Origin of the sequence: Sinorhizobium sp. NFACC03 (genome assembly GCF_900103435.1) — a bacterium.
GTDB lineage: Bacteria > Pseudomonadota > Alphaproteobacteria > Rhizobiales > Rhizobiaceae > Ensifer.
Genome location: NZ_FMXF01000012.1, coordinates 1 through 114,537, shown reverse-complemented (window position 1 = coordinate 114,537; position 114,537 = coordinate 1). Strand labels below are relative to the sequence as shown.

Here is a 114,537-nt window from a genome sequence, read left to right as displayed (position 1 = left end):
CAGAACCACGAGCGCCCGGTGGTCCTGCCCGGCGGCGGCTATCATCATCGACTTGGTGACGAAGCCCGAGAAGAACGGAAAGGCGGAGATCGCGAAAGCGCCGACCATGTAGAGGGCAACCGTCAGCGGCATGGTTTTGTAGAGCCCGCCGAGCTCGGTGAGCTTACGCCGCCCGGTGACCTCAATCACCGCCCCCGCGCCCATGAAGAGAAGCGCCTTGTAGAGGATATGGGCAAACGCGTGGCTGGTGGCTCCGTTCACGGCCATCTCGGTGCCGATGCCGATACCCGCCACCATGTAACCCACCTGGCTGACGATGTGATAGGCAAGCAGCCGCCGACAGTCGTTCTCAAGCACCGCGTAGATGACGCCGTAGAGCGCCATCACAGCACCGAGCCAGACGAGAAGCTCGGTTCCAGGAAATGCACGCGCCAACACGTAGACGGCCGTCTTGGTGGTGAAGGCGCTCATGAACACCGCCCCCGTGACGGTCGCCTCGGGGTAGGCATCGGTCAGCCAGGCATTGAGCGGCGGCACAGCGGCATTCAGCAAAAAACCTGCAAGGATCAGATAGCCGCCTGTATCCATTGTTCCCGCGAGAGCGCCGCCCGCGATCGGACCGAAGAGCAGCGAGCCGGCTGCGAGCCCGTGAAGCACGATACCGCCGAGCAGAGCGACGCCACCCGTCAGATGCACCATCAGATAGCGGAACGCGGCACGGATTGCCCGTTCGCCTCCTTGCGCGAAGACCAGATAGGCCGACGCAAACGCCATGCCCTCCCAGAAGAGGTAAAGGGTGAGGTAGTCGCCGGCGAATACAACGCCGAGCGCGCTGCCGACGTAGACGAAGGCCGCCACATGCTGGCCGGCTTGCGACAGATGCAGCGCGTAGACCATGCCGATCAGCGCCATGATGGTGAAAACGGTGGCGAACACGATGCTGAGCTTGTCAACCTTTGCAAACAGGATTTCCTGCCCGATGAAGTGCGCCGCGCCATAACTGCCCGGCTCCATCGTGAGCACCGCGACAATCGCCAAAACCGGGATCAGCACCAGGTAGGTCTTGCGGATCGATCCCTTCAGGAACGGGATCGGCAAGGCACCGAGCATGAACAGCAGAGCGGGATGGACGAACTCAATCATAATAGTCCTCGCGCCGCATGAGCCCACCCTGATGGCCGAGGAATTTGGAAACGAAGATGAGCAGCAGGCAGGAGCCGAAGCCATAGACGGCAGACCAGCCAGGCAAGCGGTCCCAGAGGTATTCGGCGTGTTCGCGCGGAACCAGGAAATCGGCGACGACGATGAGAACGAGCACGGTATAGAACAACCGGCGGCGCGACCGCGCATAGCCCTCGTCACCAAAGAAATCGACGACACGCTTGATCATCTGACCACTCCTTCCGCCAAGGCGAGGAAATAACCGGGGAAGATGCCCATCAACACCGACAAGGCAGCGGTGGCGACCAGCGGGATCGTCACCAGCGGAATTTCACGGACAGGTTCCGTCGCTCCCGGCGCCTCCGCTTTGAAGAAGGCGATATAGCTGACGGGCAGGAAGTAGGCGGCGTTGAGGACCGAGCTCGCCAAGAGGACGGCCAGGAACGCCATCTCGCCTGCTTCGACCGAGCCGAGCGTCAGATACCACTTGCTAACGAAGCCGGCAGTTGGCGGCACGCCGATCATGCTGAGTGAAGCGACGAAGAATGCCCCCATCGTCCAGGGCAGCCGGCGGCCGATGCCGGCCATGTCGCTGATGTTTCGTTTTCCCGAGGCGCAGTAGATCGATCCGGCGCAAAAGAACAGCGTGATCTTTGAGAAGGCGTGCACGGCGATATGAAGGATGCCGCCAATCATCGCGACGGGGGACAAAAGCACCGCGCCCAGCACCACGTAGGAGAGCTGGCTGACCGTCGAATAGGCGAGCCGCGCCTTCAGGTCGTCCCGGGTCAGGGCATAGATCGACGCCATCAGGATGGTGAAGGAGACGAGGTAGGCCGTCGCAATGCCAAGACCCAGCCTGCCCACCAGATCCACGCCGAAGACATGGAACACCACCCGCAACACGCAGAACACGCCCATCTTGACCACCGCCACGGCATGTAGGAGCGCGCTGACCGGCGTCGGTGCAACCATTGCGGCGGGCAGCCAGGCATGCATCGGCATCACGGCGGCCTTGGCGAAGCCGAACAGGTAGCAGAAATAGACAACCGTCAGCAGCGGCGCCGAGGCATCGACCCTCGCCAGCAACCCTCCGGGTACAAAGTCGAGTGACCCGGCAATTTGATAGGTCAGCGCCAGCGCTGCGAGAAGCACGCTTTTCGACGCGCCCATCAGGTAGACGAGGTACTTGCGGCTGCCCGCCCAGGCCTCTTCGTCCTCATGGTGGTAGACGAGCGGATAGGTCACGAGGCTCAGCACCTCGTAGAAGATCACCAGCGTGAACAGATTGGCAGCAAAAGCACCACCGACGGCGGCGGCGAGACTGGTGGCAAAGCAGGCGAAGAAGCGGGTCTGCGCGTGCTCGTTCAGGTGCCGCATGTAGCCGATGGAATAGACTGCCGCGACGATCCACAGGAGCGAGGAGACGGTAGCAAACACCATGCCGAGCGCGTCGACCCGGAAAGCGAAGTCGATCCCCGGCAGGATCTCGAACAGGCGCAGTACGACGGTGCCGCCCGCCAGCACGATGGGCGCCATCGAGATGACGATCGCGAACATGGCGACTGCAGCCAGAGGCGAGACGGCATCCCGGATTTTCTCGTGCTTGTTCAGAAGGAGAACTGCAAGTGCCGCCAGCCCGGCGATGGCGACGGCAAGTAGCGGCCGGACTGATAGCACCGGTTCCAAGCCGCTATCCTTTCATCGCCGTCACGTCGTCGATCTTGAGGGTGGCCTTGTTCCTCACGAGGGCGACCAGAATGCCGAGGGCGACGGCAACCTCCGCCGCGGTGATGGCGATGACGAAGATCGCGAAGATCTGCCCGCGAAAATCATCGTAGTAACGTCCGAACGCGATGAAATTGATGTTGACCGAGTTGAGCAGCAGTTCGAGCGACATCAGCACGACCAGGATGTTGCGCCTGAGCAGCACACCCGCGGCTCCGATCACGAACAGGACTACTGCGAGCGAAATGTACCACCAGAGCGGAACCATCACCCGGGCTCCTTCCGTGCCAGCACGATCGCGCCGACAAGTGCCGCGAGAAGGATGATCGAAGCGACTTCAAACGGCAGGAGATAGTCGGCGAAAAGTGTCGTGCTGAGCTGCCTGACTTGATCGCCGGCGCGCCGTGCCATCGGCTCAACCGCCGAGAAGCGGCCGCTCCAGAGCACCAGTGCAAGCATCTCGACCCCAAGCAGGACGAGCAGGGTCAATGCAGGCAGATTTCGCCCCGGCAGAAACCGCTGCAGCACCGCCTCGCGCACGTCGATCATCATGATCACGAACAGGAAGAGGACCATGATGGCGCCGACATAGACGAAGATCTGAACGACTGCGAGCAGCGGCGCCTCGAGCAGGACGAAGATTGCCGAGATTTGCAGGAAACACGCCATCAGCGCCAACGCGCTGTGGACAGGGTTGCGCGCCAGGACGACTGTCAGGGCGGTGATCACGGCCCCCGCAGCAAACAAAAGGAAGAACCCCTGGCCCATTGACGCAGCCTCTCCCGCGCGAACCCTTCCGCGGCGCGTGACGGCCGGAATTCAGATAGCGCCGCACTTCGGTTGCGTTCATAAATTGTGCCTGAGGGAAGGATTTTTCACAAGAATATTGTCGGCAACATAATCGAATGAGCTCGCAAACAAACTTGCGGCCCCTCGCCGGCTTTAACGCAAGCAATGTCAGTAGATTCATTGAAGAACTGGGATGCTTCGGCGGGACACCACTCGCGTGACTTCTGGCTTACGTCGCAACCCAGTCCCTTCTACAGTCCTCGTGAGAAACGTGCCGGAAGGCTGAATGCTACTCGCCCTGGCGGAAATTGCGGATACGATCGAAAAGAACCGCGAGGATAGTCGCACTGCCGATGAACGTACCCTGCCAGAAGGCGTTGATGCCGAGAAGCCCGAGGCTATTGCGGATCACCTCGATCAGTGCGGCGCCGACGAGCGCGCCGAAGGCAGTGCCGACGCCACCGGCGAGATTCGCGCCCCCGATCACGGCCGCAGCGATGACCTGCAGTTCCATGCCGGCGCCGATATTGGTCGTCACCGCACCGAGCCAGCCGGTTTGGATGATGCCGGCGATGCCGGCCGAGAGCGCCGAGATCATGTAGACGCAGACCTTGATCGGCCGCACGGGGAGGCCCGTGGCAGTGGCCGCCTTCTCGTTGCCGCCGATGGCGTAAATGTAGCGGCCAATCCGGGTCCAGCGCAGCACGAAACCGGTGAACAATGCCAGCATGATCATGTAGATCACCGGGTTGGCGATACCGAAGATGGATCCGCCGCCGAGCGACAGCAGTTTGTCGTGGTCCGGGCCGAACTCGAAAACCACCGTATTGTTGGACGCGACCATGGCCAGGCTTCGGGCAATCGAGAGCATGCCGAGGGTCACGACAAAAGGCGGAAAACCGAGATAAGCAATGAGAATGCCGTTGAACGCTCCGATCACCAACGCCGTCGCGATCGAGACGGCAATACCCGTCTCGATGCCGTATCCCGCGTGCATCGTGACGGCGAGCACCATGCTGCACAGGCACAGCACCGAGCCCACCGAGAGGTCGATCCCGCCGGTGATGATGACGAGCGTCATGCCGAGGGCGATGATCGCGACGAAGGTGACGTTGCGGGTGATGTTGTAAAGATTCTTTGCGGTCGCGAAGCTGTCGGTGGCAAATGACAGAAAGATGCAGGCAAGGATGACAGCGATCAGAACCCAGAAGGTCTGGTTCCCGAGGATCGTTCCTCCGAGCGTGCGCTGCCTGCGCTCGATCGTCTGGTCCAGGGTCGTTGCCATAGTTCCTCCCATTCCTCCGGTGCAGAAGATCGAGCTCGCTTGTCCCTCATCCCCCCTCGATGGCGCCGGTAATCAGCCCCGTCACCTCCTCCGGCGAAGTCTCTGATATCGGTTTGTCCGCCACCTTGCGGCCTCGGCGCATGACGACGACGCGATCGGCGACATCGAAGACATCGGGCATACGATGGCTGATGAGCACGACCAGGATACCGCGATCGCGCAACTGCCGGATCAGATGCAGCACTTCGGCCACCTGACGCACGGAAATTGCCGCCGTCGGCTCGTCCATCAAGACGATCTTCGCCTGCGAGATCATCGTACGCGCAATCGCCACCGCTTGCCGTTGACCACCCGACATCTGCCGCACGAGGTCGCGTGGCCTGGTCTCCGAGCGGAGTTCTTTGAAGATCTCCCCGGCACGGCGATACATTGCCTTATAGTCTAGCACGCGCAAGGGGCCGATACCGCGCCTCAGTTCGCGTCCGAGGAAGACATTCGCGGCGGCGGAGAGGTTGTCACAAAGGGCTAGATCCTGGTGAACGATCTCGATGCCGAACTGCCTTGCCTCGATGGGGCGATGCAGGACGATATCGCTGCCGTTAAGGCGCATGGTTCCGTGGCTCGGACGGAAATTGCCTGCGATCATTTTGACAAGCGTCGATTTGCCGGCGCCGTTGTCCCCCATCAGGCCGACAACCTGACCGGCCTCTAACGACAGCGAAATGTCATTCACTGCCTGTATGGCCCCGAAATGCTTGGAAATATTGCTGAGCTCTAGCAGCACGACCAGCCTTCCAGACTCGCCAACACGCGCCAATCCGCCAGGACGCCTCGCCGCATGTCCGCCCCCTCGCGAGCCAGCGACTGCTTATTTACGCAAATCATCATGAACGCGTCAATGATCTCTCCCCCGATAAACCTGTTTTGTATGACAAATAGACATTGGGGCGAAGCAATCATATATTAGCTAACTCTTGGGAGATAAGCATGCTTATCCTTGTCACCGGGGCAACTGGCAAGGTCGGGCGGCACCTCATAGCAACGCTGCTTGATCGGCCACGTTTTTCGCAAGCGCGCCTTCGCGCGCTCTGCCACAACCGTGTGCTCGATCCAGCCGAGCGGCTCGACATCATCCGCGGCTCCATTGCCGATCGTGCGGTCGCGGAAGACGCGATTGCCGGTGTCAGCCACGTCGTGCATCTGGCGACTTGCAAGGAAACGCCGGCCGACGTCATGGACGTGACCGTCAAGGGCCTCTTCTGGCTGCTCGAAGCGTTCAGAACGAGCCCCACGGCACGGCAGTTCATCCTGATCGGCGGCGACGCCGCGGTCGGGCATTTCTTTTATCCTCATGACGGACCGATAACGGAGTCGACACCGCACCGCGCCTATCCTGGCTGCTACGCGCTCTCGAAAGTGCTCGAGGAAGTGATCGTCGAGCAGTACGCGATCCAATACAGGGTGAACGTCTGTTGCCTCCGGGCGCCGTGGATCATGGAGAAGGACGACTTCAAATATTCGCTTTCCTTCGGCGATGACGTGTTCGGTGGACCCGACTGGAAAACGCTTTTTGCGCCCGACGAAGCCAGGCGCTACGCGGAGGCCGGAACGGTTCCGTTGCTGCGCGATGCCGACGGAAGGCCGCTCAAGCGCAACTTCGTTCACGTCAGCGACCTCGTCTCGGCAATACTCAACACGATCGACAATCCGCGCGCAGAACGCCAGCGCTTCAACGTCGCCATGGATCGCCCGGTCGACTACGGCGAGGTCGCAAGCTACCTCAGGCGCACGCGCGGTCTGCCGTCCGTCGACGTTCCAAGCCACTTCCACTCTAACTGGTTGGACAACAGCAAGGCGAAGTACCTGCTGGGCTGGCAGCCGGAATACGATCTTAAAAAGCTTATCGACCAGGCCTGGCAATACGAGCGTCCGTCAAGCGACCCTCGCATCGTCTGGTATCCGGGTTGATTTGTGCCGCGGACGGACAGTGTCCGCTTGTTCAACGGGAGGATAGAATGAGGAAAGCATTGGTGCTTGCAGTTGCAGCGCTCGCGCTGGCCGCCGGCTCCGCCGGCGCCCAGACGAAAAAGCAGCTCGTCATTGTCGTCAAAGGCCTCGACAATCCGTTCTTCGAGGCGATCAACCAGGGGTGCCAGAAGTGGAACAAGGAAAACACAAGTTCGGAATATGAGTGCTTCTACACCGGCCCGGCGTCGACCTCCGACGAAGCCGGCGAGGCGCAGATCGTCCAGGACATGCTCGGCAAGCCCAGCACGGCTGCGATCGCCATTTCGCCATCCAACGCCAAGCTGATTGCCCAGACATTGAAAACCGCCAAACCGACAGTTCCGGTCATGACGCTCGACGCCGACCTCGCCAAGGAAGACGCGGGCCTGCGCAAGACTTATCTCGGCACCGACAACTACACGATGGGCGCGCGGATCGCCGATTACATCAAGAAGGCCAAGCCGAACGGTGGCAAGATCTGCACGATCGAGGGCAACCCTGGTGCCGACAACATCCTGCGGCGTGCCCAGGGCATGCGTGACGTGCTGACCGGGAAAGACGGGCTTGCCGAACTGAAGGGTGAAGGCGGGTGGACGGAGGTCGCAGGTTGCCCGGTCTTTACCAATGACGACGGCGCAAAGGGCGTACAGGCGATGACGGATATCCTCGCTGCTAATCCCGACCTCGACGCCTTCGGCATCATGGGCGGCTGGCCGCTTTTCGGGGCGCCGCAACCCTATCGCGACCTGTTCAAGCCGATGGCGGACAAGATCGCGAAAAATGAATTCGTCATCGGCGCGGCCGACACGATCGGCGACGAGGTGGCGATTGCCAAGGAAGGTCTCGTAACCGCGCTCGTCGGCCAGCGGCCGTTCGAAATGGGCTACAAGGCGCCGTCGGTCATGCTGGACCTGATCGCCGGCAAGCCCGTGGAGGATCCGGTATTCACGGGCCTCGACGAATGCACCAAGGACACGGCGGATACCTGCATCCAGAAGTAAAAACGGTGGCCGGGGCGTCGTTTGAGGGCTCCCCGGCGCCTCCGCCTTATCCGCTGCGACCGTGGTCGGCACGCTGTTTTGCCGGCTGGCCGCGGCACCTTGCGACGACCCCGCCTGGAAGATCCCTTTGACGAACTATCATCGATAGGCATCCCCCCCATTCGTGCAGAGCATGGAGAACACAATGACCAAGCGGATCATCTTCACCGGAGGGAGCGGCAAGGCCGGCCGCCATGTCGTGCAATACCTCGTCGAACAAGGCCACCAAGTGCTCAACCTCGACACGAAGCCCCTCGACAACCCGAAGGTGCGCACGCTGATCACCGACATCACGGACAGCGGCCAAGTGTTCAATGCACTGTCAAGCTACACCGGCCTGCACGAATTCGACCCGTCGCTCGCGCCGCAGCCGATCGATGCCGTCGTCCACTTTGCCGCGATCCCGCGCATCCTGATCGCCCCCGACAACGAGCTCTTTCGCGTCAATGCGATGGGCACCTACAATGTCATCGAGGCGGCGGTGAAGCTTGGCATCCGCAAGATCGTCATCGCATCGAGTGAGACGACCTACGGCCTCGTCTTCGCCAACGAGCCGCGAAACCCGCGTTATTTTCCGCTCGACGAGGACTATGACGTCGACCCGATGGATAGCTACGCACTCTCCAAAGTCATCAACGAAAAGACCGCGCGCGCCTTTGCACTGAGAAGCGGCGCCGACATCTATGCCTTGCGCATTGGCAATGTGATCGAGCCGCACGAATACCATCTCTTCCCCGGCTGGTTTGCCGATCCAGGCTTTCGCAAGCGCATTGCCTGGAGCTATGTCGATGCGCGCGACCTCGGCCAGATCACCCTCAGGGCCGTGGAGACCGACGGTCTTGGGTTCCAGGTCTTCAACGCAGCAAGCGACGATACGTCCTCCGACATTCCAACCCGCGAACTGATCGACCGGTTCTACCAAGGCGTTCCTGTCAAGGGGCAGATCGGCGAATACGAGACGCTCCTATCAAACCGCAAAGCCCGCGCGATGCTCGGCTTTGAGCCGCAACACAGCTGGCGGAAATATGTTGAGGTCGGGTGACGCGCTGCGCGGCTGGGCGGTACAGATGCGAGAAAATAACGAAAATGGCTGAACGACAACCAGGAAAAGTCTCCGCCGGATCGACCGCGGCGGAGGCGAAGCGTGCGAGCCGACGCCTCGATGCGCCGCGTATGTCGGGACCCAGCGTCCACATGTCGCTTGCCGATGACATCGGGCTCAGTATCGTGCGTGGCGACTATCCGCCCGGAACGATCCTGCCGAACGAGGCGCAATGGACGGAAATCTTCAACGTCAGTCGCACCGCGGTGAGAGAGGCGATCAAGATATTGATGGCCAAGGGATTGCTCGCCTCGCGCCCGAAAGTCGGCAGCTGGGTGGAGCCGAGGGAGCGCTGGAACCTGCTCGATCGCGACGTTCTGAGCTGGTATGCGGTCTCACCGGACCGTCTCCAGTTTCTCAAGACCGTACAGGAATTTCGCCACATCCTGGAGCCGGAGGCGACGGCGCTCGCCGCCACCCGCCGGAACGAAAAGCAGATGATCGAAATCAGCGCGGCATTGGAAGACATGCAACAGGCGACAACGCTGCAGACCCGCATCCAGGCTGACACGCGCTTCCACCTTGCAATCCTGCGCGCGTCGGGAAACGATCTCCTGGTACCGCTGGGCGCGCTGATCGAATCTGCACTCAGCCACCTTTTCCTGCTGGTGACCCGAGAGGACGGCAGCTCCGTCCACGCACTGAAGCTCCACGAGAACATCGAGAAAAGCATTCGCCTCCGACGCCCGAACGCGGCCCGCAATGCCGTGCGGCGACTTCTAGCCAATACCGATGAGCTCATAGCGCAATCGGGGCGCTATGTATGATCGTCAGGTCGTATGGCATGAGGCCCTCGATCGCACCTTCGCTTGTGTGAGAGTTCGCTGCCCCGCCGCGCGATATCGTGCGCGAAAAGTCGCAGCGCTCGCGTTCAATCATTAGGCACTGTCTACGACGGGCACGGCGAGTGGCCACAGGCGGCCTTCGCTGACAGGACACGAAAAAGCTCGACCGCGCGCCGTCCGAGCCGCGAAGCGCGTGAATGCGCGGTTGCGGGAGTGGGCAGCCTTGAATAAGCTGCAATGGCAATATGCAGGCCACTCAGCTGACGAGGATAATCATGGCAATCGGTACCGTTAAGTTTTTCAATCAGGACAAGGGCTTTGGCTTCATCACACCGGACAACGGTGGAGCGGACGTCTTTGTCCATGTGTCAGCGGTGGAAGGCGGAAGCCCACTTCGAGAGGGCCAAAAGGTCAGCTACGAACTTGGCCAGGACCGCAAGACCGGAAAATCGAAAGCCGAAAACGTCAGGCCAGCTTGAACGTCTCGACCTACGGGACTTCTTATGGTCGGGCGATCTCGGCAATGGCAAGCTGAGCCATCACGGCGGAAAGCAGATCACCGCTTTAGGTTGGTTTAAAGCCAAGCACGAAATCGACGACCTTCGACGAGGACATTTCGCAGGGCTTGAGCGTGGTGCTCGCACCAGAAAGCACGTAAAAGTTGAAGCTGACGACATCCGCTCCGCCCAGTTCCTCGCCATATAACCAGATCCGCCTGCCATCGGCCGAGCGCCTGACGGTCACGCCCCATGGGCGACCTGCGAAGCTTCCCTGTCCATAGCCGTCGGGAAGCTGCGCAAGCGCCTTCTCAAACTTGACCAGCACCTCAGACGATAGCTCTGGCACCGACGGCGTCATGGCGCGAGGCACTCGTCACAATTGCAGCGACCGTCGGCGTCCATTCGCGAGGCCGACCGCTTCTTTTGACAACAGAGGCCTATCATCGCGTTTCCGAACTGGCCTCCGTCGCGCTCTGGCGGAATGACTTCGATGTCGATGTCGATGTCGATGTCGAGGTCGGAAAGGACATTCGTGGCAAACTGATCCATCTCGAGGTTCCATGTCGAGCACGGCAATCTTAGCAGGATCATCATCTTTCCGAGATCGATATGGCCCGCCCAGCGATCCGGATCAGCGCTTCACGTCCTTTTCCTGAAAGAGCCGGATCGTCAGGTGCTGAAGCAGAATGATCGTTTTGGCGTCGCGAATCTCACCACGGTCGATCATCTGGATCGCGTCGGACAACGAGATTTCCATTACGTCTATGTCTTCTCCCTCGTCAGGAGCACCCCCGCCAGTTCCCACCCTGTGTTTCTCGGTATATTCGCCGTAGAAAAATGCCAGGTATTCCGTGACCGATCCGGGGCTCATGTAGATGTCGAAAAGATGCGTCAGCTCGGAGACATCATACCCAGTTTCTTCGATCAGTTCTGCACGCATCCGCGTTGCCGGCTCGGCACCATCAAGCAGTCCCGCCGGGGTTTCGATCAGTGATTCCAGACCGCCATTCAAAAAAACCGGCAAACGAAACTGACGGGTCAGCAGAACACGGCCACTTCGGGGATTGTATAACAGGCATGTCGCCCCGTTGCCACGATCGTAAGCCTCTCGGGTCTGCCGCTGCCAACCTCCATCCCTGAGCCGAAGTTCAAATTCGTACTTGGTCAGCCGTCCCCAATCATCCGCCAATACACGCTCCGCGATCGGCCGGAAAACACTCTCGTCCATCAAGTCACCACTCTCTTGTTTGCCGCTTCAATGGCCATGCAATCGGCCTCGTACAGTCTGCCTAAGGCTACAAAAGCCTCCGCTCGCTGATCTTGAACCAGGCTTTGGCAATCTTGCCGTTTTCAACTTCATAGATACAAACGACATCGACCTCGCCCTTCCCTTCCGGAAAGGTTCGCGCAACCGTTTCGTGGTCGATGACGACATTGCCGACCACGATACGTGTCAGCAGAGTTCCATGTAGATCAGGCTCTTTGAACCGTTCGATATGTCGTTCCCGAATTTCGACAGCACCCCCTGCCAGAAGCGTGGAGGGAAATGCGTAGTACTGGCAATCATCAGCCCACCAAGGCATGAATGCCTCAATATCTCGGGCGTTATAGGCTTCGAGCTGTCTTTGGACGGGGAGCTCAATTTCTGCCCTATCGATTGTACTCAATGAAACACCTCTTCTTTCCCTTTTCAAAGGCCGTGTAGCCTGCCGTCGACATGCGTGCGCGTTTCGCCGCCTACCCAAATTCGGCCAACGTCATCGCGGCCCACATGAAGCCGGCCATGGCGCCCAAGACGGGTCCCCTGGGCGGCGACATAATCCCCCTCAACCGCACCTCCAGCGAACAACCACTGTGCGATCGAGGCATTGAGGCTTCCGGTGACGGGGTCTTCGACGATTGCACCCAGATGGTCGCTGAAGAACGCGCGAACCTCGAAGGCTGCATCGCGACCCTTTGCATGCGGACCAACTACACCAACGTCGATCCGACCGGCCCAATTTCGGAGCGGATTGAGCGAAAGCACTTTCTCCGCCGATGCCAATCTGATCCCCAGCCATCCAGGTCCATTGTCGATCCAGGCGGCATCAAGGATATCGCAAGGTTCAATGCCCAACAGCTGTCGGGCCCCATCCAATTCACCCTGTGTTGGCGCGCCGGAACGGATCAGCGGCGGGGCGGCAAACGAAAGCCGCCCCTGCGTACGCCGGATCGTGACCAGACCGGCGCGGCATTCCTGAATGATTTCCGTCGCCTTCTTCGGCACCCGACCCGTCGAGAGCCAGACATGACAGCTTCCAAGCGTCGGGTGCCCGGCAAAAGGCATCTCCCTGTCCAGCGTGAAGATCCTGACCCGGTAGTCAGCATCTGGATGCGTGGGCGATAAGAGGAAGGCGGTCTCCGACAAATTGAACCACCGCGTCAACTGCTGCATTTCATCCGTCGACATGGCATCTGCGCCGATGACGACCGCCAGCGGGTTGCCAGAAAACGGCCCGGCGCCAAACACATCGACCATATGGACGGCAAGGGTCATGACATCGCGCTTTCAATTGGGTCACTTCATTGGGGCATCGACGGATCCGGATATCAGCTCTGCGAAGCAAGCAGTTTAAGTCCCGCAACCGCGAACACCGCCGAGAGCACACCTTCAATCCAGCGCCGCAATCTGGCGTATAGGGCAATCATGGAGGCGGTCGAAAAGACGATGGCGTAACCACCGAACACCAGGACGCCGAGGATGGCGCAACCGCCAATGATCACCGGTAGCGTGCCTGCGGGAGCATCCTGACGGAACCCCAACGACATGATCGCTATCCAGGCCAGAATCGCCTTCGGGTTTCCGATATGCATGAGAATGCCCTGCCGATAGAGCGATCGATAACAAGGCGCGGCAGCCCTTGCGTCCTTCTTCGTGATGTCGGAGATCGGCTTCAGAGCCGACTTGCCCGCACGAAAAGCCAGATAGAGCAAATAGACACCGCCAACGATCTTGATGACGAAAAGCGCCTCTGCATAGGCGGCCAACGTGGCGGAAATGCCCGTCGCCGCCAGTACTGCCCAGAAGAGTGAGCCCGTGATGACGCCCGCCGCCAAGACGAGGGCGGGCAGGCGGCCGTCGCGCATCGCCGTTCCCATGATCGCCATGTTGCTCGGCCCAGGACTGGCGGTGGCGACGAGGTAGGTGCCGTAGACGAGTGCTATCTGACTGCCGATCATTCGAAATTCTCCAGAAACAGAAGGCTTCTCCAGCATCAATGCTGGAGGTCTCCGCGGTGAACGATGTGGACCTTGTTTCCATCGGGGTCGCGCAGATAGGCACCGAAGTAACCGTCACCGTAGTGTGGGCGCGGGCCTGGTGCGCCTTCGTCCGTCCCGCCGTGCGCGAGACCATCGGTGTAGGCCGTCCTCACAGCCTCCTGCGAGGGGGATAGAAAGGCGGCCATGCAGCCATTGCCGGCCGTCGCCGGCTCGCCATCGAAGGGGATGTAGACATAGAAGCGCGGCAGTGGCGCTTGAATAGCCACCCAGCAAAGCGCCGAAGGCCCGCCATCGGAGGCAACGACGCGGCGTTTCAGGCCGAGCGGAGCGAGCACGGCGTCATAGAAACGACCCGCCCGCTCAAGATCGCGCACCCCGACAGTAACATGACTGAACATCTGGCTCTCCATGCGCCCGTCATCGCGGTCAGGCGCCTCCTGCAGGTGTGTATTTCGTTCAGCGTCGTCATAGCGTATGTTACACTTGCTGTTTATATGAATAGTGTCATGTGACACTTTTATCGAGGTGGCCAATATGCTCCTTCAATCGCCATGGGCACCACGTCTCGCCGACATCGAGGCGAATGCCGCCGAGCGGCTGGTCCTCGCTCTCGCCGACGACATCATCGAAGGGCGGCTGACGGGAGGCGACCGCCTGCCGGCGCATCGCGATGTCGCATGGAAACTGGGGATTGGCCTCGGCACGGTGACGAAAGCCTATGCCGCTCTTGAACGGCGAGGTCTGACGCGTAGCGTCAAGGGCCGCGGAACGTTCGTGGCGATCCGCCACGCACACAAGGATCGGCAGATCGATCTCTCATCCAACGCCCCGCCGGCAACGCTCAACGCACGCCTTCTGGCGCGGACATTGACCGGGATCGCGCGCAAGATCGATGCGGATCATCTCAATCTCTACGCCCCACCCGCCGGACATCTGGAGCACCGCCGTGTTCTGGCCCGCTGGCTCGAAACACTGGGTCTCATCGTCGATCCGTCGCATCTGGTGCTGACGAGCGGCGCCCGCCAGGCGCTCTCACTGGCCTTCGACCTCGCCTGCGGTCCGCAGGGACTGCTTCTGACCGAACGGATCACCTATCCCGGCGCGATCGCGCTGGCCCGGCGCAAGGGATATCGGATGCAGGGTGTCAGGATCGACGCTGAAGGGATGGTACCAGAGGCACTGGCAGAGGCGCTCGACAGGGCCACATCGGCCGGCAGAAAGGCAGTTTACCTCACCCCGACGCTTCACAATCCGACCACCGCCACGATGGGTGGGGAGCGAAGGCAGGCCATCGCGGAAATTTGCCGTCGGGCGGGCGCGTGGATCATCGAGGACGGCGTCTATGCGCCGGCCGAGCCGGCTTTGCCTCCGCTGACGGCATTGGCGCCCGAGATCGCCTTTCATGTGAACGGGCTGTCCAAGTCGCTTGGCCCCGGGTTGCAGATCGGCGTGCTCGCGCTGCCGGCTGGTTTTAACGAAGCAGCGGAAGACGCCTTGCAAGACATGCCTCTGGCCCCCTCGCCGCTCTCCTGTGCAGTGGTCGAGGAATGGCTGATCACCGGCGTCATTCCTTCGATCCAGCGGGACCTGCGCCATGAGGCGCGGCGTCGATCCAGTCTGGCTGTCTCGCTTCTCGGTACGGCCGAACTTATCTCTGATCCCGATGCCTATAACGCCTGGCTGCCGATGCCGCGCGAGGCTGCCAACCGTTTCGTATCCGTCGCTGCGGAGGCCGGCATCAAACTGACCCCACCGGATTCCATGATGGTGGACCGAGAGGATCGGGCGAGCGGAATTCGGCTTTGCCTTGGCGGCGCATCGTTCGAAGATCTGAGCGAGGCACTGACACTTCTGGCGCAGTGGCTAATCGAGATGCCAAGGCAATCTGCGAAATAAGACCCGCGAACGCCCTACCTCACGCAACCGCCTGGGCGCCCGTTGTTTCGACAAGCGAGCCACAAATGAAGCGGCTTCCTCCGACACGACGACTTTAGAACACGAAGTCACCGTTCGCAGATAGCTCCCGATTTGCCGTAGCTGGCCCAAAGCAAACAGATTGCTTTGGGCGGACCTAAGTTGCGATTACGACTTCAGAGGTGCTTCAACATCCGAATAGGCCTGGACAGCGTCTGGCAGCCTCGCGCCGCGTATCTCGATCGCCGATACGGAGACGTTCAGTTCGGCAATTTCGGCGGGCGAGAACTGGATTGTCGGCGCACCGATGTTCTCGATCATGTGTGCCATCTGCGTCGTTCCGGGAATCGGCACGATCCATGGCTTTTGAGACAGCAGCCAGGCCAAGGCGATTTGCCCCGGCCTGGCCTGCTTGCGTTCGGCCCAAACTTTAAGGAGCTCGACGAGTGCCAGGTTGTGGGGCAGGTTTTCAGGGGCAAAGCGAGTCTCGATGCCGCGGATATCCCCGGGGGCAAACCGCGTCTCCGCGTCGATCGCACCGTTGAGGAAACCCACACCAAGAGGGCTCCACGGCACAAACCCGATGCCGAGTTCCTCGCAAACGGGGATCGCACCGGTCTCCGGGCCGCGCCAAAGCATCGAATATTCGCTCTGGACAGCGGTCAGGGGCAGCGCCGCATGTGCTCGGCGCAGCGTGGTCAAGCCCATCTCCGAAAGGCCCCAATGCAGGACCTTGCCTTCGGATATCAGGTCCTTGACGGTCCCGGCGACGTCCTCGATTGGCACCTGCGGGTCAACCCGGTGCTGGTACAGAAGATCGATGCGATCGGTACGCAGCCGCTTCAGCATGCCCTCGACGACAAGCTTGATGTGCTCGGGGCGGCTGTTAAGGCCCGGCTTCCGTTCCCCGGTCTCCTGATCGATGTTCCAGCCGAACTTCGTGGCGATGACGACCTGGTCGCGGAAAGGCTCCACACCCTCGCCCAGGATCCTCTCCACCTCGTGCGGACCATAGGCTTCGGCGGCGTCATAGAAAGTGAGGCCACGGTCGAAGGCGGTTCGGATGATATTGTGCATCTCCCCGCGCGTCGGAACGGTCCGCTGATAGGTCCGGCTCATATTCTGGACGCCGAGCCCAACGCTCGAAACTTCGAGGGAGCCGAGTTTCCGCCGTCCGATTTCCGACACAGTCGTGCTGGTTGGGACGCGCTCCCGTGTGGCGGTCTGCGCCTCAGCGACACCGGCGTTTGTTACTGCGGCCAGGGTGCTCGCTGCCAATAGCAAGTCTCGACGGTTAAGCTCCATGTTCTCGTATCCTCTCTTGTTTTGATTTGAAGGGGTGGGCGAACTGGTCAGGAGATGGATTTGGCTCGGTCCTCATCGAGCGCGTCGACATCGGCCGATCGACGACGGGGGGCCTGGATGGCCGTGATACCGTAGTGCCCCGCGGCGACGTAAAGTCCGGCGATGGAGGCGGCGCGGAGGAAGAACCCAGCGGCGCCTTCGTTGAAATCCCAGAACTGCATGGTGGGGATCAGGAGAAGTCTCGATCCGATATCGAGTTCGAAGGAACTGTAGACGCCGCACGCCGCGATGCCACAGGAGGCGAGCCTGAGGACTGCCGTACGGCCGAGGTGGTTTTGATTGAGCCCGAGCAGGCTTCGGACGACGTTCATGACGGTCGACCAGTGAAGACCGAGGTGGATCGAGACGATGATCAAGGCCCAATAGGCGGCCAGGATATGGGCGTCTCTGGCGGAGGGGCCGCCGACGGCGAGAAGCCCGAAACGCGACTGCGAAATCAGGACGCTCGTGGTCAGCAAGGTCACCATCGTGACCAGCAGCGTGAGGTTCAACCCGACGGTCACCAACGGCCTCGCCAGACCCCGCGTTCGGGCTATCCCCCCGTACCAGCGGCGATTGAAGACATTATGGAGGAGAAGCAGCGCGAACATGCTCGTGCCGATCAACTCGTGCGAACGGTTGTCCATCCACCAATATGCCATGCCGACCACGAACAGACCGACGGCGAGGAAGTCCAATCCGAGGCGCAGCAGGAAAACAGGGGTCATCGCCAACCCTCCGTCATTCGATCATCGTGTCGTCGAATGCGCCGAGCGCGTCGAACGTGTAGAGGAAGTTCTCACCAGAACGGGAGGAATGGCAGGACTGGCAGCGGGCGGTGTTCTCGTCCATGTTGACGGACTTGTCGGCCCAATTGGAACTGCCAGTCGTCCGTCCGCCGGTTCTCGGGGTAGTCGTTGCCCCAACCTTTCCCCTTCTGCATGACAAAGTAGCGGTGGACCTTTCCGTCGCGGTGGTCGACCAGCACGAAGTGCGTGCCATCAGGGATGGGTTGCCCGTTCTTGACCGCGTCGACCGCCTCGCGCGTTGTCATGATGTGCTCGGTCACCTCGCCCCGGCGGATGGTCGTGTAATGCACAAGCTCGTCTAGATCCTTCGGGAACTGGACGCGGTTCGCCTCGGCGTGGACCTGGGTGCCAAGGGCGGCGACGAAGGAGGCGAATGCGACCAGCCACGGTTTGGTGCGTGTCATCGGTTTCTCTCACGAATTGGACAAGCGAACGGTACGTGAGAGCGGGCCGCCACATTAGACGGCAAAATCCGTATGATCTTATAAGGACGCCTTCTTAATTACACGCAGTTGATAAGCCGTGATGGGGCAATGTCAGCCTCGGAACCGAAGGGCGTCGACAAAGAGGGCAAAGGCGGGTGAGGCATGCCTTCGGTTTGGATAGTAGAGATGGTAGCCGGGGAACGGTTCGCACCAATCCTCGAGCACGCGTTCCAGGCAACCGGTTGCAATGTATTCGGTGGCCTGGTCTTCGGGTAGGTAGGCAAGGCCCAGGCCGGAAAGTGCTGCGTCGATCCGCATGGCGAGATTGTTGAAGACAAGTTGGCCATCGACCCTGACCCGGATTTCACGACCGTCGCGCTCGAACTCCCAAGGATAGATGCCACCGCGGGTCGGCAGCCGCATGTTGATGCAGTTGTGACCGGTCAGGTCCTGGGGCGTCTCCGGCCGCCCATGGCGTCCGAAGTATGCCGGGGACCCGACGACCGCCATGCGCATGTCGCCGCTCACCTTAACCGCAATCATGTCCTTGGCGACCTGCTCGCCAAGCCGGATGCCCGCGTCGTAGCGCTCCGCGACGATGTCCGTCAGACCGTAATCGACGGTCACCTCGACGTTAATGTCGGGATACTCGATGGCAAGTTTCCGGATCGCGGGCGCGAGAACGGAAATCGCCGGGTGCTCGCCGGCCGAAATCCGGATCGTGCCCGACGGCTTGTCCTTGAGTTCGCTGAGCGCGCCGAGTTCCGCCTCGATCTCTTCGAACCGCGGGCCGACGGTATTGAGCAGACGGTCTCCGGCTTCTGTCGGCGCGACACTGCGCGTCGTGCGCGTGAGCAACCGGATGCCGAGGCGGGCTTCCAGTCCCCGGACGGTCTGGCTCAGCGCCGATTGCGAGACGCCGAGTTTTGCTGCCGCCTTGGTGAAGCTCCGTTCTCTCGCGACGGTCAGGAACGCGACGAGGTCGTTGTAATTTTCCTGGGGCATTCAGTAGTCCACCTAATAGGTTCATACCGATTATAGCGACTAATCGAAAACAGTCTCAATCGCTAGGTTCCCGGACAAGTACAGCGCGGTCGGGCGCCGCCATGAGCCATGAGGCATGAGCTGCCCCGGCGCCCAACAATGTTTGTCACCGATGTGTCGTCGCCGCAAACACAAGGAAAATGAGAAATGGAAACGCGCAAACTGGGAGCACTCGAAGTTTCGGCCATTGGGCTGGGATGCATGGGCATGAGCGCGGCCTACGGTCCTCCGGCCGACAAAGCGGAGATGATAAAGCTTATCCGCGGTGCGTATGAGCGTGGGGTCACGTTTTTCGACACTGCCGAGGCTTATGGGCCCTTCGTGAACGAAGAACTCGTCGGAGAAGCGCTCGCACCGATCCGGGATCAGGTCGTGATCGGGACGAAATTCGGCTTCGACATTGATCTCCAGACAGGCAAGCGTGGCGGGGGAACGAACAGCCGCCCCGAGCACATCAAGGCGGTCGCCGACGCCAGCCTCAAGCGGCTCAAGACCGATCGTATCGACGTATTCTATCAACACCGCGTCGATCCGGACGTGCCGATCGAAGACGTTGCCGGCGCCATCAAGGACCTCGTCGCGGCAGGAAAGGTGAGACATTACGGGCTTTCGGAAGCAGGTGTCGGTACAATCCGTCGCGCCCATGCCGTCCACCCGCTTGCCGCCGTGCAGAGTGAATACTCGCTGTTCTGGCGGGGACCAGAAGCTGAACTGCTTCCGGTACTCGAGGAACTGAATGTCGGCTTCGTCCCCTTCAGCCCGCTCGGAGCCGGGTTCCTGACGGGCAAGATCGATGAGTACACCAAGTTCGATCCGACGGATTTCCGGAACATGGTGCCGCGCTTCTCTCCCGAGGCCCGCAAAGCCAACACGGCTCTGGTCGATATCGTGAAAGCGGTAGCCGATCGCAAGGGAGCCACGCCCGCGCAGGTCGCCTTGGCTTGGCTTCTTGCCCAAGGGCCCTGGATCGTGCCGATCCCGGGCACCACGAAGTCGTACCGGCTCGAGGAAAACCTCGGCGCGGTTGACCTTGAGTTGACCGCCGAAGACCGCTCCGAGATCGCCGCAGGCCTCTCCAAAATCGAGGTTCAGGGCGAGCGTCTTCCCGAAGCGGCGCTCAAGATGGTCGGCCACTGAGTACGTCGGCCACATTCCCTCGGCAGATATCGCTTGCGGCAATATCGATTGGCGCGCGCGATCTGCCCCGCGCCAAGTGCTTGCAGCGACTAGGCCTTGATGCGGGTGGCTTTCGGGTCATAGGCGGCCGTAACGTGAGGGGTGACAGCGAAGCGCTCGCCGGCGAGTTCGACCTCGAAGTTGCCGGACTTCACGAAGTCGGTATCCACGCCGGTCGCATGTTCGATGAGTGCCAGCGCGACCGAACATCCAAGGGTATGGCCGTAGGCGGCCGAGCGCACCTCGCCAACGGGGTTCCCATCACGAAGGATCAACTCACCGCCCCAGAGAATTGGCCACGGATCGTTCACTGTAAACTGCACAATACGGCGAGAAGGTGCGCCCTTCGCCTTTGCGGCAAGATAGGCTCGCCGGCCGATGAAGCCGCCGGTCTTGTCGGCGGCGACGGCAAATGAGAGACCCGCTTCGCAAGGATTGACGTCCGGCGTCAGTTCGCGGCTCCAGGCGCGATAGCCCTTTTCGAGCCTGAGGGCCTCAAGCGCATAGTAGCCGCAATCCGTCAGTCCGAAATCGCGGCCGACCTCGTGCAGCGCTTCGTAGACCCCGACGGCGAATTCCGTCGGCACGATCAGTTCCCAGCCGAGTTCGCCGACATAAGTCATGCGGTTTGCATAGGCCGTGGCGTAACCGACATCGATCTCCCGGATCGTTGCGAAGGGAAAGCCCTCATTCGAGATATCCGCTGAAGTCAGACGGGAAAGGATGTCGCGCGACTTCGGCCCCATCAACGCCAGGACGGCATAGGCGGAGGTAACGTCGGTGAGCGTGACGTGGGCGTCTTCCGCAGTGTTTTTTCGGATCCAGTCCGCATCATGCACGGCTTGCGCCGATCCGGTAATTAGCAGGAAGCGATCGGCGGCAAGGCGCATGACCGTCAGGTCGCTTTCGTAGCCGCCCCGTTCGTTCAGGAGCCCGGTGTAGACGGAGCGGCCGACCTGTACGTCGATCTCGGCCGCGCAGATGCGATTGAGTGCCACCACGGCATCCCGCCCCTGGACGAGCAGCTTGGCGAAGGAGGTCTGGTCGAAGATGCCAGCGGCCTCGCGCGTCGCCTTCATCTCGCGCTTGACCGCTTCGTGCCAGTTCTGCCGGCCAAAGGTGTACTGCGTCACCGGATTTTCGCCCGCCGCGGCAAACCAGTTGGCACGTTCCCATCCCATCTTCGAGCCGAAGCACGCCCCCTTACCGGCAAGCCGGTCGTAGAGAGGCGAGCGGCGGAAAGGTCGCGCCGTGTCCAGCTCCCGGTTCGGCCAGGGCATCGCGTAGTGCAGGCCAAGCGTTTCCTTGACGCGGTCGTGCAGCCAGCGGGGATTGTTGTTGAAGCCTGCGAAACGGCGGATATCGACCGGCCAGAGATCCATCGTCGGCGCGCGGTTGACGATCCACTCGGCCAGTGCCCGCCCTGCCCCGCCGGCACTGGCGATCCCCATGGAGTTGAAGCCCGCGCCGACAAAGAAGTTCTTCACTTCCGGCGCCTCACCGAGGATGAAGTTGTTGTCCGGGGTGAAGCTCTCCGGTCCGTTATAGAACTTCTTCACCTCTGACGTCGCGAGCTGCGGCACGCGCTGCAGCGCATTGTGCATCAGGATCTCAAACTGGTCCCAATCGTCAGGCAACAAGGCGAACTCGAAATCGTCGGGAATGCCCGCCATGCCCCAGGGCTTGGCCTCCGGCTCGAAACCGCCCATGACGAGACCGCCGACTTCCTCCTTGAAATAGATGTAGCCGTCGGGATCGCGCATGACCGGCAGGTCGGGGCGCACGCCTTCGATCCGCCCGGTGACGATATACATGTGTTCGGCCGAGTGCAGCGGCACCGTGACGCCGCACATCTGGCCGACCTTGCGCGCCCACTGCCCGGCACAGTTGACGACGATCTCGGCGGCAATTGCCCCCCGGTCGGTTTCAACGCCGGTGACGGCACCGTTCTTCGTCGAAATGCCGGTGACCCTGGCGCGCTCAAGGACACGGGCGCCACGGCTGCGCGCGCCTTTCGCAAGCGATTGCGTGAGATCGGTCGGATTGGCCTTGCCATCACCCGGCAGCCAGACGGCGCCGACGAGATCGTCGATCGCCATGACTGGCCAGAGATCCTGCGCTTGCCTCGGCGAGATGACCTCGATCTCGACCCCTTGGGCGCGGGCGGAGGCCGCCGTGCGCTTCAGCACGGTCATGCGGTCCTGCGTACGGGCGACGGAAAGGGAACCGCAATTCTTCCAGCCCGTGGCAAGACCGGTCTCCGATTCCAGCTCGCTATAGAGCTTGGTCGAATATTTGATGAGACCAGTCATGTTGGCGTGGCTGCGCAACTGGCCGACGAGACCGGCCGCGTGCCATGTGGTGCCACCGCTTAGTTGTCCCTGCTCCAGAAGAACGACGTCGTTCCAGCCGAGCTTGGTCAGATGATAGGCGACCGAACAACCGATGATACCGCCACCGACGATGACGACCTGTGCCTGCGTTGGAAATTCCTGCGCCATGAAACGACCTCCCGAAACCAATGGAAGGCCACACGGTAACAAAACGCCGCCAAAGAACAAGACAAAACGTTACAAAATATTACATTTCATTGTTCGGCAATGATCAGAGCCGGGCCTTTGCGCTCCAGCGCCTCGCGGATCGCCTCCGGCGGGCGCCGATCGACGATCACCCCGGCCGCGACTTCGAAGCGCGGAATACGCAGCGGCGTCAGCCGCCCGAACTTGGAACTGTCGAGCACGAAATAGGCCTTGGCGGCCGTTACCACCATGCGGGAGCGCTGCTCGGCACCGCTGCGGGTAAAGTCGGTCACCTCGCCATCCGGCGAGAGCCCGCCGCCGCCGAGAAAGGCGACATCGACACGGAAATGGTTGATCGCCTCAAGCGCATCGATGCCGACGGCCGCTTCCTCGTCCGGATCGATCTCTCCGCCGAGCATATGAACCCGCACGAGTGGTTGCCGGCACATCAACAGCGCAATGGACAGCGAAGTCGTACAAATCGTTAGGTTTTTTCGTCCGGACAGCGCATGGGCGACAGCCAGCGTCGTGGTGCCGGAATCAAGAAAAATCACCATGCCGTCGCGCACCAGACCCGCCGCAGCACGGCCGATCGCCGCCTTCGCCCCGGCATTTTCCTCGCGACGCTCGACAAAGGCCGCTTCGGTCGGCTCGAACAGGGTGGCGCCGCCATGCACGAGATCGAGCTGGCCGCGATCGGCAAGGAGCTTCAGATCTCGCCTTATCGTCTGGCGCGACACGTCGAAAAAGTCCGCCAGCTCGGCGATCCCCACGGTACCGTCGGCAGCAAGACGTCTAAGGATTTCGCCATGGCGGCGTGGGGCAAGAGCGCGGGCGCTTTGAGGGTCTGACATGTGACTATCTGTGTCCATTTTTGTCCTTTTGACAAGCCGGGCCACCGGCCTCACCCGCGCCGCCGCAGATAAGGTGCCGCGAGTAGAAGAATTCCGCCGCATTTCGCTCGATCCCTCTGAAAACGAGCTTGGCTTTGGCACAATATGTTTCATAATGTAACTATTCATTTCCCCCGCAACACGTCACGGCCTTTCATGATCAGGAAGAGACAATGCAGCAGGCACGCGCGCCGGTTCGCCACTTCACCTTCTATTTGCTCGATGGTTTTGCCCTGCATGGCTTTTCCGCAGCGATCGAAGCGCTGCGCCTTGCCAATGACGTGGCCGGGCGCCACGTTTACCAATGGCACGTTGTAACGGCGGATGGCTCACCCGCCGTCTCATCCTGCGGCACACGCCTTGCTGCGGCCGGACCGCTCGCAGATGAACGCGGCCGGTTCCACCGGGGCGAACAGCCAGGGTTCGTCGCCATCTGCGGCAGCCGCACGAAGCCACCCGCCGACCGGGCTCTGGAGGCATGGCTTCGGCTGTGCGCACGCAGTCAAGTACACCTCGCCGGGCTTGCCGGCGGCGTCTACTGTCTGGCGCGTGCGGGCCTGCTCGACGAGCGTCGCTGCGCGGTGCACTGGGAGCATTTTCCGGATTTCTCAGAACGGTTCTTCATTGCCGGAGCGCGCCAGACCGCCTTCGAGATCGACGGCAACCTTTACACCTGCGCCGGCGGCAATGCGCCCTTCGACATGTTCCTGCGCATCATCGAAGCGCACCTCGGCCGGGACGTGATCAACCGCATCTGCGAGGCAGCGCTCTGTGAACGGCTGCGCGAGACAGGCGAGCGCCAGCGCCTTCCGCTGCAGGCACGTCTCGGCATCGACAACCCGTTGCTGATCCGGATCGTCGGGCAGATGGAGGCCAATCTCGCCGAGCCGCTGAAGCTTGCCGACATGTCGCCGGCGACCGGCCTTTCCCGGCGCCAGATGGAACGTCTGTTTCGTAAGGAGATGGGCCGTACGCCGGCGCGCTACTATCTCGACTTGCGGCTGGAGCGCGCCCATCTGCTGCTCATCACCTCATCCCTTCAGGTCATCGAGATCGCGGTCGCCTGCGGCTTTTCCACCGCCTCACACTTTTCCCGTACCTACCGCGAGCGCTATGGATTTACGCCGCAGCGCACGCGTCTTGCCGAAATGGAACGCCTGCGCGCGGGAAACGATCGCAGGGCGACGATGGAAGAGCGCCGGATGGCTCGAGATTGACGCGGAAAAGTGCGTCGCCCTTCTTCAGAACGAAGGAAGGCGACCCACTTTGCGAGAGGCTGGGCCGGCTAGCGCCAGGCCTGGGTGCGGGCGAGCAGGCCGCGCGCGATCAGCGCATGGACGAGCTTGGCCGCGACATTGGTGTAGAAGATCATCATGCCCATGGCCGCAGCCGGCGCAATGTCACCCGCATCGTCCATGTTGAGCACCGCGACCGACGCAAGCTTGGTGTCCGTCGAATAGAGGAACACCACCGCTGAGACCGTCGTCATCGCGTTGACGAAGAGATAGATCGCGATGTTGAGGATCGCCGGGAGGCAGACGGGCACCGTGACCCGGAAGAACAGCCGGTGGAAGGGCTTCTTGAGCGAGGCAGCGACGGATTCGAACTCCGGATCCATCTGCTTCAGCGCTGTCAGCGCCGTCAGGTGCGCGACGGTGTAGAAATGCGTCACCGTCGAGACGACGAGGATCGTCATCGTGCCGTAGATCGTGTGCAGCGGATTGGCCGGATTGTTGAAGAAGAAGATATAGGCAAGGCCGAGCACCATGCCGGGTACGGCCATTGGCATCATCGCCAGGAAATGGAAGACGCCGCGACCGAAGCGGAAGCCGTCGGCCTTTTCGACCATATAGGCGCCAGCGAAGACGACGACCGAGCCAAAGAGTGCCGTCAGCAGCGCGAGCCGGATTGAATTGCTGTAGGCCGCCCAGCCGCCACCATCCATCAAGTCGAAGGCGAAGTTCTTGGCTGTCAGTGTCAGGTCATAGGGCCAGAACTTCACCACCGCCGCGATCTGGCACATGGCGATCATGCCGAGAATGAAGAGGCTGACGAAACAGGCGAAGGCGAAGCATAGCCCGTCCAGACGCGCGTTGGGCTTCGGCGTGTAAGGCACGGCGCGCGCCGAGAGCAGCGCCACTTGTCGCTTCTGCATGTGCCGGTCGACGACAAAGGCAAGAACAGCCGGTACGAGCAGGATGACGGAAACGACCGCACCCATCTCGAAATTCTGCTGGCCGATTACCTGCTTGTAGATATCGACGGCCAGCATGCCGTATTGCCCGCCGATCACCTTGGGCAAGCCGAAGTCGGTGATGACCAGGGTGAAGACGACGAAAGCCGCCGAGACGATACCAAAGCGCGCGCCGGGCACCGTGACGGTGGTGAAGGTTCGCCACTTGCTGGCTTTGAGCGACGCGGCAGCCTCATAGTGCCGGGCATCGGCGATGGAGAGCGCCGTCAGGATGATTAGAAAGGCGTGTGGCAGGGTGAAGAAGATCGAGCCGATGACGATGCCGATCGGCCCGTAGATCGAATAGCCCAGCAGACAATCCCTGAAGATGCCCTGATTGCCGAACAGATAGACGAGTGCGATGCCCGGCAGCAGCGACGGCACCAGGATCGGGATCGTCAGGATGCCGCGGAACAGACCCTTCAGTGGCATGCAGCTTCGCGTCAGCCCGTAGGCGAGCGCAAAGGCGATCGAGATCGTGAACACTGTGCTGATCACCGCCATCAATACGGAATTGTAGATCGACTGTGCCAGCGCTGGCGTCGAGAAGTAGGTCGTGAAATTCGTGAAACCCAGGGCACGTGCGGGCCGCAGCACGACGCGCCGGAAGGTGCCCGAATCGTATTCCCGCCACTCCGTCCCCTTTTCCAGGGTGGAGCCGACAAGGAAGGCCGCATCGTCGGTCGTGCCGCGAATACGATAGTGAACCGGACTGCGAAACTTGAAGTCCGGGAAGAATTTTGTGGCCGCCAGGCGTCCGTCGGAACTGCTGGAAAGTTCGGCCTCCGCCACCGCTCCGAGCTCCCGGTTCAGGTCTGCGGCACTGGCGACCGGCCCCCAGTTCGCCCCCTTCTCGTCGCTCATCTGGAATTCGAAAGCTGCAAGGTCGAACCGATAGGTCGAAAGCGACTTCGACAGCATCACGGAGAGCGGCGCGCCGAGCGCCACGATCAGATAGAGCCCGATGACGGCCATGAAACCCAGCTTGATACGGTCGTCCCGCGAGGCTTCCTGGCGCAAACGCTTGCCGATCAGGGGAAGATGAGGTGCTTCGAGGACCATGTTCATCGTCACGCACCCCTTGGATAGAGCAGAAGACGGTCCCGCGGGATTTCCACCTGGATGGCGCCGCCCGTCTCGATCCTGAGACGCCGGACAGCATTGACGGAGAAATCGGCGACAAGCGTGCGCTCGCCGAGGCGTGGCGCGGTCAGACGCGTCCTCCAGAACATGCCGAGGAATTCCATTTCCAGCACCTCGGCATCGATCAGGTTCTGCGGCGTTGCCGGCCGGTCGATGGCATTGGCAGCGTGCGCATCGGCCCCGTGCGGGATGATATCAACCGGACGAACGACGGCCGTTGCCGCATGGCCGGCCGAAAAATCCTCGGTCGAGCAACAGAAAGCCGAGTGGCCGATCTCGACCGCGCCGTCCCCGAGAATATGGGCCGGAAACTGGTTGGTCTCACCGATGAAATCGGCGACGAATAGCGTTTCGGGGTGACGGTAGATCTCGGTGGGCGAGCCGACCTGCTCGATGACGCCGTGGTTCATGACGACGATCCGGTCGGCCATCGCGAGCGCCTCCTCCTGGTCGTGGGTGACCATGATGGTGGTGACGCCGAGCTTCCTTTGCAGCGCCTTGATCTCATGGCGAAGATGCACCCGGACCTTGGCGTCGAGCGCCGAAAGCGGCTCGTCGAGCAACAGCAGCCCAGGGGAGATAGCGATGGCGCGGGCAAGCGCGATGCGCTGCTGCTGGCCGCCGGAAAGCTGGGCCGGATACTTCTTGCCGTGAGCCGACAGGCCTACTGTTTCCAGCAATTCGGCGACGCGGGACGCGACCCCCGCCTTTGATCGGCCGGTGTTTTCCAGGCCGAAGGCGATGTTCTGCTCGATCGTCAGGTTGGGAAAGAGCGCGTAGGACTGGAAGACGATGCCGTAGTCCCGGCTGGAGGCCGGCAGCGTCGAGATATTGCGGCCGTCCTGCAGGATGGTCCCTTGCGTCTGGAGGTCGAGGCCAGCGATGGCGCGGAGCAGCGTTGTCTTGCCGCAGCCGGAGGGGCCGAGGAAACAGACGAACTCGCCCCTGGCAATTGAGAGCGAGATGTCGCGGAGCGCAACGAAATCGCCATAGGTCTTCCAGAGATCAGAGATCTGCAAATAGGGAGCCGGCTCAGCGGCCGCGTCATCGGCGAAGTGCTGACGGCTGGTGGGCGTCGGTTCGATCGACAGGGCATGCCTCATCTGCAAGCTCCGCTGGCTTGAGGGATTTCTTGAGAGAAATGCGAACGGGCGCAGCGCGATGGCGCTACGCCCGGACGGTCAGGCTCAGCTCTTCGGCTCAGACTTGGCGTCGTAGCGCTTCTGCCATTCCTTGAGGATTTCCGCGCGGTTGTTGGCGGCCCATTCGAAGTCGTTGACGATCATCCTGGATGCGATGTCGTCGGGCAGGTGTTCGACCTGCTTGGCGACGCCCGGATAGGCAACGACCGCATAGCCGGCATTGTACATCTCGTTGGCTTCCTTGGTGACCGACCAGTCGACGAGCGTCTTTGCCGCTTCAAGATTTGCCGTGCCGGCGATGATCGCGGTTGCCTCCGCCTCCCAGCCTGAACCCTCCGCGGGGAAGATGATGTCGATCGGTGCGCCGGCACTCTTGGCCTTGGCGCCCGGAAACTCGAAGGACACGCCGATCACCGCTTCGCCGGCGCCTGCCATCTTGCACGGCTTGGAGCCGGAATGGGTGTAGGCGGAGATGTTCTGGTGGAGCTTGTCCATGAAATCCCAGGCCTTCTCTTCACCCCACATCTGCATCCAGCCCGAGACGTCGAGGAAACCGGTACCCGAGGATGCGGGGTTCGGCATCACCACATGGCCTTTGTATTCAGGCTTCGTCAGGTCTTTCCAACTCGTTGGCGGCTTGAGGCCGAGCTTTTCGCCCTCGACCGTGTTGTAGCAAAGGGCCGCAACATAGGCGTCCATGCCGACCCAGCTCGGCGGCATGTCCTTGTCGACGAATTTCGGATCGAGTGCCTCGACACCCTTTGGCTGGTAAGGCTCCAACATGCCTTCGGTCTTCAGGAGCAGCAGCGAGGTTGCCGCGAGCCCCCAGACGACGTCGGCCTGCGGATTGTCCTTCTCGGCAAGCAGCTTGGCGGTCATGACACCGGTGGAATCGCGCACCCAGTTGATCTTGATGTCCGGGTGGGCATTTTCGAAGGTCGCCTTGTAACGGTCGAGGTCTACGGCTTCGACAGCGGTGTAGACGGTGAGCTGGGTTTCAGCGGCAGCGATGGCAGGAAGCACAGCGGAAACGGCGCCGGCAAGCACAAAGAGCATGCGTCTGTTCATGATTGAAGTTCTCCTCTGAGGTCCTGGTAAAACCGGGGAAGCGCGGCGGGCAATCTTGTCGTTGCCCTCTTGTGATCGGCTTCGGGAAACATTCTGCGCAGCCGTTTCCTGTAAGTAAAATTTATTATTCTTATCGTTCAGAAGATTAAAACTATGGATGATTTGCCGCAGAACTGGGCATGACAAGCCGCGATAGATCAAGGCGGCGGCAGGTTTCGATACAACTACGCACGATCTGCCGAATGAAGGGGCATATCTACGATTGCGCACCGACGACGATGCGGTAGACGCACTGGACCATAAAAAAGGGAGCCGCCAAGGCGGCTCCCAGAAGGGTGAGTCAGCGGGGGAAACGCTTGAGATCACCATGGCAAAGAGAATGTCTTGACGTTGGTAAAGCTCTTCATCGCCTCGATGACGCCTTCCTTGTAGCCGTTGCCGGAATCCTTGATGCCGCCGAAGGGGCTCATCTCGATGCGGTAGCCCGGTACTTCCCAGATGTTGACGGTGCCGACCTTGAGCCCGGCGATGTATTTCTGCATGCGCCGGAAGTCGTTGGTGCAGACGCCGGAGGAAAGGCCGAAGGCCGTCGAGTTCGACAGCGCGATCAGCGCGTCGTCGTCATCGGGCGCACGGACAATCGGGATGATCGGCGCAAAGGTCTCCTCCATCACCAGTTCGCTCGAATGCGCGACGCGGTCGACAACGATCGGCGGCAGCAGGGCGCCCTTTCGGCCGGGGTTGTAGAGGATTTCTGCCCCCTCTTCCGCAGCCTTGTACACGCGCTGCTCGAAGACTTCCGCCGCGCGGGCATGGACGACCGTGCCGAGTTCGGTCGCACGATCCATCGGATCGCCGTACTTCAGCTTTTTCGCCCGCTCCAGCACCAGCGGAACGAAACGGTCGGCGACGCTCTCTTGGCACAGAATGCGTTTCACCGCCGTGCAGCGCTGACCGGAATTCTTCGTCGCACCGGCAACGGCGAGATCCGCCGCTTTTGCGAGGTCGGCATCCGAGAGGTCGTTGAGGATGATCAGAGGGTCATTGCCGCCGAGTTCCAGCACCTGCCGCTTGTAATGGGCGTGTGCAGCGATCAGCTTTCCGACCGGCACGCTGCCGGTAAAGGTGATGAGATCGAAGTTCGGGTTGTTGATCATCTCCATGCCGATATCGACCGGCCAGCCGGTCACGACCGAGAGCATCTCTGGCGGCAAGCCGGCCTCATAGAGGATGTCGGCGAAGACGAGCGCCGTCATCGGCGTCAGCTCGGTCGGTTTCAAGACGACGCAATTGTTGGTCGCGACCGCCGGCGCCACCTTGTGCGCCACCATGTTGAGCGGATGGTTGAAGGGCGTGATCGCCGAAATGGCGGTCAAGGGTTCGCGGGTGGTGAAGATCTTGCGCGCCTTGCCGTGCGGGGTGAGGTCGCAGGAGAAGATTTCGCCATCGTCATGGATGCACATCTGGCCCGACAGCGTCAGCACGTCGAAGGCGCGGCCCACTTCGTAAAGAGAATCCTGCTTGGAGATACCGAGCTCCAGCGTGATCAGATCGGAAATCTCCTCCTTGTGGGCAACCAGCAAGTCTGCGGCTTTGAGCAGGATGCGCTGACGTTCGTAGCGTGTCAGCTTCGGCTGGTAGGCCGCGGCGATCTCGAAGGCCTTGCGGGCATGCTCGGCGTTGCCCGCCGGAACGGTGCCTATGACGGCGTCATTCCAGGGATAATGCACCTCGATGCGCCCTTCGGTATCGACCGCCTTGCCGGCGATCCGCATCGGCTCATGACGAATTGCAAATGCCGTTTCCACCTTGGTCATCGCGTCCTCCCTAATGTGCACTTTGCGCCGCTGCGACGAGCGCGTAGAAGAACGCGTCGAAATTGCGCAGCGTGCCGGCCGTCAGAAGTTCGGGAAGCTTGCGATTGGCGATGAAGGGCACTTCCTGTTCCGTCAGCCCCCCGTGTGAGCGCAGCGGCTCGTTGAGGGCGGCGAGATCGTGGCGATGCTCACTGGTGCCGAGCGTCTTGTTTTCGGTCGAGATCAGCACGAGATCGCCGATGCGGTCATCAGGCAGCTCGAAGCGCACGCAGGCTTCCGGACGGGAGAGCACGACGTCGATGCCCTCGATCGCCTTCAGGCGCTCGATGATCTCCTCCTTGTCCGCTCCTTCAGGCAGATAGGCCGTGGCAAAGGAGCCGAGCGCGCCGTGATGCACGACATAGGGGTCGGTGATCGGCAGGATCACGCGCGCGGCGTCCTTGCCGAGCCATTCATCGAGCAGGTCCTGAACGTAGACGACGTCAGGCGACCCATCCGCCTTGTGCTTCGGCTTCATGCCGTGGTCGGCGGTGACGATGATCGCCGCACCAAGCGCGTCGAGCTCGGTCAGGTATTTGTCGAACATTTCATAGAAGGAATTCGCCTGGGGCACGCCCGGCGCATACTTGTGTTGCACGTAGTCGGTCGTCGTTAGGTACATGACATCGGGCCGGAACTCCTTGAGCAGCTTGACGCCGGCGGCAAAGACGAATTCGGAGAGATCGGCGGAGTAGACTTCCGGGACGGGGCGGCCGAGCCAGGCCGATGCATTGTCGAGGCCGTTTTCTGCCTTGGTCGTCTTGTCGGACTTTTCCGACGAGAAGCAGATCGCCCTGCCCTCGTCGAACTTTAGGCCGTGGCCGAGCAGCGCCCGCAGCTTGTCCTTCGCCGTCACCACGGCAACTTTCGCACCGGCATCGTAGAAGGCGCTGAAGATGGTCGGCGCGCGCAGGAAGCGCGGGTCGTTCATCATCACTTCGTTGCCGGTCTGCGGTTCATAGAGATAGTTGCCGCAGATGCCGTGGATTGCCGGCGGCCGGCCGGTGGCGATGGAAAGGTTGTTCGGATTGGTGAAGCTCGGGATGACGCTGAGTGCTGTGCGCTCCGTTCCGGTCTTGCGGATGCGTTCGAGCGTAGGCATCAGCCCGGCCTTGATGGCTTCGTCGAGATAGGCCGGCTCGCAGCCGTCAAGGCAGATGGCGATGGCCGGAACCTTCGGCCACGGATAGGTGCGGCGGTTGGCGGTGACGGTGATCTTGGACATCTGGTTCATTGGAATTCCCTTTGTTCAGGCAGCGAGACGGCGGCGTTCCTCAAGGGCGACCGCCGGCGGGGCGGCACTGTCGACGCCCATTTCATTGAGGGATTCACGAGCAGCTGCGACCACACGGCGCATAACGTGCTCGTCCATGCGGCCGATGCAGCCGACGCGGAAACTGTCGACCACGGTCAGCTTGCCCGGATAGATGATGAAGCCCTTGTCCTTCATCAGTTCGTAGAAGCGATCGAAGACGAAGGCGGGATGGGCCGGGCTGAAGAAGGTGACGATGATCGGCGACAGCCACTGGTCTGCCAGCAACGTCTCGAAGCCGGCCTCGCGCATGCCGGCGACCATGACATCGCGGTTGCGGGCATAGCGCGCGCCGCGGCCGGCGACGCCACCCTCCTCGCGGTGCAGCCGCAGCGCTTCGAGGAAGGCAGCGACCACGTGGGTCGGCGGCGTGAAGCGCCATTGGCCGGTCTTGTTCATGTAGTCCCATTGGGCATGCACATCGAGGCTGAGCGAATGGCTGCGGCCCTTGGCGGCCTCCAGCTCGCTCTTGCGGGCAATCACGAAGCCGAAGCCTGGGACGCCCTCGATGCACTTGTTGGCCGAGGAGACGATGGCCTCGTAGCGGAAATCGCTGATGCCGGCCGGCACGGCGCCGAAGGCGCTCATGGAATCGACCAGCAGCTTGCGGCCGCGAGAATAGACGGTGTCGGAGATTTCCTTGAGGGGATTGAGGATACCGGAGCTCGTCTCGCAATGTACGACGACGACATGGGTGATATCAGGGTCGGCATCGAGAGCGGCGGCGACTTCGGCGCCGCGGGGCGGCATGTAGTCGCCCTTGTCGATCGTCACATGGTCGCGGCCGAGATAGGTAAGCGTCTGGGTGATGCGCTTGCCATAGGCGCCGTTCATCAGCACCAGCACCTTGCCGTCCTTCGGCACGAAGCTGCCGAGCATGGCTTCGACCGAAAACGAGCCGCTGCCCTGCATCGGCACGCAATCGAACTCGCCCTTGGTATCGCCGGCAATGTCGAGCAGGTCGCGGCGCAGCCTGGCGGTCATCGCCCGGAAGTCGCCATCCCAGGAGCCCCAGTCCCGCAGCATGGCTTCCTTGACCTCGTAGGCCGTCGTCAGCGGGCCGGGCGTCAAGAGATAGGGCTCGCCGAGCCTCGGCGTTTCCAGGGGCGCGATGGTTCTGTCAGAAGCGGTGTTTGGCATTGTCCGTCCTCGCGGTTGGCGTGTTCGAGAACGACAATGGGGCGGAAACATCTATCTGTAAAATCGTTCTTTTGTATCAATCTATCGATCTGATTTATACTTTCTACGCGGCGGGAACCAACCGGCTTTCGAGCAGGTCGCCGCTCTCGCGCAGGCGCGGATAGGCCATGGTGGTCACCAGCGAATTGACCTCCTTCAGCGCCCGCACGATCTCCAAGTGCATGTCGCTCGAAAGGATGCTGGCCGCTACACCCTGGCGAAGCCGCTCCAGATGGCTCTTGCTGCTCTCCTCGACCAGACGGCGTACATGTTCCTTTTGCCGGACCATCTCGCGGGCGATCACCGGGTCGGGCGAAACGAGAAGATTGGCTGCGAGCCTGACGTTGGAAGACACGGCCGCGTGCAGCAGAGTGAGTTCGCGCCACCCGTCCTGTGAGAAGGCGCCCGCTCCCTCCAGCCGCTCCTCGGCCATTTGCAGGAGGCTTTTTGCGACCACGTCGCCGGCATATTCGAGATGGATTGCCGCCTCTGTGAGCTCGATGCCACGTCGGGATTGGTCTTCTGTGAGGCTACCTCGGTTGACGGCGGCGATGTAAAGTTTGATCTCGCTGTGGGCGCGGTGGATCTCCCCGTCGATGCTTCGCAGCGCCTTTACGGCCTCCAGCGTTGGCGCGTGGATGACCGTCATCACCGGCTCCAGCATTCGGGCGATGAGATTGCCCATATGCAACACCTCGCGCGCCGCAGCGGCAAGCGCCTGCGGCGGCTTGTCGATCAGCGTGCGGTCGAGTGCGCAGACATGGACCGATCGGTCGCCGGCGCCGGCGCCGGCGGCATCCGGCATGAACAACCGGACAAGACGCGCCATCAGACCGCAGGAGGCCATCCCGACGAGAACAAGGGCGGCATTGAAAAGCACATGCAGGTTGACGAGCTTTGCGGCCGCCGTCTCTCCCGGAAGCCAGTCGAAGGGGGCATGCAACGAGAAAACGCCGAAGACGGTTGCGCCGAACAAGGCGCGAAAGAGAAGGTTGCCGAGCGGCAGGCGCCGGCCCTCGACCGGCAGGCCGCGCGTCAGCCAGAGCGCGATCAGCCCACCACCGATATTGACCCCGAGAACCAGCGGAATGCCGACATCCACAGGCACGATGCCCTTCGCGGCGAAGGTCAGGATCAACACGATGGCGGCCACGCTCGAATGCAGCGCCCAGGTGAAAAACGCAGCGAGGATCATCACCGTCAGCGCGTCCTTGCCGATAAAGGCGACGACGGAGGGCAGGACCGGGCTTTGCGCAAGCGGCTGCGTCGCATGACCGATCATCTGGAGCGACAGGAGCAACAGGCCGATGCCGAGTACGGCGCGTCCGGCTTCGACGCACTTGCGGCTCGATGCCTTCAGATGCACGAGACCGCCGGCCGCGATCAGGAGCGGCGCCAGCCAATGCAGGTCGAAGGACAGGATCTTGACGACGAGCGCCGAGCCGAGATCGGCGCCAAGCAGCACCGCGAGACCGGTGTCGAGCGCCAGCGCCCCGCTGACGGCAAAGCCGGCGGCAAGCATGGCGACGGCCGTCGAACTCTGTAGGGCAATCGCCACCACGCAGCCGCAGATGGCGGCGCGCGGCCGGCCGCCAGCACCGCCGACGGTGCGCGCGACGATATCGCCCGCCGTCGCTTCGACGCCTTTTTTCACGAGACTGACGGCGTAAAGCAACAGGACGGTGGCGGCGGCAAGGTCGAGGGCGACAGCCGGGAGGTTCATGGGCGCGCTCCGGAAAGAGGATGGAATCCGAAAACTATCCTTCTCCGCTTTACATAAATCAAATCGTTCGTTTTAATGAATCCATAGATCAAATCTATTCTGATGAGGCGTCGCACGCATGCGCTATGTCCAGCTTCGCGCCTTCCACAATGTGGCAATCCACGGCGGCTTCTCGCGCGCGGCGGAAGCGCTGTTCCTCACCCAGCCAGCGGTGTCCGACCAGGTGCGCAAGCTCGAGGAGGAGTACGACGTCCTGCTCTTCAACCGAAACAAGAAGCAGGTAACGCTGACCCAGTCGGGCCAGCAGCTTCTCGAAGTGACCCGCCGGATGTTCGATGTCGAACAGCAGGCGCTAGATCTTCTTTCGGAATCGCGGGCACTGAGGGCTGGAAAGCTGCGCATCGTGGCGGACGCCGCGCACCACCTGCTGCACATCCTCGCCGCCTTCCGACGTACCTATCCGACGGTGCAGGTCTCGATCGATTCCGGCAACACCGAGACGGTCATCACCAGCCTGCACGCCTATGAGGCGGATATCGGCGTACTCGGCGAGATCCCGCAATCGAGCGATTTCGACATCCTGAAACTGAACTCGACGCCGATCATCGCTTTTGCCAGCCGCGACTATCCGCTTGCGGGACAGAAGACGGTCACTTTCTCTGAACTCGCCAGACACCCGCTCGTCATGCGCGAACAGGGCTCCAAGACCCGGCAGAAACTGGAAGCGATGGCCGAACAATGCGGCGTGCCTCTGACGCCGCTCATCGAAGCCGAAGGCCGTGAGGCCGTGCGCGAGATCGTGGCGGCCGGCGGCGGGGTTGGTTTCGTCTCCTCGGCCGAATTCGGTCAGGACAATCGTCTCGTTCCGATCCGGATCAATGCGCCGGAAATGCTGATGGACGAAGCGCTGATCTGTCTGCGCGAACGCAGCAACGGCAAGCTTGTCAGCGCCTTCTTCGACATTGCGCGTGGTCTTGCGAAAGCGGCAGCGTGAGCTGTCGGCCTTCTTCCGCCTACCCACTCGATTTGCCGCCGGAGGCCTGAACAACGGTGACGGCGATCATGTGGAAGACATCGTCGACACTGCAGCCGCGCGAGAGGTCGTTGGCCGGTTTGGCGAGCCCCTGCAGGATGGGGCCAATGGCGGTGGCGCCACCGATCCGCTGCGCAATCTTGTAGCCGATATTCGCCGCATCAAGGTTCGGGAAGACGAAGACATTGGCCTCGCCGTTGAGCGCCGAGTTGGGGGCCTTGGCGGCACTGACGGCCTCGACGAAGGCGCTGTCGAACTGCAGTTCGCCGTCGATGACGAGACCGGGTGCTGCGGCATGGGCGAGCCTGGTCGCCTCCACCACCTTGGAAACGCGCTCATGCGCAGCGCTGCCGGCAGTGGAAAACGAGAGCATCGCCACCTTCGCGGGCTTGCCGGCAAGCGCCTCGAAGGAACGCGCGGATGTAACGGCGATGTCGGCGAGGCCGACAGCGTCGGGATCCACCACGAGGCCGCAATCGGCAAAGACGAAAGCGCCCTTCTTTGCGTGATGCGGCGCGCACAGCATCATCAGAAAGAAGCTCGACACCAGGCCAACGTCCGGCGCGCGACCGATGGTCTGGAGCGCGGCGCGTACCGTATCGGCGGTGGTCGCGACCGCCCCGCCAACCGTGCCGTCGGCGGCATCCTCGCGCACCATCATCGCGGCAAAGACGAGCGGCGAATGCACGGCTGCGGCCGCCGCTACCTCGTCAATGCCCTTGCTTCGGCGGAGTTCATGATAGGCGTTCACCAGGCGCTCGGTCAGCGCCGACGACGCCGGATCCTCGATGCGGACTTCACCTGGCTCGCCACCGACGGCCTCCAGCCGCTCCTGAACGACGCTCCGGCGGCCGACCAGCGTGATTTCGCCAATGCCCGCGCGCACGGCGCGCAAGGCCCCCTCGACGATGCGCGGGTCTTCCCCTTCGGCAAGCACGATATGGCGCGGCGCGGATTTCGCGGTTTCGAGAATGCGGTCGAGCGGTTTCATCAGGCGTGCCCCAGATAGTGAATGCCGACGAAAATGAAGAGGGCGATGAAGACGGTTTCGGCGACGATGAGCGCGACCGCATCGCCGCCGACGTCGAGAACGCGTCGAAGTGAGGTGCGCATGCCGACGGCGACGATACCGGCGAGAAGCGCCCAGCGGGAGGTTTCCATGCCAGCCTTGGCCACCAGTTCCGGCACGAAGCCGAACGAGTTCATGGCTGCAAAGATCAGGAAGGCAACGACGAAGCCAGGCAGAAGCGGCGGGGGCTTGCCGGTCTCGCCCTCGGGCTGCGGGATATGGCGCAGCGCCAGCGAGAAGATAAGCACGACCGGCGCCAGCATGGTGACGCGGATCAGCTTGACGAGCGTCGCCGTCTCCCCCGCCTCCGGCGAAACCGAGAAGCCGGCGCCGACGACCTGGGCCACATCATGGATGGTGCCGCCGAAAAAAATGCCGGTCGCGCGTGCATCAAGCCCCATGGTCTGGGCAATGATCGGATAGGCGATCATGGCAAGGGTGGAGAGCACCGTGACCGAGAGCACGGTGAAGATCAGGTTGCGCTCGGAAAACTCGTTCTTCGGCAGCACAGCGGCGATCGCCATCGCCGCCGACGCGCCACAGATGGCGACCGAACCGCTGGTGATGAGCGCCAGCCGCCAACCGCGACCGAGCAGTTTTGCGGCGAGCAGGCCGAAGCCGATGGTCGCCGCGATCGCCGAGACGAGCAGCAGGATCGTGCCGGCACCAAGCCCGATCAGGAGGTCGACGCTGATCCGCATGCCGAGCAGCGCCACACCGATGCGCAGCACCTTCTTGGCACAGAAATCGATACCGGCGACGCAGCGCCCTTCCTCGGAGAGGAAGTGGAAGGCGATGCCGAGCAAAAGCGCCATCAGCATGGCCGGCGCGCCGTAGTGATCGGAGAGAAACTGGGCGGCGACGGCGACCGCCGCTGTGACGGCGAAGCCCGGCCAATAGGTAGCGAGGCCCGAGGGCATGCTGCGGAAACGTTGGTGGACGGAGGCGGTAAAGGTCATGGTGTCATTCCGGTCGCTCGCGGGAAGTTCAGCCCGCCCGGTTTTTCCGGGCGGGCATCGGGCAAACGGGTCGGCTCAGGCCCGCTTCTGCGGACGCATGTCGTTACGATCAATGCCGGCAACCGGCACCGGCTTCTTCATCGCGTCGCGCCGGAACGGTTCGCCGAGTTCCTGGTTGAGGATGACTTCGACAAAGGTCGTGACACCCTTTTTCTGGTCAGCGATCGCGTTGGAGAGCGCCTCGGTGAGGGCTGCCGCCGTATCGACGGCAACGCCCTTCAGACCGCAGCCCTCGGCCACTTTGGCGTAAGAGAGGTTAGGATTGAGCTCGGTGCCGACGAAGTTGTTGGCGTACCAGAGCGTCGTGTTGCGCTTTTCAGCACCCCATTGGTAGTTGCGGAAGATCACCATGGTGATCGCCGGCCAGCCTTCGCGGCCGATCGAACCCATCTCGTTCATCGAGATCCCGAAAGCACCGTCGCCGGCAAAGCCGACGACCGGCACATCAGGGCAACCGATCTTGGCGCCGACGATCGACGGGAAACCGTAGCCGCAGGGACCGAACATGCCCGGTGCGAGATACTTCCGGCCCGCCTCGAACGTTGGATAGGCGTTGCCGATCGCACAGTTGTTGCCGATGTCAGTGGAGATGATCGCCTCTTTCGGCAGAGCCGCCTGGATCGCCCGCCAAGCCTGGCGCGGCGACATGCGGTTCGGCTCGCGCGAGCGTGCGCTCTCGTTCCATTCCGTGCCCGGATCGTCATCCTCATGGTCCATCGAGGAGAGCTGCTGCTGCCAGGCTGACCGGGTCTGGTGGATTGCCGCCTTGCGCTCTTCGCGCCCGGCATCGCCGGCTGACGGCGAGAGCTGCTCGAGGATCTGGCGGGCGACCTGTTTGGCATCACCGCAGATGCCGACCGACACCTTCTTGGTCAGCCCGATCCGGTCGACGTTGATATCGACCTGGATGATCGAAGCATTCTTCGGCCAGTAGTCGATGCCATAACCCGGAAGCGTCGAGAAGGGATTGAGCCGGGTACCGAGCGCCAGCACGACGTCGGCCTTGGAGATCAGCTCCATCGCTGCCTTCGAGCCGTTATAGCCGAGCGGCCCGACCGACAGCCGATGGCTGCCGGGGAAGGCATCATTGTGCTGGTAGCCGCAGCAGACCGGCGCGTCGAGGCGTTCGGCAAGCTTCATGCAATCGGAAATGGCATTGCCGATGACGACACCGGCACCATTGAGGATAACCGGGAATTTCGCCTCCGACAGCAGCTTTGCGGCTTCCGCAATCGCCTGCGGTCCACCGGCGGGACGCTCGAAGCGGACGATCGCCGGCAGGTCGACGTCGATTACCTGGGTCCAATAGTCGCGCGGGATGTTGATCTGCGCAGGCGCACAGCCACGCCAGGCCTTTTCGATGACGCGGTTGAGCACCTCAGGAATACGCGAGGGATCGCGCACCTCTTCCTGGTAGCACACCATTTCCTCAAACATCGCCATCTGGTCGACTTCCTGGAAGCCGCCCTGCCCGATCGTCTTGTTGGCCGCCTGCGGCGTCACCATCAAAAGCGGCGTGTGGTTCCAGTAGGCGGTCTTGATCGCGGTGATGAAACCGGTGACGCCTGGGCCGTTCTGGCCGATTGCGACCGACATCGTGCCGGTCGCACGGCTGAAGCCATCGGCCATCATGCCGGCATTGGTTTCATGGGCGCAGTCCCAGAACTTGATCCCGGCCTTGGGGAACAGGTCCGACACCGGCATCATGGCCGAGCCGATGATGCCGAAGGCATGTTCGAGGCCGTGCATCTGGAGAACTTTGACGAAGGCTTCCTCGGTGGTCATTTTCATGGCTGGTTCCTTTCCTGGCATTATTTCAAAGAGTTAGAGGATCTCGTCGCGGAGGTAGTACCAGCGGTACATTCCCCATTGGCCAAGCCGGCGGAACGGCGTCAGCAGCCCGTGGCTTGGCAGGGACGAAGTGAAGATTGGCAGGTCGAGACCGCCACCCTTGCCGGCGACCATCTGGGCCATGCGGCGGCCGGCCTGGGCGGAATACATGACGCCGTTGCCGCCATAGCCCATGGCGTAGAACAGGCGCTGCGCCGGATCCGGCTGGAAGATGCGCGGCATCATGTCATGGCTGACATCCACCCAGCCCCACCAGGAGTAATCGATGTCAATGCCGCGGAGCGCCGGAAACTTGCGATAGAGGCCGGCCAGAAGCAGTTCGAGATGCTTCGGATTGCTGGCATCGCGCCCGGTGATGGCGCTGCGGCTGCCGATCTGCACCCGGCCATCCGGCAGCATGCGGTAGTAGTGGCGCAACGTGCGTGTGTCGGTGAGCGGGATGCGGGCCTTGAAATTCAACGCCTGCAGTTCGCTCGTTGTCAGTGGCCGGGTGACGATCGAGTTCGACAGGATCGGCATCAGCCGGTGGCGGGTGAGCGCATTCATGCTGGGCGAGGTGTATCCGGCAGTCGCGATGCAGACGGCACGTGCCCGTACCGTGCCACCCGGGGTGGTGAGGTGGTGCACGCCGCCCTTCGCCGTACAATCGAGCACCGGGCTCGACGTATGCACCTTTGCGCCCAGCTTGCGAGCAAGCCTCAGGTAGCCGAAAGCGAGCTTGGCCGCATGGATGCCCATGCCGTCGGGCTCGTACATCGCCCCGCGCGCCTCCTCGTCGCGGACGAAATCGCGGTGGATCTCGTCGCGCGAGACCATGCGGGCCCGATAGCCGAAGGTGTCGTTGAGGACCCGCACCTCGCTTTCGAGCGCCGGCAACATCTTGTCGCGGTGGGCGATATAGAGGTGGCCGCCATCCTGCGGGTCGCAGTCGATCTCCGGTTCGCGGATCAGGGCGCGAAAGAGGTCGAAGCCTTCGGAAATCTCCGCGTGCATCTTGCGGGCGACGTCGACGCCCCAGCGGGCGATCCATTGCGAACGCTTCAGACGGCCGGCGGAAATCTGTGCCTGCCCGCCATTGCGGGTGCTGCAGCCCCAGGCAACACCATTCGCCTCCAGCACCGTCGCCTTGATGCCGTGCTCGCGAGCCAAATGAATGGCGCAGGAGAGGCCCGTATAGCCCGAGCCGATGATGGCGACGTCGACGTCGATATCCCGCATGACGGGACCGTCATCCTCCGGTTCCGGCCCAGCGGTACCGATCCAGTAGGTCGGCGCATAGTCCTTGCCCGTGCCGGGGCTGCGGGCATGGTTGGGATCATAGGCCGGATCGAACGGCTCTCTTGCGGGCTTCAAGGAGGTGGCGCGCAGTTGCATGGCTTTTGCTCCAGCCGTCAGTAGCGGGGTTGCAGGACCGGGCGGTTCTTGCGGAACGCCTGCTTGCGCACGATCTTGCCGTTGCGGAAGGTGAAGAGGTCGCAGCCCTCCGCCTCGATGCGGCTGCCGTCGGCGGCCGTGCCGGAGAAGGTCCATTCGGACACGCCGCGGTCGCCCTCGACGAAATGGCTGTGATTGCCCCATTCGGCATCCGGCATCGATGTCCAGACACCGCTGAAGGCATCGGCTATCGCCTGGGTTCCGATGAAGCGGTTTCCGTAGACCTCGGGTCCGCCGACCGCGTTGAACACGCAGTCCTCGGCAAAGAAGCGCATGACCCCATCGATGTCGTGCCGGTTGAAGGCATCGAACAAGGTTTTGAGATCGGTTGCAGTCAGTGTCATCGTCCTGTCCTTTGGCTTGGTCGTCAGGCATGGCTTCGCCGGAGACGGGAGACGCCGTCTTCAAAGGCCACCAGGCCGGGTACGAATGAATTGTCGCAGCTGTCGCCTAGAGCGCCGTGCGTTCAATTGAACGCACAAAGGAACGCTCTAGCACTTTGATTCTAGGCCAATTTCCGTCTCCAGTGATTCTACTTGAGAGCGGGATTCTCTGGTTAAAGGCGGCCCTTCCAGGGAATCAGCACCTTTTCGAGGTAACGGATCAGAAGATCGAAGGCGAAGGCGAAGACGCCGATGATGAAGATGCCCATGATCACCGTGTCGCTTTCGAGGTTTTCGGCGGCATTCAGAACCATGAAACCGAGGCCTCGGTTCGCGGCCACCATTTCCGCCGCCACCAGGGTCGTCCAGCCGACACCGATGCCGATGCGCATGCCGGTGAAGATTTCGGGCAAGGCGGCCTTCATGATCACCTGGCTGATGACCTGGCCGCGGGTGGCGCCCATCGCATAGGCCGCGTGGATCTGCTCTGTGGAGACCGAGCGCACCCCTGCCCTCGCCGCAATCGCCATCGGCGCGAAGATTGCCAGATAGATCAGGAACACTTTCGGGAATTCGCCGATGCCGAGCCAGATGATGACCAGCGGCAGGTAAGCGAGCGGCGGCAGCGGCCGGTAGAATTCGATGATCGGATCGAAGAGGCCGCGCACGACGCGGTTGACGCCCATCAGGATACCGATCGGCACCGCGGTTACCAGCGCCAAGAGGAAGGCGCCGAAGACGCGGCCGATACTGGCGAGCGTGTGCTCGATCAGCGTCGAGTTCGAAACCCCGTCGGTCATCGCCAGCATGAACTTGTCCCAGACCGCCAGCGGCGACGGCAGGAAGAGCGGCTTGACCCAGCCGGATTCGGTGACGAGGAACCAGAGGGCGACGATCACGATCGTCGTTGAAAAACTGATCAGGCCACTGCTTCCGTCACCCGGCGCTCCGAAGATCTTGCCGGCCTTTACGGGCTTGGCGCGTGTCACTCTGTCAAGCATGGGCCACCTCCGGGTTGCCGGACGCACGTTCGTCGCCATAGATGATGCCGAGCACCTCCTCGCGCATGCGGATGAATTCCGGGCTGGATTTGATCGCCCGGGCATTGCCCTCGGCGAGGAAACGCTTGTTGAAGTTGAGCTCGTAGGTGTGGGTGATGCGGCCCGGGCGCGGCGACATGACGATCAGCCGCGAGCCGAGGAACAGCGCCTCCTCGACGCTATGGGTGATGAAGAAGAACATCTTGTTGGTGAGCTGCCAGACCTTGAGCAGCAGTTCCTGGATCGTCTCGCGCGTCAGCGCGTCGAGAGCCGCCATCGGCTCGTCCATCAACAGCATGGCGGGATCGCAGGTCAGCGCCCGTGCGATGCCGACGCGCTGCTGCATGCCACCCGAGAGGTGATAGATCATATGCCGGTGGAAGTCCTGCAGGCCGACCAGCGCCAGGTTCTTGGTGGCGAGCTCCCGCCGCGTCGCCTTGTCGACGCCGCGCAGCTTGAGGCCGAACTCGGTGTTCTCGATGACGTTCAGCCACGGCAGAAGCGCGTGCTTTTGGAAGACCACGCCGCGCTCGGCGCCCGGTCCGTTGACCTGGTGATTGCCAAGCGTGATGTCGCCCTCTGAGGGGGCCATGAAGCCCGCCATCAGGTTGAGCAGCGTCGTTTTTCCGCAACCCGAGGCCCCGAGGGCAACGACGAAGTCGCCGCTGTTGATGGTAAGGTTGACACCTTTCAAGGCGATGATCGCCTGGTCCGAGTACAGGCCCGGATAGGTCAGACTGATGTTCCTGACGCTCAATGTTTCCATGAGAAATGCCTCCCTGCACCTCGGTCACGGTCTTGATGATGGACGCGCCGGCCGCTCCTCAGGACCGGCGCAATCAGCAGATCAAATTATTGCGCGGCCGCCTTGGCGAAGTCGGCGTTCACATAGGGCGCGTAATCGTCGAGCGAATTGCCGATCTGCTTTTGCTCGACGAGGAACTTGGCGCTTTCGGTGAGCGCGCGCGTGGCGCCACCGCCGAGCCAAACCTCGGAGGCTTGCTCATCCGCATTCGGGAACGAAAGAAGACGCAAGGCTTCGACCGTGCTCGGGCCATCGCCGCCGATCAGCTTGACGATGCTCTGGACTTGCTCAGACTCCTCCGTCCACGCCGCCTTGTCGGCATTGTAGTCGGCGTAAGCTTTGGCCAGCACCTTTGTGAAGGCCTCCATGAGCTTCGGATTTTCCGCGGCCCAGGCCTTGTCAACCACCAGCCCGTCGAAGGTCGGCACACTCGCAGCACCGATCACCTCCGAATCGGAGATCGTCTTGCCAGTCTTCTGGATTTCAGAAAGCGCCGGCGGCCAGACATAGGCGGCATCGATATCGCCGCGCTGCCAGGCGGCGACGATCTGCGGCGGCTTCAGATTGAGGATTTCCACTTCGCGCGGATCGACCTTCCAAACCTTGTTCATGCCGACCAAAAGATGGAAATGCGAGGTCGAGACGAAGGGCACGGCGACCTTCTTGCCCTTGAGGTCCGCGGGCGTTTCGATGCCCGAACCGTCGCGGGCGACCAGCGCCTCCGATTGACCGATATTGTCGAGGATCCAGAAGAGTTGCAGTTCGACACCGCGCGTGGCGGCAGCCGCGGTGCCAGTCGAACCGAGAACGCCGATCGGCACGTCGCCCGAGGCGAGCGCCGTCGTGATGTCGCCGGCCGAGCTGAATTGGCGCCAGTCGATCGAGTAGCCGGCCTCTTTGGCGGCGGCGTCGAAGCGCCCGTCGGCGATCGCAGCCACGAAAGGGCCGACGATCTGCTGATAGCCGACGACGAGCTTTGTCTCGGCATAAGCCACGCCGGATGCGGCAAGGCTCGCCACAATACTGGCCGCTGCGGCCAGTCGTCTGAAGTGTCCATGTAGCATGCTTCGTCCTCCTCTTTGTTTGTTCGCTGACCGGTTTTTCCGGTCTTGCTCATGACGATAAGGCCGGGATCCGGCTTGCGTTATATCCAGTATGGAAGTTGAATAGATCCAGATTAACGTCATTGGAGGCCGGCGTGCGGATGAACGTTTCCGAGACAATCTTCTTCATCGATCGCGACAGCGGGATCGGCCTGCAGGCGCAGCTGCGCGAAACGATTGTTTCGGCCGTACTCGCAGGCCGGCTGCAGCCGCACGCGCATCTGCCTTCCACGCGCAAACTCGCGGACTATCTGCAGATCTCGCGCATCACTGTGACGCTCGCCTATCAGGAACTGATCAGCCAAGGCTATGTCGAGGCCGTCAACCGCAGTTCCTATCGTATCGCCGGCAATCCGCCAGGCATGGATGTGGAAGGGGAACGCCCATCGGGCGGCGCCGATCCGATCGATTGGAGCCGCAAGATCAAGATGAGCTTCGACGTCGTGCGCCAGGTCCACAAACCGCTGGACTGGCGACGCTACCCTTTCCCCTTCCTCTACGGCCAGATGGACCCCACGCTGTTTGACCTCAACGCCTGGCGTGATTGCGCCCGCCGGGCGCTTGCGCGCGAGGACTTCGTGCTGATGGCGAGCGACTTTGCCGCTGCCGACGACGTGCGGCTCGTCAACTACATCTGCTCGCGCACGCTGCCGCGGCGCGGCATTCACGCCACTCCGGACGAAATCCTCGTTACCGTTGGTGCGCAGAATGCGCTCTGGATCGTCACCCGACTGATCCTGGAAAAGGGCTCAGCCGCCGTCTGCGAAAACCCTTGCCACCCGGATATCAGCGCCTCGCTCCTGCTCAGCGGTGCTGAGGTCACGACCGTCGACGTCGATGGTGAGGGCCTGTCTCCAGATGCCCTGCCGGAAAAAGTCGACGCTGTCTTCGTGACCCCGAGCCACCATTCGCCGACAGGCGCGACTATGCCGGTCGACCGGCGAACGCAACTGCTTGAAGCCGCGGAGGAGAGAGACTTCGTCATTGTCGAGGACGACTACGAGTTCGAGATCAGCTACCTCGCACCGCCCTCGCCGGCGCTGAAAGCGCTCGATCCGACGGGCCGGGTGCTCTACATCGGCAGCTTCTCAAAATCCCTGTTTCCCGGGCTTCGGCTCGGCTATCTCGTGGCGCCCGCACCCTTCATTCGCGAGGCGCGCGCGCTTCGCTCGCTGATGCTGCGTCACCCGCCCGGCCACCTGCAGCGCACTGCTGCCTATTTCCTGGCGCTTGGGCATTATGACGCCGTACTGCACCGCATGCGGACCGAGTATCACAAGCGCCATGTGTTGATGGCAGAGTCGCTTCGCCGCGAAAACTTGACGATCGCCGGTTCCTCAACCTTTGGCGGCACTTCCTTCTGGATGGAGGGGCCGGAGGGGCTGGATGCCGACCGTCTGGTGAGCGAACTGCGGCAGGACGGCGTGCTGGTCGAATCCGGCTTGCCCTTCTTCCCGAGAAGCGACCAGCCTTGCCGCTATTTCCGCATGGGCTACTCGTCCATTCCAGGCGCGAGTATCCCGGAAGGGGTTGCTCGCGTCCGCGCCCGCATCGACGTTCTTACTTGCAGCAACTTTGGAAACCTGAACTAGCACCCGGCAGCGCGGGGGACCTAGCCGCCGCGCATATTGTCGACAATATGGCTATAAGTAGTACTCATAATTGTCGACAAAGACGTTGACAAATCCTTTTGGCGTGCGATTGTGCCGATCAGCAGCAACGAGCTAGGGAGGAGCAGGTTGATGCAAGGTCTTTGGAAGACGTCGCGACAGCGTATCCGTGCGGCTTTTGGCGACGGTCGCACACGCCAACATGCTCCGCCGGGCCGGCCAGCCTGACATCTCCTCATTCGATCCCTATTCCCACGTCCTACATCGAACCTTGGGTTTCTCAAGTGTGTTCGAGATGGCGCGTGCGCTGGCTATCGACTGACAACTGATCGACAACACAACTCGGCGTTTCAAGCATCGCCGGGACGCTTCAACTCGACTGCCTCACTGGCCAGGGACGCGAGTTGATCATGATCCCCCACACGGGCTGTCGATGGCCTGGGCGGTGACCGACAAGATCGAGCAGGTCCTGCCCGCGCCAACGACAGGCCGCGCCACTTGCCGACCCGCGTCGGGCGACCAGACGTACGGCCTGCAAGCCGTCCTTGCCTCTTTAAAAGAAGATTCCCGTTCAAGGGGACAGGTGACCTCAACCAAGGAGAACAGCAGAATGCTCAAGAAATTAATCCTCGCAGCCGTCATGTCGGCTGCGCTTTCCGCGCCGGGCCATGCGGAAACGCTCAAATGGGGCGCCTCGCGCGACATCTATTCGCTCGACCCCTATTCTTATGGCGACAGCTACACGCTGTCCTTCCTCAACCACGTTTATGAGGGGCTCGTCCGTTTTGACGCCGAACTGAAGATCGAGCCGGCGCTGGCAACGTCCTGGGAGACAGTGTCAGACACGGTCTGGCGGTTTCATCTGCGCGAGGGCGTCAAGTTCCACGATGGCGCCGATTTCACCGCAGACGACGTGATCGCCTCTCTCACTCGGGTCAGCGATCCGGTGTCTCCGCTGCGTGGCAATCTCCCCGCCTACAAGTCGGCGAAGAAGGTCGACGACCACACAGTCGACATCGAACTGGTCGGACCCTACCCATTGCTGCTGAACGACCTGACGAACATCCACATTTTCGACGCTACCTGGCTTACCGACAACAACTCGCTGAAGCCGACCGACGTCGGCAAGAAGATCGAAGGCTACGCCACCTACCACACCAACGGCACGGGTCCGTTCAAGCTCGAGAGCCGCGCGCCCGACAGCAAGACCGTTCTCATCAAGAACGACAAGTGGTGGGACAAATCGCAATCCAATATCGATCGTATCGAGTTCACACCGATCGTCTCGGCCGCGACGCGCGTCGCCGCACTGCTGTCGGGTGAGATCAACTTCACCGAGAATGCGCCTGCGCAGGATCTACCGCGCCTTCTCGCGCAGCCGGATCTGAAGGTCATGGAGCGCACCGACCTGCGGACCATCATGATGGGCTTCAACCGCAAGCCGAAACTGGCCGACGGCGTCGACAACAAGTTCAACGACCTGCGTGTTCGCCAGGCCGTCGCTCACGCGCTCGACAAGGAGCTCATCCAGAAACGGGTCATGCGCGGCAAATCGAGGACGGCGGGCGCGATCATTGCGCCGGAGATCCCCGGATATAGCGAAGCACTGGACAAGGTGGTGCCGTTCGATCCCGAACTGTCGAAGAAGCTGCTGGCAGAAGCCGGCGCAACCGACCTCCCATTCACACTCGTCTGCACGAACGAGGCCTATGTCAACGAGGAGGAGCTTTGCCAGAGCATCGTCAACATGCTGAGCCGCGCCGGCTTCAAGCCGCAACTCGACATCGGCCCGACGGCCGCACAGGCGCCCAAGCGCACGGGTGGTCTCTCCGACGTCTACATCATCGGCTGGGCGAACGAGCCGATGCTCGACAGCTACTCGATCCTGCTCCAGATGATCGAGACGAAGAGCGACAAGGCGGGCGTGTTCAACTGGGGTGGCTGGAGCTATCCGGAGATTGACAAGCTCGTCATTCAGGCATCGACCGAAATGGATCGGACGAAACGGCTCGGGCTGCAGACCAAGGCACTCCAGATGGTCAAGGACGAAATGATCATGTTGCCGTTGCACCAGCAGCCCATGGCCTGGGTGATGAGCAATAAGATCGACCGGGTCGCACAGCTGGCAGACAACAAACCGCGCCACTGGCTGACTCGTTTCGCGGAGTAACCCTCCTGGAGCCGGAACGGCAAGGTGTTCGGGCTCCTGGTCGACCTGCGGGGCGGACCAAGAGTTCCCGCCCTCACCTGCCCGGCCGCACAGCGACCGGGCAATGTCGATGATGTCGTCTCTCGCTGCGGTCGGAAGATTTCGAACGGTTGGTAGCGGGTGATCCCCATGCGGTCGCGTCAATTGCAGCTCATTGGTCGAAACTCGGACGATCGGCTCGCGAGCTTCCACCTGAGGCGAATGCTAAACAGTGAGACCAGCGCGACAATGGTAGCGTAGCTTCATTGCAAAAGTCTGTGCGGTCGGGCGAAACTCGCGCAGTTGCCAACCTGGAAGGTTGGCAACTCACTGGTGCCAGGCCGTGAGCTCCCGACGATAAAAGGGCGAGCCCGTCAGTCGCGCTGCCGCTGTGGGGCCAACGCCATGGTCTGCGCATAGGCGAGCGGCGACCGGTTGCCTGGCAGATTCTCGTCCAGCACTAACGTCTTGAGGTTGTCGGCGCGGATGTCGAGAGATATCGCACGTTCCAGCTTGTCGATCGACCAAACGGCGTAGCCGAATTTCGCGTCAAATCCACAATCGCAGCCGCAATCGCCGTCGGCGATTGCCGTCGGTCTTTCAGATAGACACATGATCTGCGGTTTTGGCAGCTTGTAGCAGTGCCCTTCATAAGCATAACCATAAATTACGCCAATGCTTTTTATATACTCTACTTCACCACCAAAAGTAACGGGGAGGAAGCTATAGTATTTTCCATCGAACAATGCGATCGTTACTCCATCACTAACAATTCCAGAGCTTTTCTTTATGTAATCAAAAATCTCCTCTATCATCTTATTTATATCATCAATTACCCCCATCTCTCCAATAGATCTTAGCTTTTTCTCAACCCCATCGAGAGCTTCTTTAATATTTTTATCTTTATTCTTCGTTTCATAAAATCTTGTCGGCCGTCCATATAATCTAATATCTCCTGGTCGATACGACTTATATTCAATTACATCTTCTAGATCCTTTGGATCTAGTGGATATCCAACAACAGGATTCGCGCAACAACCACTCATTTTTTCCTCCCTTGACTTACCTTGAAGCGCTGATTTCGCGCCAAGCGAAATTCTCTTCGAGCAATTCGGCGGCCGGCCCGTCCGCCGAGGCGACGATGGCCTCTGCCGCCTGCTCAAGGCGCAGTGCGTTCAGATCGAGTGTGCTCAATGACGTCGCGAGTGCCGCACCCACCGCGTCTCGCGCGGCGGTCAATGCCAGCTTGAAATATAATGGCTTGGTGCCGAAGGCCTCCGCCGTCGCCTGCCGAAAAGTATCAAATTCGTCCCGCGCCAGTTCCCGGATATCGACATCCAGAAGCCGCCTGTCGGCGCAACCGTTCGCGACCAGATCGCGATGATAAAGTGCAACGATGCTATCGAAGATAGCGCCAACGAACGGCAGCGCGCGGTCGTGCACCTCGCGGGTAGTTGCGGACATTCGCCGGAAATTGGTGGCCAAGCGAATCTGCGTTTCGGGGCTCGTCTCCGCAAAGCGGTTCAGTTCGTTGTAGAGCAGCAGATTGCCTCTCGTTCGCCGCAAAAGCCGGTCAATCGCGGAATCAAAGTGCAAGAACGAGATCAGTGAAACACAGTCCGAAAAGGCTTCGGAGAACGAAAAGAAGTCGCCATCAGGCGATGTCACGGTTGGTACGCCTGTCTCCGAGAGCATGATCAGATGCCCGACCTCGTGCGCGATCGTGTCGAAATTCAACGCGTAAGGTCTCAGGATGCCGTCGACGTCGGACCAACCCAGTTCCAGAAAACCGTAGCCCGCTTGAGCATTGTCCCAATCGACAAATGGAACGATTTCTAGCCTTGGAAAGGTCTGATCGAAGAACCAGTGGACCCGCCGCCCCAAATAGCTCTGCCAAATGTCGAGAACGAAACGCACGCAGGCGTAGGCGTGAACAGCAAGAAATGGCCGGGAGGTTGGATCGATGTTGTCGAAGTGACGATCCGGACCCGGCCTCACCGGCGCGCGCTTCGCCCCGCCGAATGGCGGCAAGCTCGCGAGGCCATAGGGCTGCTTGTCATAGAGCGGATCCGCGACATACATGGAGAGGTCACTGGGGCCCTCGCCTAATTCGTCGCGTGGTATCGATAGCCACACACGATCGGGCTGTTCGTATCCGGGAATGAAGGGGGGCTGCGGATAAATCCAAAACCGCGTGCCGACACGCGCATTTCCAGAGTCGAGGGCATCGTCCCGAAGCAGACGCATCGCACAATTGCCCCCCTCGATTGAAAAATCTGGGATTAAGGATTCAATTTATAAGTGTTTGCTAATGTTGAGTCAATGCCGCCCGCCTCAAGATCCCGGACAAAGGTGTTCGTTGCAACCCACGCACAGCTCACAGGCCCCGTATTTTCCTGCATCACGAGGGACCGCGCGTTTCGCAGCGCAAGCAGAGCGTCCCGTTTTTTTTGCCCCACCATCTCCTTCTGCAATTGCTTGAGCCCCTCCTCCTGCCATCCTGCATCCCGTAAAATCGCTTCGAACCGGCGCTCTCGAAAGTTCATGTTTCGCGCAGTTGTTGTGAGCAAGTCGCGATCGGCTGCCGTTATGAAATCCCGGCGTGTCAGGCTGGCGAACGTCCGCTGGAGATCGACCAAGGCGTCGGTCAAAGGAAGAAAGCCAAGCTCCGGCGGCCCCGAAAGAACAGCGACCGCATCATCGGGAGCAAGCCGCCAGCGCCGATACCACCTGTAGATCAGGCCGACACCGATCATGCCGAATTCACTGAGTTCCGCCGCCCTGAGCGCGCCCATGCTTGCTGCGCCGATCACGACGATCCCCTGTGCCATTGCCCAGAGGATTTCCTTGTGTCGGACAGCCGGCCTGTCCTCGAATTGCCCGTCGATCAGGACCATCGCCCGCGGGCGGAATGCGTGGGCGGCGAGCAGAATATCGCCTTGCGCGGCGGGCTGCAGGTAGATGGCGTCGAGAACCGGCTCCGCCTCGGCCAGCCGAAGCGTCGGACCAAGAAACACCAGGATCGGACCTTTTTCGCTCGCATCGACCATGTGAACACTCACCGCACGATCAAAAAGGGACTGGCTCCGGGAAGGATGATTCTCGCGCACTGAACGCCTGTTTTGACGTCCGTTCCCACCGGCACGGCCAATATAGGCCCCATGCCGGCGGATAGGACCCTGTTGATGAGCGCGCCGAGATCCGAAACGGCGGGTGGCTCGATTGCCTGACGCGGCAACCCGGACGTGTCCATAAGAATAAGCTGGCGGGCCTTGGCGACGACCGAGTCGGTGCTACGTCTGTAATGCTCCCGGGTTTGATCGTCGCGCGCGCCCGATATCGCCCCGGCCCGCGCTGACAGCGCTTCGAGCATCGCGCTCTGCGCTGCCGCGGCGATGCTCGGTCCTGCCGCGTAGCCCTCGGTCGGAAGAGCAAGGATCGGTTCGCCCGGACCTGTCTCGATCGTCTGGCACCAGATCACTGGGACATCTGCCGGCGAAGGGGCTAGCCAAAGGCCGAAGGAAACATGGTGCTCGCCCGCAACGGACAGTATGTGATCAACTCCGTCACCCAGCCCAAACGGGGAAATGCGCATTCGATCGAAGAAGCCGTGGGTCGCGAAGGCGCGCGCGATGGCGTCGCGCTCAATACATTCGAACAATCCATGCGCAAATGCACCGAAGACGGTCAGATGACAGGCGAGACCCGTGGTCGTGCGCATGAACAGGCCATCATGAGCGGGCGGCGGGTCCGTGTAGCAGGTGTGAACAAGTTCCAGGGGGACCGATTGTGGGAAACCAGCCGTGATGTCGACGCCGGTGATCCAGGGTATCGTCCGTGCCCGCCAGTTCCCCTGGCGATCAGGTGCCAGAAGGTTTTCAAACAGGCCGTCGGGGATGTTGAGTTCATCCGCCGTGGTGGAAAATACCCGCTCCGAGGGAATGGCTTCGGCGTAGAACCGCTCAAGCGATTCCATGATCGCCCCCACCGCCGCTCCCGCCATGGAAAGGCCTCGCCCGAGCGACGTGACTTCAGACAGAGCGGCGGGTCGAACGGCTTGAGCTACAGGCAGGCCGATCCGGTCAAGTCCGGTCAGATCACCGAGCCGGGTTATGCCCGTACGGCGGCAGAGCGGTAAAATCGCGCGCAAGCATTGCTCGGCCTCTTCGAGGTCCGCGGGGGGAGAAAGCGGCTTGCTAAGGCCGGCAAGTATGGCGTCGCGAAAACGCGCAAGCATCCCCTCAAGGTTTGACGGATCGTCGGTTTTCCGCCTCACTGGTTCAATGTTGACCGGCAACGCCAAGCTCCTGCATTGAATGTCTCGCCCGTCGCAGAAGTGCCTTTGCTCCTTGACTCTCGGCGATATCTACGGCTGCGCACAGGTCGAGGATGATGGGATCCTTGGTGGTGCTGCCCCGCGCCTGAAGAACGGCGCGGCGACGGTAGAGTTCCGCGAGCCAATAGGCATGACCGGTTTCCTTAGCCTTTTCGATTGCGTCATTCGTGACCTCAAGCGCTGACTCATAGTTGCCGGCTTGCCCGAGCAGCGTGGCGTGCATGTAGAGATAAATCGGGAGATCTGCGACGACACCGAGGCTTCTCAAGAGCGACAGCCCTTCGCGAAACATCGCATGTCCGCTCGTGAGGCTTTCCCTATGCGCTAGAGCCCATCCAGCAAACAGCAGCGACAGGCCGGACAGCGACTGCATTTCATGCGATCTCGCGAAGTCTGACATTCTCTTGGAAATTTCGGTGAGACGCCCATAGTCATCCCGATAGAACGCAGACACCGCTTCCGTATCAAGCGAATGCGCCTTGCTGGGCGCGTGTGATATCCGATCAACGAACGCGACCATCTTCGAAAGAGCCGAATCCGATGCTTTCGATTGTCCTGTCAGCCACAGCGAAAGGGCCAGTTGCCCTAGACCGCACACCTTGGCGTCATGGCCGCCAAATAACGTTCGGTTGGTTTTCGCCGATTGCTCGTCATAAAGCGCCAGTCCGGCCTTAATCGCATCCTGGGCCTCTCGATGGTGGCCAAGGTTAAAAGCAATGGCCCAGATGCAATGGTTAACCTGGAGCTTGATCTCCGGATCTTCCGTCCCAGCCTGCATGGCCCGCACTTGCAGAGCGCGTTCGCGCATAACGCGAAAGTCTGTTCCCGTGAGCCACCACCCCCAATAGATCGGAAACCATCTGGATTGCTCTTCCATCGGTTGCCGGCGGGCGATGGCTACGCCATCCTCATATAACTTGCGAGCCGGAGGTGAGTTCAGTCCGACAAGACCGGTCAAAACTGGGCCGAGCGAAATCAGCGCGGATAGCTGCAATGTTTCGATCGCATGTCCCGCGCCGAACCGGTCGCAAATCTCCACGGCGTGCTCCAGGTAGTTGCGCGCCTCTACCATCGCCGATCGGCTCGAGCTTTCCTTCCCTGCCGCAGTGTACAATTCGATTGCGTTTTCGATGAAGCCCGCTCGTTCCGCATGTTCGGCGAGCGTTCCGGTGTCCATCCAAGCGGCCATTTGGCGGTTTTGACTGACAGCAATGAACAGCCGCCGATGCAATGCCTGCCGCTGCCTGCGCAAGAGCCCATTGTAGATCGTTTCCTGAATCAAAACGTGCCGGAAGCCGTAGGCGATATGCCCTCGCGTCCTGATCCGCATCAGGAACCCTGAATCGCTCAGGGTATCGGCGGCCTTGACCAAAGACTTTTTGCCCAGCCCTGGCAGCAGTTCGCGAAGCAACGATAGCGTGAACCGGCTGCCCGCAACTGCTCCCGCTCGCGCCACGTCTCTGGCCGTGCCCAGGTGGTTGAGGCGTGCGTCCAGTATTTCCTCGAATGCAGACACATGGCTGGGTTTGACGTTTTCCGACAGGCTCATAGTGTCTGCAGCAACGTTCTCCGAGACCCATTGGCAGATCTGCTCGATGAAGAGTGGGACGCCGCCGGATATCCTCTCGATAACGTCATAGAGCTCAGGAAGCATGCCCTGCCTCTGCTCCGGCCATCTTGCCTCTATCGCCCGTCGTGTTTCGTCACGATCAAGCGGGAGCAGCGTCAGCCGCGTGGGGTTGGCCGCGTCCAGCCAATCCGACGCAAACCCGAGACGTGAGGTCGCGACGAGGAAAATCGGAAGTTGGTGTGCAACCCGAGCGGCCTCCGCCAGCAAATCCCGGGAGGTTGGATCGATCCAGTGGATGTCTTCGACAGCCAGGACGATCGGGCCGTTCGCGCACAACGCCGCGAGTGAGCGAAACACGGCGCGATGAGCCTTTTCCCGGATGGCTTTTGGGTCGTTGTCGGCGAGCCGTTGATTTCGTCCCAGCGCACCCAGCAAATACGCGAATGTTTCAATCGTTTCTGCGTCGCGAATGCCGTTTCGTTCAAAGGGGGCTGCTACAGCGGAGGCCGACAGGCCCAGTTGATCGCCTTGTCCAGACGTTGCGCCCATAAGACTGTTCAACAGGGGATGCAGCGTCGAGCGATGCCCGCCTGGCAGGCACTGAAAGAAGTACAGCCCTGATCGCCGGTCGCGCGTCATCTTGCGGACTTCCCGCAGAAGCCGCGATTTTCCGATGCCTGCATCTCCTTCGAGCAGGAGGATTTCGCCACCTTGCGAGGTGACCTTTTCCCAACAGGCGGCGATCGTCTTCAACTCGCCTTCGCGGCCAATGAAGGGGCCGCCAAGGCTCCCGAAAGCGTAGAACCTGTCGACATCAATCTTGTGCCCGAGTGCCCGCCATACCTTCTCGGGCACCGTGAAGCCCTTGAGCGTCCTGGCGCCTTCGAACACGAAAGCATGCGACCTACCGGCCAGGTCGCGCGTGTCCTGCGAAACGAAAACGCTGTCTGGGTCGGCAATTTCTTCCAGACGGGTGGCTATGGCCAGTGCAGCACCCGTAATCGGTTCCCCCTTCTCCTCCTGCGTCTCTTGAATGAGCGCGACGGATGTCGCAATCCCGACTCGAACGTGCAAGTCGTCGCGCCCGGCTTCTCGTGCAACGCCCGCGCAGCCCTCGACGATCGCGAGACCCGCGCGAATGGCGAGCGATGCCGCATCCTTCGCACCCAACTCGATCGGAAAGAGCGCCACGCCGCCATCTCCAGCCTCAAGCTGCATGACGCCGGAATGAGAGATTATCGCGTGTTTCGCTGCATTCTGAAACGCAACGATCAGTTCCTGATAGTCTTCTATGTCGAGCAGGTGGAGAAGTCTCGTCGACCCGACGAGATCATAACAGATGGCGGTGACGATCCGCCGCTCGCCTCCATATTCGGACAGGCGTCCCTTGCGACCCGAAGGTTTTGCCGGTTGTCGTGGGTTGTTGACCCGACTTTCGAGCATCCGCCACCCCCACCGCTCGCGTGTATGATGGATTAGGAATATATAGCATAAGCGAGCGGCGTTGGCGTAGGAGCAGCAATTCTATCGGGCCGCCGCATGCCCCCAAAGCTGTATTCGTCGAGCGCCTTGCCTGGCTTAACGCTTGAGGTTCCAGCCATCGCTGACCTTTGGTTTGCGGAAGGATGCAGTATAGCCCGTGTGCATCCGCTGGTGATCGGCCCATTCAATAAGTGAAACTTCCGCCTAAACCGGCGAAGCCCGTTTCAGTCCAGCATTGAGGACAGTCACATAGGACGAGCAATCGCTCAAAGACGACACCGGCGGCACTCTCAGAAGCCAGCTTCTTTCTGATGGCGCACCGCGAGGATTGTCAAAATGTCCCCATCAATACGGTAGCGCGTGATGTATCCGCTATCTCCAAAATCAATGAGCCATTCTCGATATTGATCAGGCAGATCATCAATGAGGCGCCCCATTTTAGGATGTGCGCCAAGGGCTTGCACACCCCTCACAATGGCTTTACCTGCTCGCTTGGCTGACAATGGGCTTTTGGCCTGCAAGACTTTGCGAAGGCGTTCAAGATCACGAACAGCTGCTGGCGAGAAGACTATTTGTGGCATTCAGGTGCGGCGCTCTCGTCGTCCGTTCCCCACGTGGATAGCCATTTTTCGACCTCGTCCTCAGTGGCATGTAGGCCGGTCGCTTGATACTCCTCCCACGCGCTGAGCGTGGCGTGTCGCAATGCCTCTCGCTTCTCTTCTCGCTCCACGTATTGTGCAATCGCTTCACGCATGATCCAGTGAGAAGACCGGCGGCGGATTTCGGCCAAGTGTTGAACGCGGCCTTTGAGCTCATCATCGAGCTTGAGCGAGGTCGGGGATGCCATGGCAACCCTCCTTAGTTAAAGGTAATACCAGACGCTAAATATAAGCACTGTCGTTTCACTTGTCTATGATCCAGCTGAAACTTGCACGCCCCGCGACTAACAATTCCCTTGCTCTTGACCAGGTTTGAACCGCGTACTTATGCGATCGTTGAAGCACACTTCCTGTACAGCGAGGATAGTGCGCACAGGGCATCGTAGACGTGCCTAAGCCGCAATCGGCGTTTCATGCAGATGCCGCCACCGGAGCGAGCCATCCGCTGAAGCTTCCAAAACGACGGTCGAGCGTCTTGCTGTTTCAACCCCGCCCGCATCCGCGTGCGTCTCGCGATAAGTGACGCAGGCTCCGCCCGACCATTCCTGACTGATCTGCATCTCGTCGACCGTGATCCGCAGCTCCGGGCGCTTCCCGTGCAGACGTGCGAACAATTCACCCACGCCCTCTTTTCCGAGAGCCGTCCCTTGCACGGAAATCATGCGAAACTCAGGCGAGAAGCGTTCGAGCAGTTGCACCAGATCGTTGGGGTGGGCTGTCCCGGTGAACCAGCGCTCGATCTCAATGTGGAGATCGACAATTTCACGGAAGAATTTTTCAATATCGGTCATGTTCGGCTCCTTGTCGGACAGCTTGAAAGAATGGGTTACGCGCGCTGACTGGCTCGCGGCAGCCGCAGAACGAAGGGCAGCGGCAACAAGATCAGAACGGCAGCGATCACAAAGCAGTAGCGGTAGGGCAGGACGTCGGCCACGCCGCCGCTGGTCGCCAGGAAAAGCCCCAGCAGGCCTCCCAGCACACTCGCACCGAGCGAGAAACTGAGCTGACGGTTGATGTTCCACAGCGCACTTGCCTCTGCCATCCGTTCCGTCCGAACCGACGTAAAGGCTGCCGTCTGGGCGGTGGACGTGCAAAGGCTTGCCCCGAAGCCCATTGCAGCAAAGGACGCGATGATGAACTTTCCGGCGAATGGCGTGGCCAGCAGCAGCACGCCGGCGCAGGTGACCGTCATGCCGACGAGAAAGAGCGGGCGCGGGCCGCGGGACGCGAACAGCCGCCGCGTCGACATGATGGCGACGAAGGATGCTGCTGCCCATGGAAGCATGAGCATGCCGGTCTGTGTGGCCGTCAGACCAAGGCGGTCCTGCAAGTACAGGGAGGCGACCAGGTTTACGCCCGTGAAAACGCCCGGCACACACAGGTAGATGATGCTGCCAGTCCTGAGCATCGGATCGGAAAGCAGATGCAGATCAAGCAGCGGATTGCGCGAGCGCAACGCATGGCGGACATAGGCAGCGCCCGCGACGATCGCCAAGGCAAGGACAATTGCGGCATGAACGCCGTTTCCCGTCTGACTAATGAGCGTCAGACCAAGGGGAAGGCAAAACAGGGTGATGGCGCTCAGCAGGAAGCCGGGAATGTCGAGCGCCGGCTTCGCTTCCGCCAATCGATCGACGGGAGCCCAGGCAAGGGCCAACGCAGCTATCGCCGCTGCCAGTGGCGCAACGCCGATAAATACCCAGCGCCAGGACACATGATCGGCCGCGAGCCCGCCGATGGCGGGTGAAAGTGCCGGCACCAACAGCGCGACCGTCATGACCACGGCCGTCAGATGGGCGCGGTCTTCCGGAAGATAGGCGCGATAGGCCATGCTCTGGCCGACCGGCACGAGCAGTCCTCCGCCGAGACCTTGAACGAGGCGCCAGGCAAGAAGCGTCTCAATCCCAGTGGCGCTGCCTCCGCCGATACCGCCCACCGCAACAATGAGCAGGGAGGCAATGAACACGCGGCGTTCGCCGATCCGGCGCGCAAGCCAACTCCCCAGCGGAATGGCGACAGTCAGGCCAAGCATGTAGATCGTGCCGACCCAGGCGAGCTGCACGACCGATGCGCTCAACTCGCGTTGCAACGCCGGCAGGGCGGCGTTGAAGATGAACATATTCGCGAGATCGACGGCGAATCCGAGAAGGTAGAGGGTGGCAATTCGGGAGCGGGCGAACAACGGGAAAACCTTCGATGGGAATGACGTCCGCAGGGATATTCCCTTTCATGCCGTCGAATAAGTCGATACAATTAGACATCACCTGTCGTATATTTTTACCAATTGGAGTGCTGCATGGCGGTGAGTCTGGATCGCCTGACTGTTTTCCGAGCCGTCGTGGAAACAGGATCGTTCACAGCGGCTGCCAAGCAACTCAATCAGGCCAGAGCCGCCATCAGTTTCAACCTCAAGCAGCTCGAAAGCGAATTGGGCGTCACACTCCTTCATCGCACCACGCGCAGCCTTGGTCTGACCGATGCCGGCGAACGGTTTTATGCGCGCTGCCTGCGCATTCTCACGGAAGCCGATGAGGCGATTGCCGAAGCGCGCATGGAGCAAACGGTGCTGAGCGGCAGCTTGCGGCTGACATCGACCGTTGAATATGGCGTCGCGGTGATTGCTCCGGCCCTTCAGGAATTCGCCGCGCTGCATCCGGACCTCGACATCCAGTTCGAGGCCTATCCGACGAATGTCGACCTCGTGCGCGATCGCTTCGATGTCGCCATCCGGCTGGGGCGCAACGAGCAATTCCAGACCTCGCCATATGCCGGTGTGCATTTGGGGACGTATCAGATCAGGCTGGTCGCGTCGCCGGACATCATCGCCGGCGTCGAAGAAACTGCTATTGGTACGCCGGAGATGCTGAGCGCGCTACCGTACATCAGCAATGCCACGGTCGACCGTGTGAAAAGCTGGAAAATGTTCGACGAAGACGGCCGCGAATGCACATTCGAGGTGCCTCGTCAGTCCAGGCTGCTTGCCAACAACGCATCGGTCGTCAAGGCGCTGGCGGTTGCCGGCGCAGGCGTAGCACTTCTGCCTGACTGGTTCGTGGCGCCAGAACTCGCCGAGGGCAAGTTGGCCGACGCCCTGCCGTCCTATCGCTTCCCCGATCACCAGATTTACGCGATGCACCTGCCCATGCAGATGGTCCCGCAGAAAATCCACGCCTGGCTCCGTTTCCTCAGGGATTATGTCCGTCGTTGAACTTCCTGGCACGGCACGGCGGACTTCTGCTCGGAAGGTGTCAGCGCGCCTGATTTCCGACCTCCCCATCACGTAGTGGCTCACAATTTTCGTTGCTGGTTGGTCTGAAAACCGCTTTCGTCGAACGGAGAAACGTTTTTCAGCGTTGAACGCTTACCGTCAACCCAGCCGAGATAGAGCGCTTAGGTTGCAGCCACGCCTCTGCGCCGGCCGCGCAGTGGCGGCGAGCGCAATGGCGTTCCTCTCCTGTCACCTCGGCTGGATGCGCCGCCAATAATGCTCGAAGTCATTAATGTCTTGTGTGATGAATTGCAGTTATATTATTGTTTTACAGCAATATTTTGATTGCTTTGTTTGATCCAAGCCATGTAACCCATGACGATGCGCACGAATGGTTCGCAGCGATTGGCCAGCTCGCCGAGGCGACCTGCCCAATGACCGAAAATGGCTTCATCCGGATTGTGGGCAACCCCAAATATCCCAATTCTCCCGGTTCTCCGTACCTCGTAATGGAGATGATGGGAAAACTGCGGTCGCTCCCCGGCCACAATTTTTGGCCTACCGACGTGAGCCCGTTGGGTCCGGTGATATTGATCCCACAAAAATTCTGACTGCTGGATATGTCACTTCGTCCGACAGGCGCGCTTACCTTCCATGTTGAACTGCATCCTGTAATTGCCTGACGAGTTCTGCGGTCCGTGGGTCATTTGGCTGGAGTCGGGCGAGCGCCTCCGCAAACTCAAGCGTCTCGGCATAGCGGCCGAGTTTGAGTCCAAGCTGAATGGCAGTGCCGAGCAGATTGGCGTCAGTCGCACCCCCCGGAACGGTCGGATCGAATAGTTCGAAAGCGTCATCCGTGCGGCCCACCGCATCCAGCGCGATTGCTGCCGTCGTCCTATATCGGGAGTTGGCAGGGGCCAGGCGCACGGCCGCCTCCAGTTCCCGGATCGCGTCCGGCATCGCCTTTTGGCGAACGAGCGATAAGCCATGTCCGTAGCGGAGGTCTGCCATATCCGGGTTGGCGGCGACCGCCTCAGCGTAGGTCTGTTCGGATTTCTCGTTGTCACCGCTGGCGCGATAGAGCTCGGCGAGATTGATGCGTACGCCGGAAAGCGTCGGATCAAGAGCAATCGCCCGGCGGAACGCCTTTTCTGCGTCATCCGTGCGCCTCTGTTCGAACAGGAAGGATCCGTAGGTGCTCTGGGCCTCGGCGACGTCCGCGTTGGCCTGGACATAGGCGCGCAAATCGTCGACGGCCGCATCGAAGACTCGGCGTTGACCGCCGAGAAGGTCCAGTGACGGGGTGCTGCCAAGAGCCCTGGCTGCGGCCACCCGGACTGCTCGGGCTTCGTCGCCAATAAGAACGCCGATCGCGGCCAATCGAAGTTCAGGCGGCAAGCTGGCAGCCGCTTCTGCTGCCCCCAGTCGGACGAGCGGATCGGAGTCTTTCGCTGCAACTTCGACGTCTGCGGCCGTGGCTACTCCGTCGAGCCTCGTCATTTCGGCAATCGCACTGCCCCTGACGATGCCTGGTTGTTCGCGGTCGGCCAAAAACCTGCGCAGATCATCGATCGCTGCACGATCGTCCTGCGCCGCTGCCGCGAAGGCGTGCGCGATCGTCGGGCGATTGCGCCAGTGCGTGCCGTACCATTTGTCCATGGTCTCCGCTGACCATGCGTTTGTCCTGCCTTCATGACACGAGGTGCAGGCATTCGGGACGCCGTAGGCTTCGGAAAGGTCTGGGCGCGGGATCACGAAGGAGTGGTCGCGTCGCGGATCCGCCTTCATGTAGGTGCGCTGGGACATGTGACAGTTGGCGCATTGCGCGCCGGGCGACCCCGTCGGGTGATGGGTATGTGCCGTCGTGTCGAACACTCCGCCGGGATCGTATTTTTCAAAACGCTCCGGTGCCGTTTCAGTGTGGCATTGCGTGCATAGGGCGTTGCCGACGGCCTTGACCGTACCTTCATGTGGCTTGTGGCAATCAAAGCAGGTGACGCCCGCTCTCGCCATCTTGCTCTGCTGGAAGGAGCCGTACTCGAACACCTCGTCGAGAATCTGTCCGTCCGGAAAATAGAGGTCCCGGCGGAGCAGTGCCGGCGAAAAATGGTCGAGGAAGGCGTTTCCGGGTCGATAGCCATCGACAAGCTTGGTCCGCCGCGCGTGACAGGCAAAACAGGTGCCTGCATCGACCTTCGACAGGCCCAGACCGGGCGCCGCCGTCGGGGCATCTTTGGATTTGGCCTTGGCCCACTCGACATGCTTCGCACCGCCGCCGTGACAGGACTGGCAGCCGATGCTGGTCGCGACGTAGGACGACTTGTATTCGTTCGTCTCCGGCCGAAAATTGACCTGAGGGTTGGTGGAATGGCAGTCGATGCAGGTGCGGTTCCAGCGATAGAAAGGCCCTGTCCAATGATAGGTGGATGCTGGCCGTGCCGGTTTGCTTTCGCCGAGCCAGAACCACGCCTGCTTGTCTGTGTCCCAGGCGACGTCGAAAGCCTGCAATCGCCCGTGATCGAGATCGATCAGATATTGCTGCAAGGGTTCGTAGGCAAAAGTGTATTTAACCTCGAAGTCCGCTTGCCGGCCGTCCGGTCCTTCCGTGCGGACGAAGAAGCGACCGTCGCGGCGGAAGAACTCTGCCGCAATGCCATCGCGCTCGAACCGGGTGTTGTTGAAATCGGCGCGCACGGTTTTGTCATCGGCAAGGGCCATCGCCTTGGCGTGATGCGACGTGGCGAATGCGGCCGCCTCATCGGCGTGGCAGGACGAACATGTCGTCTCGGCCACGAACCCGTCATGAATCGCGATCAGCGGATCAGCGGCGACAGGCGGAGCCGTCTCGGCGGCAACGGTCTGTGCGGCGAACGCAAGCATGGCGCCAAACAATAGGGCTGCCCGAATAAATACCGCTGAGAGAACAAACCCCGTCAATCGAACGCTCCGTATCGTTCTGGAACAAAGGTCTCGCTGCACCCGGCAGCGTGACCAAAGCATCGGGCAGAAACGAAACCAAGAGAAGCCCAATCAGCCGAGTTTACTGTTGGGAACGGTTGCGCTCGTGCTGATTAGACCAACCAACCAGCCTAGAGCGCCGTGCGTTCAAGTGAACGCACAAAGGACGCTCTAGCACTTTGAATCTAGAGCATCTTATCCGCTTCGGTCATTTCACCTGAAAGCGGGATGCTCTAGTAGCAAGGCGGATACGGATAGTAGCCGCATTGCGGCGGGTAGTAATACGGATTGGCTGCTGCAGCGCCGACGGCGGCACCAGCCACCACCCCCGCGGCAACCGGAGCGCCGCGATACCAAGCCCCGTGATAGACGGGCGCGTGCCAATAGGCACCTCCGACATGGGCGAAACTGGCGTCCCCGACACGCGCATAGCTTCCATGAAACCCGCCGGCACCAAAGTCTCCACCGCGGAAGCCACCTCCGCCAAAACCACCGGCGAAATGATCAATGAAAACCGCAGCGGGTCCGGCCGCACCACTCAGACTTCCTTCCAGAACGGCAATATCGAATGTGAGCGTAGTACCTTCCAGTTTTGGAGATTTCAGAGTGACCACGACGTCACTGACGTCCGAGCCACCACCTCCCAGCACCGACACCGTTGCGTTTGGAGGGTCGACAGCGAAGTTGTCCTTGCCCTCATCCCACTGCATGATGAACTGTTCGGTGGTTACATGTCCGGCGGCCCGCACCGGTCGATCGGCAAAGACGATCGAATTTGCCGACACACCAGTCAGAACCAATTTGTCACCATCGATCTTGGCGCCATCCGAATTGATGACTGCAAGTGACGGCACCGGACCGGTGGGCGCGACCGTTCCGATCGCCTTGCCCAGCGGCACATGCTGCTTCTTCGTGGAATCCTGGGCGAGTGCAGCAGTTGATGCCAGTGCCAGGCCTCCGACAACGGCTATCAAGCCGGCGACATGATTGATTTTCATCGTGGATGTCCTTCGAGTTTGGGATAAGCGGCAGGGCCGCCTGTCCTGATGGCCTCACGAACGTGGATGGACATTGACTGCACAAGAGTGTCGCACACGATGCACGCAACGCAGCTTACTTCTTCGGAAAGATCTCTTTCCAATCTGCCTTCATGTCGACCACGGTCCATTTGTTTATCGCCGCTGCATCGAGCGCCTCGTCGAGGCGGCCGAATTCCGTGTCGCGATCGTAGGCGTATTCACGTTCGGCATCGGTGTGATGAATGAGCATGGCGAAACGGACGCTCCCACCCGTCATTGTCGTCCATTGCAGCATTTCCAGGTCGCCGTCGGAATTGCCGAAGGCGGCGATCGGGCGGCGGCCGATATGCTCGTTGATGCCGACCGGCTTGCCGCTCTTGTCATCGATGAAGTTGACCTGCGGCAGGCGAAACAGGGTCGGCATCCCGTCACGCATCTCGAACTGGGTCTTGATCGACGAGCCTACGACCTGTTCGGGCGGGACGCCGTAGACCTGTTCGGTCCATGGCCGCATGAATTCGATACCGCCACCCGAGACGATGAAGGTCTTGAAGCCGTTCGCGCGCAGATAGGCCAGCAGTTCAAGCATCGGCTGGTAGACGAGCTCTGTATAGGGACGCTTGAAGTGCGGATCGCGTGCGGTGGCAAGCCAATCGGAAACGACCTTCTGGAACTCGTCGCTGGTCATTCCGCTATGGGTTGTCATGATGAGCTCGATGAGGCCCTTTTCGCCGGATGCGGCAAGGGTCTTCATGTCGCCTTCGAGCACTGCCTTGAACGGCTGCGTGTCCTTCCATTCCGGATGGGCGGCAGCCTCCGCCTTCACGCGGTCGAGCGCGAAGGCGAGCTGGGTATACATCGGATGCTCGACCCATAGCGTGCCGTCATTGTCGAAGACGGCGATGCGTTCCGGTTCCGGAACGAAGTCGGCCGAGTTTTCCTTGGTCACCTTCTCGACGAAGGCGACGATGGCCGCCTTCGGCGCGGTATTGTTCCACGACGGCAGCGCATCGGTCTGGGCCTGTGAAGGATCACCGGAGCAGGCGACAGCGATCGGAACCAACATTGCCGCGAGCGTTACGAACAGTCGGCGACGGCCGCGCTCGAAATGATGGAACACTCCCATGTCGTGTCTCCTGTTGTTGGCCGAGCAGTTGCCGCGGTAACGGCAAACGCCTTGGAGGTCGTTCCGCTACTTTCCCGTGAAAAATACCGAGCGATCCGCAGCGCTTCCGGTTGACAGGCGGCCCTCCTGGGCCGCCCCGCCATGCGTACGCCCATTGGCGCGTCAGTCGTGCCCAGTCTTCATTTCCCGGACCTTCTGCATGACCTGCTCCAGATTGTAGCTTGCCGGTTCCTGCATCGGTGGGAAATCGATGTAGCTCTCAAGGTGCCTCAGCCACAACTGCTGCCCGATGGGCAGCATGTTCCAGTCATAGACATAAGCCGTCGACGGAGAGGCGATGGCGCCGCCCATGCCGAACAGTGTCTTGATCTGCTGGCCGACCGAAGTTTCGAACGGATCACGCTTGATGTTGACGACCTGCGTCCAGGAATAGGGCTGCACGCCGGAGATAAAGCCAGCCGGGTCGTCCGACACCATCGCGAAGTACATCTTCCAGTTCTTGTATCGCACTGCCGACGGCTCCTTGCCGGAGTAGTACAAGAAGTGGTCGCGCGCGGATTTTTCCGACTTGCCTTCCAGGTAGTCGCGCTGGTTGACCCCGTCGAGCGTGGTCTTGGCGATGCCAGGATACTCGCCCTTCTCGATCCGCGCCTTCAGCTCGTTGCCCTCGGGGCCGCCGGCAATGTCGACCAAGGTGGGCAGCCAGTCGAGAGCGGCGAACATCTCGTTCTTCACCGTTCCGGGCTCTATATGCCCGGGCCAGCGTACGACCAGCGGCGCGCGCATGCCGCCTTCCCAGGTGGACAGCTTGCCGCCCTTGAAGGGGGTGGTGCCGCCGTCGGGGAAGGTGATCGTCTCGGCGCCGTTATCGGTGGTGAAGACGATGATGGTATTGTCGAGCTCGCCCATCTCCTCAAGCTTTTTCAGCACGTAGCCGATGTTGTCGTCCATCTGCTTCATGCCGGCTTCGTTGACGCCCCAGTCCTTGCCGCCAGGCTCGCCGACCATGGCCAGGTACTTGTCCGGGAGCACGGTCGTGATGTGCATACGGGCAGGGTTGTACCAGACAAAGAACGGCTTCTTCGTCTTCTCGGGATCGTTGCGGTCGAGGAAGTCGATAACCTTGGCCGAGATCTCCTCGTCCACGGTCTTCGATCGCTCCAGCGTCAGCGGGCCCTGATCCTTGCAGCTTTGGTTCGCCGCAGTCCCGTCGGAGGATGTGCACGCGAGCATCGGACGCGGTGGCGTCAGGCAAGTCGTCGTCTTGGGATCAACGGCCGCGGGATCCTCCGCAAGTCCTGGGATCGGCGTGTTCTTGCAAGGCGGCGCGAGTGTCTGCTCGGTTGGTGTCCTGTTGATATCAGGGAAGCTTACTCCCTGCATGGCGTCGAGGTGATACAGATACCCCCAGAACTCCTGGAACCCGTGCGCGGTCGGCAGGGATTCAGTGTGATCTCCGAGATGGTTCTTGCCGAACTCGCCGGTGTTGTAGCCGAGATCGAATAGGAACTTGGCGAGCGAAGGCGTGCCGGTCCGCAAGTAGGACGGGCTTCCGGGAATTTCCGGTAGGACCATGCCGACGCGCACCGGCTGCATGCCGGTGAGGAAGGCAGTGCGTCCGGCCGTGCAGCTCTGCTCGGCGTAGTACGTCATGAACTTCGCACCCTCATTGCCGATGCGGTCAATGTTGGGCGTTTCTCCCACCGCAATGCCTTGATGATAGATGCTCGGCTGCATCCAGCCGATGTCGTCGCCCATGATGAACAGGATGTTCGGCTTTCTCGTCTCCTGAGCTTGCGCCGGGGCGATCGCGCCCCAGAGAAACGCCACAGTCGTCAACGCACCGAGACTGTAACTAAGGCTTTTGCGGATCATTTTCAGCTCCTCCGGTGAATACACATCTCCCGTTCGGAAGATATCCGTTGCGGTGGCCTTCGCGCTGGAGCGCCGCGCGTTCAAGGGGGAGCGCACAAAGGACACTCTGGACGCATGGACGACAATCCATCGAAATTCGGCGACCGCATGTAAAATCTTGCACCGACGGATGCGCCGGAAGCACGCCGGAGCATTCGCGTCTGCTGTCCGTTGAAATTGGAATTACGCCCAGTTCACGTAATCGCTACCTATGCAACGCCACCCATCGCATCGGAGCCTAGTCAGGATTGCGCCTCAGCGATATTGTCCTTTGGGGCAGCGCATGAACGGCTGCGTGTCCGTCCATTCGGGATGGAAGCTGCCTCGGCCTTCACGCGGTCGAGTGCGAAGGCGAGTTGGGTGTACATCGGATGCTCGACCCACAGCGTGCCGTCATTGTCGAAAACGGCGATGCGCTCCGGTTCGGGAGCGAAGTCGGGCGAGTTTTCCTTGGTCACCTTCTCGACGAAGGCGACGATGGCCGCCTTCGGGACGGTGTCATTCCACGACGGCAGCGGAGCGGTCTGGGCCTGCGCCGAGGCAACAACAAACAACGTTGCCAGGCCAAGCACGACTCCGCCGGCCAGTCTGAGGAAGTTACGTCCCAAAGTCATAACGACCCCTCCATCGGTTAGGTGTCCAGATTCCCGCATCGTCCCTTGAGACATGCGGAGGACTGTGCCTTGAAACCAGACGGGCGGCCCTGGAAAACCGCCCGTCGTGTTGAGCGGGCCTTCTAGTTACCTGGCTTGTTCTTAATTGCGGCGTCGATCTGCTTCTTGACAGCATCAAGATTGAACGAAGCCGGGTCTTGCATCGGCGGATAGTCAATCGCCGTGAGCGCCAGTTTTGCGACCTCCTGCTGGACGCTGACGAACCGCCAGAACTCGCGTGCGAAGAAGTCATTCATATAGCCTCCGCCGAGGTCATTGAGGCTTTGGCCGCCGATCGATGGTGTCCGCTCGAATGGGTCCTGGCGGATATTCACCATAGTGGGCATGTCCGTTGTGACCTTCCCACCGGGCCAGCCCTGCGGCTGTTGGAAGAACTGGAACTTGAAGTTGTCGATGCGAACCGCCCCCAGAGAAGGGCCGCCGAAGTAGAAAAATTCATGCCGTGCGGATGGGGATTTGCCCACCAGCAGGTCCAACTGATTGTAGCCATCAAGGTGATTCTTGTAGGTCCTGTCGCCCAGCTTCACACCCTTGAGCAACTGATCAGTGATCTCGGTGTTGCCAGCTGCCGCCGCCAGCGTGGGGAACCAATCCAGAGCGGAGAAGATGCCGTTCTCGACAGTGCCCGGCCTGACTTTACCCGGCCAGCGGATGATTGCCGGTGCCCGAAAGCCGCCTTCCATCACCGTACCCTTGGTGCCCTTGAACGGGGTCATGCCACCGTCGGGCCAGGTAAACACCTCCGCCCCATTGTCAGTTGTAAAGATGACGATGGTGTTGTCGGTCTCGCCCGCATCCTCCACACACTTCATGATGGCGCCGACGCTGTCATCCAGTTGCGCCATGCCGGCTTCTTCGAGGCCGTAATTGCTGTCGCTGTTCATGAGCGCCTGGTATTTTGGCGACAGAAACGTCCAGACGTGCATGCGCGTCGTGTTGTGCCAGACAAAGAACGGTTTGCCGTCAGTCTTGGCCTTGTCCATGAAGTCGCACGAGGCCTTGACCAGCACTTCGTCGAACGTGCCCATGTCGTACTTTGCCTTGGGCGTGATGTCATGCATGTTCGGCACGTTGGTCATGTCGGCGAATGGGGCCAGAGGTCCCTCGTCGACGATCCGCTGCTTGCCGATCTTGCCCCAACGCGGCTGCTCGGTCGTGTCGTCCGTGTCCGTTGCAAAGCTGTGGACCAAATTGCGCGGCCCCACTTTGTCCCGGTACGATTGGTCATTCGGGAACGAATACCAGTAGGGGTCTGACATCGCATCGAGGTGATACAGGTACCCGAAGAACTCATCGAAGCCATGCAGCGTTGGCAGGAACTTGTTCAAATCGCCGAGATGGTTCTTACCGAATTGACCGGTGGCGTAGCCCTCGGTCTTGAGGGCGGCGGCAATGGTTGCGGCCTTGTCCGGCATGCCGACGTCTGCCCCCGCTTGTCCGACCGTCGTCAAGCCGGTGCGCAACGGGATTTCACCTGTGATGAAGCTTGCTCGCCCCGCGGTGCAGCTTGCTTCCGCGTAGTAGTCGGTAAATAGCATGCCCTCGGAGGCAAGCTTGTCGAGGTTTGGCGTCTTCCCGGACATGATGCCCCGGTGATAGGCGCCAATGTTGAACCAGCCAACATCATCGCCCATGATGACGACAATGTTGGGTTTTTGCTGATCTTGCGCGGCTGCCGGCATGATTGCTGCTGTCGCAACAAAAGTGGAAGCCAGCAGACCAAACCAGACGTTTTTCATCTTGCTCATGGTCTGGATTCCTCCCTGGCTGCCCGAAATGGGCCGGCAGCCTGCGCCCCATATGGCAACGCCTCATGCCGCATCTTCCAGTTACCGCACGCGGGTCCTTTGTTATCGTCGACACAGCGGAGCAGTTCGCTCGAAGGGACTTCTCACCAAGCGTGTCCGAAATTTCTCTTGCTCTACAGCGTCGCGCATCTTGCCGGCGGCCCCGGTTTGCCCAGGGCCGCCGCACGAAGGTCAATTGCCGGTCGGCAAGGGAATGCTCACGCCTTCCTTCTCAAGCTGCTCGCGCGCCCATTGGAAGCGCTGGTAGTTGGTAAGAGTGACGGGGCCACTGTAAGACTCACTCTGCAGTTTCCGAGGCGGGTATTCCACATACGTCTTCATCAGTTCTTTTATCGCATTCGAGATGGTAACCATGGTCCAGGTGCGCTCGGTATAATTGTTCATGAAGATGTCGTAGCGCTCCTGAGGATCCTGCCAAAGATCGAAGACCTGCGGGACAGTCGCCACGTAGCTCTCGGGACCCTTCCAACCCAGATTGGAATCGACTGCCAATCCTCCGGTCGATCTGCCATCGTCGCCGCGCAGATTGAACAAGGCCTTGTAGTTACCGACGCGCGCGGCACCCGGCGTCAGCTCATTCTCGGTGAAGTAGAACCACGCCTTGCGCGCTGACTTTCCAGTGCCGAGCAGGATCGGCGACATGTCGAAGCTGTCGAACATGATCGGCTTGTCCTCGCGGTCCCTGTCGGGCAATGGAACGCCGCCAGCTGACGCAAACGTTGCCATAAGATCGAGCCCACCGACGATGTCGTGATTCTTCGTCCGCGGCTTGATCTTGCCGGGCCACACGGCGATTGCCGGAACGCGATTGCCGCCTTCGCGCACGGTGCCCTTGGTACCGCGGAACGGTGTGTAACCGGCGTCCGGATAGACATCCTGCCAAGCCCCATTGTCCGTCGTGTAGAAAACCAGCGTGTTCCGGTCCATGCCGCTTTCACGCAGCTTGTCCATGATGCGCCCGATGCGCGCGTCGAGTTCGACGACCGAGTCCGCATATTTGCTCTTCGACAAGGACTTGTGCTGGAACTCGGGCGCAGGCAGGTTCGGCTGGTGCACCTTCATGAAATTCACATTGATGAAGAAGGGTTCATCCGGCGTCTTGGCTGCCGTATCGAGGAATTCGAGTGCCGCCTTTTCGACATAACCGTCGAAATAGGGGATGCCGACAACGCCCTCCTTGCCGTCGATCACCGGAGTGTCGACGTACTGGCCGTTGATCTTGAAGTCCTCGGTCACCGGCGCGCCGGCTTTGCCGGACAGCGCTCCTTTGGTCACCTTCTGGAACATGGCCCTGAGTTCCGGATCCATGTCCGGGAACCAGGTCGGATCGGCATAGGTGTAGGCGTTAAGGTGATAGAGCCCGGCATACTTCATCTCGTCATAGCCCTGGGCGTTCGGCAGCGCATAGTCGGCTTCGCCCAGATGCCATTTGCCGGTGAAGTAGGTGTGGTAGCCGCCGCGCTTCAGCACAGACGCCAGCGTCCACTCCGCTGCCGGCAGGCCCCCACCCTGGCCCTGGAAGGCAACTGTGGTCATGCCGCTACGGTTCGGAATGCGCCCGGTCTGCATGGCGGCGCGCCCAGGCGTGCAACTCGGTTGGGCGTAGAAGGAAAAGAAGGTCATGCCTTCATCCGCCAGCCGGTCGATATTCGGGGTTGGCATGCCGCGCCCTTCGCCGCCGCCATAAGGGCCGAGATCGCCGTAGCCCGTATCGTCGGATACGATGAACAGGATATTGGGCTTTCGCGTCTCCTGGGCTTCCACCGGGGTAACCGCGCCCCAGAGAACGGCCATAGTGGTCAACGCACCAAAACCACAATTGATGGTTGTGCGACTCATTATCGGTCCTCCCGCAGAACATGTGATGACGCATTTTCACAGCCGGAAGACGGCTGACGGTGGTTTGACCACGTGCCGATCTTGCATTGATGGATGCGCCGAAGCACGCCGCGCGTCTGCTGTCGCCGAAATTGGAACTACGCCGAGTTCACGCAATTGCTACTTACGCGAAAGCCACTCATCGCATCACAGCCTAGCCAGGAACGCGCCTTGGCGATATTGTCCTTTGGGGCAGCGCGCACGAGTTGGCGCGGTATGGATCGATCAGCAATCGCATTGGGTGTGGAAGCCGTACGCAGGGCAGCAAGGTTTTGGCGGGGGGGGCCGGACCAATTTTGAAATAGTTGAACGCCGACGGGCAACCGCCCCGGCCGCATCGTCACCTCCGAAGACATCGATTGAGAATGGCGCAAAGGACGTTCAATATGGTTCGTGCATCAACGAAACCATCGAACCCGTTCACCCGGATCGCATCCGCGTTTCCTTGCCTTCTGCTTCTCTTGAACGTTGCGATGGCCGAGCCCTTGTCGGCGGAGATCCTGGACCAGGTGCCACGCATCCTCATCCTCTATCCCTATGACGAGAGAATCCCGGCAACGACCATTGCTGGCGAGACCCTGAGACATCGACTGCAGCAGGCGACAATGGGGAAGGTCGATCTGTTCTCGGAATTTCTCGATCTTTCCAGATTCCCCGAGAAGGTTCACATCGACCGGATGGCGCGATATCTCAGTGAGAAATACGCCGACCGACGTCCGGATGTAGTGGTTGCGCTTGGTGAGGAGGCAACGGGCTTCATCGTCAAGTACCGGCATGCGGTCGCCCCGGATGCGAAGATCGTGTTCTGCGGCTTCAGCGGCGTGGATGCCGCGAAGTTGCCGAGCGACGTCGTCGGGGCCTTCAGCGAGTATGACATCGCAAAAACCCTTCTCATGGCGCGCGGTCTCCAGCCGGATGCCCGCGAACTCGTCATCATCGGCGGGTCCTCGGATTTCGACCGTTCCTGGCTCGCGACGGCGCGCGCGGATCTCACCGGCCCCGCAAGCGGTCTTAAAACGACCTACGTCGAGGATTTGACCATCGATGAATTCGCGGACCGCGCCTCGCGTGTGCCGGAAGGGAGCATTATTCTGGTCCTCACCGTCTTTACCGATCGCAGCGGCCGGAACTTCACTCCGCGTAACGCGCTCGAACGGATTGCCGCCAAGGCGAGCGCTCCGATCTACGGTCCTTACTCCACGTATATCGGCCATGGCGTCGTCGGCGGTAATACCGTCACCTTCGAGTCGGTCGGAACGGCGGTCGCCGAACTCGCCCTCGACGCGATCGCGGGAAAACCGATCGCCAACGTCAACGTACCGAAAACCTTTGTCGCCGATGCGAGAGAGTTGACGCGCTGGGGCTTGCCGGAGAGCGGGCTTCCTGCCGGAACCGTCCTGAACTTCAAGGAGAAGAGCCTCTGGGAGGAATACTGGGCGGCGATCATCGGCATCGTTGCGGCGCTTGCGCTTCAAGGGGTGATCATCACGGTGCTTCTGGTCGAGCGGCACCGTCGGCTGGCCGCGGAGCAGGAAGCGCGGCTGCGTCTGCTCGAACTCGTGCATCTCAACCAGTCGGCAACGGCGGGAGCCCTGTCGGCATCGATCGCCCATGAACTGAATCAGCCGCTCGGAGCGATCCGCAGCAATGTCGATGCCCTCGAAATCCTGCTTCGGAAAGAGCAGCCGGATCTCGACCTCATCCGGCAGATTCTCGTCGACATCCGCGAGGACGACCAGCGCGCCAGCGATATCATTGTTCGACTGCGGGGACTGCTGAAGAAGCGAAGCGAGATCGACTGGCAGGAATTCGACCTGAATGAGGTGGTCAACAGCGCGATTCATATCCTCCACGCCGAGGCGGGACAAAAAAGCATCGTCGTCAGCTCCAGCGACCCGACCCGGGCGCTGCCGGTGCGGGCCGATAAGGTACATCTCCAGCAAGTCATTCTCAACCTCGCCACCAATGCGATGGACGCCATGGTCGATGCGGCGGCGATCGAGCGGAAGCTGGTCTTTCAGACGGCGCTGATCGAGAATTCCGAGGTTGAGCTGTCGATCTCCGATACCGGCCGCGGCATCCCGAGCGACCAGCTCGACCATGTTTTCCATGCGTTCTACACGACCAAGCCGACAGGCACCGGGCTGGGACTCTCGATCGCCCGCGCGATCATCGAAACCTATGGCGGCAAGATATGGGCGGACAATCGCGCCGAAGGCGGCGCCGTGTTTCGTTTCGTCCTGCCGCTTGCTCAGCACGGATGACCCAGTTGGAACCCGTCATTCATATCGTCGACGACGACAAGTCCTATCGCACCGCGCTGGCACGGTTGATGGAGGCATCCGGCTATCGCGTCGTCACCTACGGCTCGGGCGAAGAGCTTTTGGCCCACCTGACGGGCTCCGGCCCCGGATGCATCCTCCTCGACCTGCAGATGCCCGGTCTGAGCGGGCTCGAGTTGCAGCACCGGCTCACCGAGAAAGCGCCGCTGCTGCCGATCGTGTTTCTGACGGGGCGAGGCGACATCAAGGCGAGCGTCCGGGCGATGAAGGCCGGCGCCGAAGATTTCCTGGAGAAGCCGGCCTCGAGGGAGGCGTTGCTGGAAGCCGTCGAGCGGGCGCTGCTTCGCTCAGAGATACGGCGCGCCGAACACGATCGCGTCCAGGCACTCCAGGCACGTCTGGAGGCCCTGACGCCACGCGAGTTCGACGTTTTCGGCCTGATCGTCCGCGGGAAGCTCAATAAGCAGATCGCTTACGATCTCGGTACCTCCGAACGAACCGTCAAGGCGCACCGGCACAACGTCATGGAAAAGCTTGGCGTGCATTCGCTGGCCGAGGCCGTGTCGATCGCGGAGAGACTGGGACTTCTCGACCCGACGGCAAAACCACCTGGAAATGCGCACGGTGCTGTCCGCGGCGCTTCCCCATAGGACAATATCCAGCCTTCGACGTTGGTCATACGATCGTCATGATCGGGGCTGGACATGCCTTTCCGCATGGGCCTCAGAAAGGCATCCGTTGGAAAGCCAACCACGGAAAGTGGCCGTCGTGGAAGACGATCCGAGCATGCGCAAGAGCGTCGCGCGGCTGTTGAACGCGCATGGTTTCGCGACGGAAGGATATGCCTCGGCCGAGGCCTTTCTGGACCGCGTCCCGTCGAGCGAGATCGGCTGCATCGTACTCGATGTCCATCTCAGCGGCATATCCGGCATAGAACTCTGGCACCGGCTGAAGGACGGCGGCTCGAAAATAAAGGTCATCCTCATCACCGCCGTCGACGATCAGGCGCTCGAACAGGAGGCGGTCAACGCGGGCTGCGTCGCCTATCTGCACAAGCCGTTCCCGGCCGAATCCCTGATCGACGCCATCAACAGGGCAATGACGGTTTCGCCCGATGATTGAATGACGAGCCAGCGGGAGCCGCTCCGAAGGAGCACTCGCGGGCGGCGGTTTCGAAAGGGGAGACGAAACATGAAGTGGCTCGGACCGTGGCGGGGAATGTGCTTTATATTGGCGATCGGCTCCTGTCTCGTTGCCAATGCGTTGCCTGTCGGAACAGCATCTGCGCAGCAATCGACGCCAAACATCCTCTTCGTTCTCGCCGACAACATCGGCTACGGCGACATCGGCGTCTACGGCGGCGGGGAGCTGCGCGGGTCGCCGACGCCGCGCATCGACCAGCCCGCCGCAGAGGGCCTGCGGCTGACGCAGTTCCTGGTTGAGCCATCCTGAACGCCGTCGCGCGCCGCATTGATGACAGGTCGCTATTCCATCCGCTCCGGGCTATCGCTGGTCGCGATCGCAGGCACGCCTTTCTCGCTGCCGGACAACGAAATCACCATGGCGGAAATGCTGCACGACGCCGGCTACGCCACGGCGATCTTCGGCAAGTGGCATCTTGGCGCCCAGGTCTATAGCCAGCCACAGAACCAGGGCTTCGACGAGTTTTACGGAATCCCTCCTGGTGACACCTGGGACGCATTCTGGATGATCCGCCAGGGCCATCAGACCAAGTCCATCGAAGTCCCGCTCGACAAGGGGCCGCACATCGTCGAGGCCAAGCGGGGAGAGCCGGTGAAGCTGGTGAAACCCTATACCGAGGAACTGCGTCGCGGGATCGACTGGGAACTGGTGGACCGCGGCGTCGATTTCATGAGGCGCCATAAGGCGGCCGGCAAGCCGTTCTTCCTGTATCTGCCGATCTCCCGGACGCACTTTCCGAACCTGCCCTCGAAGCGCTTCGAAGGAGCCTTCCGCATTGGCCAGTTCGGCGACTCGCTGATGGAGGGCGACGCGATCGTCGGCAAGATGCTTGACGCACTGAAGGATCTTGGCATCGAGGAAGACACCATCGTGGTCTTCGCCTTCGACAATGGGCCGGACGGCCCCGGAGCAAGCCGCTTCGGCACCGACATGCCGGACATGGGAACGACCGGTCCCTATCGCGGCGCGCTGGGCGACGTCAGCGAGGGCGCGATCCGCACCGCCGCGGTGATCCGCTGGCCGCAACGGATCAAGCCGCGATCCTCCTATGCGATGTTCTCGATCATGGATTTCTTCCCGACATTCGCGAAGCTTGCGGGCGGCAAGGTGCCGGATGACCGGCCGTTCGACGGGATCGACCAGAGCGACCTGCTGCTCGGCGACAATGACAGCGGACATCGCGAGCATTTGCTGACCTTCGTCGGTTCCGATCTGGTCGCCGTCCGCTGGAAGCAATTCCGGGCCTATTTCGCCGACGTGGCGCTCGGCCGCAGCGGCCATGGCGGCGCAACGCTGCTGGGCGGCGTGGGAAGCAGCGCGGCGCCTATGAACGGCTACCCAAAGGTGTTCAACATCAAGTCAGATCCGCACGAAGAGCACAATATCGGCGAGATGTACAACTGGGTCCTCGGCCCGGTGTTGAAAACGGTGGAGGAATACAAGGCGAGACTCGCGCGGTCACCCAATCCGCCCGCCGCGAACATGACGAGGTTCTGAACGTCAATACGTTGTAAAGGCGGGCCTTTTGGTTTGAACGCGATCATAATGCCACCGACGGCGTCACGCCGATGTAGGTCGAGGCCCGACTAAGGACCATAGGTCGGTTCAGCCGCTCACCGCTACCTGTGGATCGGATTGGAGAAGAGGCCGCCACCTGAGAAATGATAGCACCGCGCTAGGGACGATAAGTATGCCGACGGACGCCAGATCGAAAGAATCGCGTGATGAAGGGAGACGCAAGGACTCCCGGCTCGAAAAATTGCTCTTCCGCCTGGAGGCCCAGCGCATCTGCCTCGAATGGGCCTTCAGAGAGATAGCCGGCCGTCCGGGCATTGTGTTCGAGATGGGTCTGGGTCACGGTCGCACCTACGACCACTTGCGCATCCATCTCCCGGAGCGCGAAATCTATGTGCTGGATCGCGAGACCGACTGTTTCGCCGACTGCACGCCGCCACAGAATTATTTGTTGCTCGGCGTCATCGAGGACACGCTTGCTGCCGCAGCCACCCGCTTTGGCGGACAGGTCATCCTGGCACATGCGGATATGGGTTCATATGTCGAAGCGAATAATATTGCGACAAGCGCCAAACTGAGCCGATGCCTCCCGCCGGTCCTTTCGCCGCATGCCATCGTCCTGTCCGATTTGCCGCTCGAACTTTCGGGGACCCGTTCGCTACCGCATCCACCGGGCGCGCGCCAAGACACGTATTTTCTCTACGTCAATGGGCCCCGGTGATCCGCTGGCCGCAACGGATCAAGCCGCGATCCTCCTACGAGATGTTCTCGATCATGGACTTCTTCCCGACATTCGCAAAGCTTGCGGGCGTGTTCAACATCGAATCGGACCCGCATGAGGAGCACAATTTCGCTGAGATGTACAACTGGGTCCTCGGCCCGGTGTTGAAGACGGTGGAGGCCCTGGATGATCCTAAGACGCACCGACCTTAGCCGGTCAGTGAAACTTACAGAGTATCGTGGCGGTCGATCCTGCCAGCGGCCGGCAAGTTCAGACGACTTCCCCTAAGGACAATATCGCTCAGTGGAGTTTCGCGTAATCTCAGTCGGGACGAGTTGCTTGAGCAGCCGCGCTTGGTTGCCACCCCGTCACAAGCGCAAAACCTAGGAAGGAGCATGACAATGAACCGTATTGCGACTTTTTCTATGATTGCCAGCCTCTCCGCCCTGAGCTTCGTTGGAATCGTGCACGGTCAAGGTGCCGCAATGGACTGGCCCAAAGAGATTGAGCAAACTGTCCGCAGCTACAGCGGCGACAAGATCAATGTCGTCGATGTAAGCACACTTGCGGAGCAGAACCAAACGCGCATGTGGGTCGAGCATGCCACGCCGGAACAACGTGCGGCGCTGCTCGAGGCGGTCAAAGCGAACAAGTCCTTGGCTGAAAAGCTGAAGGCGCAGAACGTCGAGATGGACAACATTGGCGGCGCTGAACAGGCGACTGACGGCGGGCTGACGATCTACGTTCGCTAACCCTCCCCGGGGTCAGTAAAGCGGGGTGCGGAACACCGATGGTGCTCGCGCCGCATCCCGCTCCATCCGCGAGCATACCGCGGCAGGCGTTCGGTACTCGTTACCTTTATGGGACGCCCCACGCGCGAAACCTCCCCCACCCCGTCATTTCCCGCAAGCCAAGCTCGCCGACGATCCGGCGGGCTGCTTCGGCCCAACGTCGAACGCCTTGGTGGACCATACCGGCCGAGACCAGCGGCATGGCCATGACCAACTCAATCAGTTCCGGCAGTTTCGACGGGGTGCGTCGGCCGGTCAGCTTCCGCGCCATCATCTGCCGCGCCAACGCCAGCCGGTCACTTCGAAGCGCTTCGTGCTCGCGTCACTCAACGGGCCCGCCAACGCATCTCCGTTCATCGCGCCAACCATCCTCCATCGACCGGGATGACGGCACCATGCATGTAGCGTGACGCCGGCGCGAGCAGGAAAACGGCAGCATCGCCGATATCCTCGGGGGTGCTCCAGCGGCCAGCAGGAATGCGATCGATGATCGCAGCGCTGGATCGACGTCCGTGCGAAGCGCCTTGGTGTTGTTGGAGACGATATAGCCAGGCGCGATAGCGTTGACATTGATACCCTGGCTTGCCCATTCGTTGGCAAGAATCCGCGTTATGCCCAGCACCCCATGCTTTGACGCCGTATAGGAGGCGACGCGAATGCCGCCCTGGAAGGACAGCAGTGAGGCGATGTTGACGATCCGCCCGACGCACTTTTCGTCAAGAAGCCTTCGGCCGTAGGCCTGGCTCAGAAGAAAGGCAGCCTTCAAGTCGAGGTCGATCACCTCGTCCCAGTCCGCCTCCGAGAGTTCGACCGAGGCGGCTCGGCGGATGATCCCGGCATTGTTGACCAATCCGTCCAGGGAGCCGAAATACTCCCAGACGCGATCGATCAACCGCTTGACCGCATCACCATCGGCGAGATCGCAAGCAAACGACACCGCCCTGCCGACCGCTGCTCCAACCTTTTCGACCGTCTCCGCCATGGACGAGCGCCCGACCGCGACCACCTCGCCGCCGGCCCGGCCGATCGAAACTGCAATACCTTGGCCGATCCCGGTGTTGGCGCCGGTGACCAGCACGCGCCTTCCCACCAGGCTGAAGGCGGAACGGTCGCTCATCGCGGCACCTCCATCGGCACCGGGTCGACGTCGGTGTAATCGACATTGTCGCACCTGCCGAAACAGGCGCGCAGAAACCCAACATGTTGGGACTATTCCTCGATATCGACCTTGTCGAATCGATGCGAACCCAAGGGTTCCATCACGTAGTTCTTCACCTTTTTCGACATCGGCAGCACAACGGTGGAATGAGCAATCGGAACCCAAGGTGCCTGGTCGCTGATCATGGCCTGCGCTTCTTCGTACAGTTTCGTCCGCTCGCTCTGATCCGAGCTGGTACGCGCCTGCTGGAAGATCTCGTCGAGCGGCTTGTCGCACCAGTTGGCATTGTTGCTGCCGCCAACGCCCGAGCAGCTGAAGAAGTAGCTGAGCAGATTGTCGGGATCGCCGTTGTCGCTCGTGCCGCCCAGGATGACGGCGCCATCGCGCGCTTCGTCGCGCACCTTCTTCAGGTACTCGCCCCATTCATAGGAAACGATCTCGACGCCGATGCCGACCTTGGCAAGGTCCGCCTGCATCAGCTCGGCCGCGCGACGAGCATTCGGCATGTATGGACGGCTGACGGGCATCGCCCAGATTTTCATCTTCAGATCTTTGACGCCGGCTCCGTCGAGAAGCTTCTTTGCCGCTTCCGGATCGTAGCTGTAGCCCTCGATGCTGCCGTTATAGCCCCACATCGTCGGCGGCAGGACGCTTTTGGCGACCTGGCCCATGCCCTGATAGACGGAATCAACGATCGCCTTGCGGTCGATCGCCATGTTGATGGCGCGGCGCACCTCCAGCTTGTCGAACGGCGCGACCAAGGTGTTCATCGCGAGATAGGAGACGTTGAGACCCGGTTGTTCCAATACCGTCAGGTCCGGATTTGCCTTCAGCCCGGCAACATCGGCCGGCGCCGGGTACGGCGCGATATGGCATTCGCCCGCCTGAAGTTTCTGCATGCGTGTCGTCGGGTCGGTGGTGATCGCGAAGATGAGATTGTCGATCTTCGGCGCGCCGGCCCAATAGTCTGCATTGGCTGCAAAGCGGATCGCCGCATCTTGCTGGTAGTCGACAAACCGGAACGGCCCGGTGCCGACAGGCTTGCGGTCGAGGTCCTCGCGCCGTCCCTCAGCCGCCAGCTTGTCGGCGTACTCTTTCGACATGATCGAGCCGAAGTTCAGGGCAAGCTTCGCCGGAAGCGACGCATCCGGTTGCTTCAGCACGAACTTGACGGTCATTTCATCGACCTTGACGATGTCCTTGATGACCGTTGGCATGTCCATCGCGTTGAACATTTCCCAGTTCGCACCAGGAAAGTAGCTGTTCCACGGGTCGTCCTTGTCCAACTGGCGAATGTAGGTGAAGAGCACGTCGTCTGCGTTGAAATCCCGTGTCGGGGTGAAATCATCCGTCGTCTGGAACTTCACGCCTTCCCGCAGTTTCAGCGTGTATTCGAGATTGTCCTCGGAAATGGTCCAGCTTTCGGCGAGGCCCGGGGCGACGTTGGTGGTGCCGGGCTCGAATTCAGTGAGGCGATCGTAGATCGTCTCGGCCGAAGCATCCCACGTGCTGTTGGCCGAGTAGAGCGCTGCGTCGAACCCCTCTGGCGCGCCCTCCGAGCAATAGACGAGCGTCTTCGCCATGGCAGGCGTCAGCGCCACGCCCGAAAGCATGGTTGCTGCAAACAGGGAAACAAGGGTTTTGCGCGTCCGCGCGAATTTCAAAGTCATTGGCGTGTCCTCCCTTGGGAATGGAATGCGAAATGCCCGGCGGATGTCTCGCCGGCTGAGGTCAATCGGCTTTGCCGGCCGTCGTGCCGAGGCCACGGCCTGGCGACCAGACCGGGTCTGGCGTGGTCCAAAGCACGTCGTTGCGGATCAGCTTCACCAACTCGTTCGCCTGCAGGTCGAGGAAGCGCTCGCCCTTTTCGGCGGTTGCGCTGCGAGGATCGCCCCAGGTGCCGGTGACCGGCGCCCGCTCGGCGAAGGAATAGAAGCGCGACACGTCCGCAGTTACGTCAACGGGATGCTGCTGGTTGCCGAAGGCCTGGCCGAACATCTCGGTCTTTACCGCATCCGGAACGATCGCCAGCATGACCGACGCTTCGCCCTCACAGGCATGGTGCGCACCGGTGTCGACCTCGAAGATCTTGCTGGCCTCCTCTGGCGCCAGCATCCACGGCGTTGTGGCGACGATCGGCATGGCGAACTCGACCGCCAGTTCGCGCACGGCAACCGCGAGCGGGTCCATGTTGCCGCCGTGACCGTTGACGATGAACAGCCGCGAGAAACCGAGCGTCTTCAGCGATCGGACGATGCAGCGAATGACGCGGCTCAGCGTATCGTAGTCCAGCGTGATGGTGCCGCCGAAAGGCAGGTGGTGTTCGCTCATGCCGAGCCACAGGCCGGGAAGAACGGCGACCGGGATGTCGTCGGCCACGAGACGGGCGGCACGGATGGCCGCGGCCGATGCGCTGGCTGTGTCGGTAATGACCGGCAGGTGCGGCCCATGCTGTTCCAGCGAACCGATCGGCAGGACGGCAAGCGCGCCCGGCTTTCCGGCGAGTTCACGCAGGCTGGGTGCGGTCATGCGCGCCCATTCGACTTCCTTCTTCATCTTAGGCCTCTTTCATCAGATCAAATTCATTTCGGCTCGTAGCCGCGTGGACTGCCGCACGCGCGACGGCGTCCGCCGACATGGGGAAAAATGCGGAAGCGGCAGCTGACAGGGGCACCGATCGGCATCGGTCAGGTCAATGTCGTCTCCGGCGGCGTAGGTCGCGCTTCGTTCGAGTGCAGTGGTGCGATCCGCTCCAAATATGCACAGTCGGAAATATCAATCAAATTATTTTTCCGATACGAAAATTATCTTTCTTAAAATATCAGAACAGCGCATCAAATGATATGGAGCGGCCACCCCGCCAGCCGTGCCGACGGTCGGCGGAGTGTGTCTATAACGCTCGTCTGCGCCTCACCCCTGCGCCAGATGACACCTTGCACAGCGTGCGCCCTCGCCTAGGTGCTGGAGAACCTGCGGCGCCTCGCAGCCGGCTGCAGCCTTGCCGCAGCGTTCCTTGTAGAAGCAACCGGTTGGCAGTTTTCGGTTGTTTGGAAGCTCGGCGGTCCGCACCTCCGCAATGGTCGGCAAGGGACTTGCGAAACTCGGAGCCGCGGCCAGAAGCGTCTGCGTGTATGGGTGCCGAGGATCGCCCAGCACCACGTCGGCCGGGCCTGATTCAACTATCTGGCCGAGATACATCACCGCGACATCGTCGCAGAAGTGGCGCACCAGTGCGACATCGTGCGAGATCATGAGGTAGGCGAGCCCCCGCTCCCGCTGCAGTTTCAGAAGCAGGTTGATGATCTGCGCCTGGACCGACACGTCGAGCGCCGATGTCGGTTCGTCCAACACCATGAGGTCGGGGTCCGTGCTGATGGCGCGGGCGATGGCAATGCGCTGGCGCTGTCCCCCTGAAAACTCGTGTGGCAGACGATCGAGATGTTCCGGCCTAAGACCGACAGCGGTCGCCAGTTGTTCCGCCTTCGCATGCAGCTCGGCGTTGCTATGCCGGCCGCGAATATGCAGCGGCTCGCTGATGAGCCGCCAGACCGGCAGGCGCCGATCGAGCGAGGATTGCGGATCCTGGAAAACGATCTGCATCTTCTGCCGCAGCTGGCGCTTCTCTCTGCCCTGCGCTGCCTGAAAATCCTGACCGTCGATCGCCACCCTACCCTGCTCGTATGGCGCAAGCCCGATGATCGCCTGGGCGAGCGTACTCTTGCCGCAACCGGATTCGCCGACAATGCCGAGGCTTCTGCCGGCACGAACTCTAAGGGTGACACCGTTGACGGCATGCACATGCGAAGTGGGGCGCCCGAGCCAGTTGCGGGACGCCGGGAAGCGGACATGGAGGTCGGAAACCTCCAGAACCGGCTTTGCCATCGTGTCAACGCCTTCGGTCATTGCCGGCTCCCTGCTTTGATGTTTCTGGCGCGACACCACGCCGCCAGCACGCCACCTGTTGGCTGTCGGCCCCGGCCAACTGCGGAGACTGGGATCGACAGAGATCAACCGCTTCCTTGCATCGCGGCTGGAAATAGCAGCCAGCCGGTGGATGCAGGAGATTAGGCACCGCGCCGGGGATCGCTTCGAGCTCCTGTTTTGGCGCCACCCGCTCCGGCAGGCAGCGCAATAGCGCCTGGGTATAGGGGTGCTGCGGCGCCTCGAGCACGGTGCGGGTCGCACCATGCTCAACGATCCGTCCGGCATACATCACGTAGAGCCGGTCGCAGAGCTGCGACACGACGGCGACGTTGTGCGAGATGAAGATCACCGACGTCCCGGTGCGGCGCGCACGGTTCTGGATCAGCCGCAGGATTACGGCCTGGACGGTGACATCGAGCGCGGTCGTCGGCTCGTCGGCGATGATGAGGCCGGGATTGCAGGAGAACGCCATGGCGATCAGCACGCGTTGCCGCATGCCGCCGGAGAGTTCGAACGGATAGAGCTTCATCACCCGCTCGGGCTCGCCGATCAGCATGTCGGCAAGAATATCCCGCGCAATGCGCCTGGCATCCGACAAGCTTGTCTCCTCGTGACGCATGATGACGTCAGTCAGCTGCTTGCCGATGCGGATCGTCGGGTTCAGCGCGTTCATCGGCTCTTGAAAGATGGTCGAGAACACCTTGCCGCGCACATCCTGCAACTGACTGTCGTCCATGGCGAGAGTACTATGGCCAAAGAGCCTGACCGAGCCGCTGGTGATCCTGTAGCGCCCCCTGGGCAGCAGCCCAGTCGCGGCCATGGTGGTCACCGATTTGCCGCAGCCGGACTCGCCGACAATCCCGACGATCTCAGCCTTTCCGACATTGATCGACACATTGTCGAGCGCCTTGATCGCGCCGCTGAAGGTGGGAAACTCCAGCGAAAGATTGTGAATGGCCAGCGCCTGGCCGCGTAACTCTGCCGTACCGGTCATCATCTGCCCCTCAAGCGCGGGTCGAGCATATCGCGGATGCCGTCGCCAACGAGATTGCATCCCATCGCCGTGATCAGAATGGCGAGACCCGGGAAGGTCGCGTACCACCACTGATCGAGCATGTAGCTGCGACCGCTGCTGACAAGAGCGCCCCATTCGGAGGTCGGCGGCTGCGCGCCGAGGCCGATGAAGCTGAGCGCGGCCGCAATCAGCACGACGCCGCCAAGATCGAGCGTTGCCTGCACGATGATGGGCGACATCGCGTTCGGCAGGATATGCCAGCGAAGGATGTAGAATGGCGAAGCGCCGAAGGTGCGGGCCGCCTTCACGAAGACCTGCTCGCGCAAGGAAAGCGTTTGACCGCGGGCCAGGCGCACATAGGCGGGAATACGCACGATCGCCACGGCCAGCATGGAATTGAACAGGCTTGGACCAAGCGCTGCGGCCAGCGCCATGGCCAGTACCAGCGCCGGCAGAGCAAGAACGACATCCATAAGCCGCATGATGGCGGTGTCGACCCGCCCGCCGACCACACCGGAAAAACAGCCGATCAGCACCCCGACCGACATCGAAATCAGGACGATCATGAAAGCGGCGCCACAGGATGCCCTCGCCCCAAAGATCACGCGCGAGAACAGGTCGCGGCCAACCTCGTCCGTGCCGAACCAATGCGCGGTACTCGGCGGCAACAGGCGCGCCGTCAAGGAGACCTTGTCCGGATTGTACGGCGCGATCACCGGTGCAGCGATGATCATGATGAGAACGAGCAGAATGATGGCAGCGCCAACGAGGGTCAGCGGGCTGCGGCGGCTCAGATACCACAGATAGTGCAGCCGCTCGGAGATGGGCTTGGTCCTGCGCGCTGCGGCAGTCGATGCAGCAGGTTCTGTCGGCATGACGGCGGACATGATCAGACCTCCCTGATCTGCGGGTCGGCGAGCATGTAGGCGAGATCGACCAGGAGGTTGATCAGCACATAGCCGATGGATGCGACGATCGTGAAACCCATGATGGCGGGAAAATCGAGCGTCTGAATGGAGGTCACGACATAGGTGCCCATGCCCGGCCAGGCAAAGATCGTCTCGGTCAGCACTGCTCCATAGAGAAGGTCGCCAAGCGCCAGTCCCAACAGGGTGATCGAAGGGATCAGCGCGTTTCTGAGTGCGTAGTTGAAGACGATCATGCCCTTGCGCAGGCCGCTCGCGCGGGCGGTGCGGATATAATCTTCCTGCAGCACATCCAGCATCGAGGCGCGGATCTGGCGGGTGATCACGCCCATATTGGCGAAGGCCAGCACGAAGCCCGGCAGGATGATGTGGTAGACGGCGCTGCAAAAGGCATCGAAGCGGCCATGCAGCAGCGAGTCGATCAGCAGGAATCCGGTGATGCGTTCGGGTGCAACGATGCCCATGGCCAGGCGCCCGCTGCCAGGCAGTATCTGGAACTTGGCGTAGAAGAGGTAGATCAGGATCAGGCCGAACCAGAACACCGGCATTGAGATGCCGCAGACGGAGACCGTCCGCGCGATCTGGTCGATCGGGCCGTCCTTGTAGACGGCCGACAGCACGCCGAGTGGTACGCCCAGACAGATCGCAATGAAGAGCGCGACCGTTCCGAGTTCCAGTGTTGCCGGCAAGAAGGTACGAATATCGGCTGCAACCGGGCGGTTGGTCCGCAAGGACGTTCCCAGATCGCCTTGCAGGAGATTGCCGATATAGATGGTGAATTGTTCGACGACCGGGCGATCCAGACCCAGGTTGCGCCTGACGTTCTCAAGCGTTTCGGCGCTTGCCCTATCGCCCGCAATCATGCGCGCGGGATCTCCCGGAATGAGGTGAGAGATCGTGAAGGTGATGACCGCGACCCCGAGCACCACAAAAAGCAGCAATATCAGACGCGGAATGATGATGCGGGTGATTGCCATGGACGTCAGCCTTTCCAGCAGGAAAACCTTGCTTGGGAAACGATGAAACCCTGCCGTCACAGCCGTTGGGGCCGGCGGCAGGTGTTCCGTGGATTGAGGCCTGTTGAGCGAGAGGATCGCTTCAATCCGGCCCCTCACTCCGTCTTCGACATCGTCCCGAAGTTGTAGACCTGGATCAGCATGGGATTGTAGACATAGCCTTTCACCACGGCGCGACGGGCGAAGATGTCATTCTTCTCCATGATGTAGAGATAGGGCGCGTCCTCGGTCGAAAGCTTCTGCGCCTCGATGTAAAGAGCCTTGCGCTTGACCTCGTCGACGATCGATCCCGCCTCACGCACGAGATCGGTCACCTGCTTGTTGCCGTAGAAGGAACGGTTGCCCGGGCCGCCCATTTTGTCGGCGTCGAACCAATAGTTCATGAACATGTAGGGGTCGGCAAAGTCAGGCGTCCAGGCACCGGGAGCCATATCGAATTTGCCGTTGGCCACCAGTTCGCGTTTGGTCGTGTCGGCGACCGCCTGCAGATCGAGCTTGATGCCGACTTCAGCCAGTGACGCCTGCAGCGCCAGCCCAACCGGCTCCCAGGCAGGGTCCGCCTGAGAGAAGGTATAGGTCAGGTGAATATCGCTCTTGCCGGAGTCGGCAAGCAGAGCCTTGGCCTTCTCGATGTCGTATGTGTACTGGAAGCCCTGCGGGTCGTGTCCCCACATGCCGCTCGGCACCGCGCCGCGCATTTGCTTGGCCTGGCCGAGCATGATGCCGTCGATGATGCCTTGATAGTCGACCGCATAGGAAATCGCCTTGCGAACCTTGGCGTCGTCGAGCGGCGGCTGGCGGTTGTTCATGTAGATGTAGTTCACATACATGCTGGGATTGCTCTCGACCACGACGGAAGCGTCCTTTTGCAGCGCCTCCGCCTGATCGAGCGGGATCTGTTCGATGATGTCGGCATCGCCGTTGGTCAACTGAAGGCGGCGGGCCGACACGTCGCCGACGATGCGAATGACGACCTGTTTCAGCGCCGGCTCAGTGCCTGCGTAATGTTCGTTGCGGTCGAGCACGATGCTCTGGTTCCGCTCCCAGGAGGCGATACGGTAGGGCCCGCTGCCGGCGGAGTGCTCGGCAAGCCAGGCCTTCGCCATGTCGCCGTCCTTTTCATGCTCCATCACCTTGGGATTGATGATCGCTGCCCCGGAGACGGCCAGCGTCGAAATGAACGGCGCGAACGGCGCCGTCAGATGAAATCTGACAGTCTGCGGATCGACGACCTCGACCTCCTTCAGCACCGGGAACGCGTCGGACGGTCCGGCCTTCAGCTTCATCAGCCGGTCGAAGCTGAATTTGACGGCCGCGGCATCGACCGGTGAACCGTCATCGAACTTGTGGCCGCTGGCGAGCTTGAAGGTCCACACGAGGCCGGCATCGTCGGCGGTCCAGCTTTCAGCCAGTTCGGGCCCGACCTCCGTTGAGCCGCCCTTGTAGGCGACGAGCCTTTCGTAGGCGGCATAAATCAGTGTGTAGCCGCTGTTGCTGATTTCAACTCCAGGATCGGCAGTCGGTGGATCTTCCGCTCGCGCCATCACCAGCACGTCCTGCGCTGCGATCGCGCCGGAAAGAGGCGTCGACGCCAGAAGCAATGCAACGCCGATCGATTTCCACTTGGAACCGTTCATCTCGTAGTCCTCCCCAGAACTGCGGCGCACAATGCCCTCCCGGCATTCACCGCAGTGCTAGACTAGGAAACGCTTTTCCTAAGTGCAATATTTTTTTCTTATCGTATGTGTTTTTTAGTTTCGATCAGCTTTTGAGCTTGATCGTCTGCGCGTTCGCCAGTGTGGAGACCAGCTCGGTTTCCGGGGTCGAGCAAACGCACAGGATATGCGCGGGTTCTTCGCTGACGCTGAGATAGGCGTGACCCATTATCGCGTCGAAGTAGCAGGAATCGCCCTTCTTGAGCCGCAAAGGCGCATAGATCTCGGTGTGAAGCTCCAGTTCCCCTTCGAGAACGTAGAAGAACTCCTCGCCCTTGTGCCGGATAAGCGGCCCAAACTCCTCAAGTGTGCGTGCACGGGCTACCGCCACGATCGGAACCATCGACTTCTTAGAAATCTCCGTGCAAACATAGAGATAGTCGTAGTTCTGCGTGATGATCGCCCGCCCGTCGCCGGACTTGGTGTAGGTGCGCCGCCCCAGCATGTTGGGGGCTTCCTCAGCGCCCGCCATGGTCCCGAAAAGCTCGACGATGTCGACCTTCAGGCCCTGGGCAAGCTGGATCAGTCGGTCGTAAGTGAGCTGCATCTGGTTGTTTTCGACCTTGGAAAGGGTCGAGACCGCAAGCCCGGTCATGGAACTCACCTCTGCCAACGTCCAGCGATTGCGGTTGCGAATATCCTTCAGGATATCGCCGAGACTGGATTTCGCATCGGTCATCGTTGGCGTCTCCAATTTGCCTGCAGCCGTTCCGGACCGCGTGCCGATCTCGGCTCAGCCCGCGACGCGGCAGAATCCGACTGGCATGATAGGAAAACCATTTCCTATAATACGTGGCCGAAATCAACATTGCCTCGAAGGCAATGCGTGCCGGCGACAACCCTGCCCGCGATCGTCTTCGGATCGATACCGCCCTTGCCCTACCCCTCGAATGGGTTGGCGACCCTGGGCCAATAGGGTCGCTTCAGCTTGGTAAAGGCCAGTTTCTCGAATGAGGGCTGCAAGGCACCGGGCGCGCTGACGTAGAGAATTTCGCGCGCGATGGGTTCGAAGCCTGCGCGGAAGTGGTTGCTGGATTTCACCACGACGATCTTCTTCTGCGCCGGGTCCAGGCCGAGCGCGGTCATGCATTCCGGGTGGAAGGTTTGTGTGCGCACGGAGTTCAGCACGATGTCGACGTTGCCGGCACTGACCCAGACGGCATCGCCGATGCCGAGCGGCGTCGGCCCGAAGCGCTGTGTGATGCCCGAAGCGACACACCTGACCGTCACCGTCAGATCGAGGGGATCGCCGGAAGCCGGCCCGACCTTGCCGCCGATCCTGAGCGCCAATGTGGCCCCCTCTCCCGCCTCGCGGCACATGCGCACCGCAATCGGGTCCCAATAGAGGCAGGTCGCCACGTCTTCGATGCCGCGCTCGATGATGCGACGCAGGATGAAGGTCGAGTCTCCAGGTGCTCCGCCGCCTGCATTGTCGGAGACGTCGGCAAGCACGATCGGACCGCTCTTCGCGGCAATGGCCCGATCCAGCGCCGCGTCGATACCGAGATAGTCTCCGCGCATTTCTTCGCGCGCATCGAATATCTCCCGACCGAAGGACCGGGCGGTGCGCGCAGCCTTTTCCGGGTCATTGTCGGTGACGACGAGCATCTTGGCGCCGACATCCTCGACATCGCCCCAGGGGAAGCCGTGGCCGAAGGAGACCGACAGCACGCCATCCTGCCCCTCCACGGCTTTCATGCGATCGACAATGCCGCGCAACGGCGCGCGATGCGGGTGGAAGGTGTTGATCATGCGGCAGTCATAAACGCCCATGGCTGGTCGCACTTCGCCCGCGAGGGTCCGCTCCACCAGCCGGAACAACTGGCCGGCTACCTCCTCGATGTCCGTATGCGGATATTCCTTGTAGGTGGCGATCATGGTCGCATTGGCGAGCATGCGGTCGGTGATATGGCAATGGAGATCAAGTTCGGCGGCAACCGGCACATTCGCCCCGACCAGCCCGCGCACATGCTCGAGCAGATCCCCCTCGACATCGTCATATCCTTCGGCGACGCAGGCGCCGTGCAGGGCAAGCATGACGGCATCGACCGGCATGGCCGCCTTGAGGTCGCCAAGGATGGTGGCGCGGAAGCTCTCATAGACCGCCCGCGTGGTCCTGCCGCCTGGCTCGGCCACCGCGCACAGGCTCTCCACCACGCACCAGGCCTTTTCTTGAGCGGCCTTGCGCCAGACAGACAACTGCGACGAGCAGCAGGTGAGCGGCCTGCTGGTGGCATCGCCGTAGGCGATCAGGTTTTCCCGGAAGGCCTCAAGGCCCGTCTGCATCGGCGAAAATGTGTTGGTCTCGGTGTCCAGCCCAGCGATGAACAGTTTCATTTTTACCTCTTGCCTCTCAAGAAAGATATTTTCTAATCATAAAACTATGTTTATCGTCGGAAAGTCAAATGCATTATCCGCGCCCTCGCGCGGCTGACTGGGGAGGTAGGAATGCGCGTCTATATTTCCGCGGATATCGAGGGCATCGTTGGGGTCGTCAGCCGCGACCACCTGATGCCCGAAGGTTTCGAGTATGAGAACGCCCGGCGCTGGATGACGGACACAGTGGTCCATGCCTGCGAGGCTGCGCGTGAAGAAGGCGTGGAGGAAGTCATCCTCAGCGATTCTCATGGAAATGGCGAGAGCATCCTGATCGACCGCCTGCCCGACTATGTGCAGGTCGTGCGTAGCTGGCCGCGGCCGCTGATGATGATGCAGGGCATCGAGCTCGGGTCCTTCGTCGGCGCCATGCTTCTCGGCTATCACGCCGGGGCAAGCCACTCGGGGGGCGTGCTGTCGCACACCATCGGCGGCACAGCCTTCGCCGAGGCGGATCAACGGCGTCGTCATGCCGGAGGCCGGCATCAATGCGGCCATCGCCGGGCATTTCAATGTCCCGGTGCTGCTCGCCTCGGGCGACAACATTGCCTTGGACGAGATCAGGGAGCGCATCGGCGACATCGTGACGGTGCCGGTGAAGCAGGTCTACAGCACACAATCGGCGATCACGCTGACGCCGGCCGTCGCGCATCGCCGCATCCGCGAGGGCGTCAAGGCGGCGCTGGCAAGAGCAGGCTCGGCAAAACCGTTCAGACTGGAAAACCCTGTCCTGGAGATCGTGTTCCGAAATCGCCTGCCGGCCGAGTATCTCTCCTATCTCAAGGGCGTCGAGCGCACTGATGGTTACACGATCCGCTACCAGGGCGACGACATGGTCGACGTCTCGCGCTTCATCCAGTTCGTGGTCGGCTACAATTCGCGCCTGACATTCTGACAAGCCCTTCTGCGGAATCAAACAATGACTACCTCCATCGTCCTCGGCGCCGGCATGGTCGGCGTTTCAACCGCGCTCGCATTGCAGGAGAGCGGGCATCAGGTGGTGCTGCTGGATCGCAAGGCGCCGGGCCGGGAAACCAGCTATGGCAACGCCGGCATCATCCAGACCGAGGCCGTCGAGCCCTATGCCTTCCCTCGCTCCGTGACCGAGATCGCGAGGGTGGCGCTGAAGCGCGGCAACGACGTCGATTGGCGGCTGCGCGATATGCCACGCTTGGTGGGCCCGCTCTGGCGCTATTTCGCGCAGTCGGCGCCCGCGCCTTACGCGAGAACCATCGCGGCCTATTCACAACTGGCGCTGCGTGCGAGTGACGATCACGCGCGTTTCATCGAACCCGCCGGCGCTGGGGAACTGATCGTCCGGCAGGGCTGGCGCGCGGTCTATCGTACACCCGCGACATTCGAAGCGGCTGCCGCCACCGCGGAGCGGCTGAAGCGTGTCTACGGCGTGCCGTCAGCGGTGCTTGGTGCATCCGAACTCGCAGCAAGCGAGCCGGCGCTGCAACCTCGGCTCGCGGGTGCGGTCCATTGGACCTCTCCCTGGACCTGCCGTGACCCGGGTGAACTGGTCGCGCGCTATGCCGCTCTGTTCGTCGCGCGCGGTGGAACGCTGGCCCGCGGCGACGCCATGAGCCTGCAGCAGAATGGCGCCGGCTGGCAGGTGTTGTCCGAGGGCGGCACTTTTACGGCACAGAACGCGGTCATCGCCTTGGGTCCATGGTCGCCGACACTCGCGAAGACGTTCGGCTATCGCATCCCCATGGTGTTCAAGCGCGGTTATCACAGGCATTTCGCAGGTTCGAACGGACCGCGCATTTCGATGCTGGATGTCGACCGTTCCACGCTGGTTGCACCGATGAACGCAGGGTGGCGGGTATTGACCGGTGCGCATATGGCACCGCCGGGCACAGCGCCGGCATCGCGACAGATACTGCACGCCGCCAACGCCGCGCGCGAGCTTTTTGGCTTGGGCGAGGCCGTCGAAGCAACGCCCTGGTCGGGCACCCGGCCCTGCATGCCCGACATGCTGCCCGTCGTCGGTCCGACCCGGTATAAGGGCCTGTGGTTCCATTTTGGCCACGGCCATCAGGGCTTCACATTGGGCCCGACGACCGCCTTCATTCTGGCGGAGCAAATCGAGGGGGGACACGGCAATCCGCTCGCCCTGCCCCTGACGCCATCCGCGCGAGGCTGGGCATAAGGCGCGGCTTTGCGCCGTTCGGTATGGACGCTGGATAGGATTACGAGAACGAGTACTTGCGGACTGGCGAGATTTTCAGCGTCTCGCCAGTCGAAGCGGTGCGGTCCCTTGGCACACCGGCAACGCTCATAGCGCGCCGCAGCCTTACTTATTTTCTCTTCAACGGACCGTTCGGTTCCGTCCCGGTACAGCCTTCATGCGGCTGCATCCCGGAAGTTGCCAGTTCGGCCGGGCGCTTAGCGCTTGAGAAGCTGTCCCCCTCGCCGGTTCCTCCGTGCCAGCGGCGATCGTTTTGTTCCTCGCGGCCGCTTTCTTCCAATCCTCCAGCGCATTCAGCGCGAATATGCACAGGCGGAAATATTCTCCGGTCGCCAGCTTGACTCCGTTTCGGCGTGCTTCTATCAAGTTGTAGGCCTAACCCTACAATTGGATGCCATGCACCACTCTCACTCATCTTCAACGTCCGCGCTGTCACTCGCAGACCTTCCCGGTCCGGATGTCGCCATCCGCCCACTGCATCACCCCTGGCGGTGGATCAGTGGCGGTCTCGTCATCCTGCTGCTTGCGGTAATCGGGCGCGCCTTCGCAGTCGGGCAAATCCAGTGGACGGTGGTCGGCGAGTTCCTGACGGCGGGCGTCATCATCACCGGCTTCGGTTGGACGCTGCTGATCTCGGCCTGTGCGCTGGTGCTTGGCGTCTTTCTTGGTTTCGCTTTCGGCATCATGCGGCTCTCGGAAAATCCGATCCTGCGCTTTGCTGCATGGCTCTATGTCTGGGTGTTCCGCGGCACGCCGGTGCTGCTGCAGTTGCTCATCTGGTTCAACATCGCTCTGGTCTTCCCGCGCCTCTATATCCCCGGGCTCATCGATGCCCGCATGGTCGATGTGGTGACGCCGTTCGTTGCAGCTGTCCTCGGTCTCGGCGTGAACGAAGGATCCTATCTGACGGAAGTGGTGCGCGGCGGCATCTCTTCGGTCGACAAGGGCCAGAAGGAAGCTGCCCATACGCTCGGCATGACGCCGGGCCAGACGATGCGGCGTATCATCCTGCCACAGACCCTGCGGCTGATCCTGCCCGTGCTCGGCAACAGCGCCATCGGCATGCTCAAGTTCTCCTCGCTCGCTGCCACCATCGCCATGGGCGAGATGCTGAACGCCGCACAACGCATCTACTTCATCAACGGCGCTGTGATCGAACTGCTGTTCGTCTGCGCCGTCTGGTATCTGGCGGGAACCACCGTTCTTTCCATCGGCCAATACTATCTCGAACGCCATTTCGGCCGCGATTCAGCCGCAACCAGCGAGCGCCGCTGGTTCAAAGGATGGGCGCGTCGTCCCGTCGCCTCGGGGGAAGCATGACACTCGCAGTCAAGGCGGTCGGTATCCGCAAGAGTTTTGGCAGCCACGAGGTCCTGAAGGGTCTCGATCTGGAAGTCACCTATGGTGAGGTGCTCTGTATCCTCGGGCCCTCGGGCAGTGGCAAGAGCACCTTCCTGCGCTGCATCAACCATCTGGAAACGCCGAATGGCGGCTATGTCTGGGTCGACGGCGCGATCATGGGCTACGAGCTCAGCCGCGGCGCGCTTGAGGAATTGCCGGTCAAGCGGCTCAGGGCGCAGCAGAGCCAGCTCGGCATGGTGTTCCAGCATTTCAATCTTTTCGCGCACCGAACGGTGCTCGGCAACGTCATCGAGGGACCGATGGTGGTACGCGGCTTGAGCCGCGCCGAGGCCGAAGCCCGTGCCATGGGCCTGCTCGAGCAGGTCGGCATGGCGGCCAAGGCATCGAGTTATCCGTCTCAGCTTTCCGGCGGCCAGAAGCAGCGTGTGGCAATCGCCCGGGCGCTCGCCATGGAGCCGCGCGTCATGCTCTTCGACGAGCCGACCAGCGCGCTCGATCCGGAACTCGTCGGCGAGGTTCTGGAAGTCATGCGCAATCTGGCGCGCGGCGGCACAACGATGATCGTCGTCACCCACGAGATCGGCTTTGCCCGGGAGGTCGCCGACCGCGTCGTGGTGATGATCGACGGCGAGATCCGCGAGATGGGCGTACCCACGCAAGTTCTGAGCAACCCCGGCGACCCGCGCGTGCGGAGTTTCCTCAGCCGCGTGCTGGCCTGAAGACAAGAGTTCAAAAAGAGGGAGAACTGAAAATGAAACAACTGCTACCAATGGTTCTGGGGCTAGCCTCCGCCACCTTCATCAGTCTCGCCGCGGGCGGCGTGGCACAGGCCGCCGACGAGAAGCTCGCGGCCGCTCTGCCGGACGCCGTGCGCGATACCGGAAAGCTGAACGTCACGATCAGCTTTGCCTATCCGCCAATGGAATACAGCGACGCCGGCTCGACGGAACTGAAGGGCTTCGACATCGATCTTGCCAAGGCAATCGCCGGACGCCTCGGCCTGACGGCCGAGTTCCAGAACGTCGAGTTCCCGCAATTGATCCCGCAGGTCGTCACCGGCCGTTCGGACCTGATCATGACCGCCTTCTCCGACAAGGTGGAGCGCCAGACGCAGCTCGATTTCATCGACTACTTCAAGACCGGCAACGTCTTCTATTCGGCTGCCGATCATCAGGGTGAAATTAAGAGCGAAGCCGACCTCTGCGGCAAGACTGTCGCGGTTGCAACGGGAACCAGCTGGGTTACCTGGGCGGAAAATGTCGGCAAGGCTAAATGCGCAGCCGACCAGCTGATCACCGTCATCCAGATTCCGACCCAGGCCGAGCACATCATGCAGATCCGCCAGGGCCGCGCCCAGGCTTCGGTCATCGGCCTTGAGGGACTGCTCGACCTGATGAAGCAGGAGCCGGGCAAGTTCTACCAGATCGGCGAAGTCGGCGACGTCAACCACTACGGCATTGCTTTCGCCAAAGCGAATGGGCAGTTGCGCGATGCCGTAAAGGGCGCGCTCGACGCCATGAAGGCCGATGGCACTTATGCACAGATCCTCGACCGCTACGGCTTGAAACAGGCTGCCGTCGAAGAGTTCAAGATAAACGGAGCCACGAAGTAACCGAACCGCGCCGGAGCCTGCCTTGACCCATCCTTCCATGCCAGACGCCTCCACCATCGCAGCAAATGGAAACCCGGACGACAGACTGGCCCGGCTGCGCCTCGATCTCTATTCGAGCGAGCAGCTCTACCGGCAGCTCTATCGGGCGCTCCGCGCCGCGATTCTCAGCGGTGACTTCTCCGAAGGGGAAGCGATCCCCTCGGAGAACCAGTTGCGCGACCAGTTCGGCATTGCCCGAACCACCGTGCGCAATGCGATGGCGCTTTTGGTTTCGGAAGGTCTGGTTCAGCAGGTTCGCGGCCGCGGCACGATCGTCTCGCACCGGCCGATCAGCCACAACATCTGGAATTTCGGCAGCTTCACGGAGCTTGCCCGCCGCCAGGGCCAGCGCCCGGTGACGCGCGTGCTGGAACACCGGGTGGAGAATGGCGAACTCTTGCTGGTGCGCGCCCGCGGGCTTGCCAATGGCGACACCGTGAGTTGGCTGAACGTCGACACGTCTCAGCTCGATCTTGCCCTCTATCCGGGGATCGACCGCTACGATTTCGCGGCGCAATCGCTCTACGAGGTTTTGCGCCGCGACTATGACCGCCACCCCTTGCGTTCGGAACTGCTGCTCAGCGTCGTGCCGTCTTCCGAGCGCCTCAGGGAGGTCTTTGCCCCGGCGCCTGACGTGCCGGGCTACCTTTGCGCCAGCGGGGATGTGCTCGATGCCGACGACCGGTTGGTCGAGCGCACGTCGATCGTCTACTCGCCGGCAGTCCAGATGAAATTTGCAACGCGCTGGGGGCGCGAGACCGCGCCGCACGGTGCGCAGGAGAGCAAGACATGAGCCGCTTCGGCGACACTTTCACGACCCCAAAACCCATTCTTGGCATGCTACACCTGGCTGGTGACGGCCCCGCGGCCAAGCTTGCCCAGGCCGAAGAAGAGGCCCGCATCATGGCCGGCGAAGGCCTGGACGGGGTCGTGGTCGAGAACTACTTCGGTGGTGCAGAAGACGTCGAGCGGGTGTTGGACCGGCTTTTCGAGTTCGACCTCGGCACCCGCATCGGCGTCAACGTGCTCAGGGACGATGCGCGCGCCTTTGCCCTTGCCAAAACGTACCCCGTTTCCTTTATCCAGGTGGATTCTGTCGCCGGCCATCTGCCGCCGGAAGCGGACGAAGCCTTCGAAGCCGAACTCGCGACACGCAGAGAGGGCGTTTCGGCGCTGTTGCTCGGTGGCGTTCGCTTCAAGTACCAGCCTGTCCTGTCCGGGCGGTCGGAATCGGAAGACGTGCGCATCGGCGCTGCGCGCTGCGACGGTTTGGTGGTCACCTCCGACGCCACAGGCCAGCCGACCGACATGGACAAGGTGGCGCGCTTCCACACTGCAACCGGCGGCAGGACGCCCCTCTTGATCGGCGCCGGCCTGACCGAAACCAATGCCGCCGAGCAACTGGCCAAGGCCGATGGCGCCGTGGTCGGGAGCTGGTTCAAGCACGACCATAAGGACACAGGCCGCGTCGAGGCAGCCCATGTCGCCGGGCTCATGCGCGTCGTGCGCGCCATCAGGAGCGACGCATGAGTGCGGCCGACACGGCTTTCGCCCGCCCGGTGACCCCGGACAATTTCTCGCGATACGGCAAGGTCTATGACCTGACCGGTGACACCGACCCCAAGGTGGTCTGGACCGTCGGCGACGGCTGGCGCGACGGCTTCACGAAGACACCATTGATCGACGGTCGCGGCCATCTCGGCGTCACCCGCGGCGGTAGCGCACCGTGGCATTGCAGCGCGATGGAGCGGCATCCGCATACCGAAGAGGCGATCTTCTGCCTCGCCCAACAGGTTGTCCTCGCTGTCGCTCCGGCATCTGACGCCACGACGCCGGACCGGAATGAGATCGAAGCCTTCGTGATCGCGCCAGGGCAGGCCGTGGTGATGGACCGCAACGTCTGGCACGATGCCTGCCGGGGCGTGTCGGGACCAACCCCCTACTACTGGATGGCCGTCTGCGGTCTCGGTGAAAGCCCTTGGGTTCGGGTTGCTGGTGGCCCGAGGCTGGTGCAAGTCATCCGGGGCAAAGGACCAAGCGCATGACAAGCTTCTTCGTTGGCGACGTCGCGCTCGACGAATACTACACCGCCGATCGCTGGCCGGGCCGAGCCGACAAGGGCATGGTCAAGGAACTCCCGGCCGAGGCCGGTGGCTCCATTGCCAACGCCGCCGTCGTACATGCGGGATTTGGCGGCCCGACGCAGTTCATCTCGCTGCTCAACGATAGTCCCTTGTCGGAACGTTTGATTGCCGATTTGAAGGAGAATGGGGTTGGCGTCGATCACATGCTGATCGATCCCGCCATTCCGGAATCGCGGAACTTCATCTTCCTCGTCGACGGCGAGCATGTCGTTCTGACGGTCGAGATGGGCGAGCAGCCGATGTGGCTCGACCCCGCTGCTCTCGATGCGCTGCGCCAACCAGGCTTTCTCTACACGACGCTCTATCGCGCCCGTCGTCTGCATGCGCGAACGGATGAAGGCGTAGTCAAGCAAGCCGACCTTCTTGCCGATCTCCGCCAGCACGGCCGGCGCGTCATCTTCGATCTCGACGTCGGTGGATGTACGCCGCAGGATATGCCTTATCTCACCGGTGCTGCGGTCGTCATCTTCAACCAGGTCGGCTTCCGCGCTGCCTTCGGCCACGACGAAATCACGTTTATCGGCGACTGGATGCAGGCGCACGATATCGACTGGGTCGTGCGCACCCTCGCCGCCGATGGCGCCGAGGCCCGCAATGGCGACACGATCCTTCGTGTGCCCGGGTTTCCGGTCGACGTCGTTGACGTCACCGGTGCAGGCGACACCTTCGGCGGCACATTGACCTTTTGTCTGTCGCAAGGCCAGACCATCGAAGAGGCGCTGGACTTCTCCGTCGCAGCCGCCTCCCGCTCCGTCACCATCCACGGCCCGCGGGCGGGTAAAGCAGCACCGGAAGATATCCGCCGCTGGCGCGATGACGAGCGCCGGCCGAGATCACGGTGAAACTCGGTAACTGAGCCCTTCCTTTCCGTACGAATTAAATGGACGGCTGGACGTCACGATCTGCCGCCGAGGGGCGAAAACTCAAATCCCCAGCATGCGCCGGTTGGCGGCCTCGTCGGTGCCCGCTCCGGCGAAATCGTCGAAGGCCTTTTCGGTGACGCGGATGATGTGGTGCTTGACGAAGTCGGCACCCTCGCGCGCACCGTCCTCAGGATGTTTCAGCGCGCATTCCCATTCGACCACCGCCCAGCCGGAAAAATCATTGGCCGCCATCTTCGAAAACACCGCGCCGAAATCCACCTGACCGTCGCCGAGCGAGCGGAAGCGGCCGGCCCGGTTGACCCAGCCCTGATAGCCGCCATAGACGCCCTGGCGTCCGGTCGGGTTGAACTCCGCATCCTTGACGTGGAACATGCGGATGCGGTCCTTGTAGATGTCGATGTTGTCGAGATAGTCGAGGCACTGCAGCACGTAGTGCGAGGGGTCATAGAGCATGCAGGCTCTGGCGTGGTTGCCGGTGCGCTCCAGGAACATCTCGTAGGTGATGCCGTCGTGCAGGTCTTCGCCCGGATGGATCTCGTAGCAGACATCCACACCACAATCCTCGGCATGGTCGAGGATCGGTTTCCAACGTTTCGCCAGTTCGTCAAAGGCGGTCTCGACGAGGCCGGCCGGCCGCTGCGGCCAGGGATAGACGAAGGGCCAGGCAAGCGCGCCGGAAAAACTCGCCATGGCATTGAGCCCGAGGTTCTTCGAGGCAGTCAGCGCCAGCTTCACCTGCTCGACCGCCCATTGCTGCCGCGCTTTAGGATTGCCGCGCACTTCCGGTGCCGCAAAACCATCGAAGGCCTCGTCATAGGCCGGGTGCACGGCAACGAGCTGGCCCTGCAGATGGGTGGAAAGCTCGGTCACCTCGACACCGTTGTCGCGCGCCGTGCCGGCGAACTCGTCGCAATAGGTCTTGGAGGTCGCGGCTTGTCTGAGATCGATCAGCCGCGCGTCCCAGCTCGGGACCTGCACGCCTTTGTAGCCGCAGTCGGCCGCCCATTTGGTGATCGCATCCCAGGAATTGAACGGCGCCGCATCGCCGGCAAACTGCGCAAGAAAGAGCCCTGGCCCCTTGATCGTCTTCATCTCTCGTCTCCTCCGTTGGAAAATGTGCCGGGCAATCGAAAGGCGCCGGCGATGCCCGCCTGGGGCTCAAGACGACACGACTTGTGATTTCAGGTGATCGTTGTGGGACGGCAGCCCGCGCCGACCGCGGGCCGCCTTTCAGTCAAGCCTTGATCAGAACGGCGAATCCGGGAAATAGAAGTCCTTGGCATTGTCCTTGGTCACGAGCGTTGCATCGATCGTGTAGACGCCACGGACCGGAACCTGGCCGTAGAAGTTGGCCACGGTCATCTCAAGCGCCGTACCGACCATTGCCGGCGGGTAGAGCACGTCGACCGGGATCATCTTGTCGCCGTCCATGACCTTCTTGATCATTTCCTTCGAGCCGGCGCCGGCAACGACGTATTGGATGTCGGTGCGCTTCGCCTGCTCGATGGCCTGCAGTACGCCGACGGCCATGTCGTCGTCCTGGCACCAGACGACGTCGATCTTCGGGTACTTCGTCAGGTAGTCCTGCATGACCTTAAAGGCATCGTCGCGGTTCCAGTTGCCGTACTGACGGTCGAGAACCTTGACTTTCGAGCCTTCGATGCCCTTGTCGAAGCCGTCCTGGCGCTGCTGGTCGATCGGGATCGGCAGGCCGCGAATGACGACGACTTCAGCTTCCGGCGTCGTGGCCTTGATGTATTCGCCCGCGACCTGGCCGAGCGCCGGATTGTTACCGGCGACATAGAGATCGCGCACGGAATTGTCGTTGACGCTCGGCGCACGGTCGACGAGCGCGACGAAGGTCCCCTTGCCCTTTACTTCCTTGATGGCGTTGACCAGCGGATCCGGATCGGTCGGCAGGATGACGAGAGCGTCGATGCCCTGGGTCTCGAGGTCCTGCACGGCGTTGGCCTGGCTGGCCGGATCGGGTGAGGTCTTGACGATGACGTTCAGGCCCGGATTGCGTTCCATCAGGATCTTGGCGACGCGCTCGGCATGGAAGACCACGCCGGCCGTCCAGCCATGATCGGCTGCCGGGATCGAGACGCCGATCGTCACTTTCTTTTCTTCCTGCGCGTGCGACACGCCAGCGAGTGCGGTCATGGCCGCAAGGGTCAGGCCGAATAGCTTATTACGCATTAAGTTCCTCCCAAATATCAGGTCAGCCTGTTTGAGGCCGGGAGACCTGTGGACCCGGCCGTCTCACGATTTCCGAACCAGCGAGCGCTGGACGAGCATCGCAATGATGATGATCGCACCCTGGATGGCGCCGATCAGGTATTCGCTGATGAAGTTGGAGAGCAGCATGATGTTGCCGACCAGTTCGAGGATGAACGCACCACAGATCGTGCCCCAGACGCGACCCGCGCCGCCTTTGAGCGCGGTGCCGCCGACGACAACGGCGGTGATCGCCTGTAGTTCCCAGAGAATGCCAGTCGTTGCCGACGTCGAGCCGAGGCGCGGCACATAGAGGAGGACGGCCGCTGCCACGCAGAGCCCCTGGATCACGAAGGCGACGGTGCGGACGCGGTTGACGGAAATGCCCGAGTAGCGCGCAACGTCGCGACTGGAGCCGACGGCGACGACGTGCCGACCGTAACGCGTGCGGTAGAGGATGAAGGCCGCCACGGCCGTCACTGCGAGGATGACGACGATCGGAACCGGCAGGCCGAAGATCGTGCCGAAATAGGCCGGCCGATAGATCTCCTGGAGCTCCGGCTCCTTAAGCGTGATTGCGCCGCCTTGCGACAGCCAGGTCGTCAGTCCCCGATAGATGCCCATGGTGCCGAGCGTTGCGATGAAGGGCTCGATCTTGCCGACCGTGGTGATCAGACCGTTGGCAAGACCACAGAGTGCGCCGGCGACGATAGTAAACAGGACCGCCGCCAGAAGCATGAGTACCGGATCGGCGATGACCCCGGAGTTCATGAACAGGATCATCAGACTGGCGATGAAGGCGACCATCGCCCCGACGGAGAGATCGAGATCGCCCGACGAAATCACGAAGGTCGCTCCGACCGCGATAATGGCGATGAAGGCGCTGCGGGTAGCGACGTTGGCGAGGTTGTTGATGCTGATGAAGTTGGGATTGACCAGCGCCCCTACCAGCAGCAGCAACGCCAGTGCGACGAATGGCGCCACGGCCCTTAGATCGATGTCGCGCCAGCTGCGGCGGCGAATTGCGCCCTGACTGCCTTCCTCGTTTACGCTCATATCCAATTGAACCTCCGTCCCACCTGTCGGGAATCTTGTTGTTCTCGGCATCTGCGCAGGATGCGCCGCGGCCGCCTCAGGCCGCCGTCTTCTTCTTCAATCCTGCGGCGTAGCGCATGATCTCCTGCTCGGAGATCTCGTCCCCCTCGAGAATGCCGGCGATATGGCCTTCGCGCATGACCACCACGCGACTGCATAGGCCTATGACTTCGGGCATCTCCGATGAGACGACAATGATCGAGCGACCGTCCCGGGCGAGCGCCGAGATGAAGTGGTAGATCTGCTGCTTGGTGCCGACGTCGATGCCGCGGGTCGGCTCGTCGATGATGATGATACCAGGGTCGGTTTCTATTACCTTGGCGAGAAGCAGCTTCTGCTGGTTGCCACCGGACATGCGTCCGGCGACAATCTTGTCATCCCTGACGCGGATGTCGAAGCGGCGGCGCGCCTTGACCAGAGCCGCCTCCTCGCTTCCCGGATCGAGATAGCCGAGGCGGCTATGGCGACCGAGCGACTGCAGCGTCAGGTTCGCCATCATCCCGGCATTGAGCAACAGCCCCTTGGCTTTCCGGTCCTTGGTCATATATGCGAGACCGGCCTTGTTGACCGCGTGCACGTCACCGGATGAAACCGGCTGGCCACGAACGAGAACCTCGCCAGCCATACGCGGGCGCAATCCGACAATCGCCTCCATCAATTCCGTCCGACCCGAACCGATCATCCCGGAAAAACCGAGGATCTCGCCGCGGCGGACCTCGAAGCTTGCGTCCCTAACGTAGCCTGTCGAGACCGAACTGACGCGCAGCACGACCTCCTCGTCGACGTCGGGTTCGCTTTTGGCGGGATAGAGGCTCGAAAGCTCACGGCCGACCATCAACTGGGCGATCGCCTCGCCGTCGAGGATGGAGGTCGGCGATGTCTTGATCCATTGGCCGTCGCGCAAAACCGTCACGCGATCGGTGAGTTCCATGACCTCGTCGAGCTTGTGCGACACGAAGACGAAACTCGTCCCCTTGTCGCGCAGCTTGCGCACCAAGCGGAACAGAAAGTTCGTTTCTTCGCGAGAAAGGACGGCGGTCGGCTCATCCATGAAGACGACACGCGCGTCACGGCTGATAGCCTTGGCAATCTCCACCATCTGTTTTTCGGCGATCGAGAGCGAGCCGATCATCGCGTTCTCGTCGACATGGGAGCCGAGGAGATCGAGAACGCGGCGCGTTTCCGCTCGCATGAACTTGCGGTCGAGCACGCCGAACCTGGTCACTTCGCGGCCGAGAAACAGGCTCTCGGTGACGGTGAGATGTTCGGCCAGATTGAATTCCTGATGGATGATGACGATGCCGAGCGCTTCGGCCGCACCGTTTGCCGGGAGCTTCACCGACTGGCCGTCGAGCAAGATCTCGCCCGAGGTCGGTTGCTCGAAGCCGGACAATATCTTGACGAGCGTGGATTTGCCGGCGCCGTTCTCGCCCATCAGCGCGTGGATCTCGCCCTGGCGCAGCTCGAAATCGACGCTGAAAAGCACCTGCACGCCGCTGAAGGATTTACTGATGCGGCGCGCAGACAGCACGACGGGAGCCCCGTCGACAACCTCCGTGGTCATATTCCCCTCCCTGCGGCCTCCACCGCTTTTTCAATGATGTAAACCTTTACACTGCGCGATGTAAAGGTTTACATCATGCTTGTAAGACAATTTTTTCGGCCTGCGCGTTTGACCGTCAGGCAAGTCTGTGTAGTGTCTCGCAACAAAGCCCGAGGCCAAGCGAGTGTCCGATTCCACCCCCGCAACCATCGAAGATGTCGCACGGATCGCCGAAGTGTCGATCGCGACAGTTTCGCGGGCCATTCACATGCCCGAGAAGGTTGCCAAGTCCACGCGACTGAAGGTCAACCAGGCCATCGCGCTGACGGGCTACACCACCAATGCGATGGCGCGCAGCCTTAGGCTGGGGCGCTCGAACATGATACTCGTGGTCGCGCCCGATATCGGCGATCCGAACTTCTCCAGCATTCTGGTTGGCCTTGAAAATGAAGCGCGTGCCCATGGCTACGGCGTGCTGATCGGGCATACCCAGAATGATGCCCAACGCGGGTTGGAATATCTGAAATTCTTCAACTCGAACCAGGCGGCCGGCCTGATCCTGTTTACCGGCATTCTTCCTTTCGGCCATCAGGAGGTGACGCCGCGCCTGCCGCCGACCGTCGGTGTCTTCGAGCCCGTCTTCAACGGTGGCATTCCCTATGTCGGCGTCGACGACGTCGAAGGCGCGCGCAAGGCCGTTGATCTTCTCATTTCCGAAGGGCATCGGCGGATCGCATTCATCGGAGACTCCCATACGCGCCTTGCCTATGGCCGTCGTCGGTCGGGGTACGAGGCCGGACTTGCGGCGGCCGGCATCCCCCCGAACCGCCGCCTTATCCTCGAAGGCGACGGAACGGTGGAAAGCGGCAGGCTGGCGCTGGAGCAGCTCTTCATGCGCGACGACCTTCCGACCGCCTTCATGTGCGTCAACGATCAGACTGCTCTTGGTGTCGCGCTTGGCCTTAAGGCGCGCGGCTATGAGATACCGGATCAGTTTTCGGTCACCGGCTTCGATGACGTCCCGCAAGCCAGTTTCATGACCCCTTCCCTGACCACGATCCGCCAACCACGCACCGCGATCGGCAAGCACGCGATGGCACTGCTTCTCGAGATGCTTTCGGACCGCATCCCTTCAGAAACGGAGATCCTGCTGAGGCCCGACCTGGTGGTCCGCAACTCTGTTGGGCCGCCGCCGACACGGCGATGAAGGATTGGGCGCGACTGTCCGGTTACTCCGAGAGCAGCCACTTCGTTCCGAAATCTAGCTGATGATCCTGTTGCGCGCCTGCATGATGATCTCGCGCAGCCACCGGTGCATCAGCGAATGATGCGAGCGGTCATGCCATAGCATGTGGAAGACCATCTGCGGGAACTCGATCGGCGGCTGGCGCACGACGAGCGGCAGAAGCCCCGCAAAGTAGCTGGCAAAATGACGGCTGGTCGAGAAGATCAGGTCCGACTGCAGCAAGAGGTACGGTGCGGTCGTAAAATAGGAAAGCGCCACGGTGCGCGCCCGGCTGACCCGAAGGCTTGACAAGTGGGTTTCGACGACACCGCGATGGGCCATCGAATAGGCCACCGGCACGATATGGGCCGCCGCCAGGTAATCGGCTTCGCTGAATTCGCCCTGCGCCAGAGGATGGGTGTCCCGCATCAGGCAAACGATGTCGTCCTGCAGGAGGATCGAGCGCTTGAGATAGGCGGGCGGAGACGGCCAGTTGCCGATGACGACATCAACGTCACCCCGGGCAAGCGCTCCCTCGAAGTCGAAGTCGGGACCGAGCGCCCGGATCACGAGGCTCGCATTCGGCGCCTTGCGCCTGATCTGATCGACAATTTCTGACAGGAACACCGGCGCCATGTAGTCCGGCGAGGCGATCGTGAAGCTGTGATTGCTTGCGTCAAACGGCGCCGTGGCGTCGACCAAGCTGGTGAGATCGGCCAACAGGGCCTGAGCGCGTGGCAAAACCGCCAGAGCGCGCTCCGTCGGGACCATTCCGTCACGGCCGCGCACAAGCAATTGGTCGGAAAAGATCTCGCGCAGCTTGCCAAGCGCCAGGCTGACCGCCGGCTGGGATTGCTCCAGCTTGACCGCGGCACGCGTCACACTGCCCTCGGCCATGAGCGCGCAGAATACCTTTAGGAGATGTGCGTCAACGGTATCTTCTTTCGACATCTGGTTTTCAGAATAGCCAACAAAATCTGGCAGGGCGAGCCGGCCAATAGGTCAACACCACCTTTTATTCGTCTGGCTAATAGTGGGTATTTGCCTGTCCGCGTTGACCAAATCGCCCCCACCGAGCACCGTTTGCATAGGAAACGCCCCGATGCGGCGGCTCAACTTCAGGGCAAGACATGCTTGATATCGATGCGATCAACCAACTGGACTGCGACGCGTTCGTCGCCTACCTCGGTCCTGTCTTCGAGAACTCGCCTTGGGTCGCGCAGCGCAGCTGGCAGAAGCGGCCGTTCGCCGACGTCGAGGCATTGCATGGTTCGATGTTCGCCCAGATCCTGGCCCGAGACACGACGTCCAAGGTCGAGTTTCTGGGCGCGCATCCGGACCTTGCCGGCAAGGAGGCCAAGCAGGGCCGGATGACCGCGGAGTCGACCGTCGAACAGGGAACGGCGGGGCTTGACAGCCTGGCGGGCCACGAGATGGCGCTGATCGACGATCTGAACCGCCGCTATCGCGCCCGGCACGGCTTTCCCTTCATCCTTTGCGTTCGCCACTACACCAAGGCCGGCATCTTTGCCGAGTTCAAGCATCGCATCGGACGGGAGACTGAGGCTGAGCTTGCGGAAGCACTGCGACAGATCGCCAACATCAGCCGCTATCGACTGGGCGCTCTCGTAAAAGAGGCGCAGGAGGTTATCACGCCGGCCGCATAGCGGCTGGTATCCTGAAATGGACTTATACGGGAGGTAGTCCACAATGGCATCGGCAGCACATGCGGGGAACAGAGGCGGCTCACCCTCCGCGAACCCCGAAAATCTCGAGTCCGTCTACCGCAAGGTGACATGGCGGCTCCTTCCCTTCCTGATGTTCCTGTGGATCCTGGCATGGATCGACCGGGTGAATGTCGGTTTCGCGAAGCTCACCATGCTGCAGGACCTGCAGTTCAGCGAAACCGTTTACGGTCTCGGTGCCGGCATCTTCTTCCTCGGCTATTTCTTCTTCGAGGTGCCGAGCAACATGTGGCTTGAACGGATCGGCGCCCGCGCCACGATCGCACGCATCACCATCGGCTGGGGTATCATCTGCGTGCTGATGATGTTCGTCACCCAGCCCTGGCAGTTCTATACGCTGCGGTTCCTGCTCGGCGTGTTCGAGGCCGGCTTCTACCCCGGCATCATCCTCTACCTGACCTATTGGTATCCGTCGCTGCGTCGCGCCAAGGCCTTCGGCCTCTTCATGTCCGCCTCGGCACTTGCCGGCGTCATCGGCGGCCCGCTGGCAGGCACGATCATGACGCAGCTCGGCGGCGCCAACGGCTGGGCCGGGTGGCAGTGGGTGTTCCTGCTCGAAGGCATCCCGTCGATATTCGCCGGCATCGCCACCATCTTCTATCTGACCGACAAGCCTGAGAAGGCGCATTGGCTGACCTCGGAGGAAAAGGCCCTGCTCATCCAGGACATCGAGCAGGACAAGAAGGCTCTCGGCCATCGTGAGCACAGCGTGCTCAAGGCGCTGACGAACCCGACCGTATGGAAATTCATCGCCATCTATTTCTGCATCATCATGGCGAACTCGACGCTGACTTTCTTCGGCCCCTCGGTGGTACGCGAAATCGGATTCTCCAGCCCCGCGACGGTCGGCTGGATCATGGCAGCCATCTATCTCGGCGGTGCTGCGGGCATGATCCTGAACGGCATTCATTCCGATCGCACCTCGGAGGTGCGCTACCACTGCGCCTTTGCAGCACTCGCGGGTGCCACCGGCCTCATGGCTCTGGGCTTTGTCCTTCCGGCCAGCGCTGCCCTGTCGCTCGCTGCCCTGGCGCTTGCGATCGTCGGCACCATGTCCGCAATCCCGGTCTTCTGGCAGATGCCGAACCATTGCCTGGCGGGTTCGGCTGCAGCGGTCGGCATCGCGCTCATCAACTCGGTGGCGAACCTCGCCGGCTTCGGCGCCCCCTACCTCATGGGCTATCTGAAGGACACGACCGGCGTCATGACCCACGGGCTGTGGCTGGTGGCTGCAGTCGAGGCGCTGACCTTCGTGCTGATCGTCGGTTTCGTCAGCAAGGTCAGCCGCCAGACGCAGCAGCCTGCGTAGAACAATTCCGACAAGACCTCGCGTCTCGCGGTTGTAACAGGACGAGAAATTGTATCGGATCATCGCGGCTTTGCCCGATGGTCCGATATTGCATCTGCGGCACGCACGGCACGTTAGAGGCCGCACGGACCGAGGATCTCTGCAGGCCCAATCTGCCTGCGGCTGCCGCATCTGGAGCCTGGTCTCGACAGCAGTTCTCAGATTTCTTCAGATTTTTTTCTGCGCGATGGATGAGAAGCCGCATCCGCTCCGTATATCCGGGTATGGATTCGAAGAAAGGCGCTTTTGACGTTATTGGGCAACTGGCTGCACTGCGGCGCTATGCCCGCTCGCTTGCGCGCAACTCGCCGGACGCCGAGGATCTTGTTCACGACGCTCTGGTGAGAGCCTATGAGCGGCGCTCGTCATTCCGGTCGGGAGCGAACCTTAGAAACTGGCTTTTCGCGATCGTTCGCAACACGCATATCGACCGCTTGCGGTCCGCGATCTCTCGTGGGCAGCGTGACGACCAGTCGGCGCAGGAGGCCGGATCGTCTTACCCCGCCCACCAGGAGCACAGCGTACGGCTGGCTCAGGTCCGCGAAGCATTCATGATGCTTCCGGAAGAACAGCGCGAGGCCCTTCATCTCGTTGCCGTCGAGGACCTCTCCTATCACGAGGCTGCCGACATACTCGACATTCCCGTCGGGACTTTGATGTCGCGCGTTTCCCGCGCAAGGGCGAGCCTCAGAGATTTCGAAAACGGAACGAAAAAGCCCAACCACCTGAGGCTTGTCGGAGGCGATAATGACTGACGTCGACACGATTATCGATACCGATCTCGATGCCTATGTGGACAACCAGCTCGATGCGGCCGGCAGGCTCCGGGTTGAAACCTGGCTTGCTAGGAACCCGGACGCGGCGGCTCGTGTCATGGCTGACCTCGGCATGCGGACCACGCTCAAGCTGGCGATGACGTCGGATGTCGTTGCCGGAGGACCCGAAACGCGCGAGGCGGCCCGCCGCCTTTCGTCGGGACTGGCGAATGCGCGCGTGTGGAGTTCCCTGCAGAAGGTGGCGGCGGTCGGCTTGATGATTTCGGTGGGGTGGATTGCCCATTCGTCCGTCGGTCCGAGGGAAGTCAATGCCTCGGCCCATCCGCCAGCTTTCGTGGAATACGCCATCCGCGCGCATCAGACCTCGCTCGTTAGGGCGGGAATGCCGTCACAGCCGGGAGTGCAAACCTACGACCGGAACGACATTCGTGCCGCGACCGCCATCGTCATGCCGGAACTTCCGAAGGACTGGAACGTCGTCGACGTCCAGGTATTCCCCTCGGATTTCGGGCCCAGCGTCGAGACGAGCGTCAGGACTGATGCAGGCACACTCATATCGCTCTTCGCCGGCAGGCCCGGTCACTTCGCGGTCGAGTCCGTGAAGGACCTCAATCTTTCCAACGCCGAGGCTGCCTGGTGGCAGGTCGGCGAGGTCGCCTATGCCGTCGTCTCAAGCACGCCCGGCATCGGCCTCAGCGATGAGGCCGAGCTTCTCAAGAACTCACTTTACTGAGGAAACCATCATGTATTCGAACCAGAACCGCTTCAGCGGCATGAGCCAGGCTTCTGCCGCTGCCCTCGACGAGGGCCTTCGCCAGCATATGCTGCGCGTCTACAACTATATGGGCCTCGGCCTTGTCGTGACGGGCCTTGTGGCCTTCATCGTCGGCACGACGCCGGCGCTCTACGTGCCGATCTTTTCCACCCCGCTGAAGTGGGTGGTGATGCTAGCGCCGCTCGCCTTCGTCTTTTTCTTTTCATTCAAGATGCATACGATGTCGGCATCCTCAGCGCAGATGACCTTCTGGGCCTTCTGTGCCGTCATGGGTCTATCGCTCGCCTCGGTCTTCCTGATCTTCACCGGAGCCAGCATCGCCCGCACCTTCTTCATCGCTGCCACGATGTTCGGTGCGACGAGCCTCTACGGCTATGTGACGAAACGCGACCTGGCGAAAATGGGCTCGTTCCTGATCATGGGCCTAATCGGCGTAGTGATTGCCTCGATCGTCAACATCTTCCTCGGCTCGACCGCTCTTCAGTTTGCCGTCTCGGTAATCGGTATCGTCGTCTTCGTCGGCCTGACTGCCTGGGACACGCAGAACATCAAGGAGCAGTATGCCGACAACTTCGACCAGGAATCCCAACAGAAGCTCGCCGTCTTCGGCGCTTTGTCGCTCTATCTGAATTTCGTCAACATCTTCCAGTTGCTGTTGAACTTCACTGGCGAGCGTGAGTAGTAGTCTCCGCAGATAGCAAGGAACACATCTAACGGATCGCAACGACCAGCAGGCCATTGACAGCCTGTTCTCCAAGCTCGCCCATGTCGAACGCCAATCCGGCCCGCGCGACGCTCAATCCGACCGCTTCATCCAGGAGCGGATCGGCGCGCAGCCCGGCCAGCCGATGCAGCAGCGCGCCGGCGGCGGCTTCCTCGCCGGTGCGGCGCAGACCGCGATGAGCCGGCGGCGTTCTGCTCGGCAATGCGATCGCAGGCATGTTTGGTGGTGACGAAGCACAGGCAGCTCAGGCCGGCGCCGCGGCTCCCTCGCTGGAGGAGCCTGCGGACGACATGAATTTCGGCGGCGACGAAGACATTTGACGCCGCTATCGGCTTCCGGGGTCTCCCTTCCCCCGGAAGCAGGCCCACTCAGATACAACCTTTTGTCATGACCCCACCTGCGCAGGCTACAGCCTACCCCCTGTCCGGTTCCGATGGCCCGCCATCTTCCAGGATATGGAGAATGCGCAGATCTCGGCTTGCTCCTTGCCGAACTTTCTCCGAGATCGCCGCAGCATCGATAAGGTCAGGATCGGGGCGCTGCGGATGGTTACTTGAGCATGGCAACCCTGCCGATGCTCAGCAATGGTCAACGCTGCGCTTCGTCCGGGAATGCTGAAGAGCAACGCTGGCGTGCCCCGGGGCGCCGCTTCGCGCGTGGCTTCGAGATGAGAGGCTCCGCAAGCCTTTGGATAATCGCACCCGTGGGCAGGCAAGCGGAACTTGAGGCCAGCGCTAGCGCTTCAGAAGGAGCGTGGCGCTGGATCCAGGAGTTTCACGCTTCCGGAGGTGACCTGGTAGATCGCGCAGGTTCGCTCGACGGAACCGTTCTTTTCGAAGCGGAAGGCTGCTGCCGCACCGATGAAGCCGTTTGGAGACCGAAGGCTCTCTTGTGTGATGGCGGTTTCGCCCTGGCTGCGCACGAGGCCGGCGGCGAGCGCGATCACGTCGAAGCCATAGGCCGCATCGGTGCCTGCGGCCCGCTCGTATCGATCAAGATAGCGGGAGGTCATCCGGGAACCATTTTCAGGACCAAACAGACAGAGATGGCTGCCCGCGAGCTCAGGGCGCTTATAAGCAGCATTTGCCCAGCCGGAACTTCCGACGACCATCGCGTTCGGTTTCAGATAGCCGTTGGCCTTGAGTTGCGATAGTGCACCGACATCCGGATCTCCCGAGCCGACGAGGAGAACGCCATCGGTGTCTTTCAACGTGGTCTTGGAGGCCGCGTCGCCGGTGAATGCAGTGGTCCCCGTCACGGCGACGAGCGCCGGTTTGATGCCATAGCCGGCAAGCCCACGGTCGAGTCTTTGCCGCTCGGCGGCGGAGATATCGCTCGGCAAGAGCACGACGAGCCGCTTGCGCCCGGACGCCACCGCATAGGATGCCCCCTCAACGGCGCTGTCGATGCGGTCGGACACGAAAGCGAAAGTGCCGGCCGGCCGTTCCGCACCGTTGCCGCGCAGGACCAAGAGTGGCGCACGGAAGGACGAGCCCAGACCCTGGCGCACGGTGCTGACAGGCATGTCGGCGACCGACAACGCGACGAGCGCGACGTTCTGGCTGGCAAGCCGCTTCGCCGCCTCTTGAATCTGCTGTGGCGAACCGTCGGTATTTTCGACCAGCAACGAGAGCTGGCCGCCACCCACCTCATCGACAGCGAGCGACGCGCCGTCGCGGATGTCGCGTTCGCGTACCGTTTCGCCTGACGGCGCCATCAACGCCGTGATGAGCGCTATCCGCGTTGCGCCGCTGCCGAAGGTTTCCTGCGGCTTCACCGCATGTTCGGCCGCGCGCCGCGCGTGCCTCGCCTGCGGCGATTCCACGTCGAGAACATCCTGGGGCGTGGGTGCGCCCTGACAGCCCGCAAGTGTACCAAGCGCGAGAACGCCGAGGGCGAGCCACTGCCGACCGGGCGACATCCGCCTGGTCGGTGAAACGACAGCGTGGGACATGACGATCAAACCGCCTGCCTCAATTCATGTAATTCCGCATCTTGGTGTAGAAGCAATCGCATTTGGCGATGTAATCCTCGTCGCGCCAGTTGGACTGCAGATAGCCGTAGGCCTTGCCGCAGGCAACCTTGGTCTCGGACGCCCAGACGAAGGTAGGTCGCGTCGAGGAGATCCAGTGTGGATCGTCGGCAACCACGATCGCCTCGTCCATGCGCGACACGACCTCCTTGGTCAATGTGGCAACATCCTGGTCAACGGTGAGTGAGGATTGGCTGGCTTCAGCGCATTGCCTCGCGGCTGGCGCATAATCGACGATGAGATCGGCCGCGATACCTGAAATGGGCATAAGAGCGACCATCGCCCCCACCAGCATGCTTCTGATCATGAAAAGGCTCCCTCTGGAAAATGCGGTCCCCGGATCATTACCGAGAACCGCCGAACTGTCGAGATCGACGTAGCGTTTATGAAACGTCCTGTGTCTTCGGCGCACTGTTTTCGGTGAACAGGATCTTCACCACCTCGGTCGAAACCTGGAAGTCCTCCAGCACCGCGACGGTGTGCCAGCTCGAGCCGTTGCCGGCGCTGCCGTCGGTGTCGACCTGCAGATTGGCGTTCTGGCCGTCCTGGACCACCTGAACGAAGTTGCCGTCGAGGTTCGTGCCCGTTGGCAGATTGCCGAGCAAAGCCGTGAGGTCGACGGTGTCACCTTCGGCGTAGTTGTAGTCGGTGATGACGTCATCGATACCGATCTGCAAGGAGTCTGCGTCGATCATGAAGGTGTCAGCGCCTGCACCACCAGTCATGTAGTCGGAGCCGGTCCCACCATAGAGCGTGTCATTGCCGAGCCCCCCATCTAAGATGTCGTTGCCAGCATTGCCGTAGAGCTTGTCGTTTCCGTCAAGGCCTACAAGGGTGTTGGCTAGGGCATCGCCTGTCAGAACATCGTTGTACGAGCTGCCGATCAGGCCCTCGATCGACGTATAGCTGTCGTCGGCTGCTTCGCCGGAATTCCCGGCAGGTGTTGTAAGGTTGGCAACAACTCCGGCTGATGCGGATTGATAGGAAACTAGGTCCACGCCGCCCGCACCGTCGAAACTGTCAGTCTGTGATGTGGCGGCAAAGACTTCCGCAGAGGCACCGCCGGTCATCGCCTGGTTTTCAGGCTGGAGGGTCAGATCGATCGATGTGCCAGCAGCTTTGTCGCCATCCGCATCGACGAGTTCTACGGGAATGGAGATGCTTACTGGATCACTCGCCACAACCGCGCTACCGAACCCTGTGAGCGCAAACGTCTGTGTCGCGTTCGAGAATGTATCAGTGCCTTGGCCGTAAGAAACATCAAGAGTCGTGTACTGATCTGCGGTGTAGACAGCAACGGTGGTATTATCGACGAGCCCCTCAACTGTGACCATGTTCGTCACGGTGTCCCGCGTTACCCGATAGGCAATGCCATCGACTATAATCGATTGCGAGTTCCCCGTTGAGAAATCAACGACAACCGTGTCATCCGTGGCGGTGGCAGTTCCGCCGGAGTGTTTGATGACCATTTTCGTGATCGCTTCAGATGTACTATCGTCGATGCGATTGTCTTCTGTGGGATCTCCGAAATCATTGTCGTCCGAAGCCATGAATACCGCAGTAGAACGACCGTTGCCTATGCCGCCGAATTTGACGGAGGCGCCATTGACCAGATAGTGCTCGTCGAACGCGTGGCCCGGCGAGGTCGGACTGTAGGTACCACTGCTGCTAGGGGTTCCCGTTAGATCCGAAACGAAGTTGAGTCGGACGCCTTCTCCGGAACCGATATTTTGGCCTCCGCTGCCCCCGGAGACGCCAAGAGAGGTGGCATTGCCATTGACTTTTGTGCCCGAAGCACCGCTGGGAGTGATGAGAAGGTCAGGTGAATCATCGTTTTGGGGGCTGTTTATTTGTCCATTGGGCACGAAACCGACCCAGTCGGTGTTCCCGCCAGAGAACGCGTAGCTCCCGCCATTGAAGTTGACATTGCTGGCTGAATCGACCTTCCCGTACATCGTGACGGTATAGCTGTCGTTCGCCGTGGTTAGGCTACCGTCCTGGTTTAGCTCAACCTCAAAGACCCACTTGGTGTTGTCTGCCGCACTGACCGAAGAGGTGGTTGCAATTAGACTATTGCCGGAGACGTAGTAATAGATCGCCGCACCACTCGACGTGTATCCACTTTCGGAGCCGTGGAGTGACGAAGCAAACCGTACGGTTCCAAGCTGATCAGCGCCGACATTGTCGTCAACGTTGCGGTCTACGTCGAGATAGGCAGTCGCCTCGCTCCCTGCCCTATTCGTCAGGTGCAAGTGGTCCGGATCGATAGCGGTCGGCACGTCGTCGATGATCTCGACATTGAGCGTTGCATTGTTGGTCGAGCCGTCCTCGTCCGTCACGGCGACGGTGAAGTTGTCGAACACGCCGCCGTCGGTGCCAGCCGAAGCGTGCGCCGTGCTGTTGTCCTGCAGCAGGTAGCTGTAGGTGAAGGTCGCGCCCGTCACGACGCCATTGACCGTCGTCGGGGTGTAGCCGGTGATCGTCAGAAGCCCGAGCGCCGTGTCCACCGTCGTGCCGACGGTAAACACACCATTTGCCACCACCGCGGTGTTGTTGACCGTCAGCCCGGCA

General features: G+C 61.3%; 100 protein-coding genes and 7 pseudogenes (1 of these 107 only partly in view). 36 read left to right on the top strand and 71 right to left on the bottom strand.

The window, feature by feature from the left end; translation table 11 throughout:
• The 7 genes from BLU35_RS16895 to BLU35_RS16865 all read right to left on the bottom strand — a co-directional run.
• Positions 1–1,143: the 5' portion of a Na(+)/H(+) antiporter subunit D gene (locus tag BLU35_RS16895; RefSeq protein ID WP_093233810.1), read on the bottom strand. 642 nt of this gene lie to the left of the window's left edge; only the first 1,143 of its 1,785 coding nucleotides appear in the window; it begins with the start codon at positions 1,141–1,143; its stop codon lies off the left edge, out of view.
• Complete coding sequence (locus BLU35_RS16890) at positions 1,136–1,390, bottom strand: hypothetical protein (protein WP_093233809.1); 255 nt, start codon at positions 1,388–1,390, stop codon at positions 1,136–1,138. Before BLU35_RS16890 ends, BLU35_RS16895 begins: the two co-directional genes overlap by 8 nt.
• Complete coding sequence (locus tag BLU35_RS16885) at positions 1,387–2,850, bottom strand: monovalent cation/H+ antiporter subunit D family protein (RefSeq protein ID WP_093233808.1); 1,464 nt, start codon at positions 2,848–2,850, stop codon at positions 1,387–1,389. The genes BLU35_RS16890 and BLU35_RS16885 overlap by 4 nt, the downstream gene beginning before the upstream one ends.
• 4 nt (positions 2,851–2,854) lie before the next feature.
• Entirely contained in the window at positions 2,855–3,157 is a 303-nt protein-coding gene (gene nuoK / locus BLU35_RS16880; RefSeq protein WP_065376020.1) for an NADH-quinone oxidoreductase subunit NuoK, read from the bottom strand.
• Positions 3,157–3,657 carry an NADH-quinone oxidoreductase subunit J family protein gene (locus BLU35_RS16875; protein ID WP_093233807.1) on the bottom strand — a complete coding sequence of 167 codons (501 nt, stop codon included), beginning with the start codon at positions 3,655–3,657 and terminating at the stop codon, positions 3,157–3,159. The genes nuoK and BLU35_RS16875 overlap by 1 nt, the downstream gene beginning before the upstream one ends.
• A 310-nt stretch (positions 3,658–3,967) precedes the next feature.
• Positions 3,968–4,963, bottom strand: a complete 996-nt coding sequence (locus tag BLU35_RS16870; RefSeq protein ID WP_093233806.1) for an ABC transporter permease — start codon at positions 4,961–4,963, stop codon at positions 3,968–3,970.
• A 46-nt stretch (positions 4,964–5,009) separates the two neighbouring features.
• Positions 5,010–5,780, bottom strand: a complete 771-nt coding sequence (locus tag BLU35_RS16865) for an ATP-binding cassette domain-containing protein (protein WP_093233805.1) — start codon at positions 5,778–5,780, stop codon at positions 5,010–5,012.
• 170 nt (positions 5,781–5,950) lie between these two features.
• Between BLU35_RS16865 and BLU35_RS16860 the strand changes: the two genes are divergently transcribed.
• The 5 genes from BLU35_RS16860 (at position 5,951) to BLU35_RS16840 (ending at position 10,376) form a co-directional block, all read left to right on the top strand.
• Positions 5,951–6,931: an NAD-dependent epimerase/dehydratase family protein gene (locus BLU35_RS16860; RefSeq protein WP_093233804.1), complete on the top strand. Its 981-nt coding sequence runs from the start codon at positions 5,951–5,953 to the stop codon at positions 6,929–6,931.
• 47 nt (positions 6,932–6,978) lie between these two features.
• Entirely contained in the window at positions 6,979–7,971 is a 993-nt protein-coding gene (locus BLU35_RS16855; protein WP_093233803.1) for a sugar-binding protein, read from the top strand.
• A gap of 184 nt (positions 7,972–8,155) precedes the next feature.
• A complete protein-coding gene (locus tag BLU35_RS16850) occupies positions 8,156–9,052 on the top strand; it encodes an NAD-dependent epimerase/dehydratase family protein (protein WP_093233802.1) in 897 nt (298 codons plus the stop codon).
• Positions 9,053–9,096: 44 nt separating this feature from the next.
• On the top strand, positions 9,097–9,879 hold the full coding sequence (locus BLU35_RS16845) for a FadR/GntR family transcriptional regulator (protein ID WP_093233801.1): 783 nt from the start codon (positions 9,097–9,099) through the stop codon (positions 9,877–9,879).
• A gap of 293 nt (positions 9,880–10,172) precedes the next feature.
• On the top strand, positions 10,173–10,376 hold the full coding sequence (locus BLU35_RS16840; RefSeq protein ID WP_057248747.1) for a cold-shock protein: 204 nt from the start codon (positions 10,173–10,175) through the stop codon (positions 10,374–10,376).
• Between the two features lie 85 nt (positions 10,377–10,461).
• Here the strand turns inward: BLU35_RS16840 and BLU35_RS16835 are convergent, their stop codons facing one another.
• From BLU35_RS16835 to BLU35_RS16805, 7 genes are all read right to left on the bottom strand, one after another.
• Entirely contained in the window at positions 10,462–10,767 is a 306-nt protein-coding gene (locus tag BLU35_RS16835; RefSeq protein ID WP_375293094.1) for a hypothetical protein, read from the bottom strand.
• Complete coding sequence (locus tag BLU35_RS16830) at positions 10,752–10,946, bottom strand: hypothetical protein (RefSeq protein WP_286161545.1); 195 nt, start codon at positions 10,944–10,946, stop codon at positions 10,752–10,754. Before BLU35_RS16830 ends, BLU35_RS16835 begins: the two co-directional genes overlap by 16 nt.
• An 82-nt stretch (positions 10,947–11,028) precedes the next feature.
• Positions 11,029–11,625, bottom strand: coding sequence for an NUDIX domain-containing protein (locus BLU35_RS16825; RefSeq protein WP_093233798.1), 597 nt, complete (start codon positions 11,623–11,625; stop codon positions 11,029–11,031).
• A gap of 67 nt (positions 11,626–11,692) precedes the next feature.
• Positions 11,693–12,064, bottom strand: coding sequence for a nuclear transport factor 2 family protein (locus tag BLU35_RS16820; protein WP_176907295.1), 372 nt, complete (start codon positions 12,062–12,064; stop codon positions 11,693–11,695).
• 23 nt (positions 12,065–12,087) lie between these two features.
• Positions 12,088–12,933 (bottom strand): PhzF family phenazine biosynthesis protein, encoded by an 846-nt coding sequence (locus BLU35_RS16815; RefSeq protein WP_093233797.1) that lies wholly within the window; start codon positions 12,931–12,933, stop codon positions 12,088–12,090.
• 53 nt (positions 12,934–12,986) lie between these two features.
• Positions 12,987–13,616, bottom strand: coding sequence for a LysE family translocator (locus tag BLU35_RS16810; protein WP_093233796.1), 630 nt, complete (start codon positions 13,614–13,616; stop codon positions 12,987–12,989).
• Positions 13,617–13,651: 35 nt separating this feature from the next.
• On the bottom strand, positions 13,652–14,056 hold the full coding sequence (locus BLU35_RS16805) for a VOC family protein (RefSeq protein WP_093233795.1): 405 nt from the start codon (positions 14,054–14,056) through the stop codon (positions 13,652–13,654).
• A gap of 136 nt (positions 14,057–14,192) precedes the next feature.
• Here BLU35_RS16805 and BLU35_RS16800 point away from each other — a divergent pair, with 136 nt between their 5' ends.
• On the top strand, positions 14,193–15,554 hold the full coding sequence (locus BLU35_RS16800; RefSeq protein ID WP_093233794.1) for an aminotransferase-like domain-containing protein: 1,362 nt from the start codon (positions 14,193–14,195) through the stop codon (positions 15,552–15,554).
• A 186-nt stretch (positions 15,555–15,740) separates the two neighbouring features.
• On the opposite strand, the gene BLU35_RS16795 is transcribed toward BLU35_RS16800, so the two are convergent.
• The 4 genes and pseudogenes from BLU35_RS16795 to BLU35_RS16780 all read right to left on the bottom strand — a co-directional run bounded on the left by BLU35_RS16795 (position 15,741) and on the right by BLU35_RS16780 (position 19,155).
• The gene (locus BLU35_RS16795; protein ID WP_093233793.1) at positions 15,741–16,877 is read right to left on the bottom strand and encodes an aldo/keto reductase; all 1,137 of its coding nucleotides are present in this window, start codon (positions 16,875–16,877) and stop codon (positions 15,741–15,743) included.
• A 47-nt stretch (positions 16,878–16,924) separates the two neighbouring features.
• Positions 16,925–17,644 (bottom strand): DUF4405 domain-containing protein, encoded by a 720-nt coding sequence (locus BLU35_RS16790; protein ID WP_093233792.1) that lies wholly within the window; start codon positions 17,642–17,644, stop codon positions 16,925–16,927.
• A 13-nt stretch (positions 17,645–17,657) separates the two neighbouring features.
• Positions 17,658–18,129, bottom strand: a pseudogene (locus BLU35_RS16785) (cytochrome P460 family protein).
• Positions 18,130–18,261: 132 nt separating this feature from the next.
• Positions 18,262–19,155, bottom strand: coding sequence for a LysR family transcriptional regulator (locus BLU35_RS16780; protein ID WP_093233791.1), 894 nt, complete (start codon positions 19,153–19,155; stop codon positions 18,262–18,264).
• Positions 19,156–19,341: 186 nt separating this feature from the next.
• On the opposite strand from BLU35_RS16780, the gene BLU35_RS16775 reads away from it, so the two are divergent.
• Complete coding sequence (locus tag BLU35_RS16775; protein WP_093233790.1) at positions 19,342–20,331, top strand: aldo/keto reductase; 990 nt, start codon at positions 19,342–19,344, stop codon at positions 20,329–20,331.
• 89 nt (positions 20,332–20,420) lie between these two features.
• Here BLU35_RS16775 and BLU35_RS16770 read toward each other — a convergent pair whose 3' ends face one another.
• Both BLU35_RS16770 and BLU35_RS16765 read right to left on the bottom strand, forming a co-directional pair.
• Complete coding sequence (locus tag BLU35_RS16770) at positions 20,421–22,871, bottom strand: GcvT family protein (RefSeq protein ID WP_093233789.1); 2,451 nt, start codon at positions 22,869–22,871, stop codon at positions 20,421–20,423.
• A gap of 86 nt (positions 22,872–22,957) precedes the next feature.
• The gene (locus BLU35_RS16765; RefSeq protein WP_093233788.1) at positions 22,958–23,743 is read right to left on the bottom strand and encodes a DeoR/GlpR family DNA-binding transcription regulator; all 786 of its coding nucleotides are present in this window, start codon (positions 23,741–23,743) and stop codon (positions 22,958–22,960) included.
• 212 nt (positions 23,744–23,955) lie between these two features.
• Between BLU35_RS16765 and BLU35_RS16760 the strand changes: the two genes are divergently transcribed.
• On the top strand, positions 23,956–24,999 hold the full coding sequence (locus BLU35_RS16760) for a GlxA family transcriptional regulator (protein WP_093233787.1): 1,044 nt from the start codon (positions 23,956–23,958) through the stop codon (positions 24,997–24,999).
• 68 nt (positions 25,000–25,067) lie between these two features.
• On the opposite strand, the gene BLU35_RS16755 is transcribed toward BLU35_RS16760, so the two are convergent.
• The 7 genes from BLU35_RS16755 to BLU35_RS16725 all read right to left on the bottom strand — a co-directional run bounded on the left by BLU35_RS16755 (position 25,068) and on the right by BLU35_RS16725 (position 35,438).
• Positions 25,068–27,077, bottom strand: coding sequence for a putative 2-aminoethylphosphonate ABC transporter permease subunit (locus BLU35_RS16755; RefSeq protein WP_093233786.1), 2,010 nt, complete (start codon positions 27,075–27,077; stop codon positions 25,068–25,070).
• An 8-nt stretch (positions 27,078–27,085) separates the two neighbouring features.
• Entirely contained in the window at positions 27,086–28,261 is a 1,176-nt protein-coding gene (locus BLU35_RS16750; protein WP_093233785.1) for a putative 2-aminoethylphosphonate ABC transporter ATP-binding protein, read from the bottom strand.
• An 84-nt stretch (positions 28,262–28,345) separates the two neighbouring features.
• Positions 28,346–29,368 (bottom strand): putative 2-aminoethylphosphonate ABC transporter substrate-binding protein, encoded by a 1,023-nt coding sequence (locus BLU35_RS16745; RefSeq protein ID WP_176907293.1) that lies wholly within the window; start codon positions 29,366–29,368, stop codon positions 28,346–28,348.
• 362 nt (positions 29,369–29,730) lie between these two features.
• Positions 29,731–31,185 (bottom strand): phosphonoacetaldehyde dehydrogenase, encoded by a 1,455-nt coding sequence (gene phnY, locus BLU35_RS16740; protein ID WP_093233784.1) that lies wholly within the window; start codon positions 31,183–31,185, stop codon positions 29,731–29,733.
• Between the two features lie 10 nt (positions 31,186–31,195).
• Positions 31,196–32,458, bottom strand: a complete 1,263-nt coding sequence (gene phnA, locus BLU35_RS16735; protein ID WP_093233783.1) for a phosphonoacetate hydrolase — start codon at positions 32,456–32,458, stop codon at positions 31,196–31,198.
• 15 nt (positions 32,459–32,473) lie between these two features.
• On the bottom strand, positions 32,474–33,676 hold the full coding sequence (locus BLU35_RS16730) for a 2-aminoethylphosphonate--pyruvate transaminase (RefSeq protein WP_093233782.1): 1,203 nt from the start codon (positions 33,674–33,676) through the stop codon (positions 32,474–32,476).
• 103 nt (positions 33,677–33,779) lie between these two features.
• Positions 33,780–35,438, bottom strand: coding sequence for a Na/Pi cotransporter family protein (locus BLU35_RS16725; protein WP_093233781.1), 1,659 nt, complete (start codon positions 35,436–35,438; stop codon positions 33,780–33,782).
• 118 nt (positions 35,439–35,556) lie between these two features.
• On the opposite strand from BLU35_RS16725, the gene BLU35_RS16720 reads away from it, so the two are divergent.
• The gene (locus tag BLU35_RS16720; RefSeq protein WP_093233780.1) at positions 35,557–36,432 is read left to right on the top strand and encodes a LysR substrate-binding domain-containing protein; all 876 of its coding nucleotides are present in this window, start codon (positions 35,557–35,559) and stop codon (positions 36,430–36,432) included.
• A 19-nt stretch (positions 36,433–36,451) separates the two neighbouring features.
• Here BLU35_RS16720 and pta read toward each other — a convergent pair whose 3' ends face one another.
• The 8 genes from pta to tauA form a co-directional block, all read right to left on the bottom strand.
• Positions 36,452–37,462: a phosphate acetyltransferase gene (pta, locus tag BLU35_RS16715; RefSeq protein WP_093233779.1), complete on the bottom strand. Its 1,011-nt coding sequence runs from the start codon at positions 37,460–37,462 to the stop codon at positions 36,452–36,454.
• Positions 37,462–38,499 carry a YeiH family protein gene (locus BLU35_RS16710; protein ID WP_093233778.1) on the bottom strand — a complete coding sequence of 346 codons (1,038 nt, stop codon included), beginning with the start codon at positions 38,497–38,499 and terminating at the stop codon, positions 37,462–37,464. Before BLU35_RS16710 ends, pta begins: the two co-directional genes overlap by 1 nt.
• A 75-nt stretch (positions 38,500–38,574) precedes the next feature.
• Positions 38,575–40,350 carry a sulfoacetaldehyde acetyltransferase gene (gene xsc, locus BLU35_RS16705; protein ID WP_093233777.1) on the bottom strand — a complete coding sequence of 592 codons (1,776 nt, stop codon included), beginning with the start codon at positions 40,348–40,350 and terminating at the stop codon, positions 38,575–38,577.
• A gap of 33 nt (positions 40,351–40,383) precedes the next feature.
• Positions 40,384–41,784, bottom strand: a complete 1,401-nt coding sequence (locus tag BLU35_RS16700) for an NAD(P)/FAD-dependent oxidoreductase (protein WP_093233776.1) — start codon at positions 41,782–41,784, stop codon at positions 40,384–40,386.
• A gap of 17 nt (positions 41,785–41,801) precedes the next feature.
• Positions 41,802–42,182: a nuclear transport factor 2 family protein gene (locus tag BLU35_RS16695; protein WP_093233880.1), complete on the bottom strand. Its 381-nt coding sequence runs from the start codon at positions 42,180–42,182 to the stop codon at positions 41,802–41,804.
• A gap of 218 nt (positions 42,183–42,400) precedes the next feature.
• Positions 42,401–43,228 (bottom strand): ABC transporter permease subunit, encoded by an 828-nt coding sequence (locus tag BLU35_RS16690; RefSeq protein WP_093233775.1) that lies wholly within the window; start codon positions 43,226–43,228, stop codon positions 42,401–42,403.
• Positions 43,221–44,033 carry a taurine ABC transporter ATP-binding protein gene (locus tag BLU35_RS16685; RefSeq protein WP_065375984.1) on the bottom strand — a complete coding sequence of 271 codons (813 nt, stop codon included), beginning with the start codon at positions 44,031–44,033 and terminating at the stop codon, positions 43,221–43,223. Before BLU35_RS16685 ends, BLU35_RS16690 begins: the two co-directional genes overlap by 8 nt.
• A gap of 86 nt (positions 44,034–44,119) precedes the next feature.
• A complete protein-coding gene (gene tauA, locus BLU35_RS16680; RefSeq protein ID WP_093233774.1) occupies positions 44,120–45,136 on the bottom strand; it encodes a taurine ABC transporter substrate-binding protein in 1,017 nt (338 codons plus the stop codon).
• A gap of 140 nt (positions 45,137–45,276) precedes the next feature.
• Between tauA and pdxR the strand changes: the two genes are divergently transcribed.
• On the top strand, positions 45,277–46,767 hold the full coding sequence (gene pdxR / locus BLU35_RS16675; RefSeq protein ID WP_093233773.1) for a MocR-like pyridoxine biosynthesis transcription factor PdxR: 1,491 nt from the start codon (positions 45,277–45,279) through the stop codon (positions 46,765–46,767).
• Positions 46,768–47,395: 628 nt separating this feature from the next.
• Positions 47,396–48,955 (top strand): ABC transporter substrate-binding protein, encoded by a 1,560-nt coding sequence (locus BLU35_RS16670; RefSeq protein WP_093233772.1) that lies wholly within the window; start codon positions 47,396–47,398, stop codon positions 48,953–48,955.
• 392 nt (positions 48,956–49,347) lie between these two features.
• Here BLU35_RS16670 and BLU35_RS16665 read toward each other — a convergent pair whose 3' ends face one another.
• The 9 genes from BLU35_RS16665 to BLU35_RS16625 all read right to left on the bottom strand — a co-directional run bounded on the left by BLU35_RS16665 (position 49,348) and on the right by BLU35_RS16625 (position 59,202).
• Positions 49,348–50,019 (bottom strand): hypothetical protein, encoded by a 672-nt coding sequence (locus BLU35_RS16665; RefSeq protein WP_093233771.1) that lies wholly within the window; start codon positions 50,017–50,019, stop codon positions 49,348–49,350.
• 16 nt (positions 50,020–50,035) lie between these two features.
• The gene (locus BLU35_RS16660) at positions 50,036–51,220 is read right to left on the bottom strand and encodes a gluzincin family metallopeptidase (protein ID WP_093233770.1); all 1,185 of its coding nucleotides are present in this window, start codon (positions 51,218–51,220) and stop codon (positions 50,036–50,038) included.
• A 35-nt stretch (positions 51,221–51,255) separates the two neighbouring features.
• Entirely contained in the window at positions 51,256–52,023 is a 768-nt protein-coding gene (locus tag BLU35_RS16655) for a TfuA-like protein (RefSeq protein WP_058327859.1), read from the bottom strand.
• A gap of 8 nt (positions 52,024–52,031) precedes the next feature.
• On the bottom strand, positions 52,032–53,210 hold the full coding sequence (locus BLU35_RS16650; RefSeq protein WP_093233769.1) for a YcaO-like family protein: 1,179 nt from the start codon (positions 53,208–53,210) through the stop codon (positions 52,032–52,034).
• Positions 53,211–53,253: 43 nt separating this feature from the next.
• Positions 53,254–56,322, bottom strand: coding sequence for an ATP-binding protein (locus BLU35_RS16645; protein WP_093233768.1), 3,069 nt, complete (start codon positions 56,320–56,322; stop codon positions 53,254–53,256).
• Between the two features lie 329 nt (positions 56,323–56,651).
• Positions 56,652–56,942, bottom strand: a complete 291-nt coding sequence (locus tag BLU35_RS16640) for a type II toxin-antitoxin system RelE/ParE family toxin (protein WP_093233767.1) — start codon at positions 56,940–56,942, stop codon at positions 56,652–56,654.
• Positions 56,930–57,208 (bottom strand): CopG family ribbon-helix-helix protein, encoded by a 279-nt coding sequence (locus BLU35_RS16635; RefSeq protein WP_093233766.1) that lies wholly within the window; start codon positions 57,206–57,208, stop codon positions 56,930–56,932. The genes BLU35_RS16640 and BLU35_RS16635 overlap by 13 nt, the downstream gene beginning before the upstream one ends.
• 204 nt (positions 57,209–57,412) lie before the next feature.
• Positions 57,413–57,811 (bottom strand): DUF4440 domain-containing protein, encoded by a 399-nt coding sequence (locus BLU35_RS16630; RefSeq protein WP_057248772.1) that lies wholly within the window; start codon positions 57,809–57,811, stop codon positions 57,413–57,415.
• Between the two features lie 35 nt (positions 57,812–57,846).
• Positions 57,847–59,202 (bottom strand): MFS transporter, encoded by a 1,356-nt coding sequence (locus BLU35_RS16625; RefSeq protein ID WP_093233765.1) that lies wholly within the window; start codon positions 59,200–59,202, stop codon positions 57,847–57,849.
• A gap of 102 nt (positions 59,203–59,304) precedes the next feature.
• Between BLU35_RS16625 and BLU35_RS16620 the strand changes: the two genes are divergently transcribed.
• Positions 59,305–60,228 (top strand): LysR family transcriptional regulator, encoded by a 924-nt coding sequence (locus BLU35_RS16620; protein ID WP_210185146.1) that lies wholly within the window; start codon positions 59,305–59,307, stop codon positions 60,226–60,228.
• A 317-nt stretch (positions 60,229–60,545) separates the two neighbouring features.
• Positions 60,546–60,862, top strand: a pseudogene (locus BLU35_RS16615) (PIN domain-containing protein); the annotation flags it as partial.
• Positions 60,863–60,873: 11 nt separating this feature from the next.
• On the opposite strand, the gene BLU35_RS16610 reads toward BLU35_RS16615, so the two are convergent.
• The 7 genes and pseudogenes from BLU35_RS16610 to BLU35_RS16580 all read right to left on the bottom strand — a co-directional run bounded on the left by BLU35_RS16610 (position 60,874) and on the right by BLU35_RS16580 (position 71,566).
• Entirely contained in the window at positions 60,874–63,108 is a 2,235-nt protein-coding gene (locus tag BLU35_RS16610; protein WP_286161543.1) for a tetratricopeptide repeat protein, read from the bottom strand.
• 311 nt (positions 63,109–63,419) lie between these two features.
• Positions 63,420–64,184 carry a hypothetical protein gene (locus BLU35_RS16605; protein WP_093233761.1) on the bottom strand — a complete coding sequence of 255 codons (765 nt, stop codon included), beginning with the start codon at positions 64,182–64,184 and terminating at the stop codon, positions 63,420–63,422.
• Positions 64,185–64,299: 115 nt separating this feature from the next.
• Entirely contained in the window at positions 64,300–65,271 is a 972-nt protein-coding gene (locus tag BLU35_RS16600; RefSeq protein WP_093233879.1) for an HAD family hydrolase, read from the bottom strand.
• A 222-nt stretch (positions 65,272–65,493) separates the two neighbouring features.
• A complete protein-coding gene (locus BLU35_RS16595) occupies positions 65,494–67,089 on the bottom strand; it encodes an arylsulfatase (RefSeq protein ID WP_502688159.1) in 1,596 nt (531 codons plus the stop codon).
• A 414-nt stretch (positions 67,090–67,503) separates the two neighbouring features.
• Positions 67,504–67,859, bottom strand: a pseudogene (locus tag BLU35_RS16590) (haloacid dehalogenase-like hydrolase); the annotation flags it as partial.
• Between the two features lie 122 nt (positions 67,860–67,981).
• Positions 67,982–69,667 (bottom strand): arylsulfatase, encoded by a 1,686-nt coding sequence (locus tag BLU35_RS16585; RefSeq protein ID WP_093233760.1) that lies wholly within the window; start codon positions 69,665–69,667, stop codon positions 67,982–67,984.
• A 231-nt stretch (positions 69,668–69,898) separates the two neighbouring features.
• Positions 69,899–71,566 (bottom strand): arylsulfatase, encoded by a 1,668-nt coding sequence (locus BLU35_RS16580; RefSeq protein WP_093233759.1) that lies wholly within the window; start codon positions 71,564–71,566, stop codon positions 69,899–69,901.
• A 512-nt stretch (positions 71,567–72,078) separates the two neighbouring features.
• Between BLU35_RS16580 and BLU35_RS16575 the strand changes: the two genes are divergently transcribed.
• From BLU35_RS16575 to BLU35_RS16545, 8 genes and pseudogenes are all read left to right on the top strand, one after another.
• Positions 72,079–73,869: a sensor histidine kinase gene (locus tag BLU35_RS16575; protein WP_286161542.1), complete on the top strand. Its 1,791-nt coding sequence runs from the start codon at positions 72,079–72,081 to the stop codon at positions 73,867–73,869.
• Positions 73,866–74,537 carry a response regulator transcription factor gene (locus BLU35_RS16570; RefSeq protein WP_176907291.1) on the top strand — a complete coding sequence of 224 codons (672 nt, stop codon included), beginning with the start codon at positions 73,866–73,868 and terminating at the stop codon, positions 74,535–74,537. Before BLU35_RS16575 ends, BLU35_RS16570 begins: the two co-directional genes overlap by 4 nt.
• A 109-nt stretch (positions 74,538–74,646) precedes the next feature.
• Positions 74,647–75,009, top strand: coding sequence for a response regulator transcription factor (locus tag BLU35_RS16565; RefSeq protein WP_286161541.1), 363 nt, complete (start codon positions 74,647–74,649; stop codon positions 75,007–75,009).
• A gap of 69 nt (positions 75,010–75,078) precedes the next feature.
• Positions 75,079–75,339 carry a hypothetical protein gene (locus tag BLU35_RS36670; RefSeq protein ID WP_353615035.1) on the top strand — a complete coding sequence of 87 codons (261 nt, stop codon included), beginning with the start codon at positions 75,079–75,081 and terminating at the stop codon, positions 75,337–75,339.
• A 12-nt stretch (positions 75,340–75,351) separates the two neighbouring features.
• Positions 75,352–76,587 (top strand): annotated as a pseudogene (locus tag BLU35_RS16560) (sulfatase-like hydrolase/transferase); the annotation flags it as partial.
• A gap of 193 nt (positions 76,588–76,780) precedes the next feature.
• A complete protein-coding gene (locus BLU35_RS16555) occupies positions 76,781–77,326 on the top strand; it encodes a class I SAM-dependent methyltransferase (RefSeq protein ID WP_093233756.1) in 546 nt (181 codons plus the stop codon).
• Positions 77,323–77,538: a hypothetical protein gene (locus tag BLU35_RS16550; protein ID WP_093233755.1), complete on the top strand. Its 216-nt coding sequence runs from the start codon at positions 77,323–77,325 to the stop codon at positions 77,536–77,538. Before BLU35_RS16555 ends, BLU35_RS16550 begins: the two co-directional genes overlap by 4 nt.
• A gap of 189 nt (positions 77,539–77,727) precedes the next feature.
• A complete protein-coding gene (locus BLU35_RS16545; protein ID WP_058328599.1) occupies positions 77,728–78,078 on the top strand; it encodes a hypothetical protein in 351 nt (116 codons plus the stop codon).
• A 106-nt stretch (positions 78,079–78,184) separates the two neighbouring features.
• On the opposite strand, the pseudogene BLU35_RS16540 reads toward BLU35_RS16545, so the two are convergent.
• From BLU35_RS16540 to BLU35_RS16490, 11 genes and pseudogenes are all read right to left on the bottom strand, one after another.
• Positions 78,185–78,415: pseudogene (locus tag BLU35_RS16540) on the bottom strand (helix-turn-helix domain-containing protein); the annotation flags it as partial.
• A 55-nt stretch (positions 78,416–78,470) separates the two neighbouring features.
• Positions 78,471–79,234, bottom strand: a pseudogene (gene kduD / locus BLU35_RS16535) (2-dehydro-3-deoxy-D-gluconate 5-dehydrogenase KduD).
• A gap of 92 nt (positions 79,235–79,326) precedes the next feature.
• Complete coding sequence (locus BLU35_RS16530) at positions 79,327–80,946, bottom strand: ABC transporter substrate-binding protein (RefSeq protein WP_093233753.1); 1,620 nt, start codon at positions 80,944–80,946, stop codon at positions 79,327–79,329.
• A 61-nt stretch (positions 80,947–81,007) separates the two neighbouring features.
• Positions 81,008–81,832: a creatininase family protein gene (locus BLU35_RS16525; RefSeq protein WP_093233752.1), complete on the bottom strand. Its 825-nt coding sequence runs from the start codon at positions 81,830–81,832 to the stop codon at positions 81,008–81,010.
• A gap of 354 nt (positions 81,833–82,186) precedes the next feature.
• Positions 82,187–83,179: an oligopeptide/dipeptide ABC transporter ATP-binding protein gene (locus tag BLU35_RS16520; RefSeq protein ID WP_286161540.1), complete on the bottom strand. Its 993-nt coding sequence runs from the start codon at positions 83,177–83,179 to the stop codon at positions 82,187–82,189.
• Positions 83,163–84,194, bottom strand: a complete 1,032-nt coding sequence (locus BLU35_RS16515) for an ABC transporter ATP-binding protein (protein ID WP_176907289.1) — start codon at positions 84,192–84,194, stop codon at positions 83,163–83,165. Before BLU35_RS16515 ends, BLU35_RS16520 begins: the two co-directional genes overlap by 17 nt.
• Positions 84,194–85,102, bottom strand: coding sequence for a D,D-dipeptide ABC transporter permease (gene ddpC, locus BLU35_RS16510; RefSeq protein ID WP_176907287.1), 909 nt, complete (start codon positions 85,100–85,102; stop codon positions 84,194–84,196). The genes BLU35_RS16515 and ddpC overlap by 1 nt, the downstream gene beginning before the upstream one ends.
• A gap of 2 nt (positions 85,103–85,104) precedes the next feature.
• A complete protein-coding gene (locus BLU35_RS16505) occupies positions 85,105–86,118 on the bottom strand; it encodes an ABC transporter permease (protein ID WP_093233750.1) in 1,014 nt (337 codons plus the stop codon).
• Positions 86,119–86,252: 134 nt separating this feature from the next.
• Positions 86,253–87,824: an ABC transporter substrate-binding protein gene (locus tag BLU35_RS16500; protein ID WP_245299257.1), complete on the bottom strand. Its 1,572-nt coding sequence runs from the start codon at positions 87,822–87,824 to the stop codon at positions 86,253–86,255.
• 94 nt (positions 87,825–87,918) lie between these two features.
• Complete coding sequence (locus BLU35_RS16495; protein WP_093233749.1) at positions 87,919–88,551, bottom strand: helix-turn-helix domain-containing protein; 633 nt, start codon at positions 88,549–88,551, stop codon at positions 87,919–87,921.
• Between the two features lie 200 nt (positions 88,552–88,751).
• Entirely contained in the window at positions 88,752–90,209 is a 1,458-nt protein-coding gene (locus tag BLU35_RS16490; RefSeq protein WP_093233748.1) for a M81 family metallopeptidase, read from the bottom strand.
• 111 nt (positions 90,210–90,320) lie between these two features.
• On the opposite strand from BLU35_RS16490, the pseudogene BLU35_RS36665 reads away from it, so the two are divergent.
• The 9 genes and pseudogenes from BLU35_RS36665 (at position 90,321) to BLU35_RS16440 (ending at position 98,444) form a co-directional block, all read left to right on the top strand.
• Positions 90,321–91,143, top strand: a pseudogene (locus tag BLU35_RS36665) (M55 family metallopeptidase).
• A 24-nt stretch (positions 91,144–91,167) separates the two neighbouring features.
• Entirely contained in the window at positions 91,168–92,406 is a 1,239-nt protein-coding gene (locus tag BLU35_RS16475) for an NAD(P)/FAD-dependent oxidoreductase (protein ID WP_093233746.1), read from the top strand.
• Positions 92,407–92,841: 435 nt separating this feature from the next.
• Positions 92,842–93,765: an amino acid ABC transporter permease gene (locus tag BLU35_RS16470; protein WP_093233745.1), complete on the top strand. Its 924-nt coding sequence runs from the start codon at positions 92,842–92,844 to the stop codon at positions 93,763–93,765.
• Positions 93,762–94,526, top strand: coding sequence for an amino acid ABC transporter ATP-binding protein (locus BLU35_RS16465; protein ID WP_093233744.1), 765 nt, complete (start codon positions 93,762–93,764; stop codon positions 94,524–94,526). The genes BLU35_RS16470 and BLU35_RS16465 overlap by 4 nt, the downstream gene beginning before the upstream one ends.
• Positions 94,527–94,558: 32 nt before the next feature.
• Positions 94,559–95,419: an ABC transporter substrate-binding protein gene (locus BLU35_RS16460; protein ID WP_093233743.1), complete on the top strand. Its 861-nt coding sequence runs from the start codon at positions 94,559–94,561 to the stop codon at positions 95,417–95,419.
• A 22-nt stretch (positions 95,420–95,441) separates the two neighbouring features.
• A complete protein-coding gene (locus BLU35_RS16455) occupies positions 95,442–96,251 on the top strand; it encodes a GntR family transcriptional regulator (RefSeq protein WP_143032942.1) in 810 nt (269 codons plus the stop codon).
• Complete coding sequence (locus BLU35_RS16450) at positions 96,248–96,988, top strand: BtpA/SgcQ family protein (RefSeq protein WP_093233742.1); 741 nt, start codon at positions 96,248–96,250, stop codon at positions 96,986–96,988. Before BLU35_RS16455 ends, BLU35_RS16450 begins: the two co-directional genes overlap by 4 nt.
• Positions 96,985–97,503: an ureidoglycolate lyase gene (locus tag BLU35_RS16445; protein WP_093233741.1), complete on the top strand. Its 519-nt coding sequence runs from the start codon at positions 96,985–96,987 to the stop codon at positions 97,501–97,503. The genes BLU35_RS16450 and BLU35_RS16445 overlap by 4 nt, the downstream gene beginning before the upstream one ends.
• Entirely contained in the window at positions 97,500–98,444 is a 945-nt protein-coding gene (locus BLU35_RS16440) for a carbohydrate kinase family protein (protein ID WP_093233740.1), read from the top strand. Before BLU35_RS16445 ends, BLU35_RS16440 begins: the two co-directional genes overlap by 4 nt.
• 81 nt (positions 98,445–98,525) lie before the next feature.
• On the opposite strand, the gene BLU35_RS16435 is transcribed toward BLU35_RS16440, so the two are convergent.
• The 4 genes from BLU35_RS16435 to BLU35_RS16420 all read right to left on the bottom strand — a co-directional run bounded on the left by BLU35_RS16435 (position 98,526) and on the right by BLU35_RS16420 (position 103,362).
• A complete protein-coding gene (locus BLU35_RS16435; RefSeq protein ID WP_093233739.1) occupies positions 98,526–99,578 on the bottom strand; it encodes a sugar phosphate isomerase/epimerase family protein in 1,053 nt (350 codons plus the stop codon).
• Between the two features lie 153 nt (positions 99,579–99,731).
• The gene (locus BLU35_RS16430) at positions 99,732–100,685 is read right to left on the bottom strand and encodes a substrate-binding domain-containing protein (protein ID WP_057249660.1); all 954 of its coding nucleotides are present in this window, start codon (positions 100,683–100,685) and stop codon (positions 99,732–99,734) included.
• 63 nt (positions 100,686–100,748) lie between these two features.
• Positions 100,749–101,759: an ABC transporter permease gene (locus tag BLU35_RS16425; protein WP_093233738.1), complete on the bottom strand. Its 1,011-nt coding sequence runs from the start codon at positions 101,757–101,759 to the stop codon at positions 100,749–100,751.
• 76 nt (positions 101,760–101,835) lie between these two features.
• A complete protein-coding gene (locus BLU35_RS16420; protein WP_093233737.1) occupies positions 101,836–103,362 on the bottom strand; it encodes a sugar ABC transporter ATP-binding protein in 1,527 nt (508 codons plus the stop codon).
• Positions 103,363–103,525: 163 nt separating this feature from the next.
• Between BLU35_RS16420 and BLU35_RS16415 the strand changes: the two genes are divergently transcribed.
• Complete coding sequence (locus BLU35_RS16415) at positions 103,526–104,548, top strand: LacI family DNA-binding transcriptional regulator (RefSeq protein WP_093233736.1); 1,023 nt, start codon at positions 103,526–103,528, stop codon at positions 104,546–104,548.
• 54 nt (positions 104,549–104,602) lie between these two features.
• On the opposite strand, the gene BLU35_RS16410 is transcribed toward BLU35_RS16415, so the two are convergent.
• Positions 104,603–105,517, bottom strand: a complete 915-nt coding sequence (locus tag BLU35_RS16410) for a LysR family transcriptional regulator (RefSeq protein WP_093233735.1) — start codon at positions 105,515–105,517, stop codon at positions 104,603–104,605.
• 179 nt (positions 105,518–105,696) lie between these two features.
• On the opposite strand from BLU35_RS16410, the gene uraD reads away from it, so the two are divergent.
• The 5 genes from uraD (at position 105,697) to BLU35_RS16385 (ending at position 109,892) form a co-directional block, all read left to right on the top strand.
• Entirely contained in the window at positions 105,697–106,233 is a 537-nt protein-coding gene (uraD, locus tag BLU35_RS16405; protein WP_093233734.1) for a 2-oxo-4-hydroxy-4-carboxy-5-ureidoimidazoline decarboxylase, read from the top strand.
• Positions 106,234–106,276: 43 nt separating this feature from the next.
• Positions 106,277–107,620, top strand: a complete 1,344-nt coding sequence (locus BLU35_RS16400) for an MFS transporter (RefSeq protein ID WP_093233733.1) — start codon at positions 106,277–106,279, stop codon at positions 107,618–107,620.
• 263 nt (positions 107,621–107,883) lie between these two features.
• Positions 107,884–108,414, top strand: a complete 531-nt coding sequence (locus BLU35_RS16395; RefSeq protein ID WP_093233732.1) for a sigma-70 family RNA polymerase sigma factor — start codon at positions 107,884–107,886, stop codon at positions 108,412–108,414.
• Positions 108,407–109,168, top strand: coding sequence for an anti-sigma factor family protein (locus BLU35_RS16390; protein ID WP_093233731.1), 762 nt, complete (start codon positions 108,407–108,409; stop codon positions 109,166–109,168). Before BLU35_RS16395 ends, BLU35_RS16390 begins: the two co-directional genes overlap by 8 nt.
• A gap of 10 nt (positions 109,169–109,178) precedes the next feature.
• Positions 109,179–109,892 (top strand): Bax inhibitor-1/YccA family protein, encoded by a 714-nt coding sequence (locus BLU35_RS16385; RefSeq protein WP_093233730.1) that lies wholly within the window; start codon positions 109,179–109,181, stop codon positions 109,890–109,892.
• A 28-nt stretch (positions 109,893–109,920) separates the two neighbouring features.
• Here the strand turns inward: BLU35_RS16385 and BLU35_RS35645 are convergent, their stop codons facing one another.
• The 4 genes from BLU35_RS35645 to BLU35_RS16365 all read right to left on the bottom strand — a co-directional run.
• Entirely contained in the window at positions 109,921–110,151 is a 231-nt protein-coding gene (locus BLU35_RS35645) for a hypothetical protein (RefSeq protein WP_176907285.1), read from the bottom strand.
• 525 nt (positions 110,152–110,676) lie between these two features.
• On the bottom strand, positions 110,677–111,888 hold the full coding sequence (locus tag BLU35_RS16375) for an ABC transporter substrate-binding protein (RefSeq protein ID WP_143032941.1): 1,212 nt from the start codon (positions 111,886–111,888) through the stop codon (positions 110,677–110,679).
• A 19-nt stretch (positions 111,889–111,907) separates the two neighbouring features.
• A complete protein-coding gene (locus BLU35_RS16370; RefSeq protein ID WP_093233728.1) occupies positions 111,908–112,273 on the bottom strand; it encodes a hypothetical protein in 366 nt (121 codons plus the stop codon).
• Between the two features lie 76 nt (positions 112,274–112,349).
• The coding region (locus BLU35_RS16365) for a type I secretion C-terminal target domain-containing protein (protein WP_143032940.1) at positions 112,350–114,537 on the bottom strand (2,188 nt) is incomplete at its 5' end.

Excerpts from the sequence above, each read along its gene's own strand:
- BLU35_RS16890 (WP_093233809.1), bottom strand. The coding sequence starts at position 1,390 with ATGATCAAGCGTGTCGTCGATTTCTTTGGTGACGAGGGCTATGCGCGG.
- nuoK (WP_065376020.1), bottom strand. The coding sequence starts at position 3,157 with ATGGTTCCGCTCTGGTGGTACATTTCGCTCGCAGTAGTCCTGTTCGTG.
- BLU35_RS16875 (WP_093233807.1), bottom strand. The coding sequence starts at position 3,657 with ATGGGCCAGGGGTTCTTCCTTTTGTTTGCTGCGGGGGCCGTGATCACC.
- BLU35_RS16870 (WP_093233806.1), bottom strand. The coding sequence starts at position 4,963 with ATGGCAACGACCCTGGACCAGACGATCGAGCGCAGGCAGCGCACGCTC.
- BLU35_RS16860 (WP_093233804.1), top strand. The coding sequence starts at position 5,951 with ATGCTTATCCTTGTCACCGGGGCAACTGGCAAGGTCGGGCGGCACCTC.
- BLU35_RS16855 (WP_093233803.1), top strand. The coding sequence starts at position 6,979 with ATGAGGAAAGCATTGGTGCTTGCAGTTGCAGCGCTCGCGCTGGCCGCC.
- BLU35_RS16850 (WP_093233802.1), top strand. The coding sequence starts at position 8,156 with ATGACCAAGCGGATCATCTTCACCGGAGGGAGCGGCAAGGCCGGCCGC.
- BLU35_RS16845 (WP_093233801.1), top strand. The coding sequence starts at position 9,097 with ATGGCTGAACGACAACCAGGAAAAGTCTCCGCCGGATCGACCGCGGCG.
- BLU35_RS16840 (WP_057248747.1), top strand. The coding sequence starts at position 10,173 with ATGGCAATCGGTACCGTTAAGTTTTTCAATCAGGACAAGGGCTTTGGC.
- BLU35_RS16830 (WP_286161545.1), bottom strand. The coding sequence starts at position 10,946 with ATGGATCAGTTTGCCACGAATGTCCTTTCCGACCTCGACATCGACATC.
- BLU35_RS16825 (WP_093233798.1), bottom strand. The coding sequence starts at position 11,625 with ATGGACGAGAGTGTTTTCCGGCCGATCGCGGAGCGTGTATTGGCGGAT.
- BLU35_RS16815 (WP_093233797.1), bottom strand. The coding sequence starts at position 12,933 with ATGACCCTTGCCGTCCATATGGTCGATGTGTTTGGCGCCGGGCCGTTT.
- BLU35_RS16810 (WP_093233796.1), bottom strand. The coding sequence starts at position 13,616 with ATGATCGGCAGTCAGATAGCACTCGTCTACGGCACCTACCTCGTCGCC.
- BLU35_RS16805 (WP_093233795.1), bottom strand. The coding sequence starts at position 14,056 with ATGTTCAGTCATGTTACTGTCGGGGTGCGCGATCTTGAGCGGGCGGGT.
- BLU35_RS16800 (WP_093233794.1), top strand. The coding sequence starts at position 14,193 with ATGCTCCTTCAATCGCCATGGGCACCACGTCTCGCCGACATCGAGGCG.
- BLU35_RS16795 (WP_093233793.1), bottom strand. The coding sequence starts at position 16,877 with ATGGAGCTTAACCGTCGAGACTTGCTATTGGCAGCGAGCACCCTGGCC.
- BLU35_RS16790 (WP_093233792.1), bottom strand. The coding sequence starts at position 17,644 with ATGACCCCTGTTTTCCTGCTGCGCCTCGGATTGGACTTCCTCGCCGTC.
- BLU35_RS16780 (WP_093233791.1), bottom strand. The coding sequence starts at position 19,155 with ATGCCCCAGGAAAATTACAACGACCTCGTCGCGTTCCTGACCGTCGCG.
- BLU35_RS16775 (WP_093233790.1), top strand. The coding sequence starts at position 19,342 with ATGGAAACGCGCAAACTGGGAGCACTCGAAGTTTCGGCCATTGGGCTG.
- BLU35_RS16770 (WP_093233789.1), bottom strand. The coding sequence starts at position 22,871 with ATGGCGCAGGAATTTCCAACGCAGGCACAGGTCGTCATCGTCGGTGGC.
- BLU35_RS16765 (WP_093233788.1), bottom strand. The coding sequence starts at position 23,743 with ATGTCAGACCCTCAAAGCGCCCGCGCTCTTGCCCCACGCCGCCATGGC.
- BLU35_RS16760 (WP_093233787.1), top strand. The coding sequence starts at position 23,956 with ATGCAGCAGGCACGCGCGCCGGTTCGCCACTTCACCTTCTATTTGCTC.
- BLU35_RS16755 (WP_093233786.1), bottom strand. The coding sequence starts at position 27,077 with ATGGTCCTCGAAGCACCTCATCTTCCCCTGATCGGCAAGCGTTTGCGC.
- BLU35_RS16750 (WP_093233785.1), bottom strand. The coding sequence starts at position 28,261 with ATGAGGCATGCCCTGTCGATCGAACCGACGCCCACCAGCCGTCAGCAC.
- BLU35_RS16745 (WP_176907293.1), bottom strand. The coding sequence starts at position 29,368 with ATGAACAGACGCATGCTCTTTGTGCTTGCCGGCGCCGTTTCCGCTGTG.
- phnY (WP_093233784.1), bottom strand. The coding sequence starts at position 31,185 with ATGACCAAGGTGGAAACGGCATTTGCAATTCGTCATGAGCCGATGCGG.
- phnA (WP_093233783.1), bottom strand. The coding sequence starts at position 32,458 with ATGAACCAGATGTCCAAGATCACCGTCACCGCCAACCGCCGCACCTAT.
- BLU35_RS16730 (WP_093233782.1), bottom strand. The coding sequence starts at position 33,676 with ATGCCAAACACCGCTTCTGACAGAACCATCGCGCCCCTGGAAACGCCG.
- BLU35_RS16725 (WP_093233781.1), bottom strand. The coding sequence starts at position 35,438 with ATGAACCTCCCGGCTGTCGCCCTCGACCTTGCCGCCGCCACCGTCCTG.
- BLU35_RS16720 (WP_093233780.1), top strand. The coding sequence starts at position 35,557 with ATGCGCTATGTCCAGCTTCGCGCCTTCCACAATGTGGCAATCCACGGC.
- pta (WP_093233779.1), bottom strand. The coding sequence starts at position 37,462 with ATGAAACCGCTCGACCGCATTCTCGAAACCGCGAAATCCGCGCCGCGC.
- BLU35_RS16710 (WP_093233778.1), bottom strand. The coding sequence starts at position 38,499 with ATGACCTTTACCGCCTCCGTCCACCAACGTTTCCGCAGCATGCCCTCG.
- xsc (WP_093233777.1), bottom strand. The coding sequence starts at position 40,350 with ATGAAAATGACCACCGAGGAAGCCTTCGTCAAAGTTCTCCAGATGCAC.
- BLU35_RS16700 (WP_093233776.1), bottom strand. The coding sequence starts at position 41,784 with ATGCAACTGCGCGCCACCTCCTTGAAGCCCGCAAGAGAGCCGTTCGAT.
- BLU35_RS16690 (WP_093233775.1), bottom strand. The coding sequence starts at position 43,228 with ATGCTTGACAGAGTGACACGCGCCAAGCCCGTAAAGGCCGGCAAGATC.
- BLU35_RS16685 (WP_065375984.1), bottom strand. The coding sequence starts at position 44,033 with ATGGAAACATTGAGCGTCAGGAACATCAGTCTGACCTATCCGGGCCTG.
- tauA (WP_093233774.1), bottom strand. The coding sequence starts at position 45,136 with ATGCTACATGGACACTTCAGACGACTGGCCGCAGCGGCCAGTATTGTG.
- pdxR (WP_093233773.1), top strand. The coding sequence starts at position 45,277 with ATGAACGTTTCCGAGACAATCTTCTTCATCGATCGCGACAGCGGGATC.
- BLU35_RS16670 (WP_093233772.1), top strand. The coding sequence starts at position 47,396 with ATGCTCAAGAAATTAATCCTCGCAGCCGTCATGTCGGCTGCGCTTTCC.
- BLU35_RS16665 (WP_093233771.1), bottom strand. The coding sequence starts at position 50,019 with ATGAGTGGTTGTTGCGCGAATCCTGTTGTTGGATATCCACTAGATCCA.
- BLU35_RS16660 (WP_093233770.1), bottom strand. The coding sequence starts at position 51,220 with ATGCGTCTGCTTCGGGACGATGCCCTCGACTCTGGAAATGCGCGTGTC.
- BLU35_RS16655 (WP_058327859.1), bottom strand. The coding sequence starts at position 52,023 with ATGGTCGATGCGAGCGAAAAAGGTCCGATCCTGGTGTTTCTTGGTCCG.
- BLU35_RS16650 (WP_093233769.1), bottom strand. The coding sequence starts at position 53,210 with ATGCTTGCGCGTTTTCGCGACGCCATACTTGCCGGCCTTAGCAAGCCG.
- BLU35_RS16645 (WP_093233768.1), bottom strand. The coding sequence starts at position 56,322 with ATGCTCGAAAGTCGGGTCAACAACCCACGACAACCGGCAAAACCTTCG.
- BLU35_RS16640 (WP_093233767.1), bottom strand. The coding sequence starts at position 56,942 with ATGCCACAAATAGTCTTCTCGCCAGCAGCTGTTCGTGATCTTGAACGC.
- BLU35_RS16635 (WP_093233766.1), bottom strand. The coding sequence starts at position 57,208 with ATGGCATCCCCGACCTCGCTCAAGCTCGATGATGAGCTCAAAGGCCGC.
- BLU35_RS16630 (WP_057248772.1), bottom strand. The coding sequence starts at position 57,811 with ATGACCGATATTGAAAAATTCTTCCGTGAAATTGTCGATCTCCACATT.
- BLU35_RS16610 (WP_286161543.1), bottom strand. The coding sequence starts at position 63,108 with ATGCTTGCGTTCGCCGCACAGACCGTTGCCGCCGAGACGGCTCCGCCT.
- BLU35_RS16605 (WP_093233761.1), bottom strand. The coding sequence starts at position 64,184 with ATGAAAATCAATCATGTCGCCGGCTTGATAGCCGTTGTCGGAGGCCTG.
- BLU35_RS16600 (WP_093233879.1), bottom strand. The coding sequence starts at position 65,271 with ATGTTGGTTCCGATCGCTGTCGCCTGCTCCGGTGATCCTTCACAGGCC.
- BLU35_RS16595 (WP_502688159.1), bottom strand. The coding sequence starts at position 67,089 with ATGGGCGACGACATCGGCTGGATGCAGCCGAGCATCTATCATCAAGGC.
- BLU35_RS16585 (WP_093233760.1), bottom strand. The coding sequence starts at position 69,667 with ATGAGCAAGATGAAAAACGTCTGGTTTGGTCTGCTGGCTTCCACTTTT.
- BLU35_RS16580 (WP_093233759.1), bottom strand. The coding sequence starts at position 71,566 with ATGAGTCGCACAACCATCAATTGTGGTTTTGGTGCGTTGACCACTATG.
- BLU35_RS16575 (WP_286161542.1), top strand. The coding sequence starts at position 72,079 with ATGGCCGAGCCCTTGTCGGCGGAGATCCTGGACCAGGTGCCACGCATC.
- BLU35_RS16570 (WP_176907291.1), top strand. The coding sequence starts at position 73,866 with ATGACCCAGTTGGAACCCGTCATTCATATCGTCGACGACGACAAGTCC.
- BLU35_RS36670 (WP_353615035.1), top strand. The coding sequence starts at position 75,079 with ATGAAGTGGCTCGGACCGTGGCGGGGAATGTGCTTTATATTGGCGATC.
- BLU35_RS16555 (WP_093233756.1), top strand. The coding sequence starts at position 76,781 with ATGCCGACGGACGCCAGATCGAAAGAATCGCGTGATGAAGGGAGACGC.
- BLU35_RS16545 (WP_058328599.1), top strand. The coding sequence starts at position 77,728 with ATGAACCGTATTGCGACTTTTTCTATGATTGCCAGCCTCTCCGCCCTG.
- BLU35_RS16530 (WP_093233753.1), bottom strand. The coding sequence starts at position 80,946 with ATGACTTTGAAATTCGCGCGGACGCGCAAAACCCTTGTTTCCCTGTTT.
- BLU35_RS16525 (WP_093233752.1), bottom strand. The coding sequence starts at position 81,832 with ATGAAGAAGGAAGTCGAATGGGCGCGCATGACCGCACCCAGCCTGCGT.
- BLU35_RS16520 (WP_286161540.1), bottom strand. The coding sequence starts at position 83,179 with ATGACCGAAGGCGTTGACACGATGGCAAAGCCGGTTCTGGAGGTTTCC.
- BLU35_RS16515 (WP_176907289.1), bottom strand. The coding sequence starts at position 84,194 with ATGACCGGTACGGCAGAGTTACGCGGCCAGGCGCTGGCCATTCACAAT.
- ddpC (WP_176907287.1), bottom strand. The coding sequence starts at position 85,102 with ATGTCCGCCGTCATGCCGACAGAACCTGCTGCATCGACTGCCGCAGCG.
- BLU35_RS16505 (WP_093233750.1), bottom strand. The coding sequence starts at position 86,118 with ATGGCAATCACCCGCATCATCATTCCGCGTCTGATATTGCTGCTTTTT.
- BLU35_RS16495 (WP_093233749.1), bottom strand. The coding sequence starts at position 88,551 with ATGACCGATGCGAAATCCAGTCTCGGCGATATCCTGAAGGATATTCGC.
- BLU35_RS16490 (WP_093233748.1), bottom strand. The coding sequence starts at position 90,209 with ATGAAACTGTTCATCGCTGGGCTGGACACCGAGACCAACACATTTTCG.
- BLU35_RS16475 (WP_093233746.1), top strand. The coding sequence starts at position 91,168 with ATGACTACCTCCATCGTCCTCGGCGCCGGCATGGTCGGCGTTTCAACC.
- BLU35_RS16470 (WP_093233745.1), top strand. The coding sequence starts at position 92,842 with ATGCACCACTCTCACTCATCTTCAACGTCCGCGCTGTCACTCGCAGAC.
- BLU35_RS16465 (WP_093233744.1), top strand. The coding sequence starts at position 93,762 with ATGACACTCGCAGTCAAGGCGGTCGGTATCCGCAAGAGTTTTGGCAGC.
- BLU35_RS16460 (WP_093233743.1), top strand. The coding sequence starts at position 94,559 with ATGAAACAACTGCTACCAATGGTTCTGGGGCTAGCCTCCGCCACCTTC.
- BLU35_RS16450 (WP_093233742.1), top strand. The coding sequence starts at position 96,248 with ATGAGCCGCTTCGGCGACACTTTCACGACCCCAAAACCCATTCTTGGC.
- BLU35_RS16445 (WP_093233741.1), top strand. The coding sequence starts at position 96,985 with ATGAGTGCGGCCGACACGGCTTTCGCCCGCCCGGTGACCCCGGACAAT.
- BLU35_RS16440 (WP_093233740.1), top strand. The coding sequence starts at position 97,500 with ATGACAAGCTTCTTCGTTGGCGACGTCGCGCTCGACGAATACTACACC.
- BLU35_RS16435 (WP_093233739.1), bottom strand. The coding sequence starts at position 99,578 with ATGAAGACGATCAAGGGGCCAGGGCTCTTTCTTGCGCAGTTTGCCGGC.
- BLU35_RS16430 (WP_057249660.1), bottom strand. The coding sequence starts at position 100,685 with ATGCGTAATAAGCTATTCGGCCTGACCCTTGCGGCCATGACCGCACTC.
- BLU35_RS16425 (WP_093233738.1), bottom strand. The coding sequence starts at position 101,759 with ATGAGCGTAAACGAGGAAGGCAGTCAGGGCGCAATTCGCCGCCGCAGC.
- BLU35_RS16420 (WP_093233737.1), bottom strand. The coding sequence starts at position 103,362 with ATGACCACGGAGGTTGTCGACGGGGCTCCCGTCGTGCTGTCTGCGCGC.
- BLU35_RS16410 (WP_093233735.1), bottom strand. The coding sequence starts at position 105,517 with ATGTCGAAAGAAGATACCGTTGACGCACATCTCCTAAAGGTATTCTGC.
- uraD (WP_093233734.1), top strand. The coding sequence starts at position 105,697 with ATGCTTGATATCGATGCGATCAACCAACTGGACTGCGACGCGTTCGTC.
- BLU35_RS16400 (WP_093233733.1), top strand. The coding sequence starts at position 106,277 with ATGGCATCGGCAGCACATGCGGGGAACAGAGGCGGCTCACCCTCCGCG.
- BLU35_RS16395 (WP_093233732.1), top strand. The coding sequence starts at position 107,884 with ATGGATTCGAAGAAAGGCGCTTTTGACGTTATTGGGCAACTGGCTGCA.
- BLU35_RS16390 (WP_093233731.1), top strand. The coding sequence starts at position 108,407 with ATGACTGACGTCGACACGATTATCGATACCGATCTCGATGCCTATGTG.
- BLU35_RS16385 (WP_093233730.1), top strand. The coding sequence starts at position 109,179 with ATGTATTCGAACCAGAACCGCTTCAGCGGCATGAGCCAGGCTTCTGCC.
- BLU35_RS35645 (WP_176907285.1), bottom strand. The coding sequence starts at position 110,151 with ATGCCTGCGATCGCATTGCCGAGCAGAACGCCGCCGGCTCATCGCGGT.
- BLU35_RS16375 (WP_143032941.1), bottom strand. The coding sequence starts at position 111,888 with ATGTCCCACGCTGTCGTTTCACCGACCAGGCGGATGTCGCCCGGTCGG.
- BLU35_RS16370 (WP_093233728.1), bottom strand. The coding sequence starts at position 112,273 with ATGATCAGAAGCATGCTGGTGGGGGCGATGGTCGCTCTTATGCCCATT.